The sequence below is a fragment of the Sporosarcina luteola genome (genome assembly GCF_023715585.1).
Lineage (GTDB): Bacteria > Bacillota > Bacilli > Bacillales_A > Planococcaceae > Sporosarcina > Sporosarcina luteola_D.
Genome location: NZ_JAMBOK010000001.1, coordinates 1,959,895 through 2,075,237 on the forward strand (window position 1 = coordinate 1,959,895; position 115,343 = coordinate 2,075,237).

Annotated in this window: 122 protein-coding genes, 2 riboswitches and 2 other annotated features (2 of these 126 only partly in view); of the genes, 49 read left to right on the forward strand and 73 right to left on the reverse strand. The window is 44.8% G+C overall.

Annotation, left to right across the window (positions count from 1 at the left end):
- Positions 1–1,445, reverse strand: the 5' portion of a protein-coding gene (locus tag M3193_RS09635; protein ID WP_251626851.1) for a mechanosensitive ion channel. Its footprint begins 43 nt before the window's first position; the window shows 1,445 of its 1,488 coding nt (coding positions 1–1,445); the start codon lies at positions 1,443–1,445; its stop codon lies off the left edge, out of view.
- Positions 1,442–1,765 carry a mechanosensitive ion channel family protein gene (locus tag M3193_RS09640; protein ID WP_251626853.1) on the reverse strand — a complete coding sequence of 108 codons (324 nt, stop codon included), beginning with the start codon at positions 1,763–1,765 and terminating at the stop codon, positions 1,442–1,444. Before M3193_RS09640 ends, M3193_RS09635 begins: the two co-directional genes overlap by 4 nt.
- Positions 1,766–1,898: 133 nt before the next feature.
- On the opposite strand from M3193_RS09640, the gene M3193_RS09645 reads away from it, so the two are divergent.
- Complete coding sequence (locus M3193_RS09645) at positions 1,899–2,237, forward strand: hypothetical protein (RefSeq protein ID WP_251626855.1); 339 nt, start codon at positions 1,899–1,901, stop codon at positions 2,235–2,237.
- Here the strand turns inward: M3193_RS09645 and M3193_RS09650 are convergent.
- The gene (locus M3193_RS09650; RefSeq protein ID WP_251626857.1) at positions 2,234–5,320 is read right to left on the reverse strand and encodes an efflux RND transporter permease subunit; all 3,087 of its coding nucleotides are present in this window, start codon (positions 5,318–5,320) and stop codon (positions 2,234–2,236) included. The genes M3193_RS09645 and M3193_RS09650 overlap by 4 nt on opposite strands.
- 99 nt (positions 5,321–5,419) lie before the next feature.
- Here M3193_RS09650 and M3193_RS09655 point away from each other — a divergent pair, with 99 nt between their 5' ends.
- On the forward strand, positions 5,420–6,256 hold the full coding sequence (locus M3193_RS09655; RefSeq protein ID WP_251626859.1) for a TetR/AcrR family transcriptional regulator: 837 nt from the start codon (positions 5,420–5,422) through the stop codon (positions 6,254–6,256).
- 52 nt (positions 6,257–6,308) lie between these two features.
- Here the strand turns inward: M3193_RS09655 and M3193_RS09660 are convergent, their stop codons facing one another.
- Together M3193_RS09660 and M3193_RS09665 are read right to left on the reverse strand one after the other, a co-directional pair.
- Positions 6,309–6,773: a DinB family protein gene (locus tag M3193_RS09660; RefSeq protein ID WP_251626861.1), complete on the reverse strand. Its 465-nt coding sequence runs from the start codon at positions 6,771–6,773 to the stop codon at positions 6,309–6,311.
- A gap of 78 nt (positions 6,774–6,851) precedes the next feature.
- A complete protein-coding gene (locus M3193_RS09665) occupies positions 6,852–7,187 on the reverse strand; it encodes a hypothetical protein (RefSeq protein WP_251626864.1) in 336 nt (111 codons plus the stop codon).
- Between the two features lie 187 nt (positions 7,188–7,374).
- On the opposite strand from M3193_RS09665, the gene M3193_RS09670 reads away from it, so the two are divergent.
- Positions 7,375–8,025 carry a CPBP family intramembrane glutamic endopeptidase gene (locus M3193_RS09670; RefSeq protein ID WP_251626870.1) on the forward strand — a complete coding sequence of 217 codons (651 nt, stop codon included), beginning with the start codon at positions 7,375–7,377 and terminating at the stop codon, positions 8,023–8,025.
- On the opposite strand, the gene M3193_RS09675 is transcribed toward M3193_RS09670, so the two are convergent.
- The gene (locus M3193_RS09675; RefSeq protein ID WP_251626872.1) at positions 7,994–9,028 is read right to left on the reverse strand and encodes a potassium channel family protein; all 1,035 of its coding nucleotides are present in this window, start codon (positions 9,026–9,028) and stop codon (positions 7,994–7,996) included. The two genes, M3193_RS09670 and M3193_RS09675, sit on opposite strands and share 32 nt — an antisense overlap.
- 177 nt (positions 9,029–9,205) lie before the next feature.
- Between M3193_RS09675 and M3193_RS09680 the strand changes: the two genes are divergently transcribed.
- On the forward strand, positions 9,206–9,586 hold the full coding sequence (locus M3193_RS09680; protein WP_251626874.1) for a hypothetical protein: 381 nt from the start codon (positions 9,206–9,208) through the stop codon (positions 9,584–9,586).
- A gap of 195 nt (positions 9,587–9,781) precedes the next feature.
- Here M3193_RS09680 and M3193_RS09685 read toward each other — a convergent pair whose 3' ends face one another.
- Genes M3193_RS09685 through M3193_RS09695 form a run of 3 tightly spaced genes read right to left on the reverse strand, consistent with a single transcriptional unit; the run spans position 9,782 to position 12,841 of the window.
- On the reverse strand, positions 9,782–11,995 hold the full coding sequence (locus M3193_RS09685) for a sensor histidine kinase (RefSeq protein ID WP_251626876.1): 2,214 nt from the start codon (positions 11,993–11,995) through the stop codon (positions 9,782–9,784).
- Positions 11,995–12,174: a hypothetical protein gene (locus M3193_RS09690; RefSeq protein WP_251626878.1), complete on the reverse strand. Its 180-nt coding sequence runs from the start codon at positions 12,172–12,174 to the stop codon at positions 11,995–11,997. The genes M3193_RS09685 and M3193_RS09690 overlap by 1 nt, the downstream gene beginning before the upstream one ends.
- Complete coding sequence (locus tag M3193_RS09695) at positions 12,152–12,841, reverse strand: response regulator transcription factor (RefSeq protein ID WP_251626880.1); 690 nt, start codon at positions 12,839–12,841, stop codon at positions 12,152–12,154. The genes M3193_RS09690 and M3193_RS09695 overlap by 23 nt, the downstream gene beginning before the upstream one ends.
- A gap of 289 nt (positions 12,842–13,130) precedes the next feature.
- On the opposite strand from M3193_RS09695, the gene M3193_RS09700 reads away from it, so the two are divergent.
- The 5 genes from M3193_RS09700 (at position 13,131) to M3193_RS09720 (ending at position 17,932) form a co-directional block, all read left to right on the forward strand.
- Positions 13,131–13,310 (forward strand): hypothetical protein, encoded by a 180-nt coding sequence (locus M3193_RS09700; protein ID WP_251626882.1) that lies wholly within the window; start codon positions 13,131–13,133, stop codon positions 13,308–13,310.
- A gap of 53 nt (positions 13,311–13,363) precedes the next feature.
- Positions 13,364–13,621: a binding site (T-box leader), on the forward strand.
- Between the two features lie 53 nt (positions 13,622–13,674).
- A complete protein-coding gene (gene metG / locus M3193_RS09705) occupies positions 13,675–15,321 on the forward strand; it encodes a methionine--tRNA ligase (protein WP_251626884.1) in 1,647 nt (548 codons plus the stop codon).
- Positions 15,322–15,584: 263 nt separating this feature from the next.
- Positions 15,585–16,442, forward strand: coding sequence for a hypothetical protein (locus M3193_RS09710; RefSeq protein ID WP_251626887.1), 858 nt, complete (start codon positions 15,585–15,587; stop codon positions 16,440–16,442).
- Entirely contained in the window at positions 16,435–16,998 is a 564-nt protein-coding gene (locus M3193_RS09715) for a hypothetical protein (protein WP_251626889.1), read from the forward strand. The genes M3193_RS09710 and M3193_RS09715 overlap by 8 nt, the downstream gene beginning before the upstream one ends.
- Before the next feature lie 43 nt (positions 16,999–17,041).
- Complete coding sequence (locus M3193_RS09720; RefSeq protein ID WP_251626891.1) at positions 17,042–17,932, forward strand: CPBP family intramembrane glutamic endopeptidase; 891 nt, start codon at positions 17,042–17,044, stop codon at positions 17,930–17,932.
- Positions 17,933–18,105: 173 nt separating this feature from the next.
- Here the strand turns inward: M3193_RS09720 and M3193_RS09725 are convergent, their stop codons facing one another.
- Both M3193_RS09725 and M3193_RS09730 read right to left on the reverse strand, forming a co-directional pair.
- Positions 18,106–18,984 carry a DMT family transporter gene (locus M3193_RS09725; protein ID WP_251626893.1) on the reverse strand — a complete coding sequence of 293 codons (879 nt, stop codon included), beginning with the start codon at positions 18,982–18,984 and terminating at the stop codon, positions 18,106–18,108.
- A 67-nt stretch (positions 18,985–19,051) separates the two neighbouring features.
- Entirely contained in the window at positions 19,052–19,465 is a 414-nt protein-coding gene (locus M3193_RS09730; RefSeq protein ID WP_251626895.1) for an SRPBCC family protein, read from the reverse strand.
- Positions 19,466–19,753: 288 nt separating this feature from the next.
- A riboswitch (PreQ1 riboswitch) is annotated at positions 19,754–19,799 on the forward strand.
- Positions 19,800–19,805: 6 nt separating this feature from the next.
- Here M3193_RS09730 and M3193_RS09735 point away from each other — a divergent pair.
- The 3 genes from M3193_RS09735 to M3193_RS09745 all read left to right on the forward strand — a co-directional run bounded on the left by M3193_RS09735 (position 19,806) and on the right by M3193_RS09745 (position 22,353).
- On the forward strand, positions 19,806–20,291 hold the full coding sequence (locus M3193_RS09735; RefSeq protein ID WP_251626897.1) for a QueT transporter family protein: 486 nt from the start codon (positions 19,806–19,808) through the stop codon (positions 20,289–20,291).
- 47 nt (positions 20,292–20,338) lie between these two features.
- Positions 20,339–20,569, forward strand: a complete 231-nt coding sequence (locus M3193_RS09740) for a helix-turn-helix domain-containing protein (protein WP_251626899.1) — start codon at positions 20,339–20,341, stop codon at positions 20,567–20,569.
- A 266-nt stretch (positions 20,570–20,835) separates the two neighbouring features.
- Positions 20,836–22,353: a glycine betaine uptake BCCT transporter gene (locus M3193_RS09745; RefSeq protein ID WP_251626900.1), complete on the forward strand. Its 1,518-nt coding sequence runs from the start codon at positions 20,836–20,838 to the stop codon at positions 22,351–22,353.
- A gap of 52 nt (positions 22,354–22,405) precedes the next feature.
- On the opposite strand, the gene M3193_RS09750 is transcribed toward M3193_RS09745, so the two are convergent.
- Complete coding sequence (locus M3193_RS09750; RefSeq protein ID WP_251626907.1) at positions 22,406–23,392, reverse strand: homoserine dehydrogenase; 987 nt, start codon at positions 23,390–23,392, stop codon at positions 22,406–22,408.
- 280 nt (positions 23,393–23,672) lie between these two features.
- On the reverse strand, positions 23,673–24,971 hold the full coding sequence (locus tag M3193_RS09755) for an O-acetylhomoserine aminocarboxypropyltransferase/cysteine synthase family protein (RefSeq protein ID WP_251626909.1): 1,299 nt from the start codon (positions 24,969–24,971) through the stop codon (positions 23,673–23,675).
- Positions 24,972–25,092: 121 nt separating this feature from the next.
- Positions 25,093–25,208, reverse strand: a riboswitch (SAM riboswitch).
- A gap of 579 nt (positions 25,209–25,787) precedes the next feature.
- Between M3193_RS09755 and M3193_RS09760 the strand changes: the two genes are divergently transcribed.
- Entirely contained in the window at positions 25,788–26,423 is a 636-nt protein-coding gene (locus tag M3193_RS09760; protein ID WP_353056382.1) for a glycerol-3-phosphate acyltransferase, read from the forward strand.
- Between the two features lie 75 nt (positions 26,424–26,498).
- Here the strand turns inward: M3193_RS09760 and M3193_RS09765 are convergent, their stop codons facing one another.
- The 7 genes from M3193_RS09765 to M3193_RS09795 form a co-directional block, all read right to left on the reverse strand.
- Positions 26,499–27,272 carry a sulfite exporter TauE/SafE family protein gene (locus M3193_RS09765; RefSeq protein WP_251626911.1) on the reverse strand — a complete coding sequence of 258 codons (774 nt, stop codon included), beginning with the start codon at positions 27,270–27,272 and terminating at the stop codon, positions 26,499–26,501.
- 248 nt (positions 27,273–27,520) lie between these two features.
- On the reverse strand, positions 27,521–27,748 hold the full coding sequence (locus tag M3193_RS09770; RefSeq protein WP_251626912.1) for a sulfurtransferase TusA family protein: 228 nt from the start codon (positions 27,746–27,748) through the stop codon (positions 27,521–27,523).
- Between the two features lie 26 nt (positions 27,749–27,774).
- Positions 27,775–28,902, reverse strand: a complete 1,128-nt coding sequence (locus M3193_RS09775; protein WP_251626913.1) for an MBL fold metallo-hydrolase — start codon at positions 28,900–28,902, stop codon at positions 27,775–27,777.
- Positions 28,903–28,931: 29 nt separating this feature from the next.
- Positions 28,932–29,501 carry a sulfurtransferase TusA family protein gene (locus M3193_RS09780; RefSeq protein WP_251626916.1) on the reverse strand — a complete coding sequence of 190 codons (570 nt, stop codon included), beginning with the start codon at positions 29,499–29,501 and terminating at the stop codon, positions 28,932–28,934.
- Between the two features lie 44 nt (positions 29,502–29,545).
- Complete coding sequence (locus tag M3193_RS09785) at positions 29,546–29,842, reverse strand: rhodanese-like domain-containing protein (RefSeq protein ID WP_251626918.1); 297 nt, start codon at positions 29,840–29,842, stop codon at positions 29,546–29,548.
- Between the two features lie 17 nt (positions 29,843–29,859).
- Entirely contained in the window at positions 29,860–30,339 is a 480-nt protein-coding gene (locus M3193_RS09790) for a DsrE/DsrF/DrsH-like family protein (protein ID WP_285851872.1), read from the reverse strand.
- A 76-nt stretch (positions 30,340–30,415) separates the two neighbouring features.
- Positions 30,416–30,679: a metal-sensitive transcriptional regulator gene (locus M3193_RS09795; protein ID WP_251626919.1), complete on the reverse strand. Its 264-nt coding sequence runs from the start codon at positions 30,677–30,679 to the stop codon at positions 30,416–30,418.
- Between the two features lie 241 nt (positions 30,680–30,920).
- Between M3193_RS09795 and M3193_RS09800 the strand changes: the two genes are divergently transcribed.
- Positions 30,921–31,151 (forward strand): DUF2187 family protein, encoded by a 231-nt coding sequence (locus M3193_RS09800; RefSeq protein WP_251626927.1) that lies wholly within the window; start codon positions 30,921–30,923, stop codon positions 31,149–31,151.
- Positions 31,152–31,355: 204 nt separating this feature from the next.
- Here the strand turns inward: M3193_RS09800 and M3193_RS09805 are convergent, their stop codons facing one another.
- Together M3193_RS09805 and M3193_RS09810 are read right to left on the reverse strand one after the other, a co-directional pair.
- On the reverse strand, positions 31,356–31,796 hold the full coding sequence (locus M3193_RS09805) for an NUDIX domain-containing protein (RefSeq protein WP_251626929.1): 441 nt from the start codon (positions 31,794–31,796) through the stop codon (positions 31,356–31,358).
- Between the two features lie 399 nt (positions 31,797–32,195).
- A complete protein-coding gene (locus M3193_RS09810; RefSeq protein ID WP_251626931.1) occupies positions 32,196–33,188 on the reverse strand; it encodes a YeiH family protein in 993 nt (330 codons plus the stop codon).
- A gap of 112 nt (positions 33,189–33,300) precedes the next feature.
- Between M3193_RS09810 and M3193_RS09815 the strand changes: the two genes are divergently transcribed.
- Genes M3193_RS09815 through M3193_RS09830 form a run of 4 tightly spaced genes read left to right on the forward strand, consistent with a single transcriptional unit; the run spans position 33,301 to position 37,151 of the window.
- Positions 33,301–34,197 (forward strand): LysR family transcriptional regulator, encoded by an 897-nt coding sequence (locus tag M3193_RS09815; RefSeq protein WP_251626933.1) that lies wholly within the window; start codon positions 33,301–33,303, stop codon positions 34,195–34,197.
- A gap of 56 nt (positions 34,198–34,253) precedes the next feature.
- The gene (locus M3193_RS09820; protein ID WP_251626935.1) at positions 34,254–34,913 is read left to right on the forward strand and encodes a lysoplasmalogenase; all 660 of its coding nucleotides are present in this window, start codon (positions 34,254–34,256) and stop codon (positions 34,911–34,913) included.
- 37 nt (positions 34,914–34,950) lie between these two features.
- A complete protein-coding gene (gene pepT / locus M3193_RS09825) occupies positions 34,951–36,177 on the forward strand; it encodes a peptidase T (protein ID WP_251626937.1) in 1,227 nt (408 codons plus the stop codon).
- Positions 36,178–36,191: 14 nt separating this feature from the next.
- On the forward strand, positions 36,192–37,151 hold the full coding sequence (locus tag M3193_RS09830) for a DMT family transporter (protein WP_251626939.1): 960 nt from the start codon (positions 36,192–36,194) through the stop codon (positions 37,149–37,151).
- An 11-nt stretch (positions 37,152–37,162) separates the two neighbouring features.
- Here M3193_RS09830 and M3193_RS09835 read toward each other — a convergent pair whose 3' ends face one another.
- The 6 genes from M3193_RS09835 to M3193_RS09860 all read right to left on the reverse strand — a co-directional run bounded on the left by M3193_RS09835 (position 37,163) and on the right by M3193_RS09860 (position 43,484).
- Positions 37,163–38,275, reverse strand: coding sequence for an ABC transporter substrate-binding protein (locus tag M3193_RS09835; RefSeq protein WP_251626941.1), 1,113 nt, complete (start codon positions 38,273–38,275; stop codon positions 37,163–37,165).
- Positions 38,272–39,060, reverse strand: coding sequence for an ABC transporter ATP-binding protein (locus M3193_RS09840; protein WP_251626942.1), 789 nt, complete (start codon positions 39,058–39,060; stop codon positions 38,272–38,274). Before M3193_RS09840 ends, M3193_RS09835 begins: the two co-directional genes overlap by 4 nt.
- A 4-nt stretch (positions 39,061–39,064) precedes the next feature.
- Positions 39,065–39,886 (reverse strand): ABC transporter permease, encoded by an 822-nt coding sequence (locus M3193_RS09845; protein ID WP_251626944.1) that lies wholly within the window; start codon positions 39,884–39,886, stop codon positions 39,065–39,067.
- Between the two features lie 190 nt (positions 39,887–40,076).
- On the reverse strand, positions 40,077–40,430 hold the full coding sequence (locus M3193_RS09850; RefSeq protein WP_251626946.1) for a rhodanese-like domain-containing protein: 354 nt from the start codon (positions 40,428–40,430) through the stop codon (positions 40,077–40,079).
- 6 nt (positions 40,431–40,436) lie between these two features.
- Positions 40,437–41,837, reverse strand: coding sequence for an MBL fold metallo-hydrolase (locus tag M3193_RS09855; protein WP_251626947.1), 1,401 nt, complete (start codon positions 41,835–41,837; stop codon positions 40,437–40,439).
- Positions 41,838–42,212: 375 nt separating this feature from the next.
- Entirely contained in the window at positions 42,213–43,484 is a 1,272-nt protein-coding gene (locus M3193_RS09860; protein ID WP_251626948.1) for an acetyl-CoA hydrolase/transferase family protein, read from the reverse strand.
- Between the two features lie 145 nt (positions 43,485–43,629).
- Between M3193_RS09860 and M3193_RS09865 the strand changes: the two genes are divergently transcribed.
- Entirely contained in the window at positions 43,630–44,289 is a 660-nt protein-coding gene (locus tag M3193_RS09865; RefSeq protein WP_251626950.1) for a hypothetical protein, read from the forward strand.
- 4 nt (positions 44,290–44,293) lie between these two features.
- Here the strand turns inward: M3193_RS09865 and M3193_RS09870 are convergent, their stop codons facing one another.
- The gene (locus tag M3193_RS09870) at positions 44,294–44,572 is read right to left on the reverse strand and encodes a hypothetical protein (RefSeq protein WP_251626952.1); all 279 of its coding nucleotides are present in this window, start codon (positions 44,570–44,572) and stop codon (positions 44,294–44,296) included.
- 71 nt (positions 44,573–44,643) lie between these two features.
- Here M3193_RS09870 and M3193_RS09875 point away from each other — a divergent pair, with 71 nt between their 5' ends.
- The gene (locus M3193_RS09875; RefSeq protein ID WP_251626954.1) at positions 44,644–44,958 is read left to right on the forward strand and encodes a CHY zinc finger protein; all 315 of its coding nucleotides are present in this window, start codon (positions 44,644–44,646) and stop codon (positions 44,956–44,958) included.
- A gap of 120 nt (positions 44,959–45,078) precedes the next feature.
- Positions 45,079–46,725, forward strand: a complete 1,647-nt coding sequence (locus M3193_RS09880; protein ID WP_251626957.1) for an SLC13 family permease — start codon at positions 45,079–45,081, stop codon at positions 46,723–46,725.
- Positions 46,726–46,778: 53 nt separating this feature from the next.
- Here M3193_RS09880 and M3193_RS09885 read toward each other — a convergent pair whose 3' ends face one another.
- The 3 genes from M3193_RS09885 to M3193_RS09895 form a co-directional block, all read right to left on the reverse strand.
- The gene (locus tag M3193_RS09885; protein ID WP_251626959.1) at positions 46,779–47,963 is read right to left on the reverse strand and encodes an MFS transporter; all 1,185 of its coding nucleotides are present in this window, start codon (positions 47,961–47,963) and stop codon (positions 46,779–46,781) included.
- 111 nt (positions 47,964–48,074) lie between these two features.
- Complete coding sequence (locus M3193_RS09890; RefSeq protein WP_251626961.1) at positions 48,075–49,160, reverse strand: AI-2E family transporter; 1,086 nt, start codon at positions 49,158–49,160, stop codon at positions 48,075–48,077.
- Between the two features lie 104 nt (positions 49,161–49,264).
- Complete coding sequence (locus tag M3193_RS09895) at positions 49,265–50,110, reverse strand: VOC family protein (protein ID WP_251626963.1); 846 nt, start codon at positions 50,108–50,110, stop codon at positions 49,265–49,267.
- A gap of 103 nt (positions 50,111–50,213) precedes the next feature.
- Between M3193_RS09895 and M3193_RS09900 the strand changes: the two genes are divergently transcribed.
- On the forward strand, positions 50,214–50,546 hold the full coding sequence (locus M3193_RS09900) for a winged helix-turn-helix transcriptional regulator (RefSeq protein WP_251626965.1): 333 nt from the start codon (positions 50,214–50,216) through the stop codon (positions 50,544–50,546).
- Positions 50,547–50,586: 40 nt separating this feature from the next.
- Here the strand turns inward: M3193_RS09900 and M3193_RS09905 are convergent, their stop codons facing one another.
- Positions 50,587–50,922 (reverse strand): L,D-transpeptidase, encoded by a 336-nt coding sequence (locus tag M3193_RS09905; RefSeq protein ID WP_251626968.1) that lies wholly within the window; start codon positions 50,920–50,922, stop codon positions 50,587–50,589.
- Positions 50,923–51,005: 83 nt separating this feature from the next.
- Here M3193_RS09905 and M3193_RS16735 point away from each other — a divergent pair, with 83 nt between their 5' ends.
- Positions 51,006–51,131: a hypothetical protein gene (locus M3193_RS16735; RefSeq protein ID WP_285851875.1), complete on the forward strand. Its 126-nt coding sequence runs from the start codon at positions 51,006–51,008 to the stop codon at positions 51,129–51,131.
- Between the two features lie 39 nt (positions 51,132–51,170).
- On the opposite strand, the gene M3193_RS09910 is transcribed toward M3193_RS16735, so the two are convergent.
- The 3 genes from M3193_RS09910 to M3193_RS09920 form a co-directional block, all read right to left on the reverse strand.
- Positions 51,171–51,698, reverse strand: a complete 528-nt coding sequence (locus M3193_RS09910; RefSeq protein ID WP_251626969.1) for a cysteine hydrolase family protein — start codon at positions 51,696–51,698, stop codon at positions 51,171–51,173.
- Between the two features lie 49 nt (positions 51,699–51,747).
- Complete coding sequence (locus M3193_RS09915; protein ID WP_251626971.1) at positions 51,748–52,317, reverse strand: nucleotidyltransferase domain-containing protein; 570 nt, start codon at positions 52,315–52,317, stop codon at positions 51,748–51,750.
- A gap of 98 nt (positions 52,318–52,415) precedes the next feature.
- Complete coding sequence (locus M3193_RS09920; protein WP_251626972.1) at positions 52,416–53,465, reverse strand: ATP synthase beta subunit C-terminal domain-containing protein; 1,050 nt, start codon at positions 53,463–53,465, stop codon at positions 52,416–52,418.
- A 208-nt stretch (positions 53,466–53,673) separates the two neighbouring features.
- Between M3193_RS09920 and M3193_RS09925 the strand changes: the two genes are divergently transcribed.
- Positions 53,674–53,814, forward strand: a complete 141-nt coding sequence (locus tag M3193_RS09925) for a hypothetical protein (protein ID WP_251626974.1) — start codon at positions 53,674–53,676, stop codon at positions 53,812–53,814.
- Positions 53,815–53,930: 116 nt separating this feature from the next.
- Positions 53,931–54,128, forward strand: coding sequence for a hypothetical protein (locus tag M3193_RS09930; RefSeq protein ID WP_251626976.1), 198 nt, complete (start codon positions 53,931–53,933; stop codon positions 54,126–54,128).
- Positions 54,129–54,168: 40 nt separating this feature from the next.
- On the opposite strand, the gene tatC is transcribed toward M3193_RS09930, so the two are convergent.
- Genes tatC through M3193_RS09950 form a run of 4 tightly spaced genes read right to left on the reverse strand, consistent with a single transcriptional unit; the run spans position 54,169 to position 57,731 of the window.
- A complete protein-coding gene (tatC, locus tag M3193_RS09935) occupies positions 54,169–55,026 on the reverse strand; it encodes a twin-arginine translocase subunit TatC (RefSeq protein WP_251626978.1) in 858 nt (285 codons plus the stop codon).
- Between the two features lie 12 nt (positions 55,027–55,038).
- The gene (tatA, locus tag M3193_RS09940) at positions 55,039–55,233 is read right to left on the reverse strand and encodes a twin-arginine translocase TatA/TatE family subunit (RefSeq protein ID WP_251626981.1); all 195 of its coding nucleotides are present in this window, start codon (positions 55,231–55,233) and stop codon (positions 55,039–55,041) included.
- A gap of 17 nt (positions 55,234–55,250) precedes the next feature.
- On the reverse strand, positions 55,251–56,963 hold the full coding sequence (locus M3193_RS09945) for a GMC family oxidoreductase (RefSeq protein WP_251626983.1): 1,713 nt from the start codon (positions 56,961–56,963) through the stop codon (positions 55,251–55,253).
- 15 nt (positions 56,964–56,978) lie between these two features.
- Positions 56,979–57,731 (reverse strand): gluconate 2-dehydrogenase subunit 3 family protein, encoded by a 753-nt coding sequence (locus tag M3193_RS09950; protein WP_251626986.1) that lies wholly within the window; start codon positions 57,729–57,731, stop codon positions 56,979–56,981.
- 130 nt (positions 57,732–57,861) lie between these two features.
- Here M3193_RS09950 and M3193_RS09955 point away from each other — a divergent pair, with 130 nt between their 5' ends.
- Positions 57,862–58,899: a PQQ-dependent sugar dehydrogenase gene (locus M3193_RS09955; protein WP_251626988.1), complete on the forward strand. Its 1,038-nt coding sequence runs from the start codon at positions 57,862–57,864 to the stop codon at positions 58,897–58,899.
- A 25-nt stretch (positions 58,900–58,924) separates the two neighbouring features.
- On the opposite strand, the gene M3193_RS09960 is transcribed toward M3193_RS09955, so the two are convergent.
- Positions 58,925–59,320: a hypothetical protein gene (locus M3193_RS09960; RefSeq protein WP_251626991.1), complete on the reverse strand. Its 396-nt coding sequence runs from the start codon at positions 59,318–59,320 to the stop codon at positions 58,925–58,927.
- A gap of 209 nt (positions 59,321–59,529) precedes the next feature.
- On the opposite strand from M3193_RS09960, the gene M3193_RS09965 reads away from it, so the two are divergent.
- Complete coding sequence (locus M3193_RS09965; protein WP_251626993.1) at positions 59,530–59,730, forward strand: CsbD family protein; 201 nt, start codon at positions 59,530–59,532, stop codon at positions 59,728–59,730.
- A 45-nt stretch (positions 59,731–59,775) separates the two neighbouring features.
- Here M3193_RS09965 and M3193_RS09970 read toward each other — a convergent pair whose 3' ends face one another.
- Positions 59,776–59,964: a hypothetical protein gene (locus M3193_RS09970; RefSeq protein WP_251626995.1), complete on the reverse strand. Its 189-nt coding sequence runs from the start codon at positions 59,962–59,964 to the stop codon at positions 59,776–59,778.
- A gap of 139 nt (positions 59,965–60,103) precedes the next feature.
- Between M3193_RS09970 and M3193_RS09975 the strand changes: the two genes are divergently transcribed.
- On the forward strand, positions 60,104–60,331 hold the full coding sequence (locus tag M3193_RS09975) for a hypothetical protein (RefSeq protein WP_251626997.1): 228 nt from the start codon (positions 60,104–60,106) through the stop codon (positions 60,329–60,331).
- Positions 60,332–60,415: 84 nt separating this feature from the next.
- Here M3193_RS09975 and M3193_RS09980 read toward each other — a convergent pair whose 3' ends face one another.
- The 3 genes from M3193_RS09980 to M3193_RS09990 are packed head-to-tail and all read right to left on the reverse strand — an operon-like array spanning position 60,416 to position 62,294.
- Positions 60,416–61,198: an ABC transporter permease gene (locus M3193_RS09980; RefSeq protein ID WP_251626999.1), complete on the reverse strand. Its 783-nt coding sequence runs from the start codon at positions 61,196–61,198 to the stop codon at positions 60,416–60,418.
- Positions 61,195–62,097, reverse strand: coding sequence for an ABC transporter ATP-binding protein (locus M3193_RS09985; RefSeq protein WP_251627001.1), 903 nt, complete (start codon positions 62,095–62,097; stop codon positions 61,195–61,197). Before M3193_RS09985 ends, M3193_RS09980 begins: the two co-directional genes overlap by 4 nt.
- Positions 62,094–62,294: a PLDc N-terminal domain-containing protein gene (locus M3193_RS09990; protein ID WP_251627004.1), complete on the reverse strand. Its 201-nt coding sequence runs from the start codon at positions 62,292–62,294 to the stop codon at positions 62,094–62,096. The genes M3193_RS09985 and M3193_RS09990 overlap by 4 nt, the downstream gene beginning before the upstream one ends.
- 217 nt (positions 62,295–62,511) lie before the next feature.
- On the opposite strand from M3193_RS09990, the gene M3193_RS09995 reads away from it, so the two are divergent.
- From M3193_RS09995 to M3193_RS10025, 7 genes are all read left to right on the forward strand, one after another.
- A complete protein-coding gene (locus tag M3193_RS09995) occupies positions 62,512–63,399 on the forward strand; it encodes an EamA family transporter (protein ID WP_251627007.1) in 888 nt (295 codons plus the stop codon).
- Between the two features lie 120 nt (positions 63,400–63,519).
- A complete protein-coding gene (locus M3193_RS10000) occupies positions 63,520–64,044 on the forward strand; it encodes an RNA polymerase sigma factor (protein WP_251627009.1) in 525 nt (174 codons plus the stop codon).
- Positions 64,044–64,778, forward strand: coding sequence for a hypothetical protein (locus tag M3193_RS10005; protein WP_251627011.1), 735 nt, complete (start codon positions 64,044–64,046; stop codon positions 64,776–64,778). The genes M3193_RS10000 and M3193_RS10005 overlap by 1 nt, the downstream gene beginning before the upstream one ends.
- A gap of 134 nt (positions 64,779–64,912) precedes the next feature.
- Positions 64,913–65,272: a hypothetical protein gene (locus M3193_RS10010; protein ID WP_251627013.1), complete on the forward strand. Its 360-nt coding sequence runs from the start codon at positions 64,913–64,915 to the stop codon at positions 65,270–65,272.
- A 64-nt stretch (positions 65,273–65,336) separates the two neighbouring features.
- Positions 65,337–66,530, forward strand: coding sequence for an alanyl-tRNA editing protein (locus M3193_RS10015; RefSeq protein WP_353056383.1), 1,194 nt, complete (start codon positions 65,337–65,339; stop codon positions 66,528–66,530).
- Between the two features lie 147 nt (positions 66,531–66,677).
- Positions 66,678–67,895, forward strand: a complete 1,218-nt coding sequence (locus M3193_RS10020) for a glycosyltransferase (RefSeq protein WP_251627015.1) — start codon at positions 66,678–66,680, stop codon at positions 67,893–67,895.
- Positions 67,864–68,601, forward strand: a complete 738-nt coding sequence (locus M3193_RS10025) for an HAD-IIB family hydrolase (protein ID WP_251627017.1) — start codon at positions 67,864–67,866, stop codon at positions 68,599–68,601. Before M3193_RS10020 ends, M3193_RS10025 begins: the two co-directional genes overlap by 32 nt.
- Before the next feature lie 366 nt (positions 68,602–68,967).
- Here M3193_RS10025 and proS read toward each other — a convergent pair whose 3' ends face one another.
- Positions 68,968–70,404: a proline--tRNA ligase gene (gene proS, locus M3193_RS10030; RefSeq protein ID WP_251627019.1), complete on the reverse strand. Its 1,437-nt coding sequence runs from the start codon at positions 70,402–70,404 to the stop codon at positions 68,968–68,970.
- A gap of 385 nt (positions 70,405–70,789) precedes the next feature.
- Between proS and M3193_RS10035 the strand changes: the two genes are divergently transcribed.
- Positions 70,790–71,128 (forward strand): zinc ribbon domain-containing protein YjdM, encoded by a 339-nt coding sequence (locus tag M3193_RS10035; protein WP_251627022.1) that lies wholly within the window; start codon positions 70,790–70,792, stop codon positions 71,126–71,128.
- 159 nt (positions 71,129–71,287) lie between these two features.
- Here the strand turns inward: M3193_RS10035 and M3193_RS10040 are convergent, their stop codons facing one another.
- Positions 71,288–72,964 (reverse strand): methyl-accepting chemotaxis protein, encoded by a 1,677-nt coding sequence (locus M3193_RS10040; protein WP_251627024.1) that lies wholly within the window; start codon positions 72,962–72,964, stop codon positions 71,288–71,290.
- A 229-nt stretch (positions 72,965–73,193) separates the two neighbouring features.
- On the opposite strand from M3193_RS10040, the gene M3193_RS10045 reads away from it, so the two are divergent.
- The gene (locus M3193_RS10045; RefSeq protein ID WP_251627026.1) at positions 73,194–73,622 is read left to right on the forward strand and encodes a GatB/YqeY domain-containing protein; all 429 of its coding nucleotides are present in this window, start codon (positions 73,194–73,196) and stop codon (positions 73,620–73,622) included.
- 54 nt (positions 73,623–73,676) lie between these two features.
- Here the strand turns inward: M3193_RS10045 and M3193_RS10050 are convergent, their stop codons facing one another.
- The 4 genes from M3193_RS10050 to M3193_RS10065 form a co-directional block, all read right to left on the reverse strand.
- Entirely contained in the window at positions 73,677–76,088 is a 2,412-nt protein-coding gene (locus M3193_RS10050; protein WP_251627028.1) for a heavy metal translocating P-type ATPase, read from the reverse strand.
- Between the two features lie 116 nt (positions 76,089–76,204).
- Positions 76,205–76,405, reverse strand: coding sequence for a copper chaperone CopZ (copZ, locus tag M3193_RS10055; protein WP_251627030.1), 201 nt, complete (start codon positions 76,403–76,405; stop codon positions 76,205–76,207).
- Positions 76,406–76,493: 88 nt separating this feature from the next.
- The gene (locus M3193_RS10060) at positions 76,494–76,781 is read right to left on the reverse strand and encodes a metal-sensitive transcriptional regulator (protein WP_251627031.1); all 288 of its coding nucleotides are present in this window, start codon (positions 76,779–76,781) and stop codon (positions 76,494–76,496) included.
- A gap of 143 nt (positions 76,782–76,924) precedes the next feature.
- Positions 76,925–77,452, reverse strand: coding sequence for a YusW family protein (locus M3193_RS10065; protein ID WP_251627032.1), 528 nt, complete (start codon positions 77,450–77,452; stop codon positions 76,925–76,927).
- A 268-nt stretch (positions 77,453–77,720) separates the two neighbouring features.
- Between M3193_RS10065 and M3193_RS10070 the strand changes: the two genes are divergently transcribed.
- Positions 77,721–78,233 carry a methylated-DNA--[protein]-cysteine S-methyltransferase gene (locus M3193_RS10070; RefSeq protein ID WP_251627033.1) on the forward strand — a complete coding sequence of 171 codons (513 nt, stop codon included), beginning with the start codon at positions 77,721–77,723 and terminating at the stop codon, positions 78,231–78,233.
- Between the two features lie 71 nt (positions 78,234–78,304).
- Here M3193_RS10070 and M3193_RS10075 read toward each other — a convergent pair whose 3' ends face one another.
- From M3193_RS10075 to allW, 7 genes are all read right to left on the reverse strand, one after another.
- On the reverse strand, positions 78,305–79,216 hold the full coding sequence (locus tag M3193_RS10075; RefSeq protein WP_251627268.1) for a DsbA family protein: 912 nt from the start codon (positions 79,214–79,216) through the stop codon (positions 78,305–78,307).
- 19 nt (positions 79,217–79,235) lie between these two features.
- A complete protein-coding gene (locus M3193_RS10080; protein ID WP_251627269.1) occupies positions 79,236–79,583 on the reverse strand; it encodes a winged helix-turn-helix transcriptional regulator in 348 nt (115 codons plus the stop codon).
- Between the two features lie 401 nt (positions 79,584–79,984).
- Complete coding sequence (gene wrbA, locus M3193_RS10085; RefSeq protein WP_251627270.1) at positions 79,985–80,596, reverse strand: NAD(P)H:quinone oxidoreductase; 612 nt, start codon at positions 80,594–80,596, stop codon at positions 79,985–79,987.
- Positions 80,597–80,719: 123 nt separating this feature from the next.
- A complete protein-coding gene (allC, locus tag M3193_RS10090) occupies positions 80,720–81,958 on the reverse strand; it encodes an allantoate deiminase (RefSeq protein WP_251627034.1) in 1,239 nt (412 codons plus the stop codon).
- Between the two features lie 45 nt (positions 81,959–82,003).
- Positions 82,004–83,233, reverse strand: a complete 1,230-nt coding sequence (locus M3193_RS10095) for an MFS transporter (RefSeq protein ID WP_251627036.1) — start codon at positions 83,231–83,233, stop codon at positions 82,004–82,006.
- A gap of 74 nt (positions 83,234–83,307) precedes the next feature.
- On the reverse strand, positions 83,308–84,642 hold the full coding sequence (locus M3193_RS10100) for an allantoinase (protein WP_251627038.1): 1,335 nt from the start codon (positions 84,640–84,642) through the stop codon (positions 83,308–83,310).
- Positions 84,643–84,661: 19 nt separating this feature from the next.
- Complete coding sequence (allW, locus tag M3193_RS10105) at positions 84,662–86,098, reverse strand: allantoin permease (protein ID WP_251627039.1); 1,437 nt, start codon at positions 86,096–86,098, stop codon at positions 84,662–84,664.
- 247 nt (positions 86,099–86,345) lie between these two features.
- Here allW and M3193_RS10110 point away from each other — a divergent pair, with 247 nt between their 5' ends.
- The 4 genes from M3193_RS10110 (at position 86,346) to cdaS (ending at position 89,389) form a co-directional block, all read left to right on the forward strand.
- Positions 86,346–86,768, forward strand: coding sequence for a RidA family protein (locus M3193_RS10110; RefSeq protein WP_251627040.1), 423 nt, complete (start codon positions 86,346–86,348; stop codon positions 86,766–86,768).
- Positions 86,769–87,013: 245 nt separating this feature from the next.
- Positions 87,014–87,997 (forward strand): ring-cleaving dioxygenase, encoded by a 984-nt coding sequence (locus tag M3193_RS10115; protein ID WP_251627041.1) that lies wholly within the window; start codon positions 87,014–87,016, stop codon positions 87,995–87,997.
- An 18-nt stretch (positions 87,998–88,015) separates the two neighbouring features.
- A complete protein-coding gene (locus M3193_RS10120) occupies positions 88,016–88,609 on the forward strand; it encodes an NADPH-dependent FMN reductase (protein WP_251627042.1) in 594 nt (197 codons plus the stop codon).
- Positions 88,610–88,753: 144 nt separating this feature from the next.
- Entirely contained in the window at positions 88,754–89,389 is a 636-nt protein-coding gene (gene cdaS, locus M3193_RS10125; RefSeq protein ID WP_435372023.1) for a sporulation-specific diadenylate cyclase CdaS, read from the forward strand.
- A gap of 125 nt (positions 89,390–89,514) precedes the next feature.
- Here cdaS and brnQ read toward each other — a convergent pair whose 3' ends face one another.
- The 6 genes from brnQ to M3193_RS10155 form a co-directional block, all read right to left on the reverse strand.
- Positions 89,515–90,819, reverse strand: coding sequence for a branched-chain amino acid transport system II carrier protein (brnQ, locus tag M3193_RS10130; RefSeq protein WP_251627044.1), 1,305 nt, complete (start codon positions 90,817–90,819; stop codon positions 89,515–89,517).
- A 12-nt stretch (positions 90,820–90,831) separates the two neighbouring features.
- On the reverse strand, positions 90,832–91,638 hold the full coding sequence (locus tag M3193_RS10135) for a YitT family protein (RefSeq protein WP_251627045.1): 807 nt from the start codon (positions 91,636–91,638) through the stop codon (positions 90,832–90,834).
- 68 nt (positions 91,639–91,706) lie between these two features.
- Positions 91,707–91,958 (reverse strand) — a binding site (T-box leader).
- A 74-nt stretch (positions 91,959–92,032) separates the two neighbouring features.
- On the reverse strand, positions 92,033–93,157 hold the full coding sequence (locus M3193_RS10140; RefSeq protein WP_251627046.1) for an ABC transporter ATP-binding protein: 1,125 nt from the start codon (positions 93,155–93,157) through the stop codon (positions 92,033–92,035).
- A 38-nt stretch (positions 93,158–93,195) separates the two neighbouring features.
- A complete protein-coding gene (locus M3193_RS10145) occupies positions 93,196–94,101 on the reverse strand; it encodes a carbohydrate ABC transporter permease (protein ID WP_353056386.1) in 906 nt (301 codons plus the stop codon).
- Complete coding sequence (locus tag M3193_RS10150) at positions 94,101–95,006, reverse strand: carbohydrate ABC transporter permease (RefSeq protein WP_251627048.1); 906 nt, start codon at positions 95,004–95,006, stop codon at positions 94,101–94,103. Before M3193_RS10150 ends, M3193_RS10145 begins: the two co-directional genes overlap by 1 nt.
- A gap of 76 nt (positions 95,007–95,082) precedes the next feature.
- Entirely contained in the window at positions 95,083–96,390 is a 1,308-nt protein-coding gene (locus M3193_RS10155) for an ABC transporter substrate-binding protein (RefSeq protein ID WP_251627049.1), read from the reverse strand.
- An 826-nt stretch (positions 96,391–97,216) separates the two neighbouring features.
- Between M3193_RS10155 and helD the strand changes: the two genes are divergently transcribed.
- Both helD and yiaA read left to right on the forward strand, forming a co-directional pair.
- A complete protein-coding gene (helD, locus tag M3193_RS10160) occupies positions 97,217–99,553 on the forward strand; it encodes an RNA polymerase recycling motor HelD (RefSeq protein ID WP_251627050.1) in 2,337 nt (778 codons plus the stop codon).
- Between the two features lie 119 nt (positions 99,554–99,672).
- Positions 99,673–100,143: an inner membrane protein YiaA gene (yiaA, locus tag M3193_RS10165; RefSeq protein WP_251627051.1), complete on the forward strand. Its 471-nt coding sequence runs from the start codon at positions 99,673–99,675 to the stop codon at positions 100,141–100,143.
- Positions 100,144–100,207: 64 nt separating this feature from the next.
- Here yiaA and M3193_RS10170 read toward each other — a convergent pair whose 3' ends face one another.
- Positions 100,208–101,188 carry a DMT family transporter gene (locus tag M3193_RS10170; protein ID WP_435372039.1) on the reverse strand — a complete coding sequence of 327 codons (981 nt, stop codon included), beginning with the start codon at positions 101,186–101,188 and terminating at the stop codon, positions 100,208–100,210.
- A 136-nt stretch (positions 101,189–101,324) separates the two neighbouring features.
- Here M3193_RS10170 and M3193_RS10175 point away from each other — a divergent pair, with 136 nt between their 5' ends.
- Positions 101,325–102,203, forward strand: coding sequence for a LysR family transcriptional regulator (locus tag M3193_RS10175; protein WP_251627053.1), 879 nt, complete (start codon positions 101,325–101,327; stop codon positions 102,201–102,203).
- Positions 102,204–102,278: 75 nt separating this feature from the next.
- On the opposite strand, the gene M3193_RS10180 is transcribed toward M3193_RS10175, so the two are convergent.
- Together M3193_RS10180 and M3193_RS10185 are read right to left on the reverse strand one after the other, a co-directional pair.
- The gene (locus tag M3193_RS10180) at positions 102,279–102,686 is read right to left on the reverse strand and encodes a DoxX family protein (protein WP_251627054.1); all 408 of its coding nucleotides are present in this window, start codon (positions 102,684–102,686) and stop codon (positions 102,279–102,281) included.
- 39 nt (positions 102,687–102,725) lie between these two features.
- Positions 102,726–103,802, reverse strand: a complete 1,077-nt coding sequence (locus tag M3193_RS10185; RefSeq protein ID WP_251627055.1) for an LLM class flavin-dependent oxidoreductase — start codon at positions 103,800–103,802, stop codon at positions 102,726–102,728.
- Positions 103,803–103,982: 180 nt separating this feature from the next.
- Here M3193_RS10185 and M3193_RS10190 point away from each other — a divergent pair, with 180 nt between their 5' ends.
- The 4 genes from M3193_RS10190 (at position 103,983) to M3193_RS10205 (ending at position 106,915) form a co-directional block, all read left to right on the forward strand.
- Entirely contained in the window at positions 103,983–104,291 is a 309-nt protein-coding gene (locus M3193_RS10190) for a winged helix-turn-helix transcriptional regulator (RefSeq protein ID WP_251627056.1), read from the forward strand.
- Between the two features lie 211 nt (positions 104,292–104,502).
- Positions 104,503–105,255, forward strand: coding sequence for a GTP cyclohydrolase II (locus M3193_RS10195; RefSeq protein ID WP_251627057.1), 753 nt, complete (start codon positions 104,503–104,505; stop codon positions 105,253–105,255).
- Complete coding sequence (gene ribD / locus M3193_RS10200) at positions 105,248–106,345, forward strand: bifunctional diaminohydroxyphosphoribosylaminopyrimidine deaminase/5-amino-6-(5-phosphoribosylamino)uracil reductase RibD (protein ID WP_251627059.1); 1,098 nt, start codon at positions 105,248–105,250, stop codon at positions 106,343–106,345. The genes M3193_RS10195 and ribD overlap by 8 nt, the downstream gene beginning before the upstream one ends.
- A 9-nt stretch (positions 106,346–106,354) precedes the next feature.
- Positions 106,355–106,915 (forward strand): HAD family acid phosphatase, encoded by a 561-nt coding sequence (locus M3193_RS10205; RefSeq protein ID WP_251627060.1) that lies wholly within the window; start codon positions 106,355–106,357, stop codon positions 106,913–106,915.
- 158 nt (positions 106,916–107,073) lie between these two features.
- On the opposite strand, the gene hutH is transcribed toward M3193_RS10205, so the two are convergent.
- The 6 genes from hutH to hutU all read right to left on the reverse strand — a co-directional run.
- Positions 107,074–108,612 (reverse strand): histidine ammonia-lyase, encoded by a 1,539-nt coding sequence (gene hutH, locus M3193_RS10210; protein ID WP_435372024.1) that lies wholly within the window; start codon positions 108,610–108,612, stop codon positions 107,074–107,076.
- Between the two features lie 41 nt (positions 108,613–108,653).
- A complete protein-coding gene (locus M3193_RS10215) occupies positions 108,654–110,006 on the reverse strand; it encodes a Na+/H+ antiporter family protein (protein WP_251627061.1) in 1,353 nt (450 codons plus the stop codon).
- 61 nt (positions 110,007–110,067) lie between these two features.
- Positions 110,068–111,234, reverse strand: coding sequence for a M20/M25/M40 family metallo-hydrolase (locus M3193_RS10220; protein WP_251627062.1), 1,167 nt, complete (start codon positions 111,232–111,234; stop codon positions 110,068–110,070).
- A 30-nt stretch (positions 111,235–111,264) separates the two neighbouring features.
- A complete protein-coding gene (hutI, locus tag M3193_RS10225; RefSeq protein WP_251627063.1) occupies positions 111,265–112,506 on the reverse strand; it encodes an imidazolonepropionase in 1,242 nt (413 codons plus the stop codon).
- A gap of 39 nt (positions 112,507–112,545) precedes the next feature.
- Entirely contained in the window at positions 112,546–113,901 is a 1,356-nt protein-coding gene (locus M3193_RS10230; RefSeq protein WP_251627064.1) for a YjiH family protein, read from the reverse strand.
- A 127-nt stretch (positions 113,902–114,028) separates the two neighbouring features.
- Positions 114,029–115,343, reverse strand: partial view of a urocanate hydratase gene (gene hutU, locus M3193_RS10235; protein ID WP_251627065.1) — the 3' portion only. 407 nt of this gene lie beyond the right edge of the window; 1,315 of the gene's 1,722 nt are visible here — the last part of the coding sequence; its start codon lies off the right edge, out of view — the gene reads right to left on this strand; its stop codon occupies positions 114,029–114,031.

A 115,343-nucleotide genomic window follows, 5' to 3' on the forward strand; every position in this document is an offset into this window, starting at 1 on the left:
TTCGTCGTATTGTAGCCGTCTTTGTTTGTTTGGTTATACCTAGACGGATCATTTTCATCGAACGCTTCTGTCATATTCGAATCAGCTGGATCCGACAGTGGCAGTTCATCCGTTGGCAGGTTGCCTGTCCGCGGTTCATAATCACGACCGGTCGGATAACCGCCGCCATTGCCGACAGGAGGTACATGATCTTCCTGCGCTGTCTGATCTACGGCCTGTTGAGCTTTATTCACGGATCGCTTCGCCTCCCGCTTCATTTCGCCCTTCTCCTGCTCCCACTTCTCTTTGGAAACATCCGCATTTTGCAAGCTGCTTTCCATTTTCGTCAAGTAGCGTGAAGCATGCTCACGTCCACCTAAACCGAATGCCAAGCCAAACGCCAATGCGACGCCCCCCAGGATTAGGATGAATGCCGCGTTGATGATCGCTGGCGCAATGCCGAGCTGACTCAATGCCATGAAGAACGCAAACGCGAGAATCGCATATTTCGCTACGTAGCGCAATACGTGAGGTGCGCCCGATGGAGTCGTCATGATGCTGCCGACAAATTTCTCGGCTAGGTTCGCAAGCCAGAAGCCAATTGCCAAAATGACGACAGCTGCGACCACCATCGGCAAGTATACGAAAATGCCTGTCGCAAGCGTTACCATGAAGTTCAAGTTGAGAATCTGAAGCGCTTCAACGACGAACAACAAGATGATAACAATTTGAACGATCGAGCCGATAATTTGGGAAAACGTTGGCATAGTTGCGCTCGAACGTACTCCAATCTTTCCGGATATCGAATTGATGCCGAGATTATCCAATAAGGAAATGACAATTCCCCTTACCCATTTAGCCAAGTAGATGCCGACCAATACCAGGACGACCGCGACCGCAATTTTCGGCAGCATTGTCATAATGTCGTTCAGCATAGCAATAGCTGGTTGAGATATCCCTTCAAGATCCAATACTTCCAAGGCAGAAATCGTTACCGGCAGCATAATGAGGACAAAAACAATCGTACCGATAATTCCTGAAATGCTTGTCCCTTTTGAAGAGGATTTCAACTTATGTGCGAACCGATCCACACCAACCGATTCAAGCAGCTTCGTAACAATTGTACGGACGATTTTCGCAACAACCCAACCAACAGCGAAAATTAGTGCAGCTCCGACAAGTTTCGGAATGAAGTTCATGAAGCTCTCCAACATTCCTTCAAACGGACCGCTAATCCCGCTTAGGCCAAGCGCATGAAGGACAGCCGGCACGAATAGCAGCAAGACGACATAGAACGCAATGTTCGCAGCCGTTTCAACCCATTTCGACTTGTCGATTTCATCGGGGGACCCCCCTGCTTTGGCAACGTACTTGTTGAGCTTCATCTTGCCGCCGACCGCCAAAATCACTTTTTTGACAATTAATGCAAGAACCCAAGCAAGAAGCAGGATGAGTGCCGCTTTCAAATGCTTAGGACCGCTCCACCGATTCCAGAATACATCGTCATGAACGGCGTTGCGATCATTGACGCATTCATGATGTTAAAGAAGAGAAGGAATGCTAATAGAAGGATTCCGAAGAAGAAGACTTTGCTGATGATTTTTTCCACATTCCATTTACCTTCTTTAACGTCTAGCCTTTCGTTGACTCTGGATTTCTTCAAACGTTTGTGCACTGCATTTTCCACTGCTTTTGCAATGAAAAAGCCGATTAGCAAGACGATCAACCCGAGAATCAATTCGGGCAGCCAACTTAGCATATTGGCAAAATACATATCTCTAAACATTCCGTGTCCTCCATTCATTTAGATAGTCTATTAGTGACTATTCCTATAAACGCGGGGGACTAAACCTATTAATCTATTACGTCTTGTCTCTTTGGGCGCGGAAACACCCTCTTTGGGCGCGGGAGACACCTCTTTGAGCGCGGGAGCAGCGGCTTTGGGCGCGGGAGACACCTCTTTGGGCGCGGGAGCAGCGGCTTTGGGCGCGGAAACACCTTCTTTGGGCGCGGGAGCGGATTCTTTGGGCGCGGAAACACCTTCTTTGGGCGCGGGAGCAGCGGCTTTGGGCGCGGAAACACCTTCTTTGGGCGCGGAAGCACCTTCTTTGGGCGCGGAAGCACCTTCTTTGGGCGCGGAAGCAGCGACTTTGGGCGCGGGAGCCGCTTCTTTGAGCGCGGGCCCAATTCCGTTCGCGATTCCAAAAAAAAACAGAAGAAGGGCAAGTTTCTGCTCCTTCTTCTGCCTCACCTATTAATCCTCTTCCAAGTCCAAACGGTTTTTCTTAAATAGTTTCGACAGGATTTCGTATACGATCGGCACGACGATCAATGTCAACAATGTGGAGCTGACCAAACCGCCGATCACCGTGATGCCGAGACCTTTCGAAATCAATCCGCCGCCTGCTCCATTGCCGACCGCCAATGGAATGAGGGCACCGATTGTGGCGATTGCCGTCATCAGGATCGGGCGTAAACGTGTGGCGCCCGCTTCGAGTACTGCTTCGCGCATCTTCAAACCGGTACGTTCCATCCGGATGATTCGGTCTACGAGTACGATTGCGTTTGTAACAACGATACCGATCAACATCAACAGACCCATCATGACCGGAACGGAAATCGTTTCGCCTGCGATGAGCAAGCCGACGAACGAACCGATCACTGCAAATGGCAGCGAGAACAGAATCGCAAACGGCGCGACTCCTTCACGGAACGTCACAACGAGGATGAAGTAGACAATTGCAATCGCCGCTAGCATTGCAATGCCGAGCTGCGTGAATGCTTCTTCCATATCAGCTGCAACGCCTGCCGTATCGAATTCGACACCTTTCGGGAGATCCAATTCGGCAATCGCCTTGTCGACTTCGGAAGTCGCTTTCGATATGTCCGCGTCTACGAGCTTACCGGAGACAGTGGCATAATATTGGCCTTTGCTTCGGGCCAGCGTATTGAAAGTCGACCCCTCTTCCACTTTCACTAACTCAGAAAGTTTCATCGTTGTCCCCATTGCTGTCGGAATTTCCTGTTCCAGCATTTCATCGATCGATTTCGGCTGTTCAGTTGCCTTCTGCTTCACGACAACTTCCAATTCATCTCGATCTTTCCCGACCGTCGTGACAACTTCCTGCGTTCTAGACGGGTTCAGCATCATGATGATCTGCCCAGTCGTCAATCCATTTTGCAGCAGTTCATCCTGCGTTGCTTTCAATGTGTACTGAACGTACGCATCCTCAGCGCTTGAAGAGACATCCTCAATGCCTTTGTTGTCTCCCATTACTTTTTCAACCTGCTGGACAGCTTCCTTCAGGCTGCTTAAATTTTCACTGTAGAACGAGTAGCTGATTTCATTTGTGGACATTCCCATGGAACTGAAATTCTGACTTTTCCATTCTCCGGATTGGCCGATGTTGAATACAAAGTCTTCAACTTCTGCTCGTGCTGCTTGGAAATCTTTCATGTCCGGGTCAAAGATGAGATACATAAGTGCGCCCTTCGAGCCTCCGCCCATCATTGCGGTCATCGGGTCGGCGCTGTCCATGATGGATAATTGGACAATGTCGATATCATCGCGTTTCAGCATTTCCTTTTCGACAACTTCAACGTTCGCCAACGTTTCATCCTCAAGCTCGCCCGTTGCAGGCGTGTACGTAATGTACATCACTTTTTCTTCATCGCTCCCTAAGAAACTGAAGCCGATTAGCGGCATAAGCCCTAGGCTACCCGCCAATAGAACGACGGAGATGATCGACGTAATGACTTTATGATTCAGCGACCAACTTAAAACACCTTTGTACCAGTTCGCCATTTTGCCGGCTTCTTTATGCTGGCTTTCCTTCTTTTCACCATAAAGCTTTTTCCTGAACAGGAAATGGGACAATGCCGGCACGATCGTAATTGCGACGAGCAATGAAGCACCGAGTGCAAACGACATCGTCAAAGCGAACGGCATGAACAGCTCTCCGACCATGCCGCCTACAAAGATAAGCGGTGCAAATACCGCCACTGTGACGAGTGTCGATGACATGATCGGTTTGAACATCTCAATCGTCGCTTCGCGAATTAACGCACGTCCTGACAGCTTCTCAGTTTTCAAATGAAGACGCCGGTATATATTTTCCACGACGACGATGGAGTCATCGATAACACGGCCGATGGCGACGGTAATCGCACCAAGCGTCATAATATTGAGTGTAATATCCATCCAATTCAGCAACAACAGCGCCATAAATACTGAAACTGGGATTGAAATAATAGAGATAATTGTAGACTTGAAATCACGCAAGAAGAGCAGGATGATCAATATTGCAATCAAACCACCGAAAAGCGCCTTTTCAACCATTGTCGATACCGATTTTTCAATCGGTTCTCCTTGGTCAAGCGATACATCGACGACTAAGCCATCAAGTGCTTTTTCTTCATCTTTCATTAACTTCTTTACGTCATTAACGACATCGACCGTATTTGCACGCTGGCCTTTGACGATTTGAATTGCAATCGCATTTTCACCGTTCGTACGTGAAACGGACTGCACCTTGCCGACTTTTTCAATCGTTGCAATATCACCAAGTTTTACGAATGGCGATGGATTCGCCTCCGATGGCGTGACAGGGATGAGCATACCCTTCAGTTCATCGATCGTCATGAATTTGCCATCGACAGCGACAGCTTGCTCGCCTTCCTTAAACTCAAATAGGCCTAGTGAAACTTCCATATTGCTCGCTTGGATCATTTGCTTTACGGAGTCTTCCGTCAAACCAAGCTGAGCCATTTTTCCCTCGTCGTACGTAAGCTCCACTTCTTCAATATGCTGCCCCGAAATCGTTGCAGAGGCAACGCCGTCGATCTTATCGATTTTCGGTAGCAAAATGTCTTCGACAGTGGATGTCAGTTCAACAATATCCTCCGTTGTACTGCTCACGCTTAGCGCAACGACAGGCATCATATTCATGCTGATGGCAGTGATGACCGGTTCCTGTGCGCCTTCCGGCAAGGATAGCGAATCCATCGCGGATGCCAATTCCCGCTTCGCTTCGTCCATATCGATGCCGTAATCATATTCAACTTGAATGCTGGACATATTGGAATAGGAATTGGAGTAGACGGATTTCACATGATCCAGGTTTTCTACCGCCCTCTCGATAGGTACCGAGACTTCCTCCATAACCTGTTCCGGAGTTGCACCGGGATAGACACCCATCACCATTAAGTACGGAATCGAAATATCCGGCAGCGTCTCTGTTTTCATTTGCGTTGCCGAATAAACCCCCGACACTGTTATAATAATGGTGAGTAACCATACTGCTAATTTATTCTTAAGAACAAAATTGACTAACCCTTTCACCCTTACACCTTCCCCTACATTGACAGTTTTGACTCATTTCTTCATACTAATGACTACACGGTCAATTGTCAAGAAATAGCATAGGAGCGATTTGAACATATGGCAAAAAAACAACTAATTATGGAGAAAGCTTTGGAGCTCTTTGCAAAGCAAGGATTTGAAGCAACATCTGTCCAACAAATAACTGACCATTGCGGAATTTCCAAAGGAGCTTTCTATTTATCGTTCAAGTCGAAAGACGAACTGATTGTCGCGTTGATCGATCACTTTATGAGACAGTTCACAGCCGACATTGACTACGTGGTCAATCACGAGCAGAATGACGCCGATTTATTATATGATTTCTATTACACGACATTTCAATCGTTTAATAAACATTCCGATTTTGCCAAGATCCTCATGAAGGAACCGACGCAATCATTCAATGAAGAGCTGTTCACAAAGCTCCATAATTACAATAAATCTATCGAAAAAGTGATTTTGTCGATGATTGATCGCTTATATGGCGAACAAGCCAATGACTTAAAATATGATTTAGCATTTTGTATTAAAGGCTTTATGAACACCTATTCCGAGTTATTCCTGCTGTATAAATTACCGATCGACTTGGATTTGCTCGCACGATCCCTCGTCGAAAAGACGGATCTATTAGCTAAAAACATGACACTTTCCTTCATTTCCGATGAATTGATTCAGATGATTGATCAGCCGTTGAATGAAGAGCGCACATTGGATCAGATTGTTGAAATTGTGGAAAAGAATATTGAGGATATGGAGGATTCAATCGAGAAAGAGTCGTTGATTCTCTTGAAGCATGAGCTGTTGGAGCCATCACAGCATCCGGCGATTGTAAAGGGGTTATTGGAGAATATCCGCCAACATCCGCATTGCAAATGGGCCGCATATTTACTGAGGAGGCATTTTGGTATAAAGTGAGCAAAAACGCTTTGGCAGCTATTGAAGCTGTTCAAAGCGTTTTCGCCGTTAATTATTCTCCGATGGTCCGGTTCAATCCATGGATGACGCCTGCGTGCAGACCTTCATGCCATACAGAGCATTGAATAACCGCATCGACTGTTCCCATCGTTAACATGTCGCCAATTTTAATCGGTTCAGGCAGCACTTGATCAAGATTGCCTTCCAACGCTTCAACAACGCGCGGCATCTGCTCCTGTAAAGCCGCAAGCAGTTCCTCTTTCGAAGGTACTTGTCCTTCCCACTTTGCCGGGCTCGTACCCATTCCGAAAAACGCATCCCACTCATTGTGCTGTGGCTCATATGATGGCAGAACCTTCGCTACAAATTGTTCCAGTGAAATGTAAATATGCCCGACATTCCAACGAATTGTATTATTGAACCCCGTCGGTTGCTTATCCCACGCATCTTCCTTCGCCTTAGATAATCGCCCCATCGTATACATCCTTGCAAATTTCAATTGTTCAATTGTCGCCAATTTCAATTCCCCCTTTACTTCATCATACTAAAAGGAAATGAAAAAAGAAAAGCGGACATCCGCTGTCGGTTGTCCACTTCACTTGAAATCTATTGGTTTGTCGTTTCTCTTTTGGCTGTTCCACTTTTCACGGGTCATGCTGTTGAATTCCCGATTTTCATTCGTCTGTGCCTTCGTAGACATATCATTATCCATCAATTGGAATTCATTTGCAAATGGTTTATTTTCGCTATAAGCGGATGGATCATCCATGCCTGTTCCGTCTTGTGCATTTTTACGGAATTCATTTGTAAAGTTCGAGTCGGCAGGGTCCGCTAAGGGCAATTCATACGTTGGTCCTACCCCTTTTCCAGGATGCAGGATTTTCGGTTCCAAGTCCTTTTTGTTCGGATATTTACCATCAACGATCGTCATATGGATTCCTCCTTTTTCTCTCATCAAACAAGGAAATCCCTCGCAAGGCGAGAGGTGGTTATCATCTATACCCGTCGACGTTTAGTCGCAAACCTATTCTTTCAAAATAATTTGCAAATGAAACATTTTCCTATTTTACACGTCAAAGTTACATAGAAAGTAACGGAGAAAATCGCGAGGTGATTGTATGCAAAAATGGTTCGGGGTTGTCTTTCCTATACTTAGCATTTTGTTGTTGTTATGGATTGAGCAAAGTGTCGGTGTAACGTATGGAGTTAAAACTGTCGCGAAGGTGATTCTATTTCTCGCAATCCCTTTGATGCTTTTCCGCGCGACGAAGTTTCCATTTCTCCGGTTTCGGAAAGCTGACCGAAAGAGCATTCAGCTTGCCTTCATTTTAGGAATATCAATAATGGCGCTCATCATCGGTGCATTCCTTTTATTGCAACCGCACATCGACATCGCTTCCTTGCGGGAAGATTTGCTGCAATCCGGCATTACACCTGCCGTATTCCCGTTCATCGCACTATATATTTTGATCGGAAACTCGGTCATTGAGGAATTCTTTTTTCGCGGTTTGCTTCCCAACCTATTCGGCCAATCAAAAATGCGGTTCATCCTGCCGCCATTCTTTTTCGCTATTTACCATATCGCAATTTTCCTTCCATGGTTTACATTGCCGATTTTACTGCTCGCGGTTGGAGGACTTTGGGCAGGCGGGCTGATCTTTCAGCTTGTAAATGAAAAATGCAACACGATCCTGCCATCTTGGATCATCCATATGTGTGCGGATCTTGGCATATTATTTATCGGGGTGTATGTCCTTTATTTTTATTAACACGGAAATTCTCGATTTTTTTCGGATTGCCGATGACAATCAGCGTATCTCCCTGCTGGAATTTTTCACTCAAATCCGGATTGCTGAGCAGTTCTTCCCGCCGTAAAATCGCGACGAGGGTGATTTCAAAGTGTTTCTGCAGGTTTGCGTCCTCGATCGTCATCCCGATAAACGGTTCCGTATCATCCAGAGCAACTTCGCCTACCATGAACTCTTTTTCTTCCGAACGGATCAGATCATTGATGAAGTCGGTGCCGTTCGGTTTCATGATAGACATCGCCAACTCCCTGCCCCCGATGATAGACGGGTTTATGACGCTATCTGCGCCCGCTTTTACCAATATATCCTCCGAGTCATCCCGTTCCGCACGTGCGGAGATGACAATACCCTTATTGATGCTCTTTGCAGTCAAAGTGATGAATACATTATCGGCGTCATTGGAGAGAGTGGTGATAAGTGCACGTGCTTTATCGACACGTGCTTGCAGCAAGACTGCTTTGTCAGTCGGGTCGCCAATCAGACGAAGAGTACCCGGTTCGACGAATTCCATCAGATCGCTTTCATTTTCATGAATGACTAAAACTTGGACGTTTTCCTCCTTCAGCTGCTTATACACTTGCCGTCCGACGCGCCCGAAACCGCAGACGATGATATGATCGTCCAAATTGGCAATTTGTTTCTCCATCCTTCTCACCCACACTTTATTCGATAGTTGCTGTTCGATGAAATAGGAAGCCCCGATCCCTAACGCATACGTCACAATTCCCGCTCCTAGCGGTACAAGAAACAGGGCAAACCAACGGCCTTCTTCCGTCGTCGGATAAATGTCTCCATAACCGATCGTCATGACTGAAATGATTGTCATCCAAAACGCATTAAATGGGGATAAACCTTCAAAATACATGAATCCGACCGTTGCCAGGACAAGGAGCAACACCATTATAGCGAACAAGAAAATGACCCGCTTATATCGCCTGTCCAAATCCATCCATCGGCTATACAAACCGGCCACCTCCGTGCAAAAGTTTTTCTTTTTGTATTCCTTTAGTTGGTGATTTGTAAACCTTTGTAGTCGGTTGTTATATGCGCTTTTTACTTTCCTAAGTGTTAGAATTAACTGAATCAACCGGTTAGAATGTACTATGTCACAAATAGAAGCTAATAGGAGGACTGTATTATCGTGAGAAACTGGATTTTATTCCTTTGTATCTTTGTACTCCCCACTTTGTTTTTAATAGGTTGTAGTAGCGATAAAGAAAAGACAAATAAAGTCGATTCAACGAGCAGGACAATTCTGGATGATGTCGAAATACAAGCGAATGACTTATTGGAAAAAGACAAAGAGATTTCAGCGTTTACAATTGATAGTATCGAATATAGCCATGAAAATCAGGACTCAGATAAAGTGTTCATCCTTTTTTATTCAATGAAACCTTCAAATCCCGAAAACTTCATATTAACAGGCAGTGGTGTTATGGGAACTGACGGGTGGGTAAAAGAGCTAGTGTATTATGTGACCGCTAAAGATAGTGGTGAGCTCCTTTTTAGCACAAGTCCTTAGTAAATGGTTCACAGCTAATTCGATTAGAACCAGGACACTTCTAGTGAGCTGCTTGATGGAAGAGTTAATAATAAAAGAAAGATATTCTGTCAGTTTATTTAAGTTTGGAAATGACGATGGAAGAAGTAAGACGTCTATGATAATAACTAGAAAATCCGCATACCTGCCAATTTCTCGGCAATGCATGCGGATTGTTTATTTTGTCGGCACAATCACAGTCACTTTGAATAGATCTCCGTCCAGATCAATTTTCATCGTCCCACCGTGCATGTCGACAATTGATTGTGCAATCGCTAATCCAAGTCCCGAGCCGTCAGTATGACGTGATGTATCCGCACGCTTGAAACGTTCAAACAGTTCATCGACATTTTCACCAAGCTCGTATTTCGTTATGTTCTTCACGACGAACTCTGCGGACTCCCCTACTTTTCGGAGTGTGACGTACACGCGAGTGCCCGGCAATGAATATTTGATCGCATTGACGATCAGGTTATCAAGTACTCGCCACCATCTTTGGCCGTCTACATAGGCAATTAGCATGTCTTCAGGCAGTGCCGTTCGGAAGTCGAGACCGGAGTTGGCAATCTCTTCGGCATGTTCCGCAAGCGCCTGCTGGAGCAATTGCGTCAAATCGACACGTTGCTTGTGCAGTTCCAGATTGCCACTCGCCATTTTCGACACTTCGAATAAATCCTCGATAAGCGTTTTAAGGCGTTGCGATTTTTTATCAAGTATATCGACATATTTCGCGCGTTCTTCCGGTGTAATCGTTTCATCCTTCAATAGATCTGTGTATGTGATGATCGATGTCAACGGCGTTCGCAAATCATGGCTTACATTTGTGATCAATTCCGTCTTCAACCGTTCGCTTTTCGCCTGCTCGGTCATGGAAATCCGTACGCCTTCACGTAGATTGTTCAAGTTCTTCGCATGATCCGCAAGTGGTGAACGGCCTTCGACCTTGATATCTTCATTCAAGCGTCCTGCTGCCATCTTTTCCGTCGCTACGATGATCCGGTTCAAGTACGCAGAACGCCTTACGAAAATATAGAGGGCAGGCAGGCCAAGAAATATGACGCAAAATGCGTAGATGATGAATAAGGACCCATTCATAATACCGACAAAGAATCCGATTCCCGCTAAGAAAAATCCGATAAGCAGAATGAATGACTGTACGCCGATCGTTCTTTTCAGGAACATTTCACGCCACGCTTTAAGGAATTGGAGTGTGAAACTGTTTTTTATATCCCTTGCAAGTACCCCTTTTTTCTCCCATCGTTCCACACTATTCACAAGCTGGAACGCAAGTATGGCAGTCATAAGGACGCCACCAATGAAGAAGGTCCCTAGCCAAATAATCCATCTCTCCGGCCTATGGTGCGTAAAATGGTTCAACAGATTGTAAGATTCGCTGTCAATGTATCCAACGAAAATTAACGCCGACAGTAAAAGTGCAGCCGCCTTCAAATCGATTTTCAAATCGGTATACCTATCCGCAATCTCGGTACCTGTCACCCATTCCTTCTGAAACTTCATGCCCGTCACCACTGTTGCGAGTGCTGCAATGCCAAGCAGCCAAAATATGTACATGGCAAGTTTTCCTTTATTGAAATCCTGATACTGCGGATATAAAGCACCGCCCTTTGCAACGGCTGTCTTCGGAACGATGACTACGCCTTCAAACGATTTCACAGAATTCATTATTGTAACCTCTGTATCCAGAAACATACTATCTTTACCTTCTTGATAAATGGAAGTCTTTATCCATTCATTTAAACCGTTATGTCCTGGTAATGAATTCGCTTTAAAATAACCTTTTGCGGCATTAAATTGCTTTTTATAAATCGTAGGTACTGAAACATCTCCGGAAGAAAACCTTTCCCCCGTTTCAACATCCGTGAATTCATAGGCAACCGGCAATGAAAATGAATTGGCTTGGACTTCATTCACATATTGGGCTATTGCTTTCTCTTTTTCTTTGCGAATTTTCGCCTCAACATAGGCATCGCTCTCGAAGTTTTTTCGGATATCCGCAAGTTTCATGTCCCGTTCTTCGATCAACGAATTCATCAACACTTCATTTCCGGCCTCTTTCGCATCTGTTATCCTCTGTGCGTATTGGTCATGGATATTGGAGAGTTGGTCTGAAAGTGTACCGTAGCGAGTCCGATGATCTTCGATTTCATTGTCTGAGACGGTAATCTTTTTCATCGCCTCTTCCTCATCAATCGGGTTAAGCACAGTCGGTCCGATTGTGTTGTAAAACTCATCTAGCCGCCAAGCGAAGTCATCGAAATCGGAGAAATCCTTTCCAATCAGTCCCGTTCCCTGCCTCGCAAATGAAAGACTGGAAAGCAACACAAGCGTTACGAGCGCTGACCATATTAATAGTAGTACTTTGTTTTTCATCAAGCTGTTCCCCCTCTAATGATGCGCGTGAAATAGGCGATTGCCCGTGAAGATCTTTCCCATCCACTTTCGATAATCCCTAGGATGTAGGGGAAACAATAGCCGATGCTGACAATTGCAATACAGATGGAGAACAAAGAAAATATATTGCCCCAATCACTTTTCGATTTTGTAGCCAATGCCCCACACCACCTTTACATATCTCGGATTTTTCGGATCCGCCTCGATTTTTTCGCGTATTTTACGGATGTGGACCGCCACAATATTTTCCGCATTATACGCTTCTTCATTCCACACTCGCTCGTAAATCTCATTTATAGAAAACACACGACCCGCGTTTTTCATAAGCAATTCCGTAATCTTATATTCAATCGGCGTCAGCTTCACTGGTTTCCCATCAACCGATAACTCTTTCGCGTCCTCATCTAACGCCAAACCGTCAATCTCAATCTTTTTCTGACCATCGTATGTGCCGAACTGGACATACCTGCGCAGCTGCGACTTCACGCGCGCCATCAGCTCAAGCGGGTGGAATGGCTTCGTCACATAATCATCCGCGCCGACCGACAATCCATGAATCTTATCCGAATCCTCCGCCTTCGCACTCAGCATAATGATCGGAATATTTTGCGCCTCCCGGATTTTAAATGTCGCAGTAATCCCATCCATATTGGGCATCATTATATCGAGGATAAGCAGATGAACTTCATTTATGGTGAGCAGGTCGAGCGCCTCTTTTCCATCCGCTGCTTTCAAAACATTGTATCCTTCATTTTTTAAATAAATTTCAATTCCATCGCGGATCTCTTTATCATCATCCGCCACGAGCACTGTGAACTTCGCCATCTTCCGCACCTCACTTTCCTCTATGATACCAATTGTAGTGGGTAAATCTTAACATTCGATGAGGGGAATTATGAAGAAATTCTTAAGATGGGTGGTTGATCAGCTTAAGAATTCCCTTGGAACGCCTAATAAATGGTTGAACGGTGATAAAGTCGGCCTGAGCGGTGATAAGTTAATACCGAACGGTGATAACTCAAAATTTTGCCCCAACCTCACTCTGCTTTTCTCCCATTTGTAATAATTCAACCCAAAAAGTCCATGCTTCCCATATATCGGGAGGTGAATTGACATGGCAAAAGAAAAGAAGATCAAAAAAGGAAATACGTTGGATCGTGAGGAATTCGGATACGGATTTGACATCAGTCCTGATGATATGGGTGTTATCGGGAAGAATGACAATGTGAAAAATAAGAACAACAAGACAAATGAAGATAAGAACGACCAAAAGCGCCCGCCTACGAATTGGTGAAAACTATTGATTTCTTTGAATAAAATGACTATAATTATTTCAACTACATCTTACTAAAGGCAATGAGAGGGAAAAGTAAAAAGAGGATGTCGCATAGAGAGCTTCTGATGGTGGAAATGAAGCGGACAAATCTTTTGAACATGATCCTCGAGCCGCGCCCTGAACGTCTTCGGACCAGTAGGATGCGACGAGTCGGCACTTGTTATCCTCGCCGAAGTATAACGCTTTTTCAGCGCGTACTTTTGGAGGCAATCGGTGTGGACTGGTTGCGAAGTAAGGTGGTACCACGGGTTATTGACCCCGTCCTTATCGGTTTTTATCGATAGGGGCGGGGTTTTTTATTTTGTTCAGAGGAGGAAATGACATGAGTGTTTTTATTGGAGGGGCTTGGCCGTATGCGAATGGATCGCTGCATCTTGGCCATATTGCGGCGTTGTTGCCGGGGGATATTTTGGCGAGGTATTACCGGTTGAAAGGCGAAAAGGTTCTTTATGCTTCAGGAAGTGATTGCAACGGTACGCCTATTTCGATCCGCGCGAATGCAGAAGGAGTGTCCGTCAAGGAAATTGCAGATCGTTACCATACGGAGTTCATCGTTTGTTTTTCTAGATTGGGATTCTCATATGACATTTACACGCGGACAGATGGCAGATTTCATCATCAAGTTGTCCGCAATGTATTTTTAACGTTGCTGGATCGCGGTTTCATTTTCAAAAAAGAAGTGGAACAGACGTATTGTGAGGTTGACGATCGTTTTCTTCCAGATCGATTCGTCGAAGGCATTTGCCCTCACTGCGAAAGTCGTGCACGAGGCGATCAGTGCGACAATTGCGGTTCGATCTTAGATCCGCTAGATTTGAGGGACCGTACATGCAAGCTTTGCGGGAATGAATCGACCGTACGGAAGACGGAGCATTTTTATTTCAAATTAAGCTCTTTTCAAAATGAACTTGAACAATACATTTCTAGCGCCAAGTCTGAAAGGAGATGGCGTGAAAATGCGATTCACCAGTCTGAGCGCTATTTACGGGAAGGGCTCCGTGATCGGGCTGCTTCACGAGATTTGGCGAACGGCGTCGGCATCCCTGTCAGGGGCTATGAGGATAAAAAAGTGTATGTATGGATTGAGGCGGTGACGGGCTACTATTCCGCGAGCCAGGAATGGGCCGCTTTGAACCGCGATGATTTTCAGGAGTTTTGGAATGATGAAACGGTCTCCTACTATGTGCACGGCAAAGACAATATCCCCTTCCATACAATCATTTGGCCTGCCATTCTTATGGGGATTGGAAAGGAAGACGCATTGCCGACCCGTGTCATTTCCAATGAATATTTGACATTGGAAAAGCGGAAATTGTCGACGAGCCAAAACTGGGCGGTATGGGTGCCGGATATTTTGGAACGTTATCATCCGGATTCGGTACGGTATTTCCTGACTGCGAATGCACCCGAGAACCGGGATGCTGACTACTCGTGGCGCGAGTTCATTTATAGTCATAACTCGGAGTTGCTGGGCGCATACGGAAATTTTGTGAACCGGACGTTGAAGTTTATTGAAAAATCGTATGACGGGGTTGTGCCGGTTGCAGAGATTAATTCGGGTCTGAAGGAATTAGTCGTGGGGCTTTATTCTAAAGTCGGCGAACGAATTGAAGAAGGACACTTCAAAGAAGCGATCGAAACGATTTTTGAGTTCATTCGCCGGGCTAATAAATTCTTTGATGATGAAAAGCCTTGGGTACAGGTAAAGGAGGACGAAGTAGCTTGCGGGCGAACAATGGCAACATGTGTATACATCATTGCCAATCTGGCACAACTCCTCTCCCCTTTCCTTCCGTTTTCGAGTGAGGACGTGCAAGCGATGCTTAAACTTCGGAAGCCTGAATGGAAGGAAATCAAAATTGGTGAATTGACATTGACACATGTCAAACCACTGTTTGAACGGATTGATGTCGGGCAGATTGATGTGGAATTGGAACGGTTGAAGGAGAAATCGATAGGGGCACAATGAGTTCTGACCTTCTCATAGTTTGAGAAGGTTTTTTCATTTGAATTTGGAGGCAGATTATAGTGAATCGGTGATAAACGTGGTCAAGTCGGTGATAACTGGCCAAGAGGCGGTGATAAACTTGTCCTAAGCGGTGATAACTCCTCAAGTCGGTGGTAACCAGCCGAGAATCGGCGGTAAACTCCCTCCTCCAAATAATTGGTGCAATCCCGCCGTCGATTTGAGACAATATACTGACAAAGGAAAAGGTTGGAAGGGAGAATTACATGAGGGAACGTTATTTTTGGGCGGCGCTCGGACTTATTGCCATTAGCTGGATTGCGAATTCATTATACGCACAGTCGAAGCAATTAGTAGAGCCTATTTTTCTCGATCATTATATTGAAACGACGACAGATGAACACGACCATCACTATGTCACCTTATACTATCTTGCAAATAAAAATGATCACTCGACTATCAATTATATAAGATTAGGTGATGTCGAAGGCTTTCCGCACGGTGATTTTTTCTATGAAAGCACTACCGCCCCCCATGCAATTAAAACATATAGACATCAAGATTTAAGAAGCATTACAGTCTTATTAAGGACATTCAATGAGAAAAAAGATGCACAATCATTCAACGAAATGGCAGTGTTTTATTCAGACGGAAGATCATCAACCGCATCCATCGGAGAAGTGATCATCCATCCTAAGAGGTACTATGGGAATGACGATACTAGAGCTTTGGAGCAACCATCTAGCGGAGGCAGCAGTGACGGCTCGAGTTGGGATACACTCCGAGCAACCGTGCCGTTGGCAATCGAGAAAATCGCCTTCCCTTTCAATGAGTCGATTGAAAATCGGTTCAACTTCACGATCAGCGGAAAACAAACGGAGCAACCTCTGGATTCCATCAAGCTTCCAATTCATTTAGAGAAGGATAAATCTGTGACTTTGAAAATGAACTTAAAAGAAAAAAGTTTTGTGAACCCTTACGAATTTGCCATACGTATATCCGGAACAACGGAGAAGGGAAAACCCTTTACGAACTATGCCCATTACAATTCGGTGCCATATTTGACACAGGACGACGTGAATCGAGTTATTGAGGCAAAGACAGGGAGGGGTTCAGTTGAATAAAGCATTGCGTTATATGTTTTGGGGATACTTTCTCATTTTCTTTCGACTCCACGTCATGATCGATATACTGATGGATCCTATCGGTTATTATTTGATTTTCGCTGGCTGCTCCAGGCTCGTTGATGCCTATCCGAAGGCCAAAAAGACGATGAACATCGGATTAATTGGCATGCTTGTTTCTGTGCCTTCTGTTTTTGTGAACCTCTCTGACCCGGCACTGTCAACCGGCTGGACTACCTACGCAATGTCTCTTTCAGCTTTCAAATTGATCACCGCGTATTACTTATTTGTTTTATTGACAGAAGTCGTAAAGACATTTGGCGATCAGGCATTGCAACGTCGTACGAAAACGACATTTACATTCTATGTTGCCGTCCATCTCATCACATTGGCAATCCTGTCCTTTTCAATGAATATGCCGGGAGATGATTGGATCGCGCTTACTTCATTAGTTTCGGCAGTTGCTGTTGTCATAATGGATATTCTGTTTCTACTTTTAATCGGAGCCATCCGACGTGTCAGCCCGGAACAACTTCGGGTAGATACGTTCATTTGAAACTTATTTCACGCATAAAGTAAGCATCATAGGGGGTTATCATTTGTTCAAGAACGATTCAAATCAAATTCGCGCTGGATGGCTCATCTTTTTAGCGATCTTCGCGATGTTCATTACGCAGCAGATTTTTGCGTTACCCGGAGGGGTTTTGCTGGCGATCGCTGATTTCCCGTTTCAAGACGGGAAGTACGATATGGATTTCGAAGCTGCATTCGACAGGCATCCGTGGATTTTCCTTTTGACCCAAGGCGGCGGGACGGTCGGCGGAATACTTGCGACGGTATTATTATGGCGCTTTGTCAATAAAGGGACGTTGAAAGAGTTGGGATTCAGGGGTCCGTTGAAAGATTTAGGGTTCGGCCTCTTGCTCGGAGCAGTATCGATCGCCATCATTTTCTTTCTTCTATACGCTTCCGGTAATGTGGCATTGCTCAATTCATTCACGACACCTGAGTTCACGGTCTATTCATTGTCATTTCTTATACTCTTCATTCTTGTCGGCTTTTTTGAAGAGATGTTTTTCAGAGGGTATGTCATGACGACGATGGAACGCCGCGGGAATCCCAAATGGCTCGTCTACGTCGCCTCTGCTGTCATTTTCAGTTTGGTGCATGGCACAAATACGAATGTCAGCGTATTGGGTTTGGTCAATATCGCATTGGTCGGCATTTTATTCGCCTATATGTTTGACGCGACGAAGAGCTTGTGGCTGCCGATTGGCTATCATATTACGTGGAACTACTTTCAAGGGAACGTTTTCGGGTTTGCTGTCAGCGGAACGACGCCACATGGAATCTATAATGTCTCGGTGGAAGAAGGAAATGCATGGCTGACTGGCGGAGCGTTCGGATTGGAAGGCGGCTTATTAGCGACGTTGTTAATCATTCTAGGATTTTTTGCGACGAGGCTGTATGTGAGGATGAAGGCGGAGTAAAGAAGTTATGCGTATTTGCTGCGATTTATTCGTGATTACAGGAGTTTATGCGCGATTTTGCAGATTTATGAGCGATTTTAGCGATTTATGAGCTTCGGCGTCATTTTATGCGTGTTTGGAATGATGTATGCGCTGTTATAATGCTTTATGGGTGAATAAAACCTTGAGGCTGCCTAGCTAATGGCAGCCTCTTCTTTTCGTCCGCTGAGCGTTAGAACGAGGATTCCGCCTAAAAGGAGCGCGATTCCTGACCATGAAACAAAATCCAGCCTTTCCCCTACAACGATCACGCTTAAAATCGCGGCAGTGAGCGGTTCGGCAAGTGAAAGCGTCACCGCGGATGATGATGGGATATGCCGCAAGCCGGTGGAAAACAGAATGTATGCCACACTTGTCGTCGCGATGCCAAGATAGATCATTGTCGATATACCGGGCACGGTTACCAACCCTTCTGTTTCGAAGATGAACAGAAACGGCATGAGCATAATTGCGCTCACTGAGAAAATGACAGCTACTGAAGGAATCGCATCTGCTTTCTCCAATACCTCCTTGTTGAATAAAGTATAGGAGGCAAATAAGAGTCCGGCGAATAGAGATAGCGAGACGCCTACCGGATTGACGACCAACCCTTCTTTATTCGAAAACAATAAAATACATCCGACAATTGCAAGTGAAGTTGCCGTAAGCCATATTTTCGACGGGCGTATCTTGAGGGATAGCCATTCGATAAGCCCGGAAAACATCGGTGCACTTCCGATCGCCACCACCGTACCGATGGCGATGCCAGTCAATCGAATCGATGTGAAAAAGCAATACTGGAAAATCGCCATCGCCAGTGCGGAAAGAATGGTCGCTTTCCACGGCCAGTTCCGAAAATCGATTTTCCGAAGAATAAGCATGATAATGAGCAACGTGAAACCGCCGACCGCAAGCCTTGAGGCGCCAACTGCCAGTGGGTGAACCGTTTGCGGCATGAATGTTTGCGCAGTTCCTGTCGTTCCCCACAGCACCGCTCCTACTAGGACAACTATGAATGCAATGCGTTGTGACAAAGAAATCCCCTCCCCCGATGTATTGAATATATCATGATATCGAAGGAGGGTGTATGAATTATCACAATTATTCAGCTGTTGATTCGACCGTTTTTTTCAGCTTCGCCAAGAGCCCATCCCAGCCTTCGGACATGCGGGGACGAACGACGTCATGCGATTCACCGAACTCGGTCTGCTTGCCGTCTTCCCAACCGGCATGAATGAAGGTTAATTCAGTTTGGCCATCGATTGCCTTCAAGTCAAAATGGACTTGCCAATCCTTCCCCCAGTCGAATGATAAACGGTTCGGCGCTTGGACTTCAGTCACTTTACAGGCTGAGTTGCCCCATGGACCCGCCTGCAAGACAAATTCCTTCCCTTCAATCGGTTCCATATCATTCGGCATGAACCATGCACCGATTCCTTCAGCTGTCGAGACGGACGGCCAGACATTTTCTACGGCAGCCTCTATTATAATGGTTTTTCTTATTTCATTCGTCATGCGATTTCCTCCTCTTTTTCGTGTGATTGCTTCATATTATTTACAGTTTACCATATAAAGCGTGCCTTATATTCGAATGTTCATTAACGGATCGGACGGGGAAGAATGGACCCTTGCGAAACCGAATTAAAGCGTAAACTTTTTAGTATGAACGCTATCTTTTCACAGTTTTTCGAAAACCTTTCTCACGTTAATGAGCCTCATATTGCTCTGTCACATCCACCGCTTCCAAGTGAAAAAACTATTGAACGATCAAATTTACAGTGATACACTATAATGTAGGCTTTTTGCCGCGTGGTTCGTAACCATCCCACGTTAAAAAAACTAAGGAGAAATGAATATGAAAGTAAAAACGATGGCAACGAGCGGTATTATCGCTGCGTTGTATGTTGCTGTGACGTTTCTGATTGCCCCATTCGGGTTCACAAATATCCAGTTCCGCTTATCGGAGATGTTCAATCATCTTGTAGTGTTTAATAAAAAATACATCGTCGGCGTCGTATTGGGTGTTTTTATTGCCAATATGCTCTTTTCGGAGCTTGGTCCAATCGATCTTGTATTCGGTGTCGGGCAATCTGTACTCGCTCTATCGATTACAATCTTTTCCGCGAAGTTCATCAAAGGGCTTTACCGACGGATGTTTTTCAATACAATGGTGTTCACGTTCACGATGTTCCTCATCGCATGGGAATTGAACATCATGCTGGAATTTCCTTTCTTGTTGACATGGCTTTTCGTTGCGGTCGGTGAATTTGTGGTTATGGCAATCGGCATTCCAGTTATGGGTGCTTTGAATAAAAGGCTGCAGTTTGAAAAACTGATTTAAAAGAGGCGATTTGTCGCCTCTTTTTTTAAATGGAAGGAGAGTTTTTTATGTATATGACAATTGAAGAAACAGCAGAATATTTGAGTATGCCAATCCAACAAGTTCAAAAATACGTATGGGAGGGACGAATCCGTTCCATCCACGACGGCGAACAATTCTTCATCAATCAAAGCCAGTTCGATAATTATTTCAACGAGCTTGAAACGTTAAAAAAACAAATCGATGAATATTTAAATGAACCTCTTCCTCCCGATCGGGATATTAAGGATGAGGATTAAAAACATCTGTAAAGGGTAAACTGAAATCAGGGATGCGCCGTAGTCTAAAAGACACAATTTTTTTATTCAATCCAAGTTGAATTGCCAATTTGGAAGCTTCTTATTATTTCTACTGGGTACTATTAGGATGCATTTTACACGTATTAATAAAAAAATTAAATGAGCTTTCCGTGTAAGTGTTTACATTTTCACTTCCTTTGCTTTCCCGCTACATGATTGGTATAGTGTGTAGTCGTTTCAACAATCCATTATTCATAGGGGGAAACATGCGAAAAATATCAAATGTATTTTATATAACAATCGCACTGATCATATTGGCAGTTGGGTATGGAGTGATTGCGGCGGAGAGTTTTGAAGCCGTCACAAATTCCATCAAATCCTTCGTATCATCCTCGTTCGGATGGTATTACATGCTTCTGCTCTCATTTTTGCTTGTGCTTAGCCTATTCTTCATTTTTAGCCCATTCGGCAAAGTACGATTAGGAAAAGATGAAGACCGTGCATCGTTTTCGACGATCACATGGATTGCCATGCTTTTCTCTGCGGGGATGGGAATCGGGTTAGTCTTCTACGGGGCAGCAGAACCGCTATCCCACTATGCCATCAATCCCGCAACAGCGGAGCCGAATACTGATGCTGCATTTAAAGAAGCAATGCGACAAACATTCTTCCATTGGGGATTGCATGTATGGGCCATGTACGGGATCGTCGGACTTGCTCTTGCATATTTCCAATTCCGTAAAGGGGAGCCAGGTTTAATTTCAGCAACATTGAAGCCGATTTTCGGTAAAAAAATGGAGGGGCCATGGGGCGTCCTCGTAGATGTACTTGCCGTATTTGCAACAGCTTTTGGCGTTGCCACTTCTCTCGGCTTCGGTGCTGTTCAAATTAACGCAGGCTTGAATTATCTATTTGGTTTTTCAATCGGATTCACTTCACAACTGATCATTATTGCGGTCGTTACAGTCCTCTTTGTCATGTCTGCCTGGTCGGGGCTTAGCAAAGGAATCAAATACTTATCGAACACAAACCTGATACTTGCACTCGCCCTATTAGGTTTCGTCCTCATCTTAGGACCGACGTTGCTCATATTCAATGTTTTCACCGATTCCATTGGAGGCTATCTCGCCAACCTCGTTTCGATGAGTTTCCGGACTGCACCGTTGAATAACGCTCATCGTGAGTGGCTGGAAGGTTGGACGATCTTCTATTGGGCTTGGTGGATTTCCTGGGCACCATTCGTCAGCATGTTCATTGCGAGGGTATCAAAGGGCAGGACAATCAGAGAGTTCATGGTCGTTGTCATGTTGGCACCAACCGTTTTGAGCGCTATCTGGTTTTCAGCTTTCGGAACGACTGCCATTAACATGCAGCGTAAAGGAATTGCAGACTTAGCGAAAACAGACACTGAATTGACGATTTTTGAAATGTTCCATGCGATGCCTTTATCGTTCATCATTTCCATTGTCGCAGTTCTGTTAATTGCATCGTTTTTCATCACTTCCGCAGATTCGGCGACATTTGTGTTAGGCATGCAGTCCACATACGGTTCATTGACTCCGCCGAATAGCGTAAAAATCATATGGGGTGTCATCCAGTCTGCAATTGCAATCATTTTGCTGTCTGTAAACGGATTGACAGCACTGCAAAATACAATCATCATTGCCGCCTTGCCATTCTCTTTCATCATACTGCTCATGATCGTTTCTCTAATTAAAGCCTTGCAGAGCGAACTGCCAAAGAGTGAACGGCCGAGGAGAAGAAAAGCGAAAGATACCATTTAAATAGCATGGAAAAAAGTGGAGGACGGAATCCAATGATTCCTCCTCCACTTTTTCAATTCGGCACTAAGACCGCTTCGTGTTGACGAATAATATGCAGCAGATCTGCAATCATCGCACTTCCTGTTGGATACATTCCTGCTCCGGGACCTACTAATGTCAACGAGCCGAGGTATTCGGTATCTACAATAACTGCATTGTCGACCCCGTCTATGTTGAACAGCGGGTGATCAGCGCCAATCAAGACCGGCCCGACAGTCGCTTGCAGCTTCCCTTTCTCGTCCTCCCATATATCCGCCACGTGACGATAACGGAGGTCGACTTTCGATGCGTCATTACTATCGGCAGACTCAAGATGATCGATTCCAACAACCGGTACATCCTCCCAATCCGGTTGTCGACCGAACGCGAGCGTGCTCAATATCATCAGCTTTCGGAAGGCGTCCGTCCCATTAACGTCATCCGCAGGATCTGCTTCCGCATAACCGCTTTGCTGTGCAAGTGAGAGCGCAGATTTAAATGAAAATCCTTCATCGCGCATTTTCGTCAAAATGAAATTTGACGTCCCATTTAAAATGCCTTGGATCCGTTTGATGCGGTCGCCTATAAGAAGATTGGACACTGTCCGGATGATCGGGACACCGCCAGCAGTTGTTGCTTCGAATCCGACTTTAACATCGCGGAACTCTGCATGCTTCAGTAACGCAGGGCCATGTTTAGCGAACATCTTTTTGTTCGCAGTGATGATGTGACAGCCCTTCTCAATCGCATCCGACAAATACGTATAAGCAGGTTCTTCCCCAACAATCGCTTCAAAAACGACATCGATTTCGGGATTCCCCAATATGTCCTGTATATCATCTGTATAATTCGCGCCTGTAATCGGCAGGCGTTCTTTTGCCTTGTCTTTCACAAGGATGGATACGACATCAACGGTGAAGCCAGTGCTTATTTTAATCTCTTCCCGCTTCTCCTGCAGGATTCTATAAACACCTTCACCGACCGTACCAAAACCAAGTATGGCCACTTTAATTGACGGCATTGAACCACCCTTTCTAATCTAAAGCGGAGGGCGTCTGCTTAGTAGATGTTCGCAGTCTAAGTTCGCCACGTCCTGTGGCAACGACTGCATGACCGGCCTCCTGCCGGCCTCAGGCATAAGGTGAAGATGCGAAGTGGCGCTTTTTGCCACACAGCAGCTTCGACTTATGACCCGAGCGAATCGAACTGCGAAGGGTTCGATTTGCCGTATTTCTACGATTTTTGCAGAAATTAAGGCATCCTTCCAGGCGCCCGCAGCTAGATGTTAGTAATGACGTGCCTTATCTAACGGCTACCGGTGCAGCTTTCTCGATTGCCTGCTTAAGGTCTGCAATAATATCTTCCGTAGACTCAAGTCCGACAGACAGACGGATCAATTCCTCCGGCGTTCCTGTCTTTTTCAAGTCTTCCGCAGACAATTGCTGATGTGTCGTCGATGCTGGGTGGATGATTAGCGATTTTGCATCCCCCACGTTTGCAACATGCGACCACAGCGTAATATTGTCAATCACTCTCCGTCCAGCGTCACGGCCGCCTTTAATGCCGAAGACGATGATGGAGCCAAATCCGTTTTTCAAATATTTCTTGGCATTTTCATACGTCGGGTGATCTTCCAATCCAGTGTATGTCACCCACTCCACAGACGGATGAGCCTGTAGGAATTCAGCGACTTTCACGGCGTTTTCGTTATGGCGTGTCACACGCAAATGGAGCGTCTCCAGCCCTTGAAGGAAGTTGAATGCACTGTCGGGATCCAGGCAAGGCCCGAAGTCGCGCAGCAATTGGACACGGAGCTTCGTCGCAAATGCAGCTCCCGCCGTATCGACTCCATAGCGAAGGCCGTTATACGTTTCATCCGGCTCCGTGAAGCCCGGGAACTTGCCTCTCGTCCAGTCGAATTTCCCTGCGTCAACAACGACGCCACCGATAGTCGTTCCGTGGCCGCCAATCCACTTCGTTGCGGAATGAATGACGACGTCCGCCCCAAACTCGATTGGATTCGATCCGTATGGGGATGCGAATGTGTTATCGATGAGGAATGGGATTTCATTTTCATGCGCAATGTTTGCGACCGCTTCGATATCGAGCACTTGAAGGCTCGGGTTCCCAATCGTTTCAGCGAAGATTGCTTTCGTTTTATCCGTAATCGCGGCACGGAAGTTTTCAGGGTTCTCCGCGTCCACAAATTTCACATTGATACCGTAGCGAGGAAGCGTGACGGCGAATAGATTATACGTACCGCCGTAAAGATTGCCGGCAGCGACGATTTCGTCACCTGCACCTGCAATGTTCAAAATGGAAAAGGCGATAGCAGCCATTCCGGAAGAAAGAGCGACTGCAGCAGCTCCACCTTCTAAAAGCGCAACCCTTTCTTCAAAGACAGCAACGGTCGGGTTCGTAATTCTTGTGTAAATATTGCCTGCTTCCTGCAGGCCGAATAGGTTTTGGGCATGTTCAGTGTCGCGGAAGACGAATGCAGTAGTACGGTGGATCGGCACAGCACGGGAACCGGTAATCGGATCCGGCTTTTGCCCTCCGTGTAAGAGAAGAGTTTCTGGTTGAAGTGCTTTGTTTGTCATTGTCATTACCTCCAGTGGTTTTTTAAGATGAAAATGGTGCAATGCGGAGGCGTTGGGGGTTTTGGGAATAAAAAAATAACCCCTTTCGCTAAGAGAAGGGTTACGCTTTCGCTTATTCCTCCTCTTATCTTTCAGACCGTTTGCACGAATCTGTAGGAAGTAGCACCTTTGCAAGTTCGTCACTTGCCGGTTGCCGGGCATCGCAGGGCCTAGTCCCTCCGCCGCTCTTGATAAGAGTTTGGTTATTCAGTTTTTCATCTTGTTGAACAGTATAGGAGACTATTTTTTAAAAGTCAAGGGGTGAATTTATTTTTTTCTGAAACTTGCGCTTTATCTTCGATGTTATAATAGTTTTAGTAATTGGACTAGACGGGCTGGGCGCTGAGCAAGATTAAGCCGCATGCTGCGCTCTTTTAGGTGATCGCTGAACTGCTTTAGGCGGTTGGATCGTCAGTTTAGGCGTTCGCCGGGCTGTTTTAGGCGGTTGGATTGTCAGTTTAGGCGGTCGCCGGGCTGCTTTAGGCGGTTGGAGCATCGGTTTAGGCGGTCGCCGGGCTGCTTTAGGCGGTTGGATCGTCAGTTTAGGCGGTCGCCGGACTGCTTTAGGCGGTTGAAACGTCGGTTTAGGCGGTCGCCGGTCTGTTTTAGGCGGTTGGATCGTGAGTTTAGGCGGTCGCCGGGCTGCTTTAGGCGGTTGGAGCGTCGGTTTAGGCGGTCGCCGGACTGCTTTAGGCGGTTAGAAAGTCGGTTTAGGCGGTCGCCGGTCCGCTTTAGGCGAAGGATAACGTAATCTATGTATCGTGGGGGATTTATATGATGTTATGGGTGTTAGCCACCATAGTTTGTGGATATTTGGTCGGTTGCCTGCACGGATCGACTGTCGCACGCTGGATATCGGGGGTTAATTTGAAAGAAACCGGGGTTAAAAATGCGGGGGCATCGAATGCGATGATTGTACTCGGGAAACGGTATGGTGCGCTTGTTGCATTAATTGATATTGGCAAAGGCGTCTTCGCAGTCATTGCTGTAAGATTACTTGCCGGACATTTTGGTATGCCGGGGGAATCCACCACCTTGTTATTATTTGTCGTCGGAGCTGCTGTTATTTTCGGCCATAACTTCCCGTTCCATATGAAATTCAACGGAGGGAAAGGAACTGCTACTGTAATCGGTGTGTTATTAGCGATTGACTGGCGGTTTGGACTTGCCGGGTTCATTCTATTCATTCTAGTGGCCATCCTATCTGATATTCTTGTCTTTGGCGTTATCATGTTATACATCACTTTATTGGTTATGGCCGTTTGGTTAGATGGCTATTGGCCAATAGTAATTGCCACTTTACTTTTCTTGATGGCAATCTGGAAGCATATCGAAAACTTCAAGCGGATCCGCAAAGGGACTGAGCCACGTATTCGCACATCATTCAAGAAAAAACAGAAGCACTCGGAATGAGGCTTCTGTTTTTTTCGATCTGGTATAGTTATACGCAAGTTGTGAGCTGTTATGCGTGAGATTGCCCTTTAACAATCAAAAATCCAGCCAAATCTTCACAGCGGTCCCTAAAATCAACACCGCCAGTATGCCCTGCAATACTTTCGTATTCATCTTCTGCCCCACTTTTGCCCCTATTGGAGCGGCGAGTATGCTGGCTACAATCATGACGGCTGCCGGTCCGTAGAGAACTTGGTCCGTCACAATTTTACCTACAGTCGAACCGATTGATGAGATGAATGTTATTGCAAGCGATGTCGCAATCGTCATCCTGGTCGGGATCTTCAAAACGACAAGCATGATCGGAACTAAAATGAATGCTCCTGCGGCTCCGACGATTCCAGCAGCAATACCGACGATGAAAGCAAGCACGGTTGCGAGCCATTTATTAAAAACCACCTCATCAGCAGGAATATCATCCAATCCTTTTTTTGGAATGAACATCATGAGAGCCGCAATCGTTGCCAACACTCCGTACACAAGGTTGATGCTTCCTTCTGAAATTAAGTTGGAGCCGTACCCCCCGATGAAGCTTCCGACTAAAATGGCGCCGCCCATGTAGATGATTAACGTCTTATTGAGATACCCGCCTTTCCGGTACGCCCACACACCGGAAATTGTCGCGAAAAACACTTGAATTGCACTGATTCCTGAAACTTCGTGCGCAGAAAATGCGGCAATGCCAAGTAATGGCGGAATGTATAATAACATCGGGTATTTGATGATCGATCCGCCGATTCCGACCATTCCGGAAACGAAGGATCCTACAAATCCGATGAGGAAAATTGTGATAAGAAATGACATATCCATAAGTTTCAACCTCCTTAAATACAAATGCGTAGGACGCCTGCCTAGAGGCGACGGGCATAAGGCTGACCTACAAAACAGCGTTCTTTGCCGTGCAGTAGGGCTGACTTATGACCCGAGCCAATCGAACTGCGAAGGGTTCGATTGGCCGTATTTCTGCGGTTTTTGCAGAAATTAAGGCAGCCTTCTTCCACCCGAAGCTAGACGTAATTAGGAAGAGGGTATCCGCTCAGATACCCCCTACCCTACAATTACCCTTTCTTGATCCAAAACGTGAAGACGCCTGCATCTTCTTTTTGGTCGATCATTTCGTGGCCGCCGGATTTTGCCCATGCTGTCAGGTCAGCCCTAGAGCCTTTGTCAGTCGTTTGGATTTCAAGGATTTCACCTGTCTCCATTTCTTTCATCGTCTTTCTTGCACGAACTACTGGCATTGGGCAAGCCAACCCTTTTGCATCTAATACTTTTGCTGCGTTCATTTTTCATCTTCTCCTTTTATGATTCATTACCGGACTGCACAACGATTCGGTCCGATTTCCATTTCACGCTGTGTTTCCTCGTCAGGGGCGATTTTACCCATGTTCATTTGACGGATTTCTTGGTAAGCGTTTGGTTGAGGCGGCAAGTTTCCTGTCACCATTTGACGGAACTCTTGTTCATCCTCAATGTTTAAACCATGGTTATTCGCAAAAAGCTTTCCTAATTTCTCAGATACGCTTCCATCTTCATTCAACTCTTCGATTATCATGAAGTGTGCTGGAAGAACGAGTAGATCCTCCGCTAACCCACGGTAACGGCTATACAGAGTTTCCCGCAGATCGCCTACCCAATCTTCAGCCAATCCGGCGAGATCCGGACGCCCAATCGAGTCGATGAATAAAATATCTCCTGACAATAAATAAGCGTTGTCCACAATAAACGATGTGGAGCCAATCGTGTGACCTGGCGAATAAAGCGCTTGAATATCGATTTTCGACGTTCCGACTGTAATGACACGGCCATCTTCCAACGGTTCATAATCAAACGTCACTTCTGTTGCATCTTTTGGCGGCAGCCAGTACGTTCCATTCACGGCTTCGGCAATTTTTCGTCCACCTGAAATATGGTCTGCGTGAAGATGTGTATCAAGGACATTCGTAATCTTCACGTCCAATTGTTTTGCAAAATCAATGAATACATCGGTCATTCTTGTTGCATCCACGATTACAGCTTCTCCATTCGACACGATCATGTATGAGAGGCAACCTTTTCCGATGCGCACGAATTGATAAATTGCGCCGCCATCCTTTAAGTCTCCAACTTTCACAGGTTCCAAATGTTCGCTCCATGCCTTCATGCCGCCTTGCAAATAGGAAACATCGCGCCCCTCTTCAGCAATCATTTCTGCTACAAATATAGAAGAACCTTCCTTCGCACAGACGACGATAACTTCTTTATCTGTCGGAATTTGATCGAGTATTTCTTCCACTCCGTCGATTAAATCGAAATATGGAATATTCATGTATTGAATACTTTCTCCTTCAATTTTCCAATCCGTAAAAGCATCTTCATTACGAACGTCTAAAATAAAGAAATTCTCTTTATTAATCACTTTTTTTGCGACTTCTCCAGCAGTAATAGGTGTAACTATCATGATTATTTCCTCCTGTCTAGTCAAGTTAGTTATTGAACGGATTTTTCAATGGGACCGTTCCATCCACTCATGCCAGGTACGACATTTTTCACGTCTTTGAACCCTGCAGCTGAAAGCTTTTGTGACGCCATATCACTTCGGCTCCCCGACCGGCAAACAACGTAAATAGATGCTTCTTTATCCAAATCACTCAATGCAATATCAATTTCACCGAGCGGAAGTGATTGCGCGCCTGGAATATGACCGAAAGCAAATTCCGCCGCCTCACGCACATCCAATACGATTACTTCTGCCCGGTTTGATAGAGCCGTTTCCAATTCTTCGTTTGAAGCCACATGAGGATGGCTCATTTCCTCTTTCTCTTGGCCGTCCGACTTTCGTAAATAATGTGCCAGCATGCCATCCTTTTCAGTTGTCCCTAAATATTGATGGCCTGAACTTTCTGCCCAAGCTTTTATATCTGCTGTAGAGCCTTTGTCGGTTGCCTGGACTTCCATGACGCTCCCTTGTTCCAACTCTTTCATCGCTTTTTTTGTTTTAACGATCGGCATGGGACACGCCAAACCTTTCGCATCGACTATAAGATCTGCCTGTATCATTTCGTCACCTCTTATGCCCCTAGGGGTATATTTTTGAATAAAAATTACTCAGTTGGACCTTCCCAAGCCAACATGCCGCCTGCCATGTTCACAGCTCTGTATCCGTAACTCTCCAAGAACTTCGTCGCCTGTCCGCTGCGTCCTCCTGAACGGCAAACCATTGTGTATTCAATATTTTTATCCAATTCATTCATACGGAATTCCAACAAACCAAGCGGGATATTAATTGCGCCGGGAATTTTACCTTCAGCGACTTCATCCACTTCCCGGACATCTATAAGAGTAAGCGGTTGCCCGGTGGATAGTTTTGCTTCGATTTCTTTTGCTGTCACTTCATTCATTTTAATTCCTCCTATAATTAAATAAATAAATTCACATTGCCGTCTTGTGCATCAGCTAAATAAGCTGCTACGCCCGCATAGTCAACGCCGTCCAGCAACTCCGTTTGATCAAGACCTAATAAATCCATCGTCATTGTACAAGCGACAAGTTTGATGTCTTGTTCTTTTGCCATATCAATCAATTGGGGAAGTGTCATCGCATTATGCTTTTTCATGACATGCTTAATCATTTTAGGACCCATCCCCGCCATATTCATTTTTGAGAGTCCCATCTTATCAGCACCACGCGGCATCATTTTGCCGAACATCTTTTCCAAAAAACCTTTCTGCACGGGAACCTGGTCCTCTTTCCGAAGTGCATTCAACCCCCAAAACGTATGGAAAATCGTCACTTCATGGTCATAAGCCGCAGCTCCATTCGCAATGATATAAGCAGCCATCGCTTTATCGTAGTCACCACTGAACAAAACAATGGTCGTCTTTTTCGTTTCCGACAATCTAACTCATCCTCTCTTTTTATAATACCTTTACCCCTATGGGTATAATAAACCGATAAAAGAAAAGAGTCAACTGTTAGCGACTCTTTACTAGGAGATTGACTGCTTCTTTTACAATCTCCTCTTGAGACATCGGATTATTTTCATCAACATTCTGCATGCATGAAATGATATTTGAGCTGACAATGACGCCTATCGTACGATCAATCGCCGAACGGGAAGCTGACAATTGAGTGACGACTTCTTTGCAGTCTTTTCCTTCTTCAATCATCCGTAAAATACCTTTAATCTGGCCTTCGATCCTTTTTAATCGGTTTACGACTTTTTCATCGTAATGCACGTACGTTCAGCTCCTTTGTCCTTGGTTACAAATCTGATTCTATACCCCTCTAGGTATAATGTCAAGTGACTATGCTTCACCGATTCAGGATTCTGCAAAGTTCGACAATTTATGGTATACTAGTTATAGACAACTTGATAGGGATCGGTTTCAACTAGTTGTTTTCCATCATGATTTCAATTGCTTAGGATGCACCTAAGCAGTTTTTCATTAGGAATGATGATGAGAATAAACAGTAGGAGTGATTCGTTTGGCATTTCCACGCAGGGAGAAACCTGTTTCAGATTTTGTCGCAGCTCGTCATATCGATGAGGAGATTTCATTCGTTCGCAATGATTATGAGGTGAACGGAACGATTCATAAGATTCTCGAAAACTCAGTCATCGTTAAAATTTCGGAGGACGACGCCGATCGTATTGGTGTCGCATCTAACCTCACCGTTGTTTCTCATAAGAACTACTCAGTTGATTAATCATATTAAAAGGGGCATCTCCACCTCAGGAGTGCCCTTTTTCTTTTGGTTTTACTTCTTCTTATGCGGCAATCGCGCCCATTATCCACTCTTTATTTTAGTACTTATCTGTAATTACACCGATGGAGGAGGTTTATGTAAGTTATTCTTGAAATCCATTCTGGTAAATTGCTAGCTGCACAAGCCCCAATTCTAGAATATTATTCAGCGAATAAATGCCGCTTCCTTTTTTGAGAGAGCATCCTCTAACCATTGAGGGTGCATTGTTAACAAATCTTCTGGTAAGTTGTCCTGTCCAAAAAACTTAATTTCAAGCGATTCATCTGAATTACATGTAAGTTCCCCACCTATAATTTCAGCAAGAAAACAAGTCGTTATAAAATGCACTACCTTGCCATTGGGATAATTGAAAACTTGTGAAGCAGGATCGGAATAAACACCAATCAGCTTTTGAATTCTTACATCTAAATTAGTCTCTTCTTTTACTTCTCTCATGACTGCTTCAGACACTGTTTCACCAATTTCCACATGTCCAGAAGGAATTCCCCATAAGCCAACATCAGCTCTTTTTTGCAATAAAACTTGATTCTCCTCGTTCAAAATAATTACAGCAACTCCAGCTTTGACATCATCAATTTTTTTCAAGTCTAAACTCCTTTCTTCAAGAATTTGGCCCGATTCTTCAATATTGAGGAGCTGACTTACCTTTGTTCAAGATTAGCCCCCAGTTAGTTGTACTTTGCATATTTATTCAAAACCAAAGTATTTGGTTGGATTACAACTGAATCAATCACTCAATTCTAACATATAAGGTAATTCACAAACTACATATTATAAAGATCACACCATCATTCCCCACTAAGTTCAACATAGATTCTCGTCTTTCCCCTCTTCTTATTGCCTTTCCCTTGAGCAATCACCGAATTTCCGAAGTAATCAATATCGTTCTTATTCAAGTTTGCAACTTCCCCGATGCGGCAACCGAGTTATGGTACTAAACAAATAAGGCGCCTTTTCCTATTCCGGAAAAAGACGCTCTTGATTTCATATTATGAAATACACCAAAACAGATAAGCAGATAGACGTGATTGTCACCGCGATCAATGGTCTCATCGCGCGTTCACGCAGGTCTTTCAAACTGACGTTCAAGCCGAGTCCGACCATGGCGGCTGTCAATAGCCATGTCGTTGCGGTGCTGATTCCTGCCATGACGCTGTCAGATACCGGAATCAAACGGCCTAGCACATAGCTTCCGAATAAGCTCATCGCAATGAACCCGACGAGGAACCAAGGGAATTCAATTTTGTTCTGCCCTTCTTCCCCTTTGCTTTTACGTTTCATGAAATAAATGAAAATGAAGCATAACGGCACTAATAAAAATACCCTGCCCAGTTTCGCAAGCAGTGCAATGGCGAGCGCATCTTCCCCAGCAGGAGCCGCAGCAATGGCCACATGGGCTAGTTCATGAAGGCTCATGCCCGACCATATTCCGTATTCAGTCGGGAGCAACGGCACAATCGGTCGCAATACTGTATAGCCGATTGCAAACACGGTCCCGAGCATGGCGATGATGCCGACTCCGATTGCGGTGTCTTCATCCTTCGCCTTGATGATCGGCGCAACCGCCGCGATGGCTGCAGCCCCGCATACCCCTGTCCCTACCCCGAGGAGCATGGAAATGCTTTTGTCAGCCTTCAGCCACTTGGCAAGAAGGACCATTAGCCCGATTGCAAATGCAATGACGAGTACATCTCGCGCCAACAAGCCTAGTCCGTCGCGGAAGACGACATCGATATTTAATTTCAATCCATATAATATGATCGCTAGCCTCAGCAGCTTTTTCGATGAAAATGTGATCCCACCGCGAAGCGCTTCGGGATAACCAAAAAATTGACGATATGCGACAGCTATGATGATGGCGCTTGCCAATTGTCCAATATGGTTGAAGCCGGGCACTTTTGCTAATAAAAAACCTAAAAATGCAATAAAAAATGTGAAAGCAATCCCGGCGATCCACATGCTTTTCTTTTGATTCATATGTACACCACCTCCTATGTTAGCCTAATATGCGCCGCTCCATAAGTAAAATAAATTATAATAATGCCTATGATAAGTAAAATGATATGATTGAACGCAAGGAGTGATGGATATGGACCAACAACTTCAAGTATTCGTTACGGTAGCGGAAAAAGAGAGCTTTTCACGCGCTGCCGAGGAGCATCATATGACCCAGCCGGCAGTGAGCCAATATATCCGTCAGCTCGAGGATCAGATCGGGGCAAGGCTGCTGGAGCGTACGAATAAATACGTGCGCCTCAACAAGGCCGGGGAAATCGTCTATCATCATGCGAAGGAAATTCTTGCTTTGTATACGAAAATGCAAAACCTTGTCGATGATCTGGCGAATAAGGCGAGCGGTCCGTTGTCAATCGGTGCGAGTTATACATTCGGAGAATACGTGTTGCCACGCATTATCGCCAATTTACAGCAGACTTATCCCGATATCCAACCGACCGTAAAAATCGGCAATACGGCGACCGTTGCCGATCTTGTCGCAAGCCATCAGCTCGATATAGGCATTGTGGAAGGGAATTTCAATGCGACAAGGCTCATTGTAGAGGATTTTGCTGAAGACGCCATGGTAATCGTCAGTACTGTCGACCATCCGCTAGCAAATAGGAAAGAATCGCTCGAAATGGTGGATTTGGAGAAAGAGACTTGGATTGTACGTGAGCACGGCTCCGGTACGCGGGAAGCGATGGATAATTTATTCGAACAACACGGAATTTCACCGACGAAGCTCATGGATTTCAGCAGCACGCAGCCGATCAAGGAGTCGGTCGAGGCGGGTCTCGGAATCAGCCTACTTTCCCATTGGTCGATTAAAAAAGAATTGAGAAACGGCGATTTGCGAGTGTTGGATGTGAAAGGACTCCCCTACCGCCGTCAATTTTCCATTGTGACAAATACACCGTTCCAAACGAAGGCACTTGAAGTTTTCATTGATATCCTACGGACAAAAAAACTGTTGACGACACTTAACTAGAAGGACTTCCGCCTCCGACTATCGAAATGAAGAAGAGGAGAGGAGCTGTACATGCAGTGAGGAATATTCTATTGACAGCCATCATCATAATGGGTGCCATCTATATCTTTTTCATCCCGCCTGATCCGGTCGGTTTTAAGATTTTCATGAAGCTCATTCCGATGGCGCTCATTATCATGTTTGCTGCGATGACGTCGTCACTCGTTTCAAGGGAATATAAAAAAATTATCATTGCCGGATTATTTGTCTGCATGATTGCAGATGGCGTCATCTATTGGTTCCTGGCAGGGCTTGTCACCTTTTTCATCGGGCATCTTTTTTACATCTTCGCTTTTAAGTCTGCTAACCGTAAACGTGTACCGATATGGGCTGCGATTCTGCTTGCGTTTTACGGTGTTGCCATGGCCATCTGGATTGCAGGGTCCCAATTCGCAAAAGGAGAAGCCATTCTTGGAGTGGCCATCCTTGCCTATATCACGGTCCTCTTAACAATGGGATGGATGGCGATCCGTACGAGAATGGCACTCGCTATTACTGGTGCGCTGCTCTTCATGTTCTCGGATTCCGTGCTCGCAATCGACCGATTCATCATCGATATTCCTTATCGGGATGCTTTTGTCATGGTGACATACTATGCTGCACAGGTGTTCATCGCCGCAAGCATCGGCAGCCGAATCGTCAAGTATTCCGTGAATCGAAACAATCTGATAAGATAAAGGAAACTATGCTTTTTATTAACTGGAGGTATTTGGAATGAAGGAAAAACTGATTGAACGTCTGACCCGTTATGCGAAAATCGATACACAATCGGATGCAAATAGCACATCCACACCATCCACACCTGGCCAATGGGACTTGCTCCATGTGCTTGAAAAAGAGCTTGCAGATATCGGCATGGAAGAAATCACTTTGGATGAAAACGGCTATTTGTTCGCCACTCTACCGTCAAATACCGACAAAGATCTGCCGGTCATCGGATTTCTTGCTCATGTTGACACGGCAACTGATTACACGGGCAAAAACGTTAATCCACAGCGGATCGATAATTATGACGGCAACGACATCCAGTTGAATGATCAGACGACAATGTCAGTCTCCAAATTTCCTGAACTGAAAAATTATCTAGGTCATACACTCATTACAACAGATGGCACGACATTGTTAGGTGCCGACAATAAAGCAGGAATCGCTGAAATCATGACGGCGATGGAATATTTGATTCAAAACCCGGAAATTAAACACGGAAAACTGCGTGTCGCTTTCACACCTGACGAAGAAATCGGACGTGGGCCACATAAATTCGATGTAGAAGCATTCGGTGCAAAGTATGCATACACAATGGATGGCGGACCGCTTGGCGAGCTTCAATATGAAAGCTTCAATGCGGCTGGGGCAAAAGTGACGTTCCACGGAACGAATGTGCATCCGGGATCCGCAAAGGACAAGATGGTGAACTCCATTCTCATCGCGAACCAATTCCAAGCGGCAATGCCTGTTAATGAGATTCCACAAGTGACAGACGGTTATGAGGGATTTGTTCATCTGATGGATGTTAGTGGATCTGTCGAGAAGACCGAGTTGCACTATATTATTCGCTACTTCGACCGTGAGACGTTTGAGGCGCGGAAGCAACTGTTCGTCGACACAGCTGCTCAACTAAAGAAAGAACACGGCGACCATGCTGTCGAGCTTGAACTGAACGATCAATATTTCAATATGGGCAAGAAAATCGAGCCAGTCATGGAAATCGTGGATATTATTTCGGATGCATTTAAAATACTCGATATTAAGCCGGATATCGTGCCTGTGCGTGGTGGTACGGACGGATCGCAGCTATCCTATATGGGCATGCCGACGCCGAATATTTTCACAGGCGGGGAGAATTACCACGGCAAATATGAATATATTTCGGTCGACAATATGGAGAAGGCGACGAATGTCATCATCGAAGCTGTAAAGCTATTCGAAGAACGCGCATAAGGGGGCGCATCTCTGTGAAAGCCATTTGGATCGGGATTCTGTCATCTTTATTTTTCGCGGTGACGTTCGTATTGAATAGATCGATGGAGATTTCGGGAGGCAGCTGGTTATGGAGCTCCTCCCTCCGTTATTTCTTCATGGTGCCGTTTTTGATTGCCATCGTGGCTTATCGGAAAGGGCTTCGGGATACAGGCAAGGCAATGGCAGCGAAGCCCCTTCCCTTTTTTGCATGGAGTTTCGTTGCATTCGTACTATTTTATGCCCCTTTGACCTTTTCTGCAGCTTATAGCCCTGGATGGTTGCTTGCGGGAACGTGGCAACTGACGATTGTTGCAGGCGTTCTGTTAGCGCCAATATTCGTCATCGTCGTGAAGACAGATAAAGGGGAAAAGAGGATTCGGCAAAGGATTCCTTTCGTATCGCTTTTGATTACATTGATCATTTTTGCAGGTGTTGTCTTGATTCAAATTCCGAATGCAAATAGTGTCGATACGCGCACATTATTGCTCGGCATCCTTCCCGTTATCATTGCTGCGTTCGCTTATCCTTTGGGCAATCGGAAGATGATGGATTTATTGCAAGGAAGACTTGATACTTTTCAGAGGGTGCTAGCGATGACATTGATGACGATTCCGGTTTGGATCGGTTTCGCTGTCTACGCAATGTTCACTGTCGGACCGCCTTCCATGAATCAGGTCATCCAGTCGTTAATTGTCGCGGTCAGTTCAGGCGTCATTGCAACTACGCTTTTCTTCATGGCGACAGACCTAGTCCAGCATGACCAAGGCAAGCTCGCTGCGGTCGAAGCGACACAATCAACCGAACTCATTTTCGCAATGATTGGGGAGATGCTCATTTTACATATCGCTTTGCCTGGCTCTCTTTCTATGATCGGTATCTTGGTGATCATTATCGGCATGGCGCTTCATAGTTATCAGACATCTATTGCAAAGAAAAAAATGCCCGTTGCATAGGGCATTTTTCTTTATTCATACTCCCCAATAATCTCCACTGCTTCCTCTGCTAATGAAGTATCGACGGCTTTATCGAAGTCGATATCGCCCAAGATGGCACCGTTCGCTTTATAAGTTTCGTATTGCTTCTTGATATCATCCACGAACATCCTGCCATCCGGATCGAGCCCGGTGACATTCACTTTATCCCATAGTTCCGGATCTTTCAAAGCGGTATGCTTCACCATGATGTCTACAATTTCTTCCTTGCCTTCCCCTTTAAAGAACGCATCGTTGTAATCCCTGACACCTTTTAAGTAGGCAGCCATGAAGCGGAGCGAAATTTCTTCCTCGCCCATGAATTTCGGTGAAGCGAGAACCATCGCAATCTGCGATTCAGGAGCATAATCGGTTGCATCTTTGAACCGGACGTGGAAGCCTTTTGCGACTCCTTGTGCAATGAGCGGTTCAATATTCAACGCAGCGTCTATTGTTCCTGCGTTAATCGCGCCAAGCATCGCACTGAAGTCCGCGATATGGACGTATTCGACGTCATCTTCTGTCAATCCGGCATGTTTCAACATTTCCTCGTAAATATATCCATCAATCGAGTTTCTGGAAGACACGCCAATCTTTTTCCCGCGGAAATCTGGATAATCTTTAATTTTATCTACCATATGGTTTCCGATTACGAAAGTGAAATACGATTTCCCTGGCATATTATGCCCTTTATCCGCGATGATCCGAACGTCTATGCCTTGCGCAATCGCGTTAAAGAATGAAGCGGTCGAGACGCCGCCCGCAATATCGACTTCCCCCGCTGCAAGTGCTGGAAGCATGTCGTCGCTATTGGCGAAATCAGCGAATTCAACTTCGATATTATAGTCTTCAAAATACCCTTTTTCCTTCGCAATATAGAACCCCGCACCGGAAGCCGCACCGTCTTCAGCAATCAACACTTTCACCCGTTTCTCAAGTGGCGACAAATCTCCAGAAGGTGCCTCAGAAACTGTATCGTCAGGCGTTGTTTCCACTTTTGTTGGCGGAGCGGGCTCTTGTTTAGCGCATGCAGCAAGTACAAGCATGGCAGCCAACAACATCATCCAACCGTATTTGAACCCTTTCACTCTATTTCCCCATTTCATCTGTTCTCTTGCCTGGAATGCTGTACTTCGTCTTGTAAATGTTTCCAAATGTCAACAAACTGTGCTGCCAGTTTCGGATCTTTCCGGATATCTTCGACTGTCCTCGGTCGTGGTGTATCAATTTTGACTTGTTGGATGATCTTCCCTGGTTGGGCACTCATGAGCAGAATCCGATCGCTCAGCAGTAATGCTTCATCAATGCTATGTGTTATGAAGATCACTGTTTTTTTTGTTTCCGACCAGATGGATAACAATTCTTCTTGGAGGATGAACTTATTCTGTTCATCCAGTGCAGCGAACGGTTCATCCATTAGGAGGATTTCCGGATCATTTGCGAACGCACGGGCTATGCTTACCCGCTGTTTCATTCCCCCGGATAACTCCTTCGGGTATAGATGTGAAAACCGATCAAGTCCAGTCTTTTTTAAGTAATATTCCGTCCTCTCCCGAATGACGTCCTTAGGCATTTTCCGCATTTTCAACCCGAACGCGACATTCTCCTTCACAGTCAGCCAAGGGATGACGCCCCTTTCCTGGAATACCAGCGATTGGAGGGGGCGGCCTTCTTGTTCTGATCGAATTTCGAATTCACCGACGCTCGGCTGTTCTAAACCCGCCAATATCCGCAATAAAGTCGTTTTGCCACAGCCGCTCGGTCCGACAATGCAGACAAATTCCCCTTCTCCTATTGAAAGGGAAATATCGTCGAGAGCTGTCACACTTAATTGCTTCTTGTAAAATGCCTTTGTCAGATTCCTGATTTCAATTTTCGCCATTTTTCTCATCCACTCACCTCCAAGGTAACAACTTTTTCTGAAGACCGCGAAGCATCAAGGAAAAGAGATAGCCGAAAAAGGAAATGAGAATGAGTCCGACGTACATTTCCTGTAGCAGAAATGCTTTATACGACGTCCAGATTAAATAGCCAATACCCGACGTCGCCCCCATCATTTCCGCCGCGACAATTGTGAGCAATGCAATCGCCTGCCCCATCTGGATCCCTTCCAGCATGACCGGCAATGCGCCAGGCAAAGCAATCTTGAAGAAGAACTGCACTTTACCCGCTCCATAATTATTTGCTACGTCCAAATAAATTCGATCGATGTTCAAGACCCCAGCCGCCGTGTTGATGACAACCGGAAAAAATACGCTTCCCGCAATCGTAACAACTTTCGACAAATCACCGATCCCAAATAGGATAATGATAATCGGCAGCAATGCAAGCGTCGGAATCGGCATTAGCGCCATGACGATCGGCTGAACAAAATGACGGATCGGGGAATAAAGCCCCATCAGCAAACCGATGACAACCCCTGGTATCACACCCGCGAGGAACCCTGCAAATATCCGGTACAACGAAACCCCGATATGGTCCGCCATCGCCCCGCTCGCAATCATTTTGACAAAGGTGCCTAGAATGGCGGATGGCGGCGGGAAAAACCGGATATCCATTATCCCCGTCCTCGACATCACTTCCCACAACAGCAACAGGAAGATTGGCGAAGCGATCGTCAATAGCTGCTTATATCGTTCCTTTGATTGTCTGTGCTTCCATTCCCGCTGTTCAATCTCATACGGATCGCTTCCAATAGTCGCCTTATCTTTTTTCAACGTTCACCACCTCTTCATAACAATAATATGTGTACGCCTATGGGTTTGGTTGGGCAAATGGCGCGGTTTTTGGCGAATGGGCAAGGTTTGGATGGGTGAGATGGTTGGTTTTGGTCGCGGGACGGCTTGCTTTGGATGCAAAAAGCACCTGCCGCGATTTCCGCAACAGATGCTTTCGTGCTTTAGTAACTTATCCGCGCCAGGCGCTCATACCGCCCCTCACGTTCGTGACATTTGTGAATCCCGACTTTTTCAGGATATTTGCGGCTTGAGAACTTCGCATGCCGCTCTGACAAATGACGACAACCTCTTTATTCTTATCGAGTTTTTCCAACTTGGATTTCAATAAGTTCAGAGGAATATTGGTAAATTCATTAATATGCCGTCCTTTGTATTCTGCCGGCGTACGGACATCAATGAATTGCTTTGACTTATCTTTCAACACCGTCTTCAGTTCGTCGGTAGATATCGATTTCACGCCTTTTGAAGGCATCATGCGCCATGCGAAAAATGCAATGATTGCCAGGATGATGATCCATTCCATCAGTTTTCACTCCTTATTTTTCGATTGCAAATTTTCGTATGCAGTATAGCCGCCAGACATATGCTTCACTGTATCAAAGCCTCGTGCTTTTAATATGCTTGATGCGATGGCTGAACGAGCCCCGCTTTGACAATGCACAAGCAATTTCTTGTTTGCCGGAATGTCCGCTTCACGCAATTTGCCAAGGAATAAATGCTCCGCTTCATTCATGTGACCATTATTCCATTCGCCGGCATTTCTCACGTCAATGACAAACGTGTCATCCGCTTTCATCTCTTCCAGAAAAGCAGGGACAGATAACGTTTCAAATGTCGTAAGTTCCTTGCCCACAAGCAAAGATGGATCCGCGAATGCGATGATTGCATCGAGCCCGATTGATTGCAGTGCTTTCCGCACTTCATCTTGTTCGACCCTATCTGCAATGACGACAATCTTTTCATCATATTTCACTAACCATCCAGCCCAATTGGTGAATGATTTATTAAATGGAATATTGATCGATCCTTTGAGGAGTCCTTTATCTGCTATTGTTGCGGTTCTTGTATCCAGAACAACAACTCCCTCCTCGGCTGCCAGCTTTTCAAGATCCTCGCCTGTGGTGAGCACTCTCACTTTTTCATCTTTCAAAATAGCGGGGCCTTTTTTATTCAATCTCTTCATTTCAGCGAAATAAACCGGGGCTTCCGGCTGCTCTCTCAATAGTTCTGCAATGAAAGTTTCTTCATCGTTAATTTGCAGTGCCCAGTTGAACTGTTTTTCATAACCAACCGTCGTAATTGGAACTGCGCCGAGCGATTTCCCGCATGCCGATCCTGCACCATGACCTGGCCAGACGATAAGATAGTCCGGTAATTTCTTAAACCGCTGAATGGATTGGTACATGTCCCGTGCTCCGCTTTCCGTGGTTCCGCCGATGCCTGCCGCTTTTTCAAGCAAGTCCGGACGGCCGACATCACCGACGAAAACGAAGTCCCCGGTGAAAATGCCCATCGGACTTGTTGCACCGCCGCCCCGGTCCGTCAATAGGAACGAGATACTTTCAGGCGTATGACCAGGTGTGTGCCACACTTCAAAGTCAATATTACCGATTGTGAACGTGGAGCCTTCCTTCAAGAATTCCACGTCGATTCCGTCCGTGAACGTATATTTCCAATTCTCATCGCCCTCGTCGGATAAATATAGCTTAACGCCGAACTCAACGGCCAACTGACGTGCACCAGAGACGTAATCTGCATGGATATGTGTATCAGCTGCCGCAGTGATGCGCAATCCTTCCTTTTCAGCGATTTTCAATATATGGTCAAAGTTACGAGGGGCGTCAATAATGATAGATTCACCCGTCCGTTGACATCCGATTAAATAAGCATTTTGCGCTAACTTTTCATCTGTGAATGATTTGAAATACATTTATACCCCTCCTGGTATGTTCTTTGTAAACTTAATATACCACTAGGGGTATTAACATTGCAACAATTTTGTTTATCACCATTTAAGAAGTGGTTATCACCGCTCAGGTAGACTTTATCACCGACTCTTAATGCGTTATCACCGACTTGGATGACTTTATCACCGACTCTTGATGTGTTATCACCGATTAGGTGACTTTAACACCGATTCTCGATGCATTACCACCGGTTTAGGCGACTTTACCACCGATCCTCGATGCATTACCACCGATTCAAGTAAATTTACCACCATTTAGCTACAATTCGACAAGGATTTACCCTGTGGGGCATGACTCAATAAAAAAAAGAGAAGCCACACTCGGCTCCTCCCCCTTACTTAATCGATAAAACCGAATTCCCTAGCTTCCCGCATTAATTCTTCCCTGAATTTAGGATGTGCGATGCCTATCAATGCTTTCGCCCTCTCGGATAGTGACTTGCCATGCAATCTGGCAATCCCGTACTCCGTTACGACATTGTCCACGTAGTTTTTTGAGGTTGTCACGACAGAGCCCGGCGCAAGGTGCAGCTTGATCCTCGAAATCGTGTCATTTTTCGCTGTCGAATGCATACAAACATACCCTTTGCCGTATTTCGACAGCCGGACACCTTGCGCAAAATCGGCCTGGCCTCCGCTAGAAGAGTAATAACGGCCAACAACGGTTTCCGATGCGCATTGCCCATACAAATCGACTTCTGTCGTCGCATTAATCGACACCATATGATCCTCTTTTGCAATTTCATATGCATCATTGACGACACTTACCGGCAGAAACTCCACTGATGGATTGTTATCGAGGAAATCATACAGCCGCTGTGATCCGAAAGCGAATGTTGCGATAATTTTCCCTATACGGGACGACTTTTTCATCCCATTCACCGCGCCCGACTCGACTAAATCAACGATGCCATCCGTCAGCATTTCGGTGTGTATGCCCAAATTTCTGCGATCCTTGAGCATTTTCATGACAGCATTCGGAATGGCACCGATGCCGATCTGCAACGTATCGCCGTCTTGGATATCATTTGTTATATACTCAGCGATTTTCTGGTCTTTCTCCGTAATTACCGGCGACACCTCTTCAGTCAATGGCAAATCATTTTCAATAAATCCTGCAATTTGGCTAATGTGGATTTGATTCGCCCCGAAAGTGCGCGGCATGTGGCGGTTCACTTCTAATACAAAGGGAACCTTCCCGATAAATTCAGCGGCATAATCGGCATTCGTGCCTAGCGAGAAATAGCCATGCTCGTCCATCGGTGAAGCGACTGCCATGACCATCGCCTTCTTCGTCGTCTTCTGCAGCAATCTATACATTTCCTGGAATACGTTAGGAATTAATTCGACATGTCCTTCCCAATATGCTTTTCTTGTCGCCCCACTCAGGAAGTACGAAATGTGGGAAAGATGTCCTGCCATTTTACCGTTTATATAATCGCGTTCTCGAAGTGCCAACATTTGATGCACTTTGACGCTATCCAATTGTTCATAGTTCGCTTCAAGTAAGTCCAACAAACCGTGTGGCTCGCCATTTGATAAAGGAATAATAATGTCAGTGTCCTTTTCAATTAGCCCGATAACTTCCAATGAATTTAATAACTTCGTCATATGTCACACTTCCCCGCTGTTGTATTGCAATCAGTATAGTACAGTCTGAGAGCCTGCTCAACTTGTTGAAAAGTGTGCAAATACTTATAATTGTCTTATGACAAAACTATCGAGCGATCAAATTAGACAATTGAATAGTTATAGCGTGTATATCTCAACACCGAAACACCGACTATTTTCACTGCATGATTTACTGGATGATAATAAAACGGAAGACTACTTACTACTTATCCAGACGGTCAGCGGAAGCCCGAACAAAACAGTAGCGGCTTCTTTCTTAATGCGGCGTATTGGAATGTTCATCAATATGCAGCTGTATAACTTAGCGGCTTATGACGAAATTTGGGATGGCGATGCAGCGAAGATGTATTTTGGAGCGGTCGAAGAGTATGGAAACCGTACAGTAAGCACCTTTGTCGAAGAGAGCGATTGGCGAGTGGTCGATGAAAGTGAACATCGGGCTGCTATCCGGAAAATTTTGCTGCAAGCTGATAACGTCATCCGTCAAATCCGGACAGTCACCTCCGTCTCTCCGCTGACTCTGTGGGAGAACATTTTCGGCTTTTTGCTGTGGCAGTATCATCTCATGTTGAGCAATCCTGGCACGGAAGAAGGAGCCCAGGCAGACTTAGATTGCTTGAAAGATGACGAGATATGGAAAGACATCGCCTCCCACTCTCTATTCGCAGCTTTTTTAAAAGGAAGTGAGCCGTCCGATTTGCTGAACACGACAGTTCGAACGACGTGTTGTTTTTCGAAAGATGTGCCTGGTTTGATGCAGTGTGGGTTTTGTCCGCTAAAATGAACTTTCATCTTGCGCGGTAGGCTAGATAAGATTGTTTAACGGAATAAAGGACGCCGATCGCTGCCCCGGAATAAAAAAAGCCCATGAAAATTCCTGCAGCTAGATTGCCGCGATGGCTTATGAAAATTGATAAAATCAATGCAGCTGCCGTGGCAACTGTCGATAACCAACTCGAGTGCACGCCAAACAGCCATTTAGCAACCAATACAATTAACAACACAACCGGAACCGCCCACAACGCATCCCATATATTCGTATGAATGATCGGGTATTCATTTAGCAAGAGAATCAGTCCTTTTTATACTAAAGGATTTCCGTAAGCATCTAATTTATTCATGTTGAGGAGGGGAATCAATGATCCATGTTTCGGGCAATGTCATTGATAGCGAAACGCGCTGTACACATTACCATTCAGAGCTTGATATTATTGCAATTAAATTTTATTGCTGTGATACTTATTATCCTTGCTATCAATGCCATGAAGAATCAGGGTGCGGCGATCATAAAGTTTGGCCGACAGAGAGGTTTGATAAAAAGGCTGTGTTGTGTGGATGTTGTGGTCACGAACTGACGGTAAATGAATATTTGGGCTGCAACTCAAAATGTCCTTCCTGCGGAGCCGGGTTTAATCCTGGGTGCCAATTGCATCGGGAGCTATATTTCGAGTGATTATATAACGTTGTCCACAACAGGACAACGTTTTTTATGTGCTTGTCCCTCAAGTATATGAATAGTATACTCATAATGTATTTCAAAATTTTAATAATTAAATAAAGGGGGAATTCGACAATGTTTTCATCGACGTGGGACCGGTTGTGGCATATGCACGATCAGGTAAAGGACTTGTTCCGTTTCTTTTTCCAACCGAATTCGTCAGAGATGGCATCCGGCGGCGGGGGCGGTCAGAAAGTCGGTGTAGGAAACGCAGGCGGCGGGCAAGATCCGCGGAGTTATTCACCAGCACAATTGATTGGATTAGTATTAGGACCGCTATTATTCTTTATTACTTTACTATTTTTCAAGCCTGAAGGACTTTCGCCAGAGGGTGTTGCCATTTTGGCGAGTACGATGTGGATTGCAACGTGGTGGATTACCGAGGCCATTCCTATCCCCGTTACTTCATTGCTGCCGTTGGTCCTGTTCCCTTTGTCGGGCGGTATGGAAGTGAAATCTACCGCTTCGGCATATGGAGATGAAACAATCTTTTTATTCATGGGAGGCTTCATGATAGCGCTTGCCATGGAGAAATGGAATTTGCATCGCCGGATCGCATTGACAATCATTTCCGCGATCGGAACGAATATGGACCGCATCGTTTTAGGTTTCATGGTCGCAACCGGCTTCCTATCCATGTGGATTTCCAATACGGCGACAGCAATGATGATGGTGCCGATCGGGCTAGCAATCATCTATCAGATTTCAGATGCGTTGAAGGATGACCCTTCCATCGATACGTCGAAAGAGAATTTCGGATTCGGCAAGGCGCTTATGTTGGGGATTGCTTATTCAGCTTCATTGGGCGGTATTGCGACATTGATCGGAACGCCGCCGAATACTTTGCTTGCAGGCGCAATCAATAAAATGTATGGAATTGAGCTGTCCTTTGCAAAATGGATGATGTTCGGTGTACCGCTTGCTTGGAGTTTCATTTTGATCACATGGGTCTACCTTGTGAAATTCGCTTTCCCTTCCAAAATCAAGACCTTGCCTGGAGGACGCGGCATCATAGACAGTGAAAAGAAGAAATTGGGCAAAGCTTCTACGGAGGAAAGAATTGTACTGACGATTTTTGTATTAGCGGCTTTCTCTTGGATTACTCGTACTTTCCTGCTATCCAAGTTTATTGACGGGTTAAGTGATGGTGTCATCGCTATGGTATTTGCGATTCTTTTATTCATCATCCCATCGGTTACTAACAAGGGTGATCACTTATTGGATTGGAATACGGCTGTTAAATTACCGTGGGGCATTCTCTTGCTTTTCGGGGGAGGCCTTGCAATCGCTGCCGGGTTTGTCAGCTCGGAACTGTCCGTTTGGATCGGATCTCAGTTGTCGGGTTTGAATGGCGTGCATATACTTGTCGTCATCATTGTCGTCACGGCACTGGTCATCTTCCTGACGGAAATCACATCCAATACTGCAACTGCTTCCATGATGTATCCAATCATGGCGTCGCTTGCCGTTGCATTAGGATTCCACCCGTATGCGTTAATGATTGCTGCAGGCGTGGCCGCTTCTTGTGCGTTTATGCTGCCGGTTGCGACACCGCCGAACGCCGTCGTCTTCGGTTCCGGCTATTTACGGATTCCCGATATGGCGAAGGCTGGATTTGCACTCAATGTCATTGGAATCGTCCTCGTTTCAGCAGCCATTTATATATTACTGCCGTTACTATGGGGCATTGATTTAACAACCATTCCAGAATCATTCAAATAACTAAATTGAAAACAGGGTCAGCCATATTTATCCGGCTGCCCTGTTTTTTTTCGTTACCCACTGTTCGCTCTATACCTAATCATCCCAACGTAAACAATCGGCAAGACTGCCGTACATGCAATAAGCCCAACCCAGCCAATTGTTTCATACAAAGGACTAAGCAACGTACTTCCCATCGCCACACCGATATAATAGGAAACTAAATAGAGACTCGCTGCACTGCCCTTATGATGAGTCGCTTCCTTGCTGACAGATGCCGCCGTCAAAGAATGGGCCGTGAAAAATCCTAAACAGATGACACATAGACCGATAATGATCATAGTGAGCGACGAAATTGCTGTCATACCAATCCCAATGACTAGTAATACAACCCCAGCGAGCCTGACATTGCGGAGACCAAACTTCCCTGAAACCCACCCTGCTAGCGGAGCACCGACGACCCCGAATCCATATGCCAAGTATAAATATGAAATCGTTTCAAGTGAAAGGGAATACGGTGGATCGATTAGATGAAAAGGTAAATACGTCCACACTCCAGTAAAAGACAATTGAAGGACAATGCCTAAACCGAATACGATAAGCAATGCTGGATTTTTGATATGAAATACGATCCCTTTGATATCTTTGGCAAAAGTCGTATCACTCTGCACGAAATTTCTTGATTTCGGCAACGTCAACAGCAGGATGATGACCAGCACCGTTCCAAAAATCGAAAGTATGTATAAGGACATTTGCCATGAAGCCTGTTCGGCAATGAAACCCGTCATGAAACGGCCGATCATGCCTCCCAGTCCATTGGAGGAAATATAGAGTGCTGTGGCGACACTTGTAAACTGCTTATGTATTTCCTCGCTGATATAGGCAAGTGCCGCAGCAGGCACTCCTGCTAGCGCAAAGCCTTGCACAAAACGTAGAATGACGATGAGCAGAAATGAATCGGTATTTGCGATAATGAGAAACGGAATGACCGATCCAATCAAGGAAAGGTATATGTAAACATTCCTACCGTTCCGATCCGAAAAGAAACCGAGGACAATAAGTCCGACTATGAGGCCGATCGTCGTCATCGACATTGCCGTACTTGCATACGAAACCGATATGCCGAATTCCTTCGTGAATAAAGGCAGGAGAGGCTGCATCGAATACATTGCGGCGAAGATGAAAATTGATGCGGACCCCAAGCCGATCACGATTTTCCAAAATTGAATGTCCCTTACCGTATAGCCGTCATGTTGCATCATCCCACATCCAGTCGTCCGCCTACTAAATTGTATTATATCACTTCAAAATCATAATCTGAAATAAATGAAAACATCGGTATTGGTTTTATCCAATACCGATGTTTATTGTCAGCCTTGCACATCCTTTGTAGCTGCATGTTTAATTTTTCTACGTTGGTCGTAAATATTGCGTACAATCACTTTTCCTACCGCATATACAGGTACACCAACGATAATACCGACAAAACCGGCGATATTGCCCGCTGCCAGGATGATTGTAATGACAGTGAGCGGGTGAATGTCGAGCGATTTGCCCATGACGTTGGGCGTGATAAGATTGCTGTCGATTTGCTGGGCTACGAGCGTCACAATCGCTACACCGATGACAAGCTTAGGCTTATCCATAAAAGCGATGATGAGAGCCGGCGCAACCGCAATCCATGGTCCGATGAAAGGAATCAAGTTCATGAATAGCGCGAAGATGGCAAGAAGCAATGCGTATTCAAGACCCAATATTAAATATCCGATGAAGATCAGAGCTGCCAGAATTGTACTGATCAGGAATTGCCCCTGAATGTAAGAACGCAGTACATTGTCAATGTCGCTCAAGGTCTTTTTAACCCATTCACGCCGCTCGCCACTGAACAGGTCGTAAATGATCGGTGCAAACTTTTCATGGTCCTTCAACATGAAGATGAAGAAGAACGGCACCAATACAAGCAGGAATATCGCTTGGAAGAAGGATTGTAAAAATTGGACAATCCATTTTCCGAAATTCACAGCCATTGCCTGAATTGTATCGGTAGCACTGTCGATTGACCCTTGCAAGCTCGGAGGTAAATATTCTTCCAGATTCCCGAGCATACTTCTCATATCATCGAATTTCTTCGACAAGGTCGGCGCGTTTTCGACAAGGTTATTCACCTGTTTTGTTACATGGGGTCCAATAATGGAAATGAAAATTGCCAGTACGATGAGCAAGCCCGCCACGATGATCAGAATACTTCCCCACCGCGGGATATTACGACTTTCCAGGAAACGTTGTATCGGTTCAGTCATGTAATAAAGCACACCGCCGAGCAGCAATGGCAAAATAATCGCTTTTATAATAATGATGACCGGCGCAAATATGAAACTGATTTCCATAAAATATTTTATAATCAAGATAGCTAATAAAATGCCGACACCAACTTGGAACCAAAGCTTCTTTGTCAATTTCCCACGTCCTTTACCGTCTACAATAGTGTTTATTCAAGTATACGGTTTATTACGGTTGGTGTCGAAAAAAAGTGTCACTATTATTGGTTGCGATTTTTTTATCAGTGAAGGCGCAGAATGATTCCATTTCCAGAAGGATCTTTCGTCACAAATTGGCCTGCTTTTGATTCCACAAGAGCACCTAATTCTTCAATTTTTCCGATTGCCGCAGCCAAAATTGTCTCGTCAGGATAGACAAGTGTGTAAGCTTGAAGTCCTGCGCTTTCTTCCGACGGTCGAGGGGCGCCTGCACCATTCCATGTATTCAGCCCAAGATGATGATGATAATTTCCAGTCGACATGAATAAAGCCTGTGGATAATGTGTGGCAACTCTGAAACCTAGCGCTTCATAAAATTCTTGTGTCTCTGGAAGGCTTGCGACGTGGAGATGTACATGCCCCATGAGTGTTCCTTCGGGAAGGCCGTTCCATTCCTCATTCCCGCTTTCCTCAACAATTGCTCTTGCGTCAAGCGGGTCCGTGCTCATCGCGACGAAATTATTTTGCCATTTCCATGTTTCCGGTTCCCGGTCACGGTAAATCTCAATTCCGTTTCCGTCAGGATCGGATAAGTACAAAGCTTCACTCACGAGATGATCTGAAGCCCCGAGAGGTATTTGATTCTTTGAAAAATGCTTGATCGCTTTTCCGAGATCCGCTCGCGTCGGCAATAGAAGGGCGAAATGATAAAGCCCTGTTCGTCTAGGCTCTTTCGAATGTATCTGCTCTGGCTGCTCCAATATGAGCAATGGATTCTTGCCATCCGCTGTTAAGATTACGCGATTGTCATCCTTTTCCAACACGCTGAATCCGATGATTTCCGTGTAGAAATTTGTCAATTTTTCAAGGTCAGTCACTTTCAGAACGACTTCCCCTGTGTATATATGTGGCGGTTGATGAAAACTCATTGTTTATTCCTCCTAGTAAGTTACTTACTTTATGTAACTAACTCTATATGTTATACTATAGTTTGTCAACAAACAAAGATTTTATGTGAAAGGGTTTTGGCATATGAATGAATTCGAGCTATGTCCACGCTTTGAAAAGACTGTCTCCATCTTGAGCCAGAGATGGACAGCGTTAATATTATATCAGCTCATGTCCGGTCCCCAGCGCTTTTGCACGATGACCGACAAATTGGGAGTGAGCGGAAAAATTTTGACGGAACGGCTGAAGGATTTGGAGCAGCGCGGGTTCGTCGTTCGCGAAGTGTATCCCGAAACGCCAGTGCGCATCGAGTATTCATTGACAGAGAAGGGAATGTCATTGACGCCGATTATGAAAGAGATTGAAAACTGGTCGAAGGAATGGATTGAACTTGATTCCTCAGCCACGACGAAATGAAGCCGATTGCACCCGTGCAACCGGCTTTTCGTCACTATTCTCATTTATGAATGACAACCGTTGTTCCTAGCAGCACTTCCTTGGACAGCTCCAGGACATCTTTGTTGTGCATCCGGATACAGCCATGCGACACGTTCTTCCCGATGGAAGCAGGGTTATTTGTTCCATGAATTCCGTAATGGGGTTTGGATAGCCCCATCCAATATGCCCCAAACGGACCGCCCGGATTTCGTTGTTTATTAATGATTGTAAAGGTTCCGGTCGGCGTAGATGTGACCATCCGACCGACGGCTATCGGATACTTTTTCAGCAACCGATCTCCATCATATAGTTTCAACTCATGCTTTATGATGGAGATGTCAATCCAACGCACCATTGCCTTCCCGCCTTCTTGATAAAGGATTGTTTCTACTAGGATACGGCAAAGGATTTGAGCGGGCTGGGCATGGGTGGATTTCTTTGGACGCGAAGCGGATCGCTTTGGACGTGCGGAAGGCTGCTTTGGACGCGGAGAGGCTTGCATTGGGCGCGCAATGGTACTCTTTGGACGCCGGACTGACCTCCTTGGGCGCACGAAATATATAAGTTAATAACCGATCGCAAAATAGCGATCGGCATCCTTTTTCATTCATTAAACTGAAGATCGCTTGCTTCCTTTACGCGCGCAAACCATTTCAGCACGCTATTATGATGATCAATGACCTGTCGGGCGGAAAGGCTGCCGGAATTCCACGTACTATGGGCATCCGCGACCAACGTGACATCGTAACCCATACTGAATGCCCTTCTGCACGTCGTATCTACGCAAATGTCAGTTTGAATACCTGCCAGGACAAGGTGCTCAACTTTTCGATGTTGTAGATGCTCCTCAAAATCCGTTTTGTGAAATGAATCCGGCGTCGTTTTCTGAATGATTATATCCTGGTCACCAGGCGCTATTTCAGGGTGTATCTCCCACCCCATAGTTCCGTTTTCAAGCGGCTGTCCCACCCCTTCATTATGCTGGACGAAAAAGACTGAAGATCCACTTGTGCGAGCCTTTTCTAGTAGGTCTTTAATGTTTTGAATCAAGACCTCACCTTGGTACACCGGATCCTCTTCCATGAACATTGCATTTTGAACATCAATTATGACAAGCGCCGTCTTCTTCATAACCCCTTCCCCCTTGAAAAGTTGATACGTACGCGCAAATTTTGAAGGTTCATTTCATCACTCCTAACTCGGAAATCCAAGGATGGCCGGGTACATGGATTTCAAGTGCACTGCAAAGCCATTGACGATCTTTATCGCTCAGCAAGTCCTTCACGGCGTGGAAATCTGCTTGATCCTTCTCTCGCGGATTTATCGCTTTGTATAAAACGACGATTGCCGGATGCAAATAAGGAATGCCTTCCGTGGAAATTAAAAATAATGTGGAACTTGGAAAAGTGATTGTCATATCCCTTCTAAAAACCCACTGATCATTTTCAACTTCATTCAACAACACTTCCAAACGCCCTTCTGTTTGGTGGTTGCCATGCAATTCATGGATCGGTAGCACCAATGTCTCCGATTCCCACTCAACCAGTTCACCCTTCACAACTTTTTGAAAGGACCAGTCGGCTAATTGGCTCTTTAACCGGTGTTGATCCTCCCGAAGGATGGCAATTTCGATGTCCGAATGAACACGCGTTTCATTCCCGACAAAAAGGTCGATCGCCCAGCCACCCGCAATTCCCCATGGACGAACGTAGTCAGCCATCCGTACCGCCACTTCTCGACACACCTCCATGATACTTCCCCCAATACACGAAAATAGGAGCGACCGCGTCACTCCCTTGCTGTCTTTTTATTAGTTTATCTAAATGCAGGAATTCTTACAAACTATTTTTATAATTTTCCGATATAGCTTAGACTTTCAATTCCTTGCGAATCAAATGAGCCGTCCAATATGGCTTGCACGTCTTTCAATGTATCCTGAAGGCTTACTGACTGGCCCTTTTGCCCGGTATACTCTTCCGCCACATAGAAAGGCTGTGTCAAATACGCTTCTAAACGTTCTCCGCGTTTATAGGTTTGCACTTCGGACGGCGGCAACTTCTCTTCCCCTCCTACAGCAACAAGTGAACGCAATTCCCGATAACGCCGTAATAACTTTTGTGCTCTTTGCTGAATGAAGAAATGATTCTGATCCATATGCGAGCCTTCCAATACAGACGAAGTGGACGCAATCGGATTGACCGCAGGATAACGATGTCTTGCAGATAAATCAGCGTCGAACTGCCAGAGCGTTTCAAGCGGTCCATATGGAAGTTCTTCATCTACCGCCTCTCCCGTCAAATCCAATAGGAAGGTTGTAACGGCCTCCATTCCGATTTGCTGTAAGCGTTCTTGCAGCTCGTAGATCCCACCAGCCACTACATGACTTTTGTCGGCCGCAAATGCAATTTCTTTTTCGATGCCGAGAGCTGCCATTTTCTCATACGTTTCGTCAATGGTTCTCGTTGTTACATCCACGTTTTCCAACACATCTTGCAACTCAGGGTAATTTCCCTCAGGCATTAATAGGAATGTCGTATACCCCTCACTCTTCAACCGATAGAATAATTCACTCATGACGACAAGTTGGCCCATTTGTTTCCGGGCAACCAACCCGACTGTCCCGCCTTTTGCCAGCGGTGCGAATAAATCCAAAGCCTTAATTTTCGTTTCGATCATCTCGATCTTCTCCCCCCGGATTATCAATTCGTCCAAACTGCACTCTGCCAGATCCGCAAGCGCTACAAGCGTCCTCACTTCCGATTTACCGACTGCTATTTTTCCCGTACACAAATTCGATACTGTTGCTGGCCGAAGACCGACCGATCTAGCTGCACTCGTCAGGTTTGGCACTCTTCTCCTGAGCAATGAAACATTCAACCGAAGATTATCTTTTTCCATTTCCTCACCCCTTACTTTGTATCGTAATTTATTTTATTCTGAAAAGCAATACAGAATTACTTTAAAGCGTAATTTATTTTCCGAAGGAAGAGAAATTGAATCTTTTGCTGAACACATTCATTTCATTTTTAAAAAATCGGGATAGAAAATACGAAGTAGGGAATCTTAACAATGATTCAAAATCCAATGTGAGGAAGGTGTCGTTTTTATGAATAAAATGGCGATAGCAGCATTAGGACTCGGAGCGGCTTTTCTTATGAGAAATAAAAAAGCACGCGGAAAGCTGATGAGGCAGTTTGAATCGCTCGCAGAACCATTCACCTCAAGAAATGGATCACATTATTCATAAAAATCTTTCTCACGGGAAAATCGGCATCCTTTACGGGTGCCGCTTTTTTGTTCTTTGTTTAGACTCTTTCAAATCGGGAAAGTATTTTATAAGCAAAAAATTAGGAGGTAACGATAATGAATAAAAAAATGGCACTGACCGCTCTCGGGTTGGGCGCAGCGTACTTGATGAGAAACAAGGATGCACGAGACAAGTTATCGAAGCAGTTTGATTCATTCGGCTCTACGCCGACGAGAGGCGCGAAAGGCTCTCGCACTTCCACTACTACTTCATCCAACCGAAACAAAGGATTGCTGGGCGGTTTGTTCGGCTGAATTAAAATGGAGAGGGCGCATAAAATTGCGCCCTCTCCTTTTATTCACTCACCGCGACACTGCGCCTCTCCATATAAAGAACGATAAATATACTCGTTTCGTATAGCAATGCCATCGGAATGAGGACAATGAGCTGACTGACAAAGTCGGGAGGTGTAATCAGTGCTGACACAACTGCCAGGACAAGATACGACCACTTCCTCACCTTCCGTAAAGTGTCGGCTGTCAACACACCGATCGCGGCTAGAAACATTGCGATGATCGGCAGCTCGAACAAGAGTCCGATAGGCATCGTAGTCATGAGCAAGAATTTTGCATATTCCTGGGCCGATACCATCACTGTGAAATTCATGGCTCCTAACGATACGAGGAAGCGGTAGCTTAACGGATTGACGATAAAATAGCCGAACGCCAAGCCACCCAGAAAAAGAAAGAACATGACCGGTGAGTACAGGCTTAAAAACTGCCTTTCTTTACTGTTCAGTCCCGGCTTCACAAACTGCCATAAAAAGTGGCACAGGAACGGAAGGGACAAGCCGAATGCCAATGCGGTCGAGATGGACATGTAAAATACCACTACCTCCATCGGGCCGAGGACAATCAATTCATGACCTCTCGTCACAACCGGAAACCATAAATTAACGGTCGCAAAAACTCCGATAAAGAAAGATACAAAGACGACGGCACTTTTAATAAGCTGTTTACGTAAATCCGTCAAGTGCTCGACAAGCGGCGGATCAGATGCCTCACGCACGACGTCGACATCCGCCTTTTCGAGCGGGATTTCCGATTCTTGCTGTGCAGAACTTTGTTCAAGCTGTATTTCTTGCGCCTGTTGTTCATACTTCTTATCAAGCGGGCTCACTATTTTTCGATTGTGATCTCCGTACGGGTCCACCTCATCACCTGCTCACGAAATATCCGTTTTCTTCGGTGTTTCCTTCACTTCTTCATCCTCTAGAATGTCTCGGGCCGACTTTTTAAATTCCGCCAACGTCTTTCCGATGGCAGAACCGACTTCAGGCAATTTCCGCGGTCCGAATAATATGAGGATAATGACCAAGATGATAATTAATCCCGGTACGCCAATATTCGGTAGTCCCATAAAAATCTCTCCTTCGTTTAAACGAGTGAACCTCCGTTTTTGCTATACTTCAAAATGGCTTCTGCTGTTCGATAAGCCAATGCCCCGATTGTTCCTGTAGGGTTATAGCCGCCATTGTGCGGGAAGTTCCCCGCGCCGACGACGAATAGATTATCCGCGTCCCAATGTTGCAAATATGTGTTGACAACACTATTGGCAGGATCGGTGCCCATGATCGTTCCACCCGTATTATGTGTCGTCTGGTAGGGAACTATGTCATAGTCGGAGATCGGATTTCCAGGGACTACGGTTTTCGCCCCCATTTCCTTCATAATCTCCGCAATTCGATCAGTGAGGTACTTATGCAAATTCCGGTCCTGTTCCGTAAAATTGTATGTCAGCTGCAAAAGCGGCACGCCGTATGCATCCCGATAGTTTGGATCAAGCGACATATAGTTGTCTTTATGTGGCATGGAAGCCCCTTGTCCTCCAACTGATAACACGCGGGAGTAGTTTTCAATGGACGCCTTTTTAAATTCAGAGCCCCAAGCCGGAGTTTCCGGTAAAACCGGATTTGTCTGAATCGGCCTGAATCCGGTTTGTGTAATTGAAATGCTCGCCCCATGAATAAAATCAAGGTCCGAATGGTCAAAACTGTCGCCATTGAAGTCATCGATTGTCATCCCAAGAGCACCTGCACCCATGAACACATTCATCTGTTCATTAAAAAATCCGGTCACGGTCGGCAGGATTTGATACCCATAATTTTTGCCTAACGTACCCCTGCCCGTTTCGGGATTATATTGCTCACCGATTTTGGAGACCATAAGCAGTTTTGCATTATTCATTACATAACTAGTGAGGACTACCACTTCGGCCGGCTGGATGAACTCCTCGCCCGATTGCGTGTCTATATATCTAACACCTGTCACTTTGTTCCCTGATTTTAAAACTTCAACTACGTTCGCATGAAACGTCACATCGAAGTTCCCTGTTTTCATGGCTGTCGGAACAACAGTGATTTCAGGAGATGTTTTTGCCCCATATTCACAGCCGAACCTTTCGCAAAATCCGCAGTACTGACAAGCTCCAATTGTTTGGCCGTCCGGGTTTTCGTATACTTCAGACAGGTTTGCGGACGGTAACATGTATGGATGGTATCCCAAGGAAGTTGTAGCATTTTCAAACTTTTTTAGAATAGGGGTCTTTTTCATCGGAGGTGTCGGAAACTCCGAGGAACGCTTACCCGCAAATGGGTTTGTATTTTCCCCCGATATGCCGGCCGTTTTTTCGTACTTGTCAAAATACGGCTCTAATTCGTCGTACGTAACTCCCCAGTCCTGCAGCAAATAATCCTTTGAAAGTTTATTTTTCCCGTACTTTTTCTCGGTCATCGTCTTAATTTGAAAATCGTAGGGCAAGAAGCGGAACGTGTGGCCATTCCAATGTGTTCCCGCACCGCCAAGACCCTCGCCAAGGAGAAATGACCCCAACTGCCTCATTGGGAGCGCACGCATTTTGCGATGGTTGCGAAACGTAATCGTCTCCTTCGACAAATCCTGCATCAATTCATAGCGGATTGCATATCGATATTCATCATGCACCATTAGATAATCTTCAGTGCCCCGCGGTTTCCCTCTTTCCAAACCGCGTACTTTCAAACCTGCCTTTGCGCATTCGGCTGCAATAATGCCGCCCATCCAACCTACTCCTACTGTTACTACATCAACCTTGTCCAATGTTTTTGCCATCAGTTATTCCCTCCGTCAATGCTGCATACTGCTAATTGATTTTGGTTCGATCTTTTGAAACTTCTCTTCTTCGATTACGTTGATATATGCCATTTGATGGCCAGGGAATCCTTTCATCCTCCAGCCGTCCATGTTCGCGTTTCCGTTATAGATCGGATCTGCATAAGCTCCTTCCAACGTCGCTTGGCGGAGCAGCTTGAAAAAGAATTCCGACGAAACACCTTTCATCTCCACTTCGTTTTTTTGGAAGGAAGTGAGAATCTCATCCATTTGCCCGCCATCCAACTCGGTAAAGCCTTTCTGATATCGTTTCTGCGCCTCTTCTTCCATGATTGCAATTCCCTGTCTGAAGATCTCTGCCCGAGTCAGCCTGCTTTGATATCCTTGTGTCGCTTCCCCAGCAAAAAATGGACCTTGCATATACTCGCGCGCATTGCTGCCGTAATTCCCCGCCAGCTGGTTATCTATAAAATAAGGGACACCGAGACCGATTGCCCCCGGCCCGAGGTCATCCTCAGGAAAAATCCGTTCAACGGCTTGGGAAAGTACATTGAAATCAGCACGATTCGTGAAGAACATTAACCCTTTCACCGAGGTCGTGTCATGGTTTGCCGCGTTTTGCGTGCCACCCTTCGTTTGCACACCGTCTTTATTGACGTTATAGCCGACAAGACCCCCAATCAGCCCCCCTCCAACTAATGCTCCTGTGGCAATTCCTGTCGTTTTCAGGAAATCACGCCTCGACAATCCTTTTTGATCATCAGCCATTTTGTTTCCTCCTTCCTGTATGTGCCATCTAGCATGTCCGTTTTTTTATAGGTTTCATACAAAGTCAGCATAAATTATCCAATTGCGGTATATTGTTCTGAAATAAAGCCTTTGGAAGGAGAGCTTTCAATTGAAGAAACTTCTTTTATTCATCATAAGTCTAGGGATATTGGCGGGTTGTTCTTTCTCTGGTGAAACGGCTGCAACCTATATCCAAGCCAAACGACTGGCCACGAATCTAGAAGCCCCCTGGTCCATTGCTTCGGACGGGGAACGCTTTTTCATTTCAGAAAGGGGAGGGGCGATTGTAAGAGTCGAGAAGAACGGGAAAACGATACGGGAGAAAGTCCGTTTGTCAGATCCACTTTCAAATGCTGCAGAAGCAGGATTGTTGGGGTTTGTTCTTCACGATGATTTCCATGAATCCAGACTCGCCTATGCGTATTACACGTATAATTCGGACGGATCTCCTGTCAATCGAATTGTGACGCTGAAGTACGACGGTGAGGACTGGGAGGAGACGGAAATCCTTTTGGACGGAATTGAATCAGGGCCTGTCCATCACGGGGGACGGCTTGCATTATCACCGGAAGGGGTTCTCTTTGCAACGATTGGTGACGGTGCTGCTCCTGAAAACGCACAAGACCCGAATTCATTCAACGGGAAGATAGTGAAACTCCAGGAAAATGGCAGTTTCACCACTGTGAGTTTGGGGCACCGGAATCCACAAGGGCTTGCTTGGAATGCGGAGAGTGATCTTTATTCTTCGGAGCACGGGCAGTCCGCAAACGATGAAGTCAATAAGATTGAGCAAGGAGGGAATTATGGCTGGCCGGTAATTGAAGGGCATGAAGGCAGGGAAGGCATGATTTCTCCGCTTCTCACTTCGGGGACAAACGAAACATGGGCGCCGTCCGGAATCACGTTTCACAACGGCTTGCTATATGTTGCGGCTCTCAGAGGGGAAGCCATTTTAGTGATCAACCCGGAAACGATGGAGGTTGAAGAAAAAATAGAAGGCTATGGGCGTATTCGGGATATCCATTCTGACGGGGAGTCACTTTACTTCATATCCAATAACACAGATGGTCGGGGAAGCCCTTCCGAATCGGATGATGTTTTGTATAAGTTTGTGAATATCAAAAAAATAGCAGATGAAAGAAGATGACATCTTCCTTCACCTGTCCATTGATTCATTCTTCAAATCTTAAAATAGGAATGCGGTCTTCCAAGATTACAACCTCATCCAGCGGAAGATCAATACGAAATCCATCTTTGCCGTAAGCACTGACAGCGACTTTCTTATGGGCAAATGGATTATTCGTCACGAACGTCACAATGCCTGTCTCCTGCTCATAACTCTCCACCGCAAAACGATGACCCGACAGAATGGCATATGGGAAAATCTCATAAGCATCTTCCAGCTCATCTGTGCTTATTTCCTTGAATAAATGACCATTCGTTCCCATTTCAACAAATCCTAATTCCTCGTCTTTAGGATCCCCAGACTGCAAAAAATAGTTACGTCGTTGGGATACGATGGGATATTCTTTACCGTTCCAAACTGCAAAACGACCTTTTCTAATCATTCCATCTCCTCCAAGAAATACTAATATGTATACTTCCATTATATAAATCACACAAATTCGGAAAAAGGTAAGTTCATCCAAATTTTCGACATAATTTTCAAGGACTATCCACTCTTGCCAGCCCGAAAATCTTGAGCCTTCGAGTTTTTACGTTTGCCTTTCTCCCTATGGGGTATTTAAAAACTACTATACTTTAAGGAGGTTTTATTATGAACGAAAGAGGAAACTCGGACAAGTTCAAAAGCGTTGTGAATAAAGTTAAAGGTGAAGCAAAAGACCAATTTGGTAACGCGACGGACGATCCAATGCTGCAGGCTGAAGGAAAACTGGATAAATTGAAAGGCGAAGCACAGCAGGAAATCGGCGAATTCAAGGATCGTTTCGGTAATTACAAGAATGAACGACGTTAAGTGAAGGAAGGCTGTCTCCTGAAAAGGAAGCAGCCTTCCCTTTCCTTATAAATGCTCGGTGTTGATCCGTGGAACCGTGCCGGTATTCTCATCCCTCGGCTGCAAGCTGTCATCACCTGAAAGCACTTCACCGCTGTCTGTCAGTTGTGCCCTACTATCCCTTTCTGCATCTTCAATTTCTACGGCTTTTTCGTTTTTCACGGCTTCGCTCCTACCGACGTATCTTTTTTCCACGTTTCACACACTCCTTTTTCATTTATTTTTAATACTTTACCCCTAGATTCGACTGAAAACACATTTTGTTTGTCTGTATTAAATGTTTAGTACAGGCCAATCACGTGAATAGAATAAGGAAAGAAAGGAAGTGCTTTCAATGAATAAGAAAAAACCATTCGCTTCAGAAGATCGGAAAGACGCAGAAGGTCCTTTCATGGACAACCCCGAGAATTTACCGACTGACAAGGAGAGCATCTACGACATGCATGAGGATATGCAAACCGTCGATTCGATTCCGTTGGAGGATGTCAGGTTGGAAGAACATGAGGAAGATCATCACCGTAAAACGAAAAGTAGTTCTTCCAGCGAGGAGAAATATAAATAAGCACAAAAAAGCAGAGGATGATCCTCTGCTTTTTTGTGAACTAGCATGTCATAGTCTGTCGATATTCCCCGGGAAATGTCAAAATCAAACTAGAGTCTTGGCAGCATTCCGTTTTGCCATATACATCCCGAAAAAGACAAGCAAAACGATGAAGATGATAGTAAGCCCCACACTCATCCAAAAATCAGATTGATCCACAGACGCCCCGAATGCATTCAATGCATACGTACTCAATTTCCAGGGGGATATCGTCCAGTACGTGCCGATGATACCGTCAAGGACCTGGAAAACGAGCAAAATTAAAATCGAAAGCCCCGCAGTCCCGCCCGTAGGCATCCAAGCGCTCAATGACAGAACGACCGTCACTGCGAAAATTAGCCACAAACTATACGTTCCTAAAAACGCGAAGACTTCCCCTGCCGCTACCGGGTTGAATAAAATCCGGATATAATACCATGCCGCCAAAAAACCTAACCAAACACTTGCCAATACAATCACATTGACGACAATCCATTTGCTGAGGAAATATTGGGAAAATGACATTGGCCTCACGTATAGAAGCGTAGCCGTCCCGGTTTTCCGCTCACCCGAAATAGAGCCCATGAAAGCAAGGATGATGACAAGGATGCCGATTATCTGATATTGACCCATTAATGAGACAAAAATATCTTCTCCCCGGAATTTTGGCCAGACGAAATCCGTCCCTTCCGGCAAGTTTCCAACACTTTTCATAATTTCAGGGAGGAAGTGGTTCGTAATCGGCTCTAGTATTCCAAAGATAACGAACACAATCGGAATCCAATACAGTTTGAAATTGCGGACATTTTCCCGCCATTCCTTGCGTAATAATGCATTCAAGCTGCTCATTCCTCCACCGCCACCTTCATGAAAATGTCTTCCAAGCTGGCCGTCTGCAACTCCACTTTCCTTATATGGAGGGATTCTGTATGCAACAGCGCTAAAACTTCAGACGTCCCAACCTTTTCCTCGACTGCATCGATGGATACTTGCTTCTTTTCCACCCTGACTGCCCAAGGGGAAATGGCGGTAAACCTCTCAGCCTCTATGACCGACTCAAACTCGATGAGAACGCGGGGGTTGGCGTATTTCTCTCGGATGGAATCGAGCGATCCATTTTCAACAAGGACTCCTTTACGCAGGAATAACAGCTGGTCAGTCATTTCTTCTGCATCATTTAAGATATGGGTCGAATATAAAATTGTCGTCTTCTGTTGAAGTTCCTTCAGCAAATTCATCACCTGGCGCCGTCCGACCGGGTCGAGCGCCGACACTGGCTCATCCAATAGCAGCAACTCCGGTTCATGGACAATCGCCTGGGCCAAACCGAGCCTTTGCTTCATGCCGCCGGAGAATGTTCCGGCCCTCTTTTTCATCGAATCCCCAAGACCGACAAACTCAAGCGTCTTTTTAGCTTCCGATAACGCTCGCCTCTTTTCAACGCCACTCAACACCGCAGCCATTTCAGTGAATTCGAGTGCTGTCAACCAAGGGAAGAACTTCGGGTATTGAGGAAGATATCCGATGGAAGCCCGGATGTCCGGCTTCGGCTTCCCACGGAATAAAATCGATCCATTGGTTGGAGCGACAAGTCCAGCTAACATCGACAATGTCGTCGTTTTTCCTGCTCCGTTCGGTCCAATCAATGCCGTCGATGTCCCTTCCCCTAATTCGAATGTAATTGAATTGACGGCTTTGTGACTACCATAACTCTTCGAAAGTTCATGCACTTGCAACAACTGCGTCATGCCTGCTTCCTCCCGAAGATGAAATACAAAATTGGTCCAATGAGACCGAGGAGCAATATGATGAAAATCCACAGGATGAATGGTCCATTGGTCCGTTGATGACGGATGACATCAACCAAAGCGACAACCATCAAGATCAATTGAAGTACAAGTACCGGTAAAATGAGGCTCCAAGGTATATTTGCAATCTCCGACATGAACGTCACAACCTCTCTTTTTGTTATACATCGAGTATAACACGCTTGTTATACGCTGTATATAACAAATTAAAGTTTTCTTAAATATTATTCTTACCTTACTGGCTTTTAAGGGCTGGCGGCTCACTTTGAGCGCGGTTCCTATAGATTGACTACCCGTACTGATTCCCCCCAACCGTGTTATACTATTGCGAGAATTGGAACTGGAGGTCGCAAGATGAAACCATGGATGTATCCGCTGTTCGTCATTCTTGGGGCGTGCAGCTATGGAATTCTTTCAACAATCATTAAATTGGCCATTGCGGACGGGTTTACAGCACCCCAAGCAGTAACGAGCCAATACTATACCGGTTTTCTATTAGCCGCACTTATATACCTTTTCACCCGGCGGACGCTTCCTAAGTTCGGCGGCGGTTTTACGCTGGTCATCGCCGGTCTGCTAACAGCAATCACAGGAACAGTTTATGGGAAAGCTGTCAGCTTGATGCCCGCTTCCCTCGCAGTTGTCATGCTCTTTCAATTTACGTGGATCGGCATGCTTCTCGATTGCATCGCCCGCCGACGCCTTCCGAAACGAATTGAAGTCATTTCCTTACTGTTTTTATTCGGAGGTACGATTTTTGCTGCAGGTGTCATCGATGCCGACTTAAGCGGCATCCCTTGGCATGGATGGGCATGGGGAATGGTTTCGGCAGTCAGTTTCTCGGCATTCCTCATGGTGAATCAGCGGCAAGTGGAAGAGATGGACATGATCACAAGGCTATTGTTCATGGCATTCTTCGCCGCAGTCGCCATCACCTTCTTTCAAGAGCCGCAAATCGTCTGGGATGGCACATTGCTGAACGGCTTATGGATTTATGGTTTGATTTTAGGGGTGTTCGGCATCATTTTGCCGATCCTGCTCTTCTCCATCGGCATTCCAAAAGTCGGTACAGGAATGGCATCGATTTTAAGCGCGATCGAACTGCCGGTTGCCGTCACTGTTTCGATGCTTTTATTGCATGAGCATATGACCGTTTTGCAGATTACAGGAATTGTGATCATCCTCATTGGCATGACATTGCCTAGCATCGCTAACCGACGGATACGATTGAAAGATGCTTAGGAGGTATCCACATCACGTTAATTAGTGATGTGGTTTTTTATTGCACCGAAAACTTTTCGGCACTCCGGAGGGTATATATAGTGAGAGCAGCAAACTAGGTTTCTAAAAGGAGTGTACCGCGTGCAGGAAAAGTGGGTTCGGAAAATACGGGCAGGCGATCAAGCCGCATTCCGTCAATTTTATGAGGCGTATGCCGGTACGGCAATCCGGACGGCGAGCGCAATCACCCGCAACCGGGAGATGGCGAAAGATGCGGTGCAGGAAACGTTTATCCGGGTGTATCGGCAAATCGGCAGCTATAATCCAACTTTGCCATTCGACCCTTGGTTCTATCGGATATTGACGAATGAATGTCTTCGTTTACTGAAAAGGGAATCACCCCTTTTGAATATCGATTCGATTGAGAACGAGCCTTCCCTAGCAGAGAAATCATTCGAGCAGTTGACGGAGCTCTACGATATTATTCAAGCATTGGACGATTCAATCCGGATTCCGCTTATCTTGAAATATAGTAAAGGATTTTCCGAAAAAGAGATCGCGGACATTTTAGGGTTGAATCAAAACACTGTCAAGTCGCGATTGTTTAAAGGAAGAAAGCGATTGAAAGAACAGTTGCAATCTATTCGAGAGGAGGATCTGTCCTGATGAGCAAATTTGATGAGCGGATAAAGAGCGAGCTTGAACAACAAACACGCGCAGATGTGCATGATTTGAAGGAAGATATTTGGAATGAAGTCAACGTGGAACTATTTGAAGGGAAAAAGACAATAATAAAGAGAAGAAAACGCTGGATGCCTGCAATGCTGATTGCGGCGGCGGCACTTGTCATTGCGTTCACGTTGCAGAGCAAGTCCGGGATGGCATTGATCAAAGGCATAAAAGATATGTTTGTTCCCGAAAAGGAGATTATCCAGAGCATTGAAGGGCAAGACGAGCCGACGGAAGTTTACCTAAATGAAGGGAAGGATTCCGAGTACATCATCTATGTGGATGAATCACGCTATAAAATGATTAAAGGTGAAGACGCAGACATTATTACGACGATTGAACCTCTTCCAGAGAAATACCCCGAAGTAAGCATGGAAATAAAACAATATCCAACTGACAAGCCGGAAACGCTTGTGAAGGAGCTTGAGGAAAAGTTGAAGGTTGGATTCCCTGATCTTCGGGCCGTTGAAATAGTCTCGGAGCCTATCGAAGGGTTCTGGCTGCATGGACTGACTGAGTCGACTTGGGACGGTAAGGTCATTGATGTGTACGTCATGAGCAACGGGAAAGATGGAAGCTTTGTCATTACCGAAAAGTACTTCCTTGAGGCAGCGGAAGGTCATGGCGCAAGATTTCATCATATGCTACAGAGCTTTAAAATTATCGAATAGACGGAGTTTTGAAGGGGGACCCTTTTTCCCCTTCTTTTTTTTTAGGTATAAAAGTAGATTCGTGTACTCTTATGCATATGTTATAAGAAGATAGGGTATAGATTGAGAAGTAGATAGCAAGGAGGCTCTTGGGCATGGATATTTTCATGATTGTCATTGATACGCTGATTGTTTTATTATATCTAACGCTGATCGCATTCATTACACCTTTCACGATGAAGTATTTAAAAAGAAGGAACCAGGATATATTCATTCAAATGCTGCCGATCTGTTTCATTGTTTTTGTCAGTAGCATTATCATTTCCATGGGGCTTGGCGGCTTCAATGAGGTGCTGTTCTTTCAAATAACGAGTATCGTTTCATTGGTTCTTCTAGGTTCTCTATTGTTCCTGACATTGGCAATGAGAATATTGTGGAAAGATAAATATGATATGTTAGTTGAAAGGATCCTTTCCTTTCTCACAAAACATGAACGGAGCTTCTCACTGAAATAAGTGGGAAGCCCTTTTCTTTTTGTTGTACACTATTGATAAACTATTCACGCTAGGAGACGGTAATATGTTGAAGGACCGTATTTATTATCAAAATGCATATAAAAGGACGTTTAAAGCTCATATTGTCGGGAACGGAAAGGATTCTAATGGACGTCCCTATGTCGTATTGAGCAACACCGCATTCTATCCGACCGGCGGCGGGCAGCCGCATGATACAGGAACCATAGAAGGTGTCCAGGTAATTGATGTGGAGGAAATGGACGGTGAAATCCGCCATTTCCTTGAAGAGGAGCTTCAATCCAAAGAGGATGTGGAGGGCGAGATCGATTGGGAGCGCCGTTTCGACCATATGCAGCAGCATGCGGGGCAGCATATTTTGACGGCTGCTTTTGTCCGGCTCTACGGATTTCAGACAGTCAGTTTTCATCTTGGCAGAGGGCTTGTGTCCATCGATTTGGACGTGGAAGACGTGACTGCGGAGCAATTGGATGCTGCTGAAAAGCTTGCGAATGATGTCATTCTGGAAAACCGTCCGATTGAAACAAAATGGGTGACGGAAGACGAGCTTTCGGAGTATTCGCTTCGTAAACAATTGGCCGTGACAGATGATATCAGGCTCGTTATCATACCGGATTTCGATGATAACGGCTGCGGGGGCACCCACCCGTTGGAGACGGGGCAAGTTGGGATGTTGAAAATAATGTCCACAGAAAAACAGAAGCGGATAGTCCGTGTACATTTTGCATGCGGCGGCCGGGTCCTTCAACAGCTTCATCGGAAAAATGCGGAGTTGTCGGCAGCGTCCAAATTGCTGAGTGCACCTGAAGACGGTGTGAGTGATGCAATTGATCGGCTTTTGGCTTCGCATCATGAGTTGGAAAAATCGTTGAAAAAGACCAAGGAAGATTTGCTGTTATTGGAAGCGAAGAGCTTATTGGATAATAAGAATGGTACTCTTGTTAGATTTTCATTCACCGATCGTACCGTACAAGACCTTCAAAAATTGGCACGGATGTTGGTTGCCGAGGATGAGACGGTCATCGCCCTTCTCGTTGCCGAAAATGAAAACAGGCTCCAGTTCGTAGCTGCCCGTGGCGTATCCGCCGGGACAAGCATGAAACTGGTTTCCGCTTCAGCCTTGCCTCTCCTGAACGGAAAAGGAGGCGGAAATGATGCCTTGGTCCAAGGTGGCGGTGCGAAAACGATGAGTGCCGATGAACTATTACATGTAATGGAAAATTCAATTACACAGCAATAAATATACAGCTCCTCCTGATCTCACTTCCGGGAGGAGTTTATTTAATTATAAAGTTTGCTTTCTAACTATGTTTAGTATTTGTCTCCTCGGGGTATATAAAGATATTAGACAAGGATACTTCTGATATCTTCCAAGGAGAGGTTTATTATGAAGAAAAGAATAGTATTCATTTCAGATCATGGAGATCCGCTTGCCCCGCTCGGAGGAGAGCAGGCTGGCGGTCAAAATAATTATGTGAAACAGCTGGCACTGTCGTTAGATAAAAGAGGGCATACAGTAGATGTCATTACCCATTGGGCTGACGCTGACACCCCTTCCATAGAGGAATTCGGATCCAAATGCCGAGTGATCCGTGTATCGGCAGGAGTGAAGGGCTTTGTGCCAAAGAACGAGATGTACAACATGCTTTACGATTTTTATGATGAAATGCGTTCCTGCATCGACTTGGCGTCTTATGACGTGATGCATACCCATTATTGGCTATCCGGGCTCCTTGGCGCGAAAGTGGCTGAGGAATATGGGTTGCCATGGATACACACTTCCCACTCATTAGCCGTTGCCAAAGAGCAGGCTACAGGCGTGCGCGAGGAAAAAAGAATGAATGCCGAACAATTGATATTGCAGCAAGCCGATGCAGTCGTCGCGACGACTGCAACTGAAAGGAAGTTAATTAAAAGCTTCGTTAATAGCCCCTCACCCATCAATGTCATTCCAATAGGAGTTGACAAAAACTTCAAGCCCTCTATCCAGGAGGAAAGGGCGCAGCCGTATTTTGCTTTTGCCGGCAGGCTTGAGCAGACAAAAGGTATTTACACTTTGCTGCATTCTTTCAGACTATTACTGGAGCGTCATGAGCTTCCTCCTTCTGCGAAGCTCGTTATTGCAGGAGGAGATCCTGACAAGATTGACCTGCAGGAGAAATTACCGACCTGTCCGAAATTGAAGAAAGCGATCAGAGGTCTTGAGCGGCACATCGAATTTATCGGAGCACGCTCCCAGCGACAATTAGCCGCGCTTTTCAATGAAGCCACTGCCGTCATTGTCCCTTCTACTTATGAATCGTTCGGAATGGTTGCCGCTGAGGCTCAAGCGTGCGGAAGCCCAGTCATTGCTTCCAAGGTTGGAGGATTACAGGACGTGGTCCGTCACCGGGAGACTGGCCTCCATGTCCAGAAGGAGAACGAGGAACACTTGGCATTCGCCATGAAACTGCTCGCAGCGAACCGTGATTTTGCACGTTCCCTCGGAAGGCGTGCGGCTGCTTATGCACGGCGGGAATTCGATTGGGACTCGGTTGCCAAGAAAATGGATGGATTGTATGAGGTGGTCATGTTTGAAAAACAAAAAGCAATTGCTAGCGACTGATTTGGACGGAACATTTGTCGGTGATAAGGACGCACTCGGACGGCTGCTTGAGTACTTTAACAGTTCACCCGAAGAGGTCGCGCTCATCTATGTGACTGGCAGGCATCTATCCTCTGCTCGAGCGCTTATGGCGGAAGAGGGTTTGCCGCTGCCCGATTTGCTCATAACGGATGTAGGTACGTCTATTTATCATACTGACGGGTTGGAAGACATCAATTGGAAACAGGACATGCAGGAGGATTGGCAGCCTGGGATGGTAGCAGAGATTGCGGCCGCTTTTCCTGCATTGGAAAGACAGGAGCTGCCCGATGATCGACGTGTTTCCTTTACTGTTACTGATGATATCGGGGCGGTGGATGAATTCCGGAAAGCCCTTGATGCCGAGGCCATTCCACATACGTTCATCTTCAGCTCAAACCGTGATATTGATATACTTCCTAGTCGTGCAGGCAAGGGGAACGCATTGGAATATGTACTCAGGAAGTATGCGAGAGATGACGTTAAGCTGCTAATCGCAGGCGACTCGGGCAACGACCGGGACATGCTTTCCCTCGGCCACCCTTCCGTCATCGTCGGCAATGCCCAGGCTGAGTTGCTGGAGATGGAACCGTGCAAGAATCTTTTCCGAGCGAATGAAAACTGTGCAGGCGGCATCCATGAAGCGTGGTTGCACTTTTATGGGGAGGGGCGAAAGTCTGTTGGATGAGTTGTCACCGACTTGGGGCGGCTTATCACCGGCTTGCGGGTAGTTATCACCGACTCTAATTGGTTTGTCACCGACTTGGGGTGTTATCATCGACTTTCTGAGCGTTACCACCCACTTGAATTGATTTACCACCGACTCGCATAATTACACCGCCAACTTAAAGAGTTATCACCGCTTGTGATGAGTTTATCACCGCTCAGAAGGTGTTTATCACCGTTTGTGAGGGGTTTATCACCACTCAGCATCAATTTATCACCGCTTAGCCATTTAATGGCTTAGGTTATCAATTAAATGGATCACAAAAACAAAATATCTCCATGCAAAAGGCTGCCTCCCGAGGGATGGCAGCCTAATTCATTCAAAATATTAATAAGCTCTTGCAAACCAAACTGTATGCTTCGCTTCTTTTCCACAATTAATACACGTCGACTTTTCAGCTGGCGGATTGAATGGAATGTTGCGTGTCGTGAACATTGTCTCATCCTTCACTTGTTCCTCGCACGCGTCCTCGCCGCACCAGCCGGCAAGGATCCAACCAGGGATTTCGCCTTTCTCCGCCGAATCCGCGATATGCTTCGTTAGGTCCTCCATTGTGTCGATATGCGTATGGGAATGCTCCGCACGGAACGCACGCGCTTTTTCAAGCAGGCGTGTCTGCATCGTTTGCAATTCCTGTTCTATGCTTTCGACGATAGATGCCAAGTCAATGGCGACTTTCTCGTCTTCGTCGCGCGCTTTCATAAGCGCTTGATTGTTCTCCAAATCACGTGGCCCTAGCTCAACACGGACCGGAACGCCTTTCAGCTCCCACTCATTGAACTTGAATCCTGGAGACTGATCGGAATCATCCAACCTCACGCGGATTCCTTTCGCCTTCAACTCCGCGAAGACTTCATCCAACTTCTCCATAATAGCCGGGTTCTTCTTCCATGGACCAACCGGAATCAAGACTACTTGCGTCGGTGCGATACGAGGAGGCAATACAAGCCCCTGCTCGTCGCCGTGAACCATGATGACCGAGCCTATCAACCGCGTCGAAGTCCCCCATGATGTCGTATGCACGAATTGGTGACGGTTTTCCTTCGTCAAATATTTAATGTCGAATGCTTCCGCGAACTTCGTGCCTAAATAATGGGACGTACCCGCTTGGACCGCTTTACCGTCCTTCATCATCGCCTCGATCGAATACGTGTCGACCGCGCCCGCGAAGCGCTCGGATGGCGTTTTTTGTCCGTCATAGACTGGAATTGCCAATAGACCTTCCACGACTTCTTTATAAATGTTCAGCATTTGCATTGTTTCTGTACGTGCTTCTTCTTCATCGACATGCGCCGTATGCCCTTCTTGCCATAAAAACTCAGACGTCCGAATGAAAGGCAATGTTCTTTTCTCCCAACGGAAAACGTTCGCCCATTGGTTAATCAACACTGGAAGATCACGATAACTCTTAATCCAGTCGGAATACAAGTGACCGATCATCGTCTCGGACGTCGGACGCAGTGCAAGGCGCTCTTCCAATTTCTCGCCGGCAGCTTCCGTCACGAATGGGAGTTCAGGGGAGAACCCTTCGATATGATCTTTCTCCTTCTGGAAGAACGACTCAGGAATTAACATCGGGAAGTACGCATTCCGATGGCCTGTTTCCTTGAAGCGCTTGTCCATCTCAGCTTGGATATGCTCCCAAATTTCGTAGCCATCCGGTTTGAATGCGATACATCCGCGAACCGGTGTATAATCCATCAAATCCGCCTTCTGGATCGTGTCGATATACCATTTTGAAAAATCGTTCTTCTGATTACTCATCTATATTTCCTCCCTATCATAATAAAAAGCGCAAAGCTGTCCTATATAAGGACGTCTTTGCGCTGAATAGACGTGGTACCACCTTCATTCGGCCTAGCGACGCTAAGCCCTCGAACGTTCTGTAACGAAAACGACCCGGTCATGTTTGCATGACATCTCCGTGGTAGGGTTCAATGAAAAGCGGTGGTACGGCTCTCAGCAAGGCACCGTACTTTCTGGTTCACAATTTTCATCTACTGGGCCACATCAGTGATTCCATATTGCTTATAATATAGCAAATACTTGTGATTTATACAAATGCGGTTGTGTTTTACTCCTGCGGACTTGGATTAATCCTGTTCTTTGCTATAGTATGATTGATACTAGTGGATGGAGGAATCAAGTCATGAATAATTTACCTAATTGCCCAAAATGCAATTCCGAATACACATATGAAGACGGAAACCTGTTTGTTTGCCCTGAATGTGCACACGAGTGGACATTGGAATCCCAGGAGACCGAAGACGAAGCTGCAGTTGTCCGCGATGCAAACGGTAATGTATTGAACGATGGTGACACGATTACAGTTATCAAAGATTTGAAAGTGAAAGGCAGTTCAAACGTCGTCAAAATGGGAACAACGGTGAAAAATATCAAGCTGGTTGAAGGCGATCACGATATTGATTGCAAAATCCCCGGTTTTGGGGCAATGCAGTTGAAATCGGAGTTTGTGAAAAAGATTTAATTTGATTTCTAGTGAGTCGAAGGTCCCGAAATGACGATAACTTCCGGGAAGTGACCGATAACTTATAAGAAATGACCGATATCCGCCGGTAATTGACCGAAATCGGTTACCATTGGTAAAAACGAAGGGGACTGTCCTGTGACAGCCCCCTTTTCCCGTTTACAATTTGAATTGAAGTACTTTTCCATTGAGTTCTTCAGCGTATTTCGATAGTTGCTCTGAGCTCATTGCCACTTCTTCCATCGAGCTATTTGTCTGTTGCGCTGAAGCAGATGTCTGTTCAATTCCTGCAGACGTTTCCTGAGTGATAGCTGCAATTTCTTCAACTGAACCGCGCATTTCCTGACTGCGGGAAACCATTTCTGATAAGTTGCTTGAAATGGTTGTAATATGAGCGGCCACTTCTGTTACAGCGTCATTAATATCGTTGAACGTTTGACTCGTCTGCGTAATTTGTTCTGTACCTCTTTCCACTTCCCCATATCCTTCAATGAGGGATGCTGCAACCGAACTGGATTCTGACTGAATGTCACCAACAATTTTCGTAATGTCGGTCACGGAAAGGGAAACCTGTTCCGCCAAGTTTCTTACTTCTTCGGCTACGACTGCAAACCCTTTGCCGTGTTCGCCTGCCCTTGCCGCTTCAATAGCAGCATTTAATGCTAACAGATTTGTTTGATCTGCAATATCTTTAATAACGACAACCAATTTTGATATTTCCTGTGACTGGGCGTCCAATCCTTGGATTTTATCCACGGAAAATTGTACGATGCTGTCTATTCTTCCCATTTGCTCATTGGAAAGATTCATTAAACGACGACCTTCCGAAGTCATATTCAACACTTTTGTAGATGCAGCTTGAATATGTCCCCCTTTTTCATCTGCCTCTTCGACTTGATGAACGAACGAGTCCATCAGGTCAGACAAATGACCTGCTTGTGTCGCTTGGGATTCTGCACCTTCCGCTAAATCATACATTGTCATAGCAACCTGGTCGGTCGCGGATTTCACTTCAGTCGCGGATTGCGTCAGCTCTTCACTTTGGGCTGATACAGAGCCTGAAATATCATTGATCGTATTCAATAAATTGCGGGTGTTATGGCTCATCTCATTTGCCGCATGGACAAGCTGGCCTATTTCATCCTTAGCAGTAGTACTCATATTTTCACCGCTTAAATCACCTTTAGCCATCTGTAACATGCGGTTCATTATCATTTTAATCGGTTTTGTAATTTGTTCCGCTGTAAATAGCGCAGCAGCTATACTTAAGAGGATGACTAAGACCGTCACAATGCTCACAATCTTAAGCGTCCGATTCCCATCTTCCATAATCTTCGCTTCTGCGGCATTAATATTTTCTTCATAATCCGCTGCCAATTTTTCATATCCCGCCATAATTTCACGGACCATCGGAGTTGACTTGTCCAGGTTTCTTAGTGCTAACTCCTGGTTCCCTTTATCATACTCAGCAAACACTTCTTCACTGATAATCATTCTCCAAGCTATCGTTTTCTCGATGAGACGATCAAACTCTTCCGTTTCAGTAATACCCCGAATGATTGCTTCATTTTGCTTTCCAAGCTCAGTGTAGTTATTAAATCTGTCCTTATAATCTCCTCCATACAGGACATATCCTCTTGCCGTAGAGATCCGGTTTGCCATCGTCAACGCCATCTTATCATGGGCAATCAATAACGGAAGCTCTCTCTCCACGATCTTCCTTGCTTCTTCATTACTTTTCATCACCGCGTAAATATTATAAATGCCATACAACAGCACTAATAAAATCACTAATGAAAAAGAAAACAATAACTTACTTTTAATACTTTTAAACATACTCTACATCTCCTATTATTTTTTTATTCGAGTCCACACACGATTACTAATATCGGTTGAATTTACTATAAGTAAAGTGATTAATTATTCATTTAATAGTATCTATTCTTTGCACGCTTCCTTATTGCAACACCCACAAGTTGCAGTTCAAGGTCGCCTCCTCTATAATTATTAAACAAATTCGAGTGGGATGGATGCACTCGATAAATGAAAAGAGGCGATTTGAACAATGTTAAAAACAACTGTGTTCGAACAACTGAAACAAGCCATGAGAGAGAAGGACATACTTTCCAAAGGCGTGCTCACAATTCTAAAGTCCGGACTTGACCTTGCTGAAAAAGAGAAGGGTTCCGCTCTGACGGAGGAAGAGGAAGTTGCGATTGTAAACCGTGAAATCAAACAGACGAATCAAGCGTTGGAAGGTGCCGAGAAAGCGCAGCGTGAGGACTTGATTGCACAGGAAAAGGCGAAATTAGTTCTGCTTAAGTCATTTTTGCCGAAGCAATTAAGCGAGGATGAAGTGAAGGCATTGCTGACAGAAGCGGGAGTCGTCCAAGGAATGAACATGGGGGATGCAATGAAAATCGCAAAACCGCTGCTTGCCGGCAAAACGGACGGCGCAACGATGTCGAAGGCTGTAAAAAGTCTCATTCAGTAACATAGTTAAAGCCCATCCGAATGGATGGGCTTTTGTATTTGCATTTGAAAGCTGTTACAGTTTCACACGTTGCAGCCTAAGCGCATTGAGTACGACCGATACGGAGCTGAATGCCATTGCAGCGCCTGCCACCCATGGGGCTAGTAGACCCAATGCTGCTACAGGTATGCCGATCGTGTTGTAGAAGAAGGCGAAAAACAGGTTCTGTTTAATGTTCCGCATCGTTTTCCTGCTCATGATGAAGGCGTCAGCGACACTGTTCAGATCGCCGCGCATTAATGTAATGTCAGCTGCTTCAATTGCAATATCCGTTCCGGTGCCGACCGCCATGCCGATATCCGCCATAGCAAGCGCCGGTGCGTCATTGATGCCGTCGCCGACCATTGCGACTTTCTTTCCTTGTGATTGCAGTTCTTTGATTTTATCGCTTTTCTGGTCTGGAAGAACTTCTGCAATGATATGAGTCAGTCCAACTTGTCGGCCGATTGCTTCAGCAGTATGACTGTTGTCCCCTGTCAGCATAATGACATCGAGTCCGAGTTCCTGCATTCTTTTGATCGCCTCTTTGGACGTTTCTTTTACAGTATCCGCCACCGCCACGACGCCTGCAAGCTTCCCGTCGATTGCGATAAGCATCGCCGTTTTCCCTTCGTTCTCCATCTTCTCCATTGTGGATTCAATATCATGCAGGTCAACATTACGGCTGCGCATTAATTTTCGCGTACCGACAAATAGATGATTTCCAGCAACTTCCGCTTCAATTCCGTATCCAGGAAGCGCTTTGAAAGCTTCCACTTCAATCAATTCGACACCTTTTTCTTTTACGCCCGTTACAATCGCCTGTGCCAGCGGATGCTCCGATTGGTTCTCTGCTGACGCAACCCACTGCAACACTTCCTGCTCAGCAAATCCCTCAGACACGATGATATCCGTTAATGCTGGTTGACCTTTTGTAACAGTTCCGGTTTTATCCAACACTACTGTGTCAATCGAGCGGGTATTTTCAAGATGCTCCCCGCCTTTGAACAGCAAGCCCATTTCAGCAGCTCGACCCGAACCTGCCATGATCGATGTCGGTGTCGCTAACCCGAGCGCACAAGGACATGCAATGACGAGAATAGAAATGGTCGGAATGAGTGCCGATCTGAAGTCGCCCGGTGTGACTGCGAAATACCAGATGAGAAACGTCAAAATGGCAATGCCGACAACGATAGGGACAAAGATGCCCGAAATTCTATCCGCCAAACGTTGGATTTCAGCTTTGGAGCCTTGCGCTTCTTCAACGACTTTGACGATTTGCGATAATGCGCTATCCTTACCGACCTTCGTTGCTTTGATTTGTAATGAACCATTTTTATTGATCGTAGCTCCAATAACAGAGTTTCCAGGTACTTTATCGACAGGAATACTTTCACCTGTAATCATCGATTCATCAATCGCCGATTGGCCGGAAACAATTTCTCCATCGACAGGGATTTTCTCGCCTGGTTTGACGTGGATAATGTCCCCTGCCATGACTTCCTCAATAGGCACTTCCTGCTCAATTCCATCTTTCAACAAGCGTGCTGTTTTTGCTTGCAAACCGAGCAATTTTTGAATCGCCTGGCTCGTTTTCCCTTTTGCCCGCACTTCGAATAATTTACCGAGGACGATAAGGGTAATAATGACTGCGGATGCTTCAAAGTAGAGCTCCGGATGACCGACACTACCCGCATTCAGCCATTCGAATGTTAAATAAAGACTGTAGAAATATGCTGCACTCGTTCCTAACGCTACTAACACGTCCATATTGGCGCTTTTATTTCGTAATGAAGTAAATGCTCCTTTGTAAAATTGGGCGCCGACAATGAATTGAACGGGTGTCGCGATTGCCAATTGCACCCATGGATTCATGAGAAATTCAGGCAAGTAGAGAAACGACAGAAATTCAAAATGCGCTACCATCGTCCATAACAACGGGAGTGTCAAAACCGCAGAAAAGATGAATTTCCTGTATTGCTTTTTGATTTCCTGCTCTTTATGATCTATCTTTTCCCTGCCGTCACTTTTTGGAATTAATTCATAGCCCATTCTGTTCACGGTTGCCATCATTTCATTAGGACTCGTTTGACCGCCGTCATAGTCAATAGTCACTGTTTCTAGCGCAAAGTTGACTGTCGCATTGGAAACACCTTCCATCTTGTTCAAGCGTTTTTCGATTTTCGTCGCACATGCCGCGCAAGTCATGCCCGCTACATCGAATTCGGTTTTATCATGAACAACATGGAAGCCCAGTTTCTCAATTCTTGTCGTGAATTCATCGACATTCGTCACATCGGGATCGAAGTTTATTGTCGAACTTTCCAATGCAAAGTTCACATTGGCCTTTTCAACGCCCTCTATTTTGGATAAACCTTTTTCAATTCGATTTGCACATGCAGCGCATGTCATTCCTTGAATTTTTAAGGTTTTTTCTACATTCGTCATTTTTATCCCTCCTATACTGGGTGGGGGTATATTTAACTGAAAAAAGAAGGATTATACGTTGCAGTATAATCACTTCCGCTTTACATACCCCCGCACGGTTAGCCGGACGCTGTTACTTAAGCGATGTCATAGCCTTGGTCTTCAATTGTTTCCTTTATTTGCGTAATATTTGTTTTATCATCGAACTCAACAGTTACTTCTTTAGTCGCAAGGTCCACTGTTACAACGGAAACACCTTGTAGTTCACCGACGCTTGACTCGATTGATTTTACACAGTGGCCGCAAGACATGCCTTCTACTTTTAGCACTTCTTTCATTATGAAAACCTCCCAGTATTGTGAATATTGTTGTTACTCTCAATATAGCATACCCTAGGCAGGTATACCAAGAAAAAGTTCCAGGTGACTATTTGGTCATCGTTTTCATGATGCTCATCAGCTCTTGAATCGCCGCTTCGCCATCTTGTCCTTTTATCGCTTTCACGACGCAGTGATGCGTATGATCTTCCAATAAAGCTAATGAAACCTTATTCATCGCAGATTGAATCGCACTGATTTGATGGAGAATATCAACACAATAACGGTCATTCTCAATCATTTGATGAACGCCTCTGACTTGCCCTTCTATTCGTTTTAAACGATTTAACAGTTGTTGTTTGTTTGGTTGGACTGTTTTCTTACTTGTTTCAGACAAATCCTTCACCCCGATTCACAATATACCCTATACCCCTATTTTATCATTATTGGATAGGGAGCGCAATTATTGATCGGAAGCCATACCAAATCAAAACAAACGTGAGTATGAAACTCACGTTTGTTTTACCAATATCGCTTTATTTATTTCTTCTTATCCTCAAACTCCATTTTTGTTCCGTCGTTAAATGTGATTTCCAAATCAAACTTCGTATAGTCAGTCGGCAAGTTGAAGGTTGTTAAAACTTCTGAAATGACCTCGTCTTTCTTCGACTCCTGTGTAATTGTTAACTGTTGGATAAGTGGGTGCAATTCATTGAATGCATCGCTACCATGTTTCTCGACATGATTTAATGAATCTTCAATTTTGGCATTAACGGTACCGGTACTGTTCTGGTCAATTTCCACTTCATATTCAGTACCTCCTGCATATTCAACTTCCAATTCAAACTCTGCATACTCCAGTTCATCCATCTTCTCCAGCATTTCTGCAGGAGTCGATGCGCTATTGTTTTGATCAGTGTCTGTAGATTCGGTGGTATTCTTTTCTTCCACAACGTTACTCTCTTCCTTCACGGCAGTGTTGCCATTCTCCTGCTTCACATCGTCACCACAGCCCATCAGCATGAGTGATAACGTACCTAGGATAGATAATGCACCTATTTTTTTCATCCCAATGACCTCCAATCTATTCTATTCTTTACCCATTTCCCAGTAATTTAATCAATTATATAGGAAGTTGCCAGTGGATGAACTACCGAAAAAATGAAGTATAACTTCTAGAAAGGTAGTATACTGTCATTAACGTGTGAAAATTGAAAACACCTTGTGGGATTTGAGTTCATTATAGAATGATTACAGCTATCGTTCGGATTTTCGATGTCGAAAAGGCTCATACATTTTACGAGGATTGCGAGTAACTAAATGGAAGGAGTTTAGTATGGAAAAGAACAATGAAAGCATCGTCTATTGGACGCTATTGAACCATAGGATGTGGAATATATATATTGCAGCTACCGCTGAAGGGCTTTGTTATGCTGGGCCGCACAACGCACCATTCGAAGAACTGTCTGAATGGGCGAAAAAACGCCTTTCTACTTATCATCTGGTAGAAGATAATACTGCCATGGAGCCTTATGTACAGGAATTGATTGACTATATGGAAGGTAAACGGAAAGAGTTTACATTGCATCTGGATTTGCACGGCACTCCGTTTCAACAATCCGTATGGAAGGCTCTGCAGGAAATACCGTATGGACAAACCGTTTCCTATTCTGATATAGCGGAAAGGATTCAAAAACCGAAATCTGTGCGCGCAGTCGGCGCTGCCATCGGTGCCAACCCCCTTCTGATCACTGTCCCTTGCCATCGCGTAATCGGGAAAAACGGCAACCTGACGGGCTTTCGGGGCGGTTTGGACATGAAAAAGAAACTGTTGGAGTTGGAGCAATAAAACCAAATAACTCACTGAGTAGGTTCAATAAGAAAAGCGACTGCCTGTTGGGGGAGTCGCTTTTCTTATTGTTATTTTGCTCGAATATACGTTTCTCCAAGAAGACTGTTAACCGTGTAACTGTCTTGCGGCAATTGCTTCTCCACGAATGCGTCAAATTCACTTTTATTAATCGAATAAAACTCTTCGATTTCGCGCGAGAATAGTAATTTTTCCTGTTGCAGTAATTGAGCCAACCCGGAAAGTTGCTTCGGCTTTATCGTCTCATTCGGCAGCAATTGTTGAAGTGAATTCGCGTAGTCCTCCACTGATTTTGCACCGACAATCCGAACGCCTTTTTGTTCTTCATTCATTATGACAATTGTCGGGAATCCTCGGACACCTAACTGACGTACGAGCTGGAAGTCTTCGTGCAATTTAGTGTCTGCTTCCGGAAGCTTGGATTGCTTAATGATTTCTTCCCCATTCAGTCCAACTTGATTGACAATCTTGATCAAAACATCGTCTTGGGCAATATTTTTATTGAAGGCAAAAAGCTCTTCACGTGCACGGCGTAAAAATACGTTTGCTAGTTCAGGATGGTTTTGTTGGATCACTTTGTATACTCGGGATGGAATGAAAGAAGACGAGATTGGATTATCATACCAAACGGTTCCATCAATCGGCATGCGCGAATGTTCTCCGACTTCCCTCCAGTGACCGGCTACGTCAGATGGTCCGGATATCCCGTTTGCAGGATCGACGGGACCATCACCCCATTTTTCAAGCAATCCTCCCATAAGTGTATGCATATTGAAGTAATGCCCGTACTGATGCACAAATTTTCGAAGAACAGGCTCCAACGCCCAACAATGCGAACAGATTGGATCAGTTACATAATAAAGGTCAATCGTTTTTTTCGGAGCTGATAAATCAATGAACTCCATTGAAATTGTGTCATCGCCAGCAGGGCCGCAGACACCTGTTTCCATATTGCAAATCATATTATTATTTGTACTCACGTCAATTCCCCTTTTCTTTAGTGTGATTGGATAAATCAAGTTCGATATGCTGTTGCGCCCAAGCCTGTACTGGCTGCAAAGCGAGAGCCAATTGCTGTCCCTTTTCGGACAGATGATAGGAAATGATGACAGGCGTTCCTTCTGTCACTTTTTTTATGACTAATCCGTGCTCAGCGAGTTCAATCAATTTCATTGAAAGCGAACGGGGGGTAATATCCGGCAAGTCGCGTTTCATTTCGGAAAAATGGGCAGTGAACTCGGGGCAGATTGACAGGTAATGAATAATAAGCCCGTTCCACCGCCTTCCTAAAATTTCGAAGCACGATTCTAAATAAGGACATACGTTAATGAGTACCACCTCCACTTAATTAATTTAATTGTACACGAGTATAAAAAGTATATCAAGTATAAATATTATTGACTGTGTTGGCATAAAAAAAGTTGCCAATGGTCGGCAGCTTGTAGTTGATCATGCGTTATCGATACTATGCATTTTTCTTTGGACGCGGAATGGCTCGCTTTGTGCGCGAATGACTCGCTTTGAGCGCGGAAGGACTCGCTTTGAGCGCGGGTGACCTCACTTTGAGCGCGGAAGGCATCACTTTGAGCGCAGGTGACCTCACTTTGGACGTGAAAGGCCTCGCTTTGGACGCGGAAGGTCTCGCTTTGAGCGTGGGAGGTGCTTGCTTTGCAAAAAAGGAACAGGGTTGTCCAGATACGACTCTCTGGACAACCCAAAATTATTTCATCTTATTGATTTCCTTTTTTAACCCATTCGGCGACTGTGACTGTACGTTTCGCTTGATGTTTAACAGCAGCTTGGACGTCCTCAATCATTTTACCGTCCTGGTCCACCGTCACGCTTGTTCCGTAAGGATTTCCACCCGCTCCGAAAAGGACCGGATCCGTGTAGCCAGGAGCTGCAATGATCGCACCCCAGTGCATCATGGAAGTATAGAGGGAAAGCAGTGTTGCTTCTTGGCCGCCGTGTGGATTTTGTGCCGACGTCATAGCACTTACGACTTTATTGACCGTCTTTCCACTTGCCCACAGACCGCCTTGAATATCAAGGAATTGCTTCATTTGCGATGGCATATTGCCAAATCGGGTCGGAACACTGAAGATGACCGCATCTGCCCATTCAATATCTTCAGATGTCGCAACTGGAACATCTTTTGTGGCTTCGACAGTTGCTTTCCAAGCTTCATTTCCTTCGATTACTGATTGCGGAGCCAATTCCTGTACTTTTAACACTCTAACCTCTGCTCCTGCTTCCGTTGCTCCTGCTTCAGCCCATTGTGCTAATTGATAATTTGTACCACCCATACTATAAAAAATCACCGCTACATTTACATTTGCCAATTTTTCCATCTCCTTTGATCTTCCAAATAATTTAGCTAAAAAGCCCATCGTTACACCTATTTCATTTGATATTTTCAAAACTGCATTCTTCTACTTATTTCCCTATAGAAACAGTTTTATTCTTTATTCTATATAAGCCAACGCATACAAAGAGCTCATCAAAGCTTGAACGCCCACTGCCAATTGTTCCGGGCTTGTATACTCCAGTGGGTTATGACTGATTCCCTCGCGGCTTGGCACGAAAATCATAGCTGTCGGCACGACTGGCGCAATGATCTGGGAGTCATGGCCTGCTCCGCTATGCATCAGTTTATAATTGAATCCAATTTCCTTAACTTGCTTTTCAATGGCTTCGACGATTTTTTTATCCATCGGAATCGGATTTTCGTCCATCCACATATCAATTGTCGTCTCCACCTCAAATTCGGCAGAAATCTTTTTGATGATCGCTGTCAATTCTTCCGTAAACTTTACAAGGACATCTTTTTCCGTGTGCCGAACATCCAACGTAAATAACGCTTCCCCTGGAACAACGTTAACGGTGTTCGGTTTCACTTCAATCTTCCCGACTGTCGCAACGAGAGGATCGCCATATTCTATTGCCCTGCTGATGACGCTATTGATCATCTGGCTTGCGGCAAATAAAGCGTCTTTCCGATACCCCATCGGCGTAGTCCCCGCATGGTTCGCAACGCCGGATACTTCAATCGTAAAACGCCTCTGCCCGACAATGCTATGAACGATGCCAATGTCCTTTCCTTCTTTCTCGAGAACATTGCCTTGTTCAATATGGATTTCCACAAACCCCTTCAAATCATCGCGGAAAGCTTTTGATTCGTCCCTGAAAGTAAAACCAGCTTCCTTCATCGCATCGACAAATGGCACATCATTGAAATCGGTAATGTTTTCAACGTCCTCCTTCTTTGCGATGCCGACAAAGTTTTTCGAACCCCAAAACGCATAAGGGAATCGGCTTCCTTCCTCTTCTGCAAATGACACGACTTCAAGATTGCGGAGTGGCTGGCCATGTTTTTCCTGCAACAGACGAATCGCTAAAATTCCTGCCAGGATTCCGAAGGCTCCGTCCAACTTTCCACCGTTTTTAACTGTGTCCACATGAGAGCCGGTTAGAATCGTTTCATCTTTGTACGTGCTGCCCTCCAACCGACCAAAAAGATTTCCGATATCGTCAAATCGGGTAGTTAATCCATCTTTCTGCATTACGTTTTCAAGGGCTTTCTGCGCTTCCACCCACTCTTTTGTATAAAGTAACCGGGTGACTCCGCCTTCCGGATCCTTTCCGTGTTCGGCTAACCATTCTTCGAGGTGCGCGATTTCACGCGTTACATCTGTCACATTCATCTGCCCCTTTTAGCTTTATATTTCGTATCGTTTTATCAATCCCATCTATGCATCCAGCCCATTTTCCTTCGGACCTTCTCTAAAGAACATCATTATGACCAATCCGATTGCAAGGACAATGACCGCAGAGTAAAACCCTGCCGTCATACTGCCTGTTTTATCAGCAAGAAAACCGACGAACCAAGGAGCGATGACTGAGGAAATCATGCCAACAAAGTTAAAGAGTCCGAAGGCAATCCCATATGCCGATTTATCGACGTTTTCGGAAACAGCTGAGAGAAGAATCGGGTCCAGCGCAATCTTTCCGAATAACCCATAAACCAACAATGCCGTGATCAGCAAAGCGGTCGTCTGAACGTAGACAGTTGCCCATAAAGCAATCGCAGCGATTGGTATGAGCACGATAGCAAAAGGCTTTTTCCGTCCTAAGCGGTCGGATATATAACTGGCGACGAGCGCCCCAGGTATAGAAGCCAATGGAACCAAAGCAGATATTAACCCAACTTCACTTCCTTGGAATCCTCTTTCCGTTTGTAAAAACTTCGGCAGCCATGTAACAATGACCGTAAAACCATAAAGGGAACAGAATAAGACGAGAAACGTAATGAGCAGGTTACGGTTTTTAAGTAAGGAAAGGAGAGAAACTTTATCTCCCCTAACTTTCGTCTCTACCCGCTGTTCATTTACTGTAGCCCTCTTTTTCTCTTTGACTAATACTGCAATTAAAATCCCGACAAGTATGGTCAACACGCCGAAAATATAAAAAGGCACCGTCCAATTCATCCCTTTTTCCAACACTAATGTGCTTGACAGGATAAAGGCAAAAGCAATTCCTATCCCCGACCCACTGTTAATGATCGCACTTCCAACGGTTCTATTTTTTTCTGGTATTGCTTCAGACGATAGGGCGAATTGGGGACTGAAATAAGTTGCAGATGAAAGTCCCGCAAATGCCCGAGCGACCAAGAAACCCACAAAACCAGCCATAAGGCCACTGACGCCGGTCAAAATTCCATATAAAATAAAGCCGATGACAAGTAACTTTTTCCTGCCAAATTTATCACTGAAAGCTCCTGCAGGAATTTGGGCGATCGTGTATGTCAGAAAAAATATACTATTGACCAGTCCCAGCTGGGAATTATTCAGATCATACTCCAAACCGATATGCCCTAAGATTGGATTCAAGAAATATTTATTGGCATTTATGAACATCCATCCTAATGTGAATGCAAAAACCGCTTTCCACCAATAGGGGATTGTGAATTTCTGTCTCATGTGAGGTTGTACTTCCTTTGATGTCATGTAAGAAATCCCTCTCCCCTAAAGTATAATTTCCATCCTGCCAGCCTTTATTTTCTTGTTAACGGTTGCCCGTTCTCAAACACAACTTCACCGCCAACAATGGTCCTCTTCACTGCACCTTTAAACGTCTTGCCGACGTAAGGGGAATGCTGATGACGGTAAAACAGGTCTTCCTTCTTCAGTTCGAAGCTTTCGTTCAAGTCGACCAGCGTCAAATCAGCATCATAATTGGCTGCGATTGTCCCTTTCGTCTCGAGACCAAATATCTTTGCCGGATTCGTTGCAGTCAATTCAACAATTTTCTCCAGTGGCAGATTCCTTTTGAAATGCCCCTCCGTCAAAAGAATATTCAACATGGATTGGGCTCCCGAAATTCCTCCCCAACCGTCAAAAATATTATCTGAGATGACCTTCATAGATGCCGGCGCCGGGGAATGGTCGGATCCGATCGTGTCAATTTCTCCGTTTGCAACTGCATTCCACAGATCCTCAACCTCGTCCTCGTCTCTCAACGGAGGCGCACACTTGGCAAGGACTCCTTGCTCCTCTAGATCTTTTACGGTCAACGACAAATAATGCGGGCATGTTTCAACTGTTATATCGACGCCTCTTTGTTTCGCATCATTGATTACCTCCACAACTTTACGGCTGCTTGCATGCACAATGTGAAGTTTGCAGCCCGTCAGTTCTGCATAGGAAAGGATTCTTCGGACCGCTTCAATCTCCGAAATGACGGGGCGTGATTCAACATAGTCCCGTGCCGTCACTTTCCCTTGCCCGATCCTTTCCTCCGCAAGCTGTTCACACATAACCGTACTTTCAGCGTGAACGGCTAAGAGGGATCCCAATGCAGCAATCTCCCTCATTCCTTTATAGATCGTCTCATCATCCACGTTATGGAAGTCATCGATTCCGCTCGGTGACATGAATGCCTTGAAGCCGATGACGCCATTTTCGTGAAGATCCTTTAAGTCAGCCAAGTTCTCCGGCACTAGACCACCCCAGTAATATGGGTTCACAATGGACTTTTCCTCCGCCAATTTACGCTTCATTTCTAAATTGGCTTTATTGATCGTCGGCGGCGTACTATTCAACGGCATATCGAAAAATGAGGTTGCTCCGCCAGCTGCAAGACTTCTGCTTCCTGTCTCCAAACCTTCCCACTCCGTCCTGCCCGGCTCGTTGAAATGCACATGCGAATCGATGACGCCCGGAAAGACATGAAGCCCCTCAGCATTTATCTCCCGATCAGCCGTTGCCTCCAGCGGCTCGCCGACAGACACTTCCACGATTTTTCCGTTCTTGACGGCTATATCTCCTTTAGCCGTAGAATCCGCTGTGACAACCGTTCCATTTTTTATAATTAAATCGTATTTTTTCATAATAAACCCTCCAAAATTTTCATGTATTAAGAGTTCTAGCAGCTCTCCTCGTCTCCAGTAGGCTGTAAAGGACAAATGCTGATATGATGCCCACAAACCACGACATATCATACAGCGGTTCAAAGAACGGAACGAAATTTCCGATTAAACAAAGAACCCCTGAAACAACTAACGTTATAAGGGCATTCTCATTAAAACCGTTCTTGTAATTGTATTTTCCGTTCTTTGAATACAATTCGCCCAAGTCAATTTCCGTTTTTGAAACAACATAATAATGAGCGAGCATCACACCAGCGATCGGGGCCAGTAAGCCGCCAATTATATTCAGGAATGTAAAGATGCTTGTCGCATTTTCCATCAGCTTCCATGGCATGACCAGAATGCCGATGACTGCAGCAATCGTCGCACCCGATTTAAAGGTCAGCTTCTTCGGGAATAATGATGCCAATTGGTAACCTGCAGGTACAATATTACCCGTCACATTCACCGATAAGGTCGTCAAACAAAGGGTTAGGACGGATACTGCTATTGCAAATGTACTGTCAAACCGGGCTACGACATCAAGGACATTCCAGATGGGAGTTCCAAAGGCTATTTCAGATCCAACAATAATTGAAATACTCGCGACAGCAAACAATAAATAAGTTACAATCAGTCCTACTGTTTGACCGATTGCCTGGCTTTTCGTGGAGTTGGCCAACCTAGTGAAGTCCGATACACTTACCATCGGAGCCGCCCAAGCGGCAATGACAGCCATGACCGCTGCGATAAAGACGACCACTTGATTTCCACTGATCCCAGTGCCAGTGTAAGCCAAGATGGGTTCAATCCCTCCAGCGAGTTTGATTGCCCAGATCGCCATACCCCCGAAGACAATATAGACAATGGGGGAAAGGATATTTGTAAACTTCCCAAGAAACTTCATTCCTCCATAAATTAATGCGACATTGAATAGCCAAAATAAGAGGAATGAAATTAACGCAGGCAATGACAACCCTAAAAGATTCCAATCCCCGCCTAATGTCAAAAATGGCGGCCACATCTTCGCGATGAGAATCGACAAAGCTTGGCTTCCTGCATATGTTTGAAAACCAAACCACATGATGGCGGCAATAACCCCTCTTAATATCCCCGGAACCATTGCACCCTTTGTTCCAAAAGAAGAGCGGATCAGCATTGCAAAAGGGAGGCCGTATTTAGATCCGGCACGACCATTTAACACCATCACTGCCGAGATAATGACGGATGCAATCATAATCGCGGCGAAAACTTGTCCAACTGACAACCCCAAAGCAAATAAGGCGCCAATGGCAATATAGTTCGGAATATTATGCACTGAACCCATCCATACGGAAGCAAAATTTCCGATCCCCCAGCTTCGCTCGTCTGGCTTCGTCGGCAAGATGTCATCATTGAAGCCTTCTTTTTTTAATTGCTCTCGATTGAGCTCCTGCAATCGAATCTACCCCCAGTATTAGGATCAATTGGCATGTATGCATGAAACAGAGTCCTTGTATGTTCGACTAAACTGCCCTAATTATTCACCGTTGGGTGCGAACTCGGTTTTCCTTATTATGTGTCTCATCTTACTTCTATATCCACCAACCTTTGCCTCGCAAACATATAACAGCAACATTCACGACAACTAGGAATTTTGTATCACGGGCTCTCTCATTTTCTATACAAAAAGGGTTGAGTAAGCTATGATGGGATATCAGCTCATAAATAGAGGAGGAATTATGATGGCAAGAAAGGCTTATGAAGTAAAGGGCTCAACAGCATCAGGTCCATATTCGGCTGCGGTGGACGCAGGTGATTTAGTTTATTTATCCGGGCAAACTGCAATGAATTCCGCTTCGGCAGAAAACATTTCAGGTGACATCGGCGCACAAACGGAACTATGCTTCGATCATCTATTTGAGGCGCTGGAAGCAGCAAATCTCACTCCAGATGACATTGTAAAAGTGAATGTATATTTAACGGATATGAAATACTTTTCCGCTATGAATGAGGTATATGCAACAAAGTTTTCCAAACCTTATCCTGCAAGAACATGTGTTGCAGTTCTAGCGTTGCCGCTGGGAGCAGACGTAGAAATTGAAGCAATTGCAAAAAAACCTGACTAAACTGGTCCGAAACTATAGAAAAGGCGTCCGGAAAGACAGTGTGGATTACTTTTCCGGACGCCTTTGGTCGTTCTTCAGAATGAATTTATTGACGGTGAGTTATCGGCATGTTATTATTACCTTGAATTAAAGATAAATTAATTCACTAGGTATTAAACGAACTACAATATAATTAGTGTATCCACTAACAAATTTTTTTACTTATATATCTCGAATTCAAGATAAAAACAAGGAGGAATTTGTACATGAACAAATTAAAAGGCATCCACCATGTAACAGCCATTACGAGCAGCGCGGAGAAAATCTATGATTTCTTCACGTATACATTAGGTTTACGATTAGTTAAGAAAACTGTGAATCAAGACGACATTCAAACCTATCACCTGTTTTTCGCTGACGATGCAGGCAATCCAGGAACGGACATGACATTTTTCGATTTCCCCGGAATTCAAAAAGGGGTGCACGGCACTAACGAGATTTCAAAAACCTCTTTCCGTGTACCAAGCGATGATGCGCTAGCGTATTGGGTGAAACGTTTCGACAAATTCAACGTGAAGCATCATGGTATTCAAGAACAATTCGGCAAAAAGATCCTGTCATTTGTGGACTTTGATGATCAGCAGTATCAACTTATTTCTGACGAGCTAAACGAAGGAGTCGAATCAGGAACTCCATGGCAAAAAGGACCGATTCCTTTGGAGTTTGCCATTACAGGACTAGGACCCGTCCATATTCGTACTTCCTTCTTTGATCATGTGAAAGAAATCTTGGAAAAAGTCTTTTTAATGAAGGAAATTGCGCAAGAAGATGCATTCCATTTATTTCAAATGGGCGAGGGCGGAAACGGAGCTCAAGTCGTTGTTGAATTTAACACTGTGCTCCCGCAAGCACGTCAAGGTTTTGGCACCGTCCACCATACGGCGTTCCGTGTAGAGGATCGCGCTGACATAGAGGCGTGGCAAAAACGCCTGCACGGCTTCCAACTGCCAAGCTCGGGCTATGTAGAACGCTATTATTTCGGCTCCTTATATACAAGAATCGCCCCTTCCATTCTGTTCGAATTGGCAACGGACGGTCCTGGATTCATGGGGGATGAGCCGTATGAAACGCTTGGCGAAAAACTATCATTGCCGCCGTTCTTTGAAGAAAAACGTGAAGAAATCGAAGGGCTTGTACGACCAATTGATACAGTCCGCAGTACAAAGAACTTTGAAAAAGAGTATTTGTGAGGAGGTGAACATAAAAGGATGGGACTTTTTAATAAACTATTCGGTTCTAAACAACAGGAGGAAAAAACAATGACAAACTTAAATATCGGTATTATTTTAGGATCAACTCGTGATGGACGTGTGAGCCCTCAAGTAGGTGCTTGGGTAAAAGAATTGGCAGAGCAACGCGGAGACGCTACTTATACAGTTATTGATATCGCAGATTATAAATTGCCGTTGCTAGGCGAGCCGGGAAGCGACGCTTCAGGCGCGGCTGCATGGTCAGAAATCGTTGGCAAACAAGATGGATTCGTATTCATCGTTCAAGAATACAACCACTCCATTACTGGAGCGCTTAAAAACGCTTTAGACTTCCTACGTGAAGAATGGAACAACAAAGCAGCCGGCATCGTCTCATACGGTTCAGTAGGCGGCGCACGTGCTGCTGAACATTTACGCGGCATCCTAGGCGAACTATCCGTTGCGGATGTTCGTGTCCACCCAGCTCTATCCCTATTTACTGACTTTGAAAACGGAACGGAATTCAAACCAGCAGAAGTACAGGCTTCTTCAGTGAACCAAATGCTCGACCAAGTCATCCCTTGGGCAACAGCCTTGAAAACAATTCGATAATCTTTCTATATGATAGGGACTGTTTAGAAAGTCAGCGTTATTCGACTTTCCGAATCAGTCCTCTTTCTATTCCTACTGCGATGGGCAGAGTGTTCATGATTAAAGTTTCCTCATATGGACAAACTTCGGATACGATAGGTTCGAATGAGGAGGAATACTTTTTTGGAAAGAATAAATTGTGATTTCTCACCGTTGAAAGAAATCTTAATAGAGGATATCAATAATCTCATTGCAGCATTGCAGAATAACATGGAGGCAATCGTAGATGAGAATAAATGTCTCCTCGGTAATTTTGAAAAAACGAAACAAGACTTTCTGTCCATTGAAATGAAAGCCGCCACCTTCTATTTGAATTGTTATCTGTCACCGTTTACAGATAAGTATCCGGAGCTGTCAGTATGTGTTCAAAACTTGTCCAGATTAAGACATGGCGGGTTAATTGTGATTGAACGGGAAGACCCCCTTAAATCTCTAGTAAAGCCCGGCATTCCGATAGGAGCGGAGTTGACACACACCTTGCTTGAATCCATCTTTTACCCAGGAAGTCCCCTTCATGATGGCGCTGTAATGGTGAATCAGAACCAAATCGTTTCTGCAACAAATGTCCTTCCTTTATCAGGTAGATTTACAGGTGATCAAAAACTCGGTACGCGGCATCGTGCAGCTTTGGGGTTAACCGAACAAAGTGATGCCCTCGTTCTTGTAGTATCTGAGGAGACGGGCAGAGTTTCGTTTGCTTTCAAAGGGGAACTTTATCCGATCATGACTCAAGTTATGTGATAATGATAGCCCAGTTATTCGCAATTGGCGGTTTCAACTCTACAAAAGACCCTCACTTCCGCTTCCACGGGAGTGAGGGTCTTTTTCAATTATCTCGGGACTTCATGGGATGAACAATCAGCATTTTACTCTCGGACTTCCCTACCGTACTTATCAATCCCATAACCAACCACTGCAGCTACAAACGCCGGCACGATCCAGCCCAGCCCGTGCTCGAAAAACGGTACAACGTCCAGCAGCCATCCGGTTAAAGAATCCATTTTATAACCGATATTCGTTAATACCTCGTAAAACGCAAAGATCGCTGTCACGGATACCGATAGCTGGTACATCATCTTCCCTCCGCCCGCAAAATGCTGGAACAATGAAAGAATCACTAACACGATGGAGATCGGATAAATGAAAACCAATAAAGGAACTGCCAAACTAAGAATCGTATCCAACCCTAAATTAGATACCAACAAGCCGATCAACACAAAAATAGCGACATATGAACGGTAATGAATTTTCGGATAAATTTCGTTGAAGAACCTCGCACAAGCATTGATCAAGCCGACACATGTCGTCAGACAAGCCAGCGTTACAATTAATCCGAACAGAAGCCCGCCGCCACTGGCGAACAATAAGTCCGATGCGACAGTTAAGATTTCAGCACCATTTGCAAATCCGTTTTCCTTCGGTATGACCTTGCCGATCCACCCCAATGAAACATATACAATAGCTAGTCCTAGACCAGCTATGATGCCAGCCCAAAGTGTCCCTTTTACAAGCTCTGACTTGGATGCCGCTCCTTTATCCTTCAATGCATTGATGACGACGATCCCGAACGCCAACGCTGCCACAGCATCCATCGTGAAGTATCCTTCCACGAACCCTTTGACAAATGGGTTTGTCGCATAATTACCCGCCGCAGGAGACGCGATATTTTCAAATTTCATGAAGGCGCGGATAACGAGCAGAGCCAATACGAGCAATAAAATAGGAGTCAAAAGCTGTCCGATGCGATCAACGATCTTCTTAGGATTCAAGCTAATGAAATACGTCACTCCGAAAAACACCAAGGAGAATATGAGAAGCGCAACCCAGCCATTCACGTCTACAATTTGTTTGACACCAAGCTCGTAAGCAACATTTGAAGCTCTCGGTATCCCATAAAAAGCACCGATTGACATATAGATGATGACTGCAAAAATCAAGCCGAAAAGTCTATTCACCCGATTCCCAATAGAGACGAGTCCATTCTCAGACAAGGCGATGGCCATGATTGCCATGAACGGCAGCAGTACACCGGTAATAAGAAATCCGGTAATTGCGGGGCCAAAATTATTCCCCGACTCCAATCCTAGAAGAGGTGGAAAGATAAGATTTCCCGCTCCAAAAAACAATGAAAAGAGCATAAGCCCTGAAAACAACACATTTTTTCTAGTCATCCGTAAACCCTCCTAATTCTTAGCAAAAACACCATCTACTTCAACAGTCTCAAATATATTAATAAACGCTGTCTCGTCATAGTCACGTACAATCTTTTTCACTTGCAGCATTTCGTAACGAGTAACGACCGTCATTAGAATGTGCTTCTTCTCTTTAGTGTAGCCTCCATAACCTTCTGTAATAGTAATGCCCCGATAGATCGATTGCAATAAATCTTCCCGTATCGCTTCCCCTTTGGAAGTGACAATTTGCATCGTCAGTTTAATATGATTCGTGTGGATGCTATCAATTAGCTTGCCCGTCAAATAGATGGACAAAAGTGTGTATAAGGCAATATCCCAGTTTAATACAGCACCGGAAATGAGGACGATGACGCCGTTCATGCCCGTCAAAAGAAGACCAATACTAATATTGCTCGTTCTAGAAAGGATGATTGCAATAATATCCAACCCTCCGGACGTACCGGAATACTTCAATATCAAGCCAACACCGATGCCACTTATAACCCCGCCAAAAATCGTTGATAACAAAATATTTTCTGTCACAGCAATGACTGGCAGCATGTATAAGAAAAATGAAAGTGACACAACACACACGAGCGTATTAAGCGTAATCAACCTTCCCAACTTAATATATCCTAAAATGAGCAATGGCAGATTAAGCAAGAGATTCATTATGCCGATATCAAATGGAGTAATCAATCCGATCAAAATAGCTATCCCACTAATTCCACTGCTCAGTATCCCATAGGGGACGAGAAAGAAATTGAAAGCAAATGCTACAATCAACGAACCAGCGACAACAACTACATTCTTCATAATCATTGACCTCCTTAGTAATCTGTAACCTGGATCCCAAATTTTCCACAAAAAAAACCCGCCCCTAAACTAGGGACGAGTTTGTGCTCGCGATACCACCCATATTCCGCAAGTTCCCCTTCAGAAGAAACAGTGCGGCGCTCAGTCAACGTACGATCATACGCGTTCCATTTAACGGTGGAAGTCCGGTAAAGCTTACTGTTTTCAGCTTTACATCTCGGAGATGATTTTCGGATAAGATCTGTCCATCGACTTTCACCAAGCGTCGACTCTCTAGAGAACAGAGTTCCTCTCTTACTATTTCTCGTCACTGATTATTGTTATTACAATCAATCTAGCAGAGAGTGATTCGAAAAGTCAATATGCTTTAGTGACTTCGCAATTTTCCGACCAGTTAACCAACTAGCACTTCTGACTTTTCCGGGCGAATTCTGATGCCGGCTTCCTTATCAAAAAAGTGAACACAGTTCATATCGAACGTCAAATAGACATCTTCACCAGGAGACACATTGGTCCGCGACTCGACTTCGGCGATCATTTCTTGTGTGCCGAGCATCGAATAAAGGAGTGTATGAGCCCCAGTAAGTTCCGAAACGATAATCTTTGACAGGATGGAATTCGTCTGTCCGGCCTCTTCCCCGCCTCTCAACAGATGGATATGCTCAGGACGGATTCCCATTGTCAGTTCCTTACCCACAAAACCTTGCTCCCGCAAATACTCCATCTTCTCTTCAGGCACATTTATACGTACGTCTTCCACTACGAATTGGCCATCCACAATCCTTCCATCAAAAAAGTTCATGGAAGGCGAGCCGATAAAGCCGCCAACAAACGTGTTTTCCGGGTTATCGTATACATCTTTCGGCGCTCCAATCTGTTGGATGACACCATCCTTCATGATGATGATGCGGCTAGCCATCGTCATTGCTTCTGTCTGATCATGCGTGACGTAAATTGAAGTCGTCTTCAACCGCTGATGCAGCTTAGCGATTTCAGCGCGCATTTGGAAACGCAGCTTCGCATCGAGGTTCGAAAGCGGTTCATCCATGAGAAACAGTTTAGCATCCCTGACAATCGATCGTCCAAGGGCGACACGCTGCCTTTGCCCTCCTGACAGCGCCTTTGGTTTCCGATGAAGAAGCTCCTCAAGTCCTAATAGTTCAGCCGCCTCTTCTACACGCTTCTTTATTTCGTCCTTTTTGAACTTCCTAATTTTCAACCCGAAAGCCATATTGTCAAAGACCGTCATATGCGGGTAAAGTGCATAGTTTTGAAATACCATTGCAATATCTCTATTTTTCGGCGGGATATCGTTCATCAACTTTCCGTCGATGTAGAACTCCCCTGATGAAATCTCCTCCAAGCCCGCAATCATCCGAAGGACAGTCGACTTTCCGCATCCGGAAGGTCCGACAAGAACGATGAATTCACCGTCCTCCACGGACAAATTGAAATCGGAAACAGCAGTCACCTTTTTATCGAAATGCTTATAGACATTTTTCAACACGATTTTTGACATTCGGATACCCTCTTTCGTTAAAGATCACAGGCTGTTGGTCACTTCCCTCCAGACTGCAGATTAATGCCTTGGATGAAATACTTCTGGAAGAAGAAAAACAGAATGATGACTGGCAGAAGTACGAGAAGCGACCCCGCCATCAAATAGTTCCATTGTGTATTCATTTCGCCTTTAAATACTTGCAGTCCGAGCTGCAGCGTATAAAGACTTTCATCGTTCAAATAAAGGAGCGGTCCTAAAAAATCATTCCATGCACCATTGAAGGAAAAGATTGCAACAGTCGCAAGTGCCGGTTTCGTAAGCGGGAGGCCGATTGTCCACCATATGCGGAAATGGCTCGCTCCTTCTATTTTTGCCGCTTCGATCAGTTCATTCGGAATCGTCATGTAAAACTGCCGTAGAAGGAAGATGAAAAATGCACTTCCGAAAAAGGCTGGAACTACTAATGGAAAATACGTATTAATCCATTGCAGTTTTGAAAATAGGACGTATTGCGGAATGAGTGTTACAAATCCAGGAATCATCATCGTCGATAAGACGATGGCAAACAGGATGCCCCTCCCCTTAAATGGCACTTTGGCAAAGCCATATGCGATGAAAGAGTTTACGAGGACACTCCCGATGACGACAAGCATCGTTATCGTAATTGTATTAATCGCATATGTGTCAAAAGGAGCCGCTTTCCATGTTTTTATATAGTTGTCCCAATTCCACTCTCGGGGGTAAAACGTCGGCGGATACGTCATCACTTCTGCCATCGATTTAAGGGAAGTTGAAATCATCCACCAGATCGGTGAGAGGATGAGGAGGCTTCCCGCTGCTAGCAATATGAAATTAACGAGCGAGAGAAGCTTCCTTTTCGTATGTATATTGTCGAAATATGCATGGGCTGAAGCAACCCGCTCTTCATCCCTCTTTTTTGCTGCCACTTCAACTTCCTCCATCATCTCTCCTCCCCTTCGTAATGAACCCAGCGCGGCGCAAGCTTCAAGTTGATGATTGTAATTATGAATACGATGATAAAGAGAATCCAAGACATCGCCATCGCATAGCCCATATCGAACGATTCGAACGCCTTTTTCCACATATATAAGTTATAGAACAACATGGAATTCACCGGTCCGCCCTCACCATTCGACATTACATATGCCTCCTGGAAAATTTGGAAGCCTCCTATCAGGCTGGTTACAATATCAAAGAAAATGACTGGCGTAATCATAGGAATCGTAATAAATCGGAATTGCTGCCAGCTGCTTGCGCCATCTATTTTAGCTGCTTCGTACAATGATTTCGATACTCCTTGCATACTCGCCAAGTAGAGAAGCATACCTCCTCCAACGCTCCACAATTTCATGAAGATTAGTGCCGGCTTCGTCCAATCGGGATCGAACAGCCAATTCGGACCCGGAATACCGAACCATCCAAGGGCGGTGTTCACCAAACCGGTTCCGGGATCGAGCAACTGCATCCAAAGAAGGTAAACCCCCACCCCGGAAAGCACTGCCGGTAAATAGTAGATCGTCCTGAAGAAACGGATGCCTGGTACGTCCTGGTTGAGCAAGGCCGATAAAAAGATCGCCCCGGCAGTCGTAAGCGGGATGGAAAACAGCACGTAATAGAGAGTGTTATATAAGGATGTCCAAAATAGATTATCGGCTGTGAACAGATTTTCGTAGTTATCAAATCCGACGAAATCCATTTGGGACGTAATATTGTAGTTCGTGAAACTAGCTGCAAAAGAAAAGATGAGCGGTCCCGCCGTGAAGGCGATGAATCCGACTATCCAAGGAAGTATGAAAACATATCCTTGCAGCCCTTCCATCCGTTTATAATTCAATTTCTTCCTCAATTGCTGTCCCTCCCCCGGTAACCTCTCTATACGTAGTAAAACGAGGAGAGCTTCTATGCTCTCCTCATGCTTCCGTTCACTTGCTTTTCTCTGTCAGTTTTTCTAGGGATTGCTGTGCGTCCTTCAATCCTTGTTCAATAGATTTTTTTCCAAGAAGAATCGAGTCCAATTCAGGATTGACCAAGTTCATGAAATCCGGTGCGTGGACAGGAACAGGTGTAAGGAGAGTATTTTCCATATTATCAATTGCCATTTGATAAACTACCTTGTCCTTATCCGGCATTTCGCTGTTTTTAGCCGCATTTTCGGCAGCTTTGATATTCGCCACGTTGTCAAAGTTTTTCACAGCCCAGTATTCCTGTGCTTCTACATCCGTCAAATGCTTGATGAATTCCCATGCTTCTTCCGGATGCTTCGACCCCTGTGGGATTTCAGCAACGAAACCGCCGCCCCAACTAGTATTGCCGCTTCCCGGCTCACGTTCAGGCAACATCGCTACGCCAAAATCGAGGTCCGGCGCGTAATCACGGATCTGCGTGTAAAATGTCGGTGTATTCACATACATCGCAAGCTTGCCGTTAAAGAACGGGTTCCCTTGCTGGCTGTCAATTTGCGACTTATAGGAATTGATCGTATTGGCCCCGTATTTCTTATGCCAATCCAATACCCATTCTAGCGTTTCCCGGTTCGCTTCCGAATCGATAATCGGGGCACCATCTTCATCGAAGAAGTTTTTTCCGTCTGAGTTTAGCATCCACACATCCGAGTTTACTCCCCAGAGTGGGTAAAACCCGATTCGGTCATATGTATCTCCGTTCTTAACATCCAGTTTTTCCGCATACTCCCAAAGTTCTTCCCAAGTAGCAGGCGGCTTTTCCGGATCCAGTCCAGCCTCTTTAAAAGCTGTTTTATTGTAAAATAGAATTCTTGTGTCGGTATTGAAGGGAATGCCGTATGAATCTCCTTCGTAAAGGGTTGCATTCCAGAGTTCTTCATAGAATCGATCTGAAATATCGTCTTTTTCCAGGAACTGCGAAAGGTTCATCGCTTGGTTCTTTTGTCCGCGGAGCGCAGTTGCATTAATGTCGTTGATGACGACATCAGGCGGATTCTTTGCCGCGATTGCTGCAAGCTCCTTCGTCCAAATGTCTCCCCATGGAACAAACGTATGCTTCACTTCAATCTTATCCTGCGATTTATTAAAGTCTTCTACGATTTTATCGATTACAGGACGCCTGATTTCAGATCCCCAGAAACTCCAAAAATCGATGACAACTTTATCCCCGCTGTCCGCGCTTTTACTGTCGCCCGTCTTGAAACCGGCACATCCCGACAAAACAAGCAACACGGCAAAAAACAATGGCAATAGTTTTTTACTGAACACTTTCTCATCTCCTCCTATAGAAGCACCTTTTTCTGATTCCTTCCTATTTATCTACTTACCCAGTTAGCCTACCGTTAAACCTATGAAAATAGCACCATTCTAAAATTATATACATTTTCTGTCATTTAGTAAGTTAAATCATATTCTCCACAAAAAAACCTCTTCCCGATTTTTCCTGGAAAGAGGTTGTATCATTCAGACTGTAGAAATCATATATTTCCAACCCTTTTGTTTAAACGTGTGCATTTTAACTGTAAGTAGGCTGAAATAACGTCGATTTCCGTTCCGGTCGGACGCTTTCCGGGGGGCTTGCCCTCAGCCTCCTCGGATGTGCTCCCAACGCTATCGCTTTTGCGAGCACAAGCGAAGCGGTGCGAGCAGTGTTTTTTTGCGACCCTAATGGAGCAGGTGTGGAGGCTGCCTTAATTTCTGCAAAGAACGCAGAAATACGGCAAATCGAACCCTACGTTGTTCGATTGGCTGAAGCCGTGCCCGCGGAAAGCGTCCGCTCGCAGCGAAAGTCAATACTTTTCTCTGTTTAAAAGAAAAAAGACTGTAGGCAAACCCGAAAATTAAGGGTGTTTGTCTACAGTCTGGTATCATTTTTATTCATGTACATGAACATAAGTGCAAGGTATTTCGTATTCATTGCATAGAAACATGGATTTATTCACAGTACACCCATTGAACAAAATGTAGTCTTATGGTAAGTTTATTAGGATAGACTTCTTAAAGTTAAAAAAATCTATTTTCCCCTATTTTAATTGTACAACAAAACTCATTCAACAGTCAACCCTTTTACTCATTTTTTTAAGGAGTGTGTGCTATGAAATCAAATTTTGAACAGGAACTGCAGCGAGTAGACAGTGTAGTGGAGATCATTACGGGGCGGATTCACAAATTGGAGAAAGATACAGCCCGTCAACGGGATGAGGTTGTGCAGATCCGCAAGCATTTCTGGGATGAAGTCAAGGTCAATGTGGATACGTTCGACGATTACCTCGAGACGATCATTGGCTTACGACAAGAAGCGCAAGCACTGGCCGTCAGCCAAACGACTCATCGTCATGCATCCAAACGATTGGCCACACTGCGTCGGATGAAAGAATCCCCTTACTTTGGCCGAATTGATTTCATTGAAGAAGGCGTTTCAACTGAAGAACAAATTTATATTGGAATTGCCACGCTGTCTGATGATAGTGGTGAAGACTTCCTTATCTACGACTGGCGGGCACCGATTTCAAGTGTCTACTATGATTATCAGCCAGGTGATGCTTCGTATAAAACTCCTGGCGGCATCATCCATGGAAGACTGGAGAAGAAGTGGCAGTATTTGATCCGCGGCGGCGTTCTCCAATCGATGTTCGATACGAGCCTCACGATCGGTGATGAAATCCTTCAGACTGTGTTAGGAAAAGGAACTGACAAGCATATGCACAGCATCGTAGCGACAATTCAGCAGGAGCAGAACCGGATTATCCGCCATGATCACGGAAAGCTACTTATCGTCCATGGACCTGCCGGCAGCGGTAAGACATCAGCCGCCTTGCAGCGTATTGCTTATCTGCTATACAAATACCGGGAGAGCCTGAAGGCCGATCAAATCATTTTATTCTCTCCGAATACGCTGTTCAATAGCTACGTGTCTAACGTGCTTCCCGAGCTAGGTGAAGAGAATATGCAGCAAGTGACATTCCAAGAATACTTGAATCACCGGTTAAGCAAGAACTATCAGGTTGAAAATCCTTACGATCAATTGGAATACGTGTTAACCGCAGGGGATTCCCCTTCCTATCAGTCAAGAGTTGCAAGCATCCAATTCAAAGCATCGCCGCTTTTCTTCGAGGCAATTGAATCCTATAGGGAATTGTTAGAGGTATCCGGCATGCTATTTAAAGACTTGATGTTCAGAGGAAAGCCGATTGTGTCCGGAGAGCAAATCGCCGAACGGTTTTATCGGAAAGACACTTCCCTCCGCTTCCACAACCGGCTTGAAAAGCTTCAGGATTGGCTACTGAACAAACTAAAAGAAGCACAAAAAGTTGAACAGCATGAATTGTGGGTACAGGAGAGAATCGAACTGCTCAGCGACGAGGAATATAACAAAGCACATGCATACTTAGCAAAAAAGCATGGGTTTAAAAGGGACTCAATCGCCGATTATGAGATGGACACCAAAGAACTGGCCCAGCTGATTGTACAGCAAAGATTGAAGCCGTTACGGAAACAGGTGCGGGAATTTGAGTTCATCGACATGAAGGGCATCTATAAGCAACTGTTTGCCAACCCTTTTGCAATCAAACAATGGATGTACGGGGACACACCTGCGGAATGGCCAGCCATCTGCCAAGCTACCCTAACTATGTTGGATGAAGATCAATTGCATTACGAAGATGCTACACCATTCTTATTATTGAATGAGCTTATCAAGGGCTTTCAGGCGAATCGGACAATTAAACATATCGTTGTTGACGAGGCGCAGGATTATTCACCTTTTCAATTCGAGTTTTTGAGGCGATTGTTTCCATCGGCAAAGATGACGGTTTTGGGCGACTTTAATCAGGCGATTTTCGCTCATGCACGTGAAACGGCCGATTTCAACATGCTTACCACTATATTTGGTTCTGATGAAACGGAAGTGATCAATATGGCAAGAAGCTACCGATCGACAAAACCGATCATTGAATTCACACGGAGATTAGTGCCAAATGGAGATCAGATCATCCCTTTTGAACGTGAAGGCGAGCGGCCTGGGCTGAAGCAAGTGGCTGATCATGCAGAGCTGCACCGCAGTATTGTTTCCAAAGTCGCTGATTTCCAGGACGCCGGCTATAACACCATTGCAATCATATGTAAATCAGCTGAGGAAAGCAGAAGTGCTTATGAAGCCCTGTCTGCTATCGTTGATATAAAGCTGTTACGGATTGGTTCAATGGAATATGAACAAGGTGTCGTCGTCGTACCATCGTACTTGGCAAAAGGAATTGAGTTCGATGCGGTCATTATTTACGATGCATCGAAGCATGTCTACGGCGACGAGAGCCTTCGCAGGATATTTTATACCGCATGCACAAGGGCGATGCATGATCTGCAATTGTACAGCGTCGGGGAGCCTACCCCATTGTTGCAAACCGTTCCGCGAGATCGCTTCATCCAAGCTTAACTGGAATAAGCCTGCAGTAAGTTTCACTTATAGGAATAGGATAGACAGTAGATGGAAAATTATGTTGCCGATTTAAATCCCTTTGGATATGATAATCGTAAAGGGGTGGTGAATATTCAATGAAGAATGAAATTGAAGATTTATTTGACAGGGATCAACCACAAGAACTGAAAATGAAAGTGGAAAGAAAAGATGGAGAACCAACCGCAGCTTTCAAAGGGGCTTCCTGGGCAGCTCTGTTAATTGGGGGCTCGGCTTATCTGATAGGGTTGTTCAACGCAGGAATGGAGCTGAATGAAAAAGGGTATTATTTTGCAATATTGATATTTGGCCTCTATGCATCTGTATCTTTACAAAAAGCCGTAAGGGATAAAGACGAAGGAATTCCAGTTACGAATATTTACTACGGCATTAGTTGGCTTGCACTGGTTATATCAATTTCATTAATGGGCATTGGTCTATACAATGCAGGCAGTATTGTCTTAAGTGAAAAAGGGTTTTATGCCATGGCTTTTGTTCTGAGTATATTTGCGGCTATCACCGTCCAGAAAAATGTCAGAGATACGCAAAAAGCTAGAGGGCTGGAGTAAAGATAAATTTTAGGGGGTGTCTCAGAAATTCAGTGAAAACCGAATTTCTGAGACACCCCCTCTGTTATGCTTCCGTTTCCTGCAATCTTCCTCTGAAATCCTCTTTCGATTCCCTATTCTTCTGCTGTAGCCGAAGAAAAATATTGTTTAAAAGTAAGGAAATGATAATGAAAATGGTGCCAATATAATCATAAGCTGTGACACTCGCACCTTGGAAAATTTGAATGACTAACGTTGTGACGGGTACAAAGTTAAGAAATAACAACCCGTTCAACGGTGTGATAACACTCACGCCATAGTTCCACCCCACCAATGCAATAACACCTGGGAAGATTACCATAAAAGCGATATGAGGGCTCGTAATGGTCAACGTTTCGACGGTTGGGACCGAGACATATCCTGTAAGTGTCACTCCAATTACGACAGCAGCCGAAGTAGCCGTTCCGAGCAAACAGCTTAATGCGGAGTAACGCAATGCAGACCAGCCATCGTTACTGAATTGTGTTCCACCCATCGTGTACACAACCCAACCAACGACTGCGATAAAGATTAATAAAGATGGGATGATGGCATTAGATGCTGTAAAAAAGGCACCTATATCACCTTTTGTTACGACTAGCGATGCACCGACGAAGCCAATAACCACGCAAAACATCGTGAATGCATGAGGCCGTTGTTTAATAAACACCCAAGCAATAATAATAGATATCATCGGCATTAATGATTCCATAATAGAGGCAATCATTGTACCTGGGTTGCCTAGTAGATCCTGTCCCCAGAAAATGAGTAAATTATATACCGCAAAGGCCATTGTTCCGAAGAACCAGATGAGAAGTCCCTTCCCTTCAAAATGAAAAGCTTGCTTCCCTTCCTTCCATAACAACCAGACAACTAAAATGATCGTTACAAAACCATAACGTAAAAGTGTAAAATAAAATGGGTCTATATGGTGAAATGCATGATTCGCTACTGGAAACATCGCCCCCCAGGATATTGCGGATATCAAGCATAAAATAGCAGCCCATACTACGGTGTTCTTCATGATGTTCTATCTCCTCTGCATACTATCTCCGTATAACATTAAACCACAGGTTCGATATCTCTTAAAATGAACATTATTGATGTCCCCTATCTCAATTAGTGATATCATAGAAAAAGTGTCGGCTGAAAGGAGTGATCATATGGAATTTAAAGACTTAGAGATTTTTCAAATGGTCGCACAAAAAGGTACGATTACCGAAGCCGCAAAGGAATTAAGTTATGTACAATCAAATATCACCACAAGAATTAAGAGGCTTGAGACTGAAATGAATACAGCTCTATTTAACCGCCATAGCCGTGGAATGACGCTAACACCTGAAGGAAAAAAACTACTTGTCTATTCCGAGAAGATTCTAGCTCTGACAAATGAAATGAAAAAAGTCGTTCAAAGCAAAACTGAACCAGCGGGCAAACTTGAGATTGGAACTGTTGAAACCGTTATGAAATTGCCGGTTATATTGGCTGCCTATAATAAAAAGTATAAAAATGTAGACTTATCACTCCTTACAGGCGTTACACACCAACTCCAAAACGATGTCTTACATCATCGATTGGACGGTGCTTTCGTGACAGAAATCGATCAACATCCTGAATTAGTTTCCCATGAGGTTTTTCAAGAGGAGCTTGTCCTGATCTCAGATAAGACGAAGACTTCACTTGAACAACTTATAGGAGAGCCGATCCTTTGCTTTAGTGAAGGATGCGGTTACCGGGCAAGGCTAGCCAAGTGGTATAAAGATCAAAACATAACACCACAAAAATTGATGGAGTTCGGGACGCTGGAAACGATTTTGGGAAGCGTTACGATGGGGCTTGGCATTACGTTCGTCCCCAAATCAGCCGTTGCCCATTTGGAAGAAAGAGGACTCGTCCACTGTCACTACTTGCCTGAGACATATAGTAAAGTCAATACCGTATTCATTAGACGAAAAGACGCCTATTTAACCTCTACACTCGAAAAGTTCATTGAAACATTCGAACAGGTCGATGGGGAAATGGCTTACCCGCTAGCGAAGTAATTAGCCCTCCTAATATAAAAAAAGCCTAATTTCTCTGTTGATACCAAGAGAAATTAGGCTTTTTTCTTACAACGATTATGCGGCTTTTTCAGATCCGAAAATTTTATTATCCAAAGATAGCAATTGGCTTCCGCTAATAAATAGAACAACCGCCATTGCCAATAAAGCTACATCCAGTTCATAGCCTGCAGCTTCCGCTCCCATGAAACCTAGGGACAATTTTGATGTGAAGATCGCTCCCACCATCACAATTGCAATCAAAGCTGAGAAAATTCTTGTTCCAATTCCTAGGATTAGTGCAATTCCTCCAATAAGTTCAATGAAAGCAACTACATAACCTAAGAAACCTAAAATGCCAATGCTTTCAAACCAACCCGCTACGTTCCCAAGTCCCATTTGGAATTTTGCAATCCCATGGATGAAGAATGTAATCCCTAAAACTACTCTCAAAATCAACAAGCCTAATTCATATTTACGTTCCATTATCCATTCTCTCCTGTCTAAGATGTGTTTTGTATTTCCTTAAGCACCCACTAATACGCTTTCTTTCTTTGTTGCTTTCCTTACAATTGGCGCCACTTCAGTCGCTAACAATTCAATGCTCTTTGCTACTTTTTCAAATGGCAAACCACCAATATCAATTTGCGCCATGAAACGTTGGTGTCCAAAAAGTTCATGTTGTTGAAGGATTTTCTCAACAATTTGTTGTGGACTTCCTACGAATAACGCAGTATCAGGTGCTGTCACTTCTTCAAATTCGGCTAGTGACATCCTTCCCCCGCCGTGGCCAAATTGCTCATTTACAACTGACTTATAGTTCGAATAGTATGGATAGAACTCTTCTATCGCTTGTTGCGTCGTATTGGAAATATATCCATGACCCGTTACTCCGACTTTGAGATCTTCCAAAGCATGTCCAGCTTCGATGCCTGCTTGACGGTAGACATCAACCAATGGTTTGAATTGAGCAGGATCACCCCCTAGAATCGCCATCGCCATTCCGGCACCCAGTCTGCCAGCACGAACTGCACTACTCGGAGTTCCACCGACACCAATCCAAACTGGCAACCCCTGCTGTAATGGACGAGGCGCTATCTCTGCATTCCTTAAAGGCGGACGGAATTGTCCATCCCATGAGATTCTCTCGTTTTCATTAAGCTTCATCAGCAATTCAATGTTTTCCGAGAATAAGGCATCGGAGTCACTGATGTCATATCCAAAGAGCGGAAATGATTCAACAAAAGCACCACGCCCTGTAATAATTTCCGCACGCCCGTCAGATAGCAAATCCAATGTTGCAAAGTCTTCAAACAAGCGCACTGGATCAATCGTACTTAACACTGATGTAGCGCTCGTCAATTTAATTTGCTTCGTCATTTGGGCGATTGCCGCCAAGACGACGGATGGCGAAGTGATGGCATAGTCCAAGCGGTGATGTTCCCCTACTCCGAAAATATCCAATCCAGCGTCGTCAGCAAGTTTAGCCGCCGCCATAACTTCCTTCATTCTTTGCGCAGCACTGATTGTTCTGCCTGTAATAGGATCTTGTACAATATCTCCAAGCGTATATAGACCAATTTCAATGCCAGTATTATCCATAAAAGCACTCACCTCCAACTAAGATGTAAAGTAATAACCAACATTTATTTAAAAGTAAGTTGCTTACTTAACGTAAGTTACTATATAATTAATACATACGGTAGTCAAGTAATTAATTAACCAAAAATAATTCAATTAATTATTATACGCGGTTATACTATAAGTAAGGAGCTGATCTAGATGGAAAAAACAATTTGTCCTCGTTTTGAAAAAGCTATGGGTTTATTAAGCCAAAGATGGACGGGTTTAATTATCTACCAGCTGCTACCTGGCCCTCAGCGCTTTTGCAGTATTGAATCCTCAGTTGGTGTTAGTGGAAGAGTACTGTCTGAGCGGTTAAAAGACTTGGAGAACGAAGGGATTGTAAAACGAGAAGTTTTTCCAGAGACACCAGTTCGAATCGTGTATTCCTTAACCGATAAAGGAATGTCGCTATCGCCTCTCATGGAGGAAGTGGAGAAATGGTCTCAAAACTGGTTGGAGGCATGACGGTCGGCATCAACGTTTATGACTTAACGAGTGCATTATTTATTTCCTTATTGTTTGCTATCCTAATGATTGGCAATAGCAAAGTTAAATACTCCATACAAATAGGCAGTTAATAGCTGAACGGAATGGTTACGATAAACATACACGTTACAGTGCACGTTAATTGAAAGCGGGAAACTTCTTTCGGAAATCTTATAAAAGGAATGATTTTATGGTACATGCAAAATTGGCTCCTCAAGTTCTTGAGGTCTTAAAAGATAAAATACAACTGGTTGAGTCGGGCGAAGGAGGCATCTACTTGGTTGGCCCCATTAAATTGCCGGTGAATCTGTATGGGGAAACCGTTATTTTTCAATGGTATTGTTGGCTGAATCAATGCCAAGTGACGGATAACTACCAAGATATTATCGATCAACTGGCTTCCGCCAATTTAGCGGAGTACCAACAATCGAGCGTACTTATATACGGTGATTTCAAAAACGCGGATGAGGCACTCATCCGGATGCACTCCATCTGCCATACCGGAGACATATTCGGTAGTAAAAGATGTGACTGCGGTTATCAGTTAAAACAGTCGATGCAGAATATTGTTGATCACGGGACGGGTGCGTTGTTTTACTTGGCGAACCATGAAGGACGTGGAATCGGTTTATTCAGCAAAGCGATGGCATATGTGCTACAGGAGAACGGCTACGATACAGTAGAAGCTAACGAGAGCCTCGGCTTTGTCGATGATGCCAGGAATTACGACGATGCCATTCGCGTGTTAAAGAAATTGCGTACAAAGCCTGTCAAACTCATGACCAATAATCCAAGAAAATTGGAAGCAATGCGGAATGCCGGACTTCCTGTCTCGGGCAGGGAACCTTTATGGGGCGACAAATCGGAGTTCAATGAAAAATACTTGCAAACAAAAATTAATCGTTCTGGCCATTTAGGTGAGGAAGGGACCGATAATGACTAACCATGAATTTTATATGAGATTGGCTCTTGAAAATGCTCAAGCAATGAAGGGCCAAACCGATCCAAATCCACTTGTCGGTTCAGTCATTGTAAATGAAAACCGAATCGTTGGCGTTGGTACACATTTGAAGGCCGGTGAGCCGCATGCGGAAATCCATGCAATTCGAATGGCTGGTGAAAAGGCCAAGGGCGGCACAATTTACGTCACCCTTGAGCCATGCTCGCATTATGGACGCACCGGACCTTGTGCAGTAGCCATTGTCGAAGCCGGGATTAAGAAAGTAGTCATCGCTACGCTCGATCCAAACCCTGTCGTCGCCGGAAACGGGGTTAAAATACTGGAAGACGCAGGAATTGAAGTGGTCATCGGTGTGTTGGAAGAGCAATCCCGCCGGATGAATGAAGTGTTCAATAAATTTATCGTTGAACAGAGACCCTTCATGACGATGAAAGCGGGAAGTACATTGGATGGAAAAATTGCGACGCATACAGCCGACAGCAAATGGATTACGTCCGCCGAAGCTAGGCACGATGTACACGTATTGAGAAATCAAAACATGGCCATTTTAGTCGGTGTCAATACAGTCATCGAGGATAATCCTGAATTGACAACAAGGATTCCAAATGGAAGAAATCCGATTCGCATCATTTTAGATTCCTCATTGCGCATCCCCCTTCTTTCAAAGGTCGTGACGGATGGGCAAGCGGAAACATGGATCTTCACTTCCTCTACGTATAATGAAGATGCAAAGAAACTGCTGGAGGAACGGGGCATTACAGTTTTCCACACGTCAGGCACTCGCCAAGTCGAACTGAATGATGTCGTCCGAATCCTTGGTGAAAAACTTGTTTCTTCTGTTCTCATTGAAGGCGGAGGATCGATTCATGCTGCTTTCCTTGAAAAGCAGCTCGTTGACAAAGTTGAGATCTATATTGCGCCAAAATTAGTTGGAGGCACCAATGCGCCAACATTCCTTGAAGGCACAGGCGTTGAACTGATGCGTGATGCGATCGATATCGAAGATCTGACCATTACGCAAATCGGGAAAGACTTCAAGTTCACTGGCTACCCGAAATATATAACAAACTGAGGGATTTACATGAAATTTGGTTTCGATATTGATGATACATTAATTAGTTTACGAGAACATGCATTTCACATATACAATAAAAAATTGAACCAGAACGTGGAGATAGAACTTTTCCATGCGTTGGACAAAGTGGAAATCCACGAGCTGTTTGGCATGACAGCTGAAGAAGGCGGCAAAATGTGGAATGGTTCGTTAGAAGAAATTTATTTCACGTCGTGTCCTACCTATCCTGATGCAGTTGAAACGCTGCAAAAACTGGAGAGCGACGGACATGAAATATATTATATTACCGCGAGACCTAAAGAACATGGCGAGCGTACAATGGAATGGATGATTGAACAAGGTTTCCCAGTCCAGAAAAAACGCTTCTTTTACGGCATGAATGATGAGGACAAGGTTCACATTATTAAAGATTTGGAGCTAGATTATTATTTCGACGACAAGCCGGCGGTTCTTGAAACATTGAGTGATTGTCAGCTGAATCTGTTTGCGAAAACTCAATCATATAATCAGCATTTGGATATTCCACGAATTGCAAACTGGTCTGAACTATTTGATTTACTACTTTAGAAAAAGATACTTCCTATTAAAGCCTAATCCTTTTGTATAAAGGGTTGGGCTTTTTGTATGTGTTAACAATACTATCTATATAGCAAGTGCCGTCCCATAAACAAAAAGGAGACCAAACCTATCGATCAACAAACTGATAGGTTCGGTCCCTGTCCTTGTTAGTTCAGGATATCCGCACGTAGTATAAATTGTGCCAACGCTTCTATTTCATCCGAAATTGCTCGATCGCCTTTCAATGGCGGGCAAATTTCTCTAATTCTCTCCAAGTATTCTTTTGTTGCTGGAGCCAATTGGTTTTCTGCCCCTTCTAAATAAATAGCCTGCGATGCGCAAATCATTTCAATTGCAATTACTCTAGCAGAATTATGGATAATTTCACGCGCTTGGCGAGCTCCTATTGTCCCCATGCTGACATGATCTTCTTGGTTGGCTGACGTAGGGATTGAATCGACACTTGCGGGATGTGCAAGCACCTTATTCTCAGAAACGAGTGAAGCCGCCGCATATTGCGGAACCATCAACCCACACTCCAATCCTGGGTCGACTGCCAAGAATGGGGATAGGCCACTCAATTGAGGATTGACGAGTCTCTCCGTTCTTCGTTCGGAAATATTCGCCCATTCTGCAGCACCGACTTTGAGGAAATCCATCGCGAGTGCAATTGGCTGGCCATGGAAATGTCCACCTGAAAGTACTTCGCCATTTTCTAAAATTATAGGATTATCCGTTGTTGAATTGATCTCAATCTTCAGTCTCTCTTCAGCGTAATTAAATGCTTGCCAAGAAGCTCCGTGAACTTGCGGGATACAGCGAATGGAGTAGGCGTCTTGCATTCGAAGTTCACCTTGATGTGTGATCCGTTTACTTCCTTCCAGCCAGTTCCGCATTCGTGAAGCGACAAATTCCAGTTCCGGATGTGGTCGAACGGCTAATAATTCACTATCAAAAGCCGATATAATTCCTCGTAGGGCTTCCATTGTTAAACAAGCTGCCATATCCGCTGCTAATCCGACACGCTCAGCTTCATTCAGAGCGACAACGCCTACGCCAGTCATTGCCTGCGTTCCATTAATAAGCGCAAGTCCTTCTTTCGCTTCCAATGTAACCGGTTTCAAACCTGCCCGTTTTAGCGCTTCCCCACCGGAAAGGATCTCTCCCTCATATTCTGCTTTTCCTTCTCCTACTAAAACAATTGCGACATGTGAAAGTGGCGCCAAATCACCGCTCGCTCCAACTGAACCTTTACAAGGTACCACTGGATGCACGCCTTTATTAATCATATCGACTAATAAGGATAATGTATCTTCTTTAATGCCCGAAAACCCTTTTGCAAGCGCATTGGCACGCAGCACCATCATCGCTCTGACAACTGGTTTAGGCAACGGTTCGCCAACACCGACGACATCCGCGCGTAGTAAGTTCAATTGTAACTTTGCAATGTCTTCTTTTTCTATTTCAATATCACTTAATTTACCAAACCCGGTATTGACGCCATAGATCACTTTCCCATCTTTTAATTGTTTTTCAATTCGTTCTCTACTCGCACGCACTCTTACTAATGCTTTTTCAGATATAGCGACTTTTGCCTGTCCGTATGAAACGCTTTCTATCTGTTGCCGATTAACTGTAAATCCATCCAATTCAACTAGATCGGTCAAGATCGGTTGATCCATCTCCACTAATTTCCCACTCTTCATGCCTGACCACCCCTTCTACATTTAAAAATTTCGAACACGTCTTACAAAATCATCGCTGCCAATATCCCAAAAGCGAATAAGGGGATGTTGTAATGAATGAACGTCGGTACACATGTATCCCAAATGTGATTATGTTTACCGTCCGCATTTAACCCTGCTGTCGGTCCAAGCGTACTATCTGACGCGGGCGATCCCGCATCTCCCAATGCCCCTGCCGTTCCAAGCAATGCGATGGTTGCCAATGGGCTAAAGCCCATTAACATACATAATGGAACAAAAATTGTAGCTAAAATTGGAATCGTTCCGAATGATGTACCAATTCCCATTGTAACCAAAAGTCCTATCAACAGTAAAACCACAGCCCCCAATAATTTACTATCTCCAAGCACAGAGTCCACCGCATTCACTAAATCTACAACAGCTCCAGTTTCTTTCAGGATCGTTGCGTATCCCGAAGCAATGAGCATGACAAATGCGATTGCTCCCATCAGTTTTACTCCATCTTGTACGACAGCTTCACCGTCTGCTAATGTGACAATTCGTCCAGCAAACATAACGATAATTCCTGCCATAGCACCCACTACGAGCGATCCGGCAGCAACTTGTGTTATCAGTGCTACAGCAATTGCTGCAATCGTAACAAAGTCTTTTGGCTGAAATTTGCGTGGCATTTCCTCGCTAGATGCACTAATTTCAGCTAAGGCTTCTCCTACACCTACTTTTTGTTCTTGTTCTTGCCTTTGCCCTTGCCCGTCATCATAATTTCTCGGTTTCCGATAGGTAATGAAGATTGCAATGGCTAAGCCCACAAACATTCCAAGCGCAGGAATGGCCATCGCTAAAGGAATTTGAGACATGGAGACCGGCATGCCATTTGCCTGCATCTCATTTGCTATAATGCCATGGAAAATGAGTCCGTAACCAGCCGGAATCAAAATATACGGCATTTTCAGTCCAAATGTTAATGCGCACGCTACCGCTCTTCTATCAATCTTTAAGTAATTAAAGAACATCAAAAGCGGTGGGATCAATATGGGAATAAAAGCAATGTGAACAGGAATTAGATTCCCTGACAAACAAGTAAGCGCTGCAATAATTAATAGCAAGACATACTTATTTGTCTTTTTCATTGCTAAGAGCTTGTTTATTAAGATCGTTGTTATGCCAGAGTAAGCGATCATCGCTGCAAATACTCCGAGTAAAATATAACTCAATGCCGTTTCTGATTGCCCGCCCATCCCGCCAATAAATGTGGAAACCGTATCTGTTAAAGATAGATTTGCTGTTAGACCCGCGACTACAGTAGCCATTAACAAAGCAAAAATTACATGTACCCTGGCCAAACTTAAAACCGTCAGGACAATGACGGAAATTACTACTGGGTTGGTGAGCATTAGAAACCTTCTCCTTTATATTAGGTTGGATACAACGCCTGCTCTATTCTTTTCTCGTTACTTATTTTGCTGGTTTATGGTTTTCATACCATTGTTCAATCAAGCCAGCAGTAAGTCTGCCAGTATTGATTAAGTTTTCTATACTAATACACTCTCTAAATGAATGGATATTTTGAAATCCAAGGCCTAATGTGAGGCATGTGAGGCCATTTTCATTTAACACATTCGTATCGGCGCCCCCTAATGTTTCGGTTAGATATGGTTGTACTTGTATGTTTCGAGCCGCCGCTTCTACTGTTTTTGTTAAGATATGATCTTTTGGGATATCAAATCCACTATACTTTTTCTCAATTCTCACCTGTACGCTGCCGCCATTATTCTCTGCTGCTTTTTGCATCGTTTCCTGCATATGCTGCAACTGCTGATCAAGCTTTTCTTTAGAGAAACTGCGCACTTCCCCCGCAACTGTTATGGAGCCCGGTATAATGGATGTTAACTCTCCGCCTTCCATAATTCCGATATTCGCAAGCGTCTCCTCATCAATTGTACCTAGTTTCATATTTAACAACCCTTCGGCTGCAATTAGAAACGCACTATTCCCTTCTTCCGCATTAAGCGCAATATGTGCAGCGTTTCCTTTAACTTCCATCCAAATCCGGCTGCTGTACGGGCCTTTTAAAATAATTTGACCTACGTCTCCGCTACTATCGAAAATATAACCTGTTTTACTTTTCGCTTTCGTATAATCCATATAAGTTGCGCCTACAAGCCCGGGTTGTTCATTGACCGTTAAGATCAACTCAATCGGTCCATGTGGTGCCCCGCTTTCAATAATTGCGCGGATTGCTTCTAGATACGCAGCCAGTGCCGCCCGATCATCTGCCCCCAAAATTGTTGTCCCATCAGAATAAATGACACCATCTTTAATCACTGGTTGGAGCCCTTCTGTCGGCAGCACGGTGTCCATATGGGTTGAAAAGAATAGCGGTGGAATGGAAGCATCCGTTCCATCCTTCCAAGCAATTAAGTTTCCGACTTCACCGTTAAAATTCTTATTAGCATCATCAAATTCAAATGTAAACCCGAGCTCAGGCAGTAAGTTTTCCAAATAATCAGCGACGAGCCGTTCTTTCGTACTTGGTCCGTTGATCTTTGCCAATTCAAGAAATGAGTTTAATAACCGTTCCTCGTTTATTTTAGATGCAGCAATAGATGTCTGTGTGGACATTGCGGATCCCTCCCTGAAATATTTATATACTTACCGCGACACGACTACTTTCCCTTTTTTAATTACTGTTTCTACAAGATTAGTTCCAAGCTCATAGGCGATGTGTTTATAGGAAGGAACGCCCCAAATTTGCAGATCAGCTAGTTTGCCTTCTTGGATCACACCCCGATCGTGCAAATCAAGCGCTTGTGCCCCTCCAAATGTAGCGGCTTTGATCGCTTCCTCAACTGAGAATTTGTATAGACGACAAGCTAAGTTGATGACAAACTGCATTGATTCGGTATAGCAAGCTGGACAAAGATCGGTAGCAAGTGCAACTTTCACGCCCGCATCCAACATCTTACGCGCGTCAAATGGCCGCTGATGTCCAACCGCAAAGTCCAATGCCGGCATAAGAACTGCTGTTACTTCCGAGGCCGCAAGCTTTTTAATCACGTCATCCGGCGTATAATTCATATGGTCCACAGATACCATATTCATCTTCACAGCTAAGTCCGACCCGCCAATATAGGAATACGCATCCGCATGTAATTTGGGCTTCATACCATACGCTAAACCCGCTTCCAATATGCGTTCCGATTCTTCTGCCGTAAAATAGCCAGCATCGCACCACGCATCACAAAATTCCGCTAGTTTCTTTTCCCCCACTTCCGGAATCATTTCATTGATGATTACATCAACATATTGACTTTTCGTCATGCCTTCGGGAATTCCATGCGCTCCAAGAAATGTGTTCAGTACATCTACAGGGGTTTCGGCGTTCAGTCTTCTTCCTACTTCTAGAATCTTCACTTCACTTTCTGTCGTCAATCCGTATCCACTTTTACTTTCAACCGTTGTGATGCCAAATTCCAGCATTGCCATCATTCGTTTTTTTGCTTGTTGAAATAATTCCTCTTCAGTCGCATCACGCGTCAATTCAATAGTCCGGTTTGGCCCAGTTGTGATTCCAAGTTCTTTTGGATCTTTCCCTATTACTTTTGCTGCATATTCTTCAACACGCGAACCGTTGAAGACAAGATGCGTATGGCTGTCGACAAAACCTGGAACAACGACTTTTCCGGTCGCATCGATTACCCGCGTTTCATCCATTAAAAATTTTTCGGTGATCTCCTCTTCACTGCCAACGCCAATAATCATTTTTCCTTTTAATGCAACCCAAGCATTCGTCAGCACACCTAGATCTCCCGCTCCATCTCCAATACATGTAATGACTTCAGCTGCATTTGAAATGACCGTATCTGCTTTCAACTTCTCTTTGACATTTACCATATCTAAAGCCTCCATCTCCCCTTCGACAAATTCATTTCTTCATAAAATCAACAAAGCAATCGGGGTCATAATGAGTAGTGATAAAACTGTTCTTATAAACCAGATCGACAAAATATGACTCATCTTAATCGGTATTTCGGTTGATAAGATACACGGAATGAGCGCTGAGAAAAATAAAATCGTGGAAATGGACAACGAACCGATAATGAACCGTGTCTCCAAACTTGCCTCCAGTACAACGAGAGAAGGTAAAAACATATCCACGAGATTAATCGCGGCTGCCTTCGCTGCAAGAAAAGGTTCTGGTATCTGCAGTAATGTTGTGAGCGGATAAAATAAATAACCAAAATAATCGAATACCGGCGTATGGTTGGCCAATAGTAAACCAATTAACCCGATGGACATAATGGAAGGCAAAATGCCCATCGCCATGACAAAACCATCCTTCACATTGTCAATGATATTGCGCCTCAATGACGGGGCGCGATCTGCTGTTTGCATTGCTAATTCCCATGCGTTTTTGACTCGTTTTTTTCGAATGATCTCTTCCGGAAATCCAACTTCGGTATAGTAGTCATCCGTCATTTTATTAATCGGCCAGATGCGAACGGTAATGGCGGTTACAACAAAGGTAACGAAGAAAGTCAACCAAAAATACAGATTCCAAATATGCATCAAGTCTAACGTTTTCGCCACGACAATCATGAATGTCGCAGATACAGTTGAAAATCCGGTAGCAATAATGATCGCTTCTCTTTTCGTATACTTTCCTTCCTTATAAATTCGGTTCGTAATTAATAGACCGATGGAATAACTTCCAACGAAAGATGCCACTGCGTCGATAGCAGATCGCCCGGGCGTTCTCCAAAGCGGTCGCATAACCGGCTGCATGAAAACACCAATGAATTCGAGTAATCCATACCCAACGAGCATGGCAAGGAAAATGGCTCCAATTGGAACAAGCATGCCAATTGGCGTCAATAACTGATGAAACCAATACGGACCCATATCTCCGGCAAGCAGCCAAGCAGGACCCATGTTAAATAACACTAAAAATGCGGAGATGGCTCCGAACACTTTAAACAAACTAATGACAAGATTGACTTTGTCTTTCTTCCACGTTTTTGTGTAAAACGGATAGATGGCTCCTAACAATACAATGATCATCGTATAATAGGCTGCGCCGCTTCCAATTGACCCGCGTATCCACGTAACCAAGTGATCTAATGGAATGGAGTTTTTCCCGTTCACATCAATTGGAATGAAAAACATAAAAATTCCAATGGCACTAAAAATACTAAACTTGGATACATTCTTAACGGAATAAATTGTAGTCCTCTGATCATTTCCATGGTATACATTTCCTAAGTCCTCTTGTTCATGAGCATTGCTCATTTACATTCACCTCATCATCCGCTTATTCTTTAAGTCTTCATATCCAATTTATCCCGTAAAGAAATGTAGAGATCCATGGATGCATATGGATCTCTACAGTTTTCATGCATCCAATAATTAGCTTTACTTATGCTTTCACTTTTTCCTTCTTTAAGTCCTTCGGACCGAATGTCGCTTCAGGGGTCCACCATAGCGGAATTTGAATGCTTTCATCCGTCAGTTTTCCTTTTCCATTGGCAACATCTCGGGCAATTTCATAACCGGCCTGCGCATGTCGAACGACCCCAATACCTGAGTCAACCGTCATCGCAACTTCAAGTCTCATATCCGATTCCGCTGTTCCATCCGCCACCATCGTAACGCCTGTATGCACCGCTTCACCCATTGAATAGTTTGCTTGGATCGCGATCAAATCACACATCCCGACTGCGTTCAATAGACCGTTCAACATCGGCCAGTCAGAGATCAAATCACTGCCATCCTTCATATCTTCTGATTCGAATGTCGGGTTCACGATGGAACCGGAATCCAGGTTGTCACGGGAGAACGCGACGGGACCGGACAATTCGCCTCGGCGGATCATGTCGTTGACTTCAAGCGCAAATGCTTTTCGCTGACCGAAGCCCATGTAACAAATGCGTGCCGGCAATGCTTCAATCGGAATATGCTCTTTTGCGAGCTTAATCCAACGTGTGACGAGGTAATCGTCGCTGAATTTATCTAATATCATATCGTCAATTTTACGAAGATCTTCCGGATCACCCGATAGACACACCCAACGGAAAGGCCCGCGACCTTCACAGAATAATGGTCGGATGTATTCTGCAACGAATCCTGGCAGACGTTTCGCTTCTACTGGGTCCATGCCTGCATCGACACATTCTTTTCGGTGACTCGTCCCATATTCAAACGAATGCACGCCTAGATCCATAAATTTAATAAGCGCTTTCAATTCACGGATCATCGTTTCACGTGCTTTTTCTAAATACAATTCACGGTTCTTATCCCTCAGCTCTTCTGCTTCTTGCACGGTATACCCCGCCGGCAAGTACGAAATCGGGTCGTGGCCCGGTGTCATTGAAGTCGTGATATCCGGCAGCCACCCTTTTTCAAGCACTTCTTCAAACACATCTGCTGCGTTACCAACGACAGCGATGCCAAGCGGTTTTCCTGCTGCGGCATATTCTTTCGCTTTCGCAATTGCTTCATCTAAAGACCCTGCGAGCTCATCAATGAAACCTTTATCGATACGGCGCTGGATGATTTCCACATTTGAGTCACACAAAATAGCTACGCCGCCGTGCATCGTCATCGCCCGTGTCTGGTTACCGCCCATTCCACCCGCTCCAGCCGTCAACAAGATTTTCCCGACAAGGGAGTCATTATAATGAAGGCGTGCAATCGCAGAAAGTGTTTCAAATGTCCCTTGGATGACCCCTTGC

What these genes read in the sequence shown, in the direction of transcription:
- M3193_RS10050 (WP_251627028.1), bottom strand. Translation starts at nt 76,088, where the DNA reads ATGACGAATGTAGAAAAAACCTTAAAAATTCAAGGAATGACATGCGCT.
- M3193_RS10185 (WP_251627055.1), bottom strand. Translation starts at nt 103,802, where the DNA reads ATGGATAATACTGGCATTGAAATTGGTCTATATACGCTTGGAGATATT.
- M3193_RS09980 (WP_251626999.1), bottom strand. Translation starts at nt 61,198, where the DNA reads ATGAGCAGCTTGAATGCATTATTACGCAAGGAATGGCGGGAAAATGTC.
- M3193_RS09945 (WP_251626983.1), bottom strand. Translation starts at nt 56,963, where the DNA reads ATGGCAAAAACATTGGACAAGGTTGATGTAGTAACAGTAGGAGTAGGT.
- M3193_RS09750 (WP_251626907.1), bottom strand. Translation starts at nt 23,392, where the DNA reads ATGCCGTCAATTAAAGTGGCCATACTTGGTTTTGGTACGGTCGGTGAA.
- M3193_RS09920 (WP_251626972.1), bottom strand. Translation starts at nt 53,465, where the DNA reads ATGGAAAAAGATAATCTTCGGTTGAATGTTTCATTGCTCAGGAGAAGA.
- proS (WP_251627019.1), bottom strand. Translation starts at nt 70,404, where the DNA reads ATGAGTAATCAGAAGAACGATTTTTCAAAATGGTATATCGACACGATC.
- M3193_RS09835 (WP_251626941.1), bottom strand. Translation starts at nt 38,275, where the DNA reads ATGAAATGGGGAAATAGAGTGAAAGGGTTCAAATACGGTTGGATGATG.
- M3193_RS09815 (WP_251626933.1), top strand. Translation starts at nt 33,301, where the DNA reads ATGGACCAACAACTTCAAGTATTCGTTACGGTAGCGGAAAAAGAGAGC.
- M3193_RS09950 (WP_251626986.1), bottom strand. Translation starts at nt 57,731, where the DNA reads ATGGCTGATGATCAAAAAGGATTGTCGAGGCGTGATTTCCTGAAAACG.
- M3193_RS10035 (WP_251627022.1), top strand. Translation starts at nt 70,790, where the DNA reads ATGAATAATTTACCTAATTGCCCAAAATGCAATTCCGAATACACATAT.
- M3193_RS10020 (WP_251627015.1), top strand. Translation starts at nt 66,678, where the DNA reads ATGAAGAAAAGAATAGTATTCATTTCAGATCATGGAGATCCGCTTGCC.
- M3193_RS09785 (WP_251626918.1), bottom strand. Translation starts at nt 29,842, where the DNA reads ATGAATGAAGTGACAGCAAAAGAAATCGAAGCAAAACTATCCACCGGG.
- M3193_RS09995 (WP_251627007.1), top strand. Translation starts at nt 62,512, where the DNA reads ATGAAACCATGGATGTATCCGCTGTTCGTCATTCTTGGGGCGTGCAGC.
- M3193_RS09775 (WP_251626913.1), bottom strand. Translation starts at nt 28,902, where the DNA reads ATGATAGTTACACCTATTACTGCTGGAGAAGTCGCAAAAAAAGTGATT.
- pepT (WP_251626937.1), top strand. Translation starts at nt 34,951, where the DNA reads ATGAAGGAAAAACTGATTGAACGTCTGACCCGTTATGCGAAAATCGAT.
- brnQ (WP_251627044.1), bottom strand. Translation starts at nt 90,819, where the DNA reads ATGACTAGAAAAAATGTGTTGTTTTCAGGGCTTATGCTCTTTTCATTG.
- M3193_RS10070 (WP_251627033.1), top strand. Translation starts at nt 77,721, where the DNA reads ATGGAAAAGAACAATGAAAGCATCGTCTATTGGACGCTATTGAACCAT.
- M3193_RS09875 (WP_251626954.1), top strand. Translation starts at nt 44,644, where the DNA reads ATGATCCATGTTTCGGGCAATGTCATTGATAGCGAAACGCGCTGTACA.
- M3193_RS10220 (WP_251627062.1), bottom strand. Translation starts at nt 111,234, where the DNA reads ATGTCCACACAGACATCTATTGCTGCATCTAAAATAAACGAGGAACGG.
- M3193_RS10110 (WP_251627040.1), top strand. Translation starts at nt 86,346, where the DNA reads ATGATGGGATATCAGCTCATAAATAGAGGAGGAATTATGATGGCAAGA.
- M3193_RS09735 (WP_251626897.1), top strand. Translation starts at nt 19,806, where the DNA reads ATGAAAGTAAAAACGATGGCAACGAGCGGTATTATCGCTGCGTTGTAT.
- M3193_RS09985 (WP_251627001.1), bottom strand. Translation starts at nt 62,097, where the DNA reads ATGACGCAGTTGTTGCAAGTGCATGAACTTTCGAAGAGTTATGGTAGT.
- yiaA (WP_251627051.1), top strand. Translation starts at nt 99,673, where the DNA reads ATGAAGAATGAAATTGAAGATTTATTTGACAGGGATCAACCACAAGAA.
- M3193_RS09885 (WP_251626959.1), bottom strand. Translation starts at nt 47,963, where the DNA reads ATGCAACATGACGGCTATACGGTAAGGGACATTCAATTTTGGAAAATC.
- M3193_RS10075 (WP_251627268.1), bottom strand. Translation starts at nt 79,216, where the DNA reads ATGATTTGCAATATGGAAACAGGTGTCTGCGGCCCTGCTGGCGATGAC.
- M3193_RS09670 (WP_251626870.1), top strand. Translation starts at nt 7,375, where the DNA reads ATGCAAAAATGGTTCGGGGTTGTCTTTCCTATACTTAGCATTTTGTTG.
- M3193_RS10180 (WP_251627054.1), bottom strand. Translation starts at nt 102,686, where the DNA reads ATGGAACGTAAATATGAATTAGGCTTGTTGATTTTGAGAGTAGTTTTA.
- M3193_RS10115 (WP_251627041.1), top strand. Translation starts at nt 87,014, where the DNA reads ATGAACAAATTAAAAGGCATCCACCATGTAACAGCCATTACGAGCAGC.
- M3193_RS09700 (WP_251626882.1), top strand. Translation starts at nt 13,131, where the DNA reads ATGGCAAAAGAAAAGAAGATCAAAAAAGGAAATACGTTGGATCGTGAG.
- M3193_RS09900 (WP_251626965.1), top strand. Translation starts at nt 50,214, where the DNA reads ATGAATGAATTCGAGCTATGTCCACGCTTTGAAAAGACTGTCTCCATC.
- M3193_RS09695 (WP_251626880.1), bottom strand. Translation starts at nt 12,841, where the DNA reads ATGGCGAAGTTCACAGTGCTCGTGGCGGATGATGATAAAGAGATCCGC.
- M3193_RS10040 (WP_251627024.1), bottom strand. Translation starts at nt 72,964, where the DNA reads ATGTTTAAAAGTATTAAAAGTAAGTTATTGTTTTCTTTTTCATTAGTG.
- M3193_RS09770 (WP_251626912.1), bottom strand. Translation starts at nt 27,748, where the DNA reads ATGAACGCAGCAAAAGTATTAGATGCAAAAGGGTTGGCTTGCCCAATG.
- M3193_RS09745 (WP_251626900.1), top strand. Translation starts at nt 20,836, where the DNA reads ATGCGAAAAATATCAAATGTATTTTATATAACAATCGCACTGATCATA.
- M3193_RS09965 (WP_251626993.1), top strand. Translation starts at nt 59,530, where the DNA reads ATGAACGAAAGAGGAAACTCGGACAAGTTCAAAAGCGTTGTGAATAAA.
- M3193_RS10010 (WP_251627013.1), top strand. Translation starts at nt 64,913, where the DNA reads ATGGATATTTTCATGATTGTCATTGATACGCTGATTGTTTTATTATAT.
- M3193_RS09755 (WP_251626909.1), bottom strand. Translation starts at nt 24,971, where the DNA reads ATGACAAACAAAGCACTTCAACCAGAAACTCTTCTCTTACACGGAGGG.
- M3193_RS09655 (WP_251626859.1), top strand. Translation starts at nt 5,420, where the DNA reads ATGGCAAAAAAACAACTAATTATGGAGAAAGCTTTGGAGCTCTTTGCA.
- M3193_RS09730 (WP_251626895.1), bottom strand. Translation starts at nt 19,465, where the DNA reads ATGACGAATGAAATAAGAAAAACCATTATAATAGAGGCTGCCGTAGAA.
- M3193_RS09925 (WP_251626974.1), top strand. Translation starts at nt 53,674, where the DNA reads ATGAATAAAATGGCGATAGCAGCATTAGGACTCGGAGCGGCTTTTCTT.
- M3193_RS10175 (WP_251627053.1), top strand. Translation starts at nt 101,325, where the DNA reads ATGGAATTTAAAGACTTAGAGATTTTTCAAATGGTCGCACAAAAAGGT.
- M3193_RS10065 (WP_251627032.1), bottom strand. Translation starts at nt 77,452, where the DNA reads ATGAAAAAAATAGGTGCATTATCTATCCTAGGTACGTTATCACTCATG.
- M3193_RS09765 (WP_251626911.1), bottom strand. Translation starts at nt 27,272, where the DNA reads ATGGATATGTCATTTCTTATCACAATTTTCCTCATCGGATTTGTAGGA.
- M3193_RS10045 (WP_251627026.1), top strand. Translation starts at nt 73,194, where the DNA reads ATGTTAAAAACAACTGTGTTCGAACAACTGAAACAAGCCATGAGAGAG.
- allC (WP_251627034.1), bottom strand. Translation starts at nt 81,958, where the DNA reads ATGAATGTGACAGATGTAACGCGTGAAATCGCGCACCTCGAAGAATGG.
- M3193_RS10195 (WP_251627057.1), top strand. Translation starts at nt 104,503, where the DNA reads ATGGTACATGCAAAATTGGCTCCTCAAGTTCTTGAGGTCTTAAAAGAT.
- M3193_RS09880 (WP_251626957.1), top strand. Translation starts at nt 45,079, where the DNA reads ATGTTTTCATCGACGTGGGACCGGTTGTGGCATATGCACGATCAGGTA.
- M3193_RS09780 (WP_251626916.1), bottom strand. Translation starts at nt 29,501, where the DNA reads ATGATACAGGCAGATCTTATAGTCGATGCGAAAGGTTTGGCGTGTCCC.
- M3193_RS09960 (WP_251626991.1), bottom strand. Translation starts at nt 59,320, where the DNA reads ATGATTAGAAAAGGTCGTTTTGCAGTTTGGAACGGTAAAGAATATCCC.
- M3193_RS09930 (WP_251626976.1), top strand. Translation starts at nt 53,931, where the DNA reads ATGAATAAAAAAATGGCACTGACCGCTCTCGGGTTGGGCGCAGCGTAC.
- M3193_RS09975 (WP_251626997.1), top strand. Translation starts at nt 60,104, where the DNA reads ATGAATAAGAAAAAACCATTCGCTTCAGAAGATCGGAAAGACGCAGAA.
- M3193_RS10095 (WP_251627036.1), bottom strand. Translation starts at nt 83,233, where the DNA reads ATGAGACAGAAATTCACAATCCCCTATTGGTGGAAAGCGGTTTTTGCA.
- M3193_RS09855 (WP_251626947.1), bottom strand. Translation starts at nt 41,837, where the DNA reads ATGTATTTCAAATCATTCACAGATGAAAAGTTAGCGCAAAATGCTTAT.
- M3193_RS09850 (WP_251626946.1), bottom strand. Translation starts at nt 40,430, where the DNA reads ATGGAATGGATCATCATCCTGGCAATCATTGCATTTTTCGCATGGCGC.
- M3193_RS09895 (WP_251626963.1), bottom strand. Translation starts at nt 50,110, where the DNA reads ATGAGTTTTCATCAACCGCCACATATATACACAGGGGAAGTCGTTCTG.
- M3193_RS10230 (WP_251627064.1), bottom strand. Translation starts at nt 113,901, where the DNA reads ATGAGCAATGCTCATGAACAAGAGGACTTAGGAAATGTATACCATGGA.
- M3193_RS10005 (WP_251627011.1), top strand. Translation starts at nt 64,044, where the DNA reads ATGAGCAAATTTGATGAGCGGATAAAGAGCGAGCTTGAACAACAAACA.
- M3193_RS09860 (WP_251626948.1), bottom strand. Translation starts at nt 43,484, where the DNA reads ATGACGAAGTTATTAAATTCATTGGAAGTTATCGGGCTAATTGAAAAG.
- ribD (WP_251627059.1), top strand. Translation starts at nt 105,248, where the DNA reads ATGACTAACCATGAATTTTATATGAGATTGGCTCTTGAAAATGCTCAA.
- M3193_RS09740 (WP_251626899.1), top strand. Translation starts at nt 20,339, where the DNA reads ATGTATATGACAATTGAAGAAACAGCAGAATATTTGAGTATGCCAATC.
- M3193_RS09640 (WP_251626853.1), bottom strand. Translation starts at nt 1,765, where the DNA reads ATGTTTAGAGATATGTATTTTGCCAATATGCTAAGTTGGCTGCCCGAA.
- M3193_RS10205 (WP_251627060.1), top strand. Translation starts at nt 106,355, where the DNA reads ATGAAATTTGGTTTCGATATTGATGATACATTAATTAGTTTACGAGAA.
- helD (WP_251627050.1), top strand. Translation starts at nt 97,217, where the DNA reads ATGAAATCAAATTTTGAACAGGAACTGCAGCGAGTAGACAGTGTAGTG.
- M3193_RS09840 (WP_251626942.1), bottom strand. Translation starts at nt 39,060, where the DNA reads ATGAGAAAAATGGCGAAAATTGAAATCAGGAATCTGACAAAGGCATTT.
- M3193_RS09915 (WP_251626971.1), bottom strand. Translation starts at nt 52,317, where the DNA reads ATGGAGGTGTGTCGAGAAGTGGCGGTACGGATGGCTGACTACGTTCGT.
- M3193_RS09760 (WP_353056382.1), top strand. Translation starts at nt 25,788, where the DNA reads ATGTTATGGGTGTTAGCCACCATAGTTTGTGGATATTTGGTCGGTTGC.
- hutH (WP_435372024.1), bottom strand. Translation starts at nt 108,612, where the DNA reads ATGAAGAGTGGGAAATTAGTGGAGATGGATCAACCGATCTTGACCGAT.
- M3193_RS09810 (WP_251626931.1), bottom strand. Translation starts at nt 33,188, where the DNA reads ATGAATCAAAAGAAAAGCATGTGGATCGCCGGGATTGCTTTCACATTT.
- M3193_RS10215 (WP_251627061.1), bottom strand. Translation starts at nt 110,006, where the DNA reads ATGCTCACCAACCCAGTAGTAATTTCCGTCATTGTCCTGACGGTTTTA.
- M3193_RS10120 (WP_251627042.1), top strand. Translation starts at nt 88,016, where the DNA reads ATGGGACTTTTTAATAAACTATTCGGTTCTAAACAACAGGAGGAAAAA.
- M3193_RS10135 (WP_251627045.1), bottom strand. Translation starts at nt 91,638, where the DNA reads ATGAAGAATGTAGTTGTTGTCGCTGGTTCGTTGATTGTAGCATTTGCT.
- tatA (WP_251626981.1), bottom strand. Translation starts at nt 55,233, where the DNA reads ATGGGACTACCGAATATTGGCGTACCGGGATTAATTATCATCTTGGTC.
- M3193_RS09905 (WP_251626968.1), bottom strand. Translation starts at nt 50,922, where the DNA reads ATGGTGCGTTGGATTGACATCTCCATCATAAAGCATGAGTTGAAACTA.
- M3193_RS09910 (WP_251626969.1), bottom strand. Translation starts at nt 51,698, where the DNA reads ATGAAGAAGACGGCGCTTGTCATAATTGATGTTCAAAATGCAATGTTC.
- hutI (WP_251627063.1), bottom strand. Translation starts at nt 112,506, where the DNA reads ATGGTAAATGTCAAAGAGAAGTTGAAAGCAGATACGGTCATTTCAAAT.
- M3193_RS10190 (WP_251627056.1), top strand. Translation starts at nt 103,983, where the DNA reads ATGGAAAAAACAATTTGTCCTCGTTTTGAAAAAGCTATGGGTTTATTA.
- M3193_RS09685 (WP_251626876.1), bottom strand. Translation starts at nt 11,995, where the DNA reads ATGAAAAACAAAGTACTACTATTAATATGGTCAGCGCTCGTAACGCTT.
- M3193_RS09990 (WP_251627004.1), bottom strand. Translation starts at nt 62,294, where the DNA reads ATGTCGGAGATTGCAAATATACCTTGGAGCCTCATTTTACCGGTACTT.
- M3193_RS10145 (WP_353056386.1), bottom strand. Translation starts at nt 94,101, where the DNA reads ATGGAGGAAGTTGAAGTGGCAGCAAAAAAGAGGGATGAAGAGCGGGTT.
- M3193_RS10015 (WP_353056383.1), top strand. Translation starts at nt 65,337, where the DNA reads ATGTTGAAGGACCGTATTTATTATCAAAATGCATATAAAAGGACGTTT.
- cdaS (WP_435372023.1), top strand. Translation starts at nt 88,754, where the DNA reads ATGAGGAGGAATACTTTTTTGGAAAGAATAAATTGTGATTTCTCACCG.
- copZ (WP_251627030.1), bottom strand. Translation starts at nt 76,405, where the DNA reads ATGAAAGAAGTGCTAAAAGTAGAAGGCATGTCTTGCGGCCACTGTGTA.
- M3193_RS10140 (WP_251627046.1), bottom strand. Translation starts at nt 93,157, where the DNA reads ATGTCAAAAATCGTGTTGAAAAATGTCTATAAGCATTTCGATAAAAAG.
- M3193_RS10100 (WP_251627038.1), bottom strand. Translation starts at nt 84,642, where the DNA reads ATGAAAAAATACGATTTAATTATAAAAAATGGAACGGTTGTCACAGCG.
- metG (WP_251626884.1), top strand. Translation starts at nt 13,675, where the DNA reads ATGAGTGTTTTTATTGGAGGGGCTTGGCCGTATGCGAATGGATCGCTG.
- M3193_RS09710 (WP_251626887.1), top strand. Translation starts at nt 15,585, where the DNA reads ATGAGGGAACGTTATTTTTGGGCGGCGCTCGGACTTATTGCCATTAGC.
- M3193_RS09665 (WP_251626864.1), bottom strand. Translation starts at nt 7,187, where the DNA reads ATGACGATCGTTGATGGTAAATATCCGAACAAAAAGGACTTGGAACCG.